Origin of the sequence: uncultured Brachyspira sp., from assembly GCF_944388875.1 — a bacterium.
In the GTDB taxonomy this organism is placed as follows: Bacteria; Spirochaetota; Brachyspiria; order Brachyspirales; family Brachyspiraceae; genus Brachyspira.
Genome location: NZ_CALXKQ010000007.1, coordinates 1 through 103,848 on the forward strand (window position 1 = coordinate 1; position 103,848 = coordinate 103,848).

Annotated in this window: 80 protein-coding genes, 2 tRNA genes and 4 pseudogenes; 37 read left to right on the forward strand and 49 right to left on the reverse strand. The window is 26.9% G+C overall.

Annotated features, from left to right (window positions below; translation table 11 throughout):
* Positions 1-703 precede the first annotated feature (703 nt).
* The 3 genes from aroQ to Q0J69_RS06260 all read left to right on the forward strand — a co-directional run bounded on the left by aroQ (position 704) and on the right by Q0J69_RS06260 (position 2,955).
* Positions 704-1,141, forward strand: coding sequence for a type II 3-dehydroquinate dehydratase (gene aroQ, locus Q0J69_RS06250; RefSeq protein ID WP_297205173.1), 438 nt, complete (start codon positions 704-706; stop codon positions 1,139-1,141).
* 12 nt (positions 1,142-1,153) lie between these two features.
* Entirely contained in the window at positions 1,154-2,269 is a 1,116-nt protein-coding gene (locus tag Q0J69_RS06255; protein WP_297205175.1) for an aminopeptidase P family protein, read from the forward strand.
* 74 nt (positions 2,270-2,343) lie between these two features.
* Positions 2,344-2,955 carry an HNH endonuclease family protein gene (locus Q0J69_RS06260; RefSeq protein ID WP_297205177.1) on the forward strand — a complete coding sequence of 204 codons (612 nt, stop codon included), beginning with the start codon at positions 2,344-2,346 and terminating at the stop codon, positions 2,953-2,955.
* Positions 2,956-2,966: 11 nt separating this feature from the next.
* Here the strand turns inward: Q0J69_RS06260 and Q0J69_RS06265 are convergent, their stop codons facing one another.
* The 8 genes from Q0J69_RS06265 to Q0J69_RS06300 form a co-directional block, all read right to left on the reverse strand.
* Entirely contained in the window at positions 2,967-4,814 is a 1,848-nt protein-coding gene (locus Q0J69_RS06265; protein ID WP_297205180.1) for a site-specific DNA-methyltransferase, read from the reverse strand.
* A complete protein-coding gene (locus tag Q0J69_RS06270; protein WP_297205182.1) occupies positions 4,814-7,669 on the reverse strand; it encodes a DEAD/DEAH box helicase family protein in 2,856 nt (951 codons plus the stop codon). Before Q0J69_RS06270 ends, Q0J69_RS06265 begins: the two co-directional genes overlap by 1 nt.
* A 15-nt stretch (positions 7,670-7,684) precedes the next feature.
* Entirely contained in the window at positions 7,685-8,692 is a 1,008-nt protein-coding gene (gene mltG / locus Q0J69_RS06275) for an endolytic transglycosylase MltG (protein WP_297205184.1), read from the reverse strand.
* 52 nt (positions 8,693-8,744) lie between these two features.
* Positions 8,745-10,001, reverse strand: coding sequence for a histidine--tRNA ligase (gene hisS, locus Q0J69_RS06280; protein WP_297205185.1), 1,257 nt, complete (start codon positions 9,999-10,001; stop codon positions 8,745-8,747).
* Between the two features lie 20 nt (positions 10,002-10,021).
* Positions 10,022-12,082 (reverse strand): hypothetical protein, encoded by a 2,061-nt coding sequence (locus Q0J69_RS06285; protein ID WP_297205187.1) that lies wholly within the window; start codon positions 12,080-12,082, stop codon positions 10,022-10,024.
* Positions 12,083-12,170: 88 nt separating this feature from the next.
* On the reverse strand, positions 12,171-13,988 hold the full coding sequence (gene selB / locus Q0J69_RS06290) for a selenocysteine-specific translation elongation factor (protein WP_297205189.1): 1,818 nt from the start codon (positions 13,986-13,988) through the stop codon (positions 12,171-12,173).
* 139 nt (positions 13,989-14,127) lie between these two features.
* The gene (gene selA, locus Q0J69_RS06295) at positions 14,128-15,474 is read right to left on the reverse strand and encodes an L-seryl-tRNA(Sec) selenium transferase (RefSeq protein WP_297205191.1); all 1,347 of its coding nucleotides are present in this window, start codon (positions 15,472-15,474) and stop codon (positions 14,128-14,130) included.
* Positions 15,475-15,585: 111 nt separating this feature from the next.
* Positions 15,586-15,675: transfer RNA gene (locus Q0J69_RS06300), tRNA-Sec, on the reverse strand.
* Between the two features lie 141 nt (positions 15,676-15,816).
* On the opposite strand from Q0J69_RS06300, the gene nadD reads away from it, so the two are divergent.
* Complete coding sequence (gene nadD, locus Q0J69_RS06305; protein WP_297205194.1) at positions 15,817-16,398, forward strand: nicotinate (nicotinamide) nucleotide adenylyltransferase; 582 nt, start codon at positions 15,817-15,819, stop codon at positions 16,396-16,398.
* Between the two features lie 31 nt (positions 16,399-16,429).
* Positions 16,430-17,323, forward strand: a complete 894-nt coding sequence (locus tag Q0J69_RS06310) for an ABC transporter substrate-binding protein (RefSeq protein ID WP_297205196.1) — start codon at positions 16,430-16,432, stop codon at positions 17,321-17,323.
* 725 nt (positions 17,324-18,048) lie between these two features.
* Here the strand turns inward: Q0J69_RS06310 and Q0J69_RS06315 are convergent.
* Complete coding sequence (locus tag Q0J69_RS06315) at positions 18,049-18,531, reverse strand: hypothetical protein (RefSeq protein ID WP_297205198.1); 483 nt, start codon at positions 18,529-18,531, stop codon at positions 18,049-18,051.
* Between the two features lie 111 nt (positions 18,532-18,642).
* A complete protein-coding gene (gene purF / locus Q0J69_RS06320; protein WP_297205200.1) occupies positions 18,643-20,058 on the reverse strand; it encodes an amidophosphoribosyltransferase in 1,416 nt (471 codons plus the stop codon).
* Positions 20,059-20,803: 745 nt separating this feature from the next.
* Here purF and Q0J69_RS06325 point away from each other — a divergent pair.
* The 4 genes and pseudogenes from Q0J69_RS06325 (at position 20,804) to Q0J69_RS06340 (ending at position 24,443) form a co-directional block, all read left to right on the forward strand.
* The gene (locus Q0J69_RS06325) at positions 20,804-21,007 is read left to right on the forward strand and encodes a TM2 domain-containing protein (RefSeq protein WP_297205201.1); all 204 of its coding nucleotides are present in this window, start codon (positions 20,804-20,806) and stop codon (positions 21,005-21,007) included.
* Between the two features lie 473 nt (positions 21,008-21,480).
* Entirely contained in the window at positions 21,481-22,251 is a 771-nt protein-coding gene (locus tag Q0J69_RS06330; RefSeq protein WP_297205203.1) for an HAD-IIA family hydrolase, read from the forward strand.
* A gap of 85 nt (positions 22,252-22,336) precedes the next feature.
* Complete coding sequence (locus Q0J69_RS06335) at positions 22,337-23,470, forward strand: MFS transporter (RefSeq protein WP_297205205.1); 1,134 nt, start codon at positions 22,337-22,339, stop codon at positions 23,468-23,470.
* 70 nt (positions 23,471-23,540) lie between these two features.
* Positions 23,541-24,443 (forward strand): annotated as a pseudogene (locus Q0J69_RS06340) (DMT family transporter).
* Positions 24,444-24,496: 53 nt separating this feature from the next.
* Here the strand turns inward: Q0J69_RS06340 and Q0J69_RS06345 are convergent.
* From Q0J69_RS06345 to Q0J69_RS06375, 7 genes are all read right to left on the reverse strand, one after another.
* Positions 24,497-25,003, reverse strand: coding sequence for a DUF2147 domain-containing protein (locus tag Q0J69_RS06345; RefSeq protein ID WP_297205207.1), 507 nt, complete (start codon positions 25,001-25,003; stop codon positions 24,497-24,499).
* 367 nt (positions 25,004-25,370) lie between these two features.
* A complete protein-coding gene (locus Q0J69_RS06350; protein WP_297205210.1) occupies positions 25,371-26,075 on the reverse strand; it encodes a hypothetical protein in 705 nt (234 codons plus the stop codon).
* Positions 26,076-26,345: 270 nt separating this feature from the next.
* Positions 26,346-26,846, reverse strand: a complete 501-nt coding sequence (locus Q0J69_RS06355) for a DUF2147 domain-containing protein (protein WP_297205212.1) — start codon at positions 26,844-26,846, stop codon at positions 26,346-26,348.
* A gap of 76 nt (positions 26,847-26,922) precedes the next feature.
* Complete coding sequence (locus tag Q0J69_RS06360; RefSeq protein WP_297205214.1) at positions 26,923-28,551, reverse strand: NAD(P)/FAD-dependent oxidoreductase; 1,629 nt, start codon at positions 28,549-28,551, stop codon at positions 26,923-26,925.
* Positions 28,552-28,761: 210 nt separating this feature from the next.
* Positions 28,762-29,319 (reverse strand): flavodoxin domain-containing protein, encoded by a 558-nt coding sequence (locus Q0J69_RS06365; RefSeq protein ID WP_297205216.1) that lies wholly within the window; start codon positions 29,317-29,319, stop codon positions 28,762-28,764.
* A 350-nt stretch (positions 29,320-29,669) separates the two neighbouring features.
* Positions 29,670-30,935 carry a peptidase T gene (gene pepT / locus Q0J69_RS06370; protein ID WP_297205218.1) on the reverse strand — a complete coding sequence of 422 codons (1,266 nt, stop codon included), beginning with the start codon at positions 30,933-30,935 and terminating at the stop codon, positions 29,670-29,672.
* A 28-nt stretch (positions 30,936-30,963) separates the two neighbouring features.
* On the reverse strand, positions 30,964-32,526 hold the full coding sequence (locus Q0J69_RS06375; RefSeq protein ID WP_297205219.1) for an AbgT family transporter: 1,563 nt from the start codon (positions 32,524-32,526) through the stop codon (positions 30,964-30,966).
* Positions 32,527-32,760: 234 nt separating this feature from the next.
* Here Q0J69_RS06375 and Q0J69_RS06380 point away from each other — a divergent pair, with 234 nt between their 5' ends.
* Both Q0J69_RS06380 and Q0J69_RS06385 read left to right on the forward strand, forming a co-directional pair.
* Positions 32,761-33,138, forward strand: a complete 378-nt coding sequence (locus tag Q0J69_RS06380; protein ID WP_297205220.1) for a hypothetical protein — start codon at positions 32,761-32,763, stop codon at positions 33,136-33,138.
* Between the two features lie 40 nt (positions 33,139-33,178).
* Positions 33,179-33,454 (forward strand): hypothetical protein, encoded by a 276-nt coding sequence (locus Q0J69_RS06385; RefSeq protein WP_297205221.1) that lies wholly within the window; start codon positions 33,179-33,181, stop codon positions 33,452-33,454.
* A gap of 10 nt (positions 33,455-33,464) precedes the next feature.
* Here the strand turns inward: Q0J69_RS06385 and Q0J69_RS06390 are convergent.
* Positions 33,465-33,545: transfer RNA gene (locus Q0J69_RS06390), tRNA-Leu, on the reverse strand.
* Between the two features lie 50 nt (positions 33,546-33,595).
* On the opposite strand from Q0J69_RS06390, the gene Q0J69_RS06395 reads away from it, so the two are divergent.
* From Q0J69_RS06395 to Q0J69_RS06425, 7 genes are all read left to right on the forward strand, one after another.
* Positions 33,596-35,344, forward strand: coding sequence for a YhjD/YihY/BrkB family envelope integrity protein (locus Q0J69_RS06395; protein ID WP_297205222.1), 1,749 nt, complete (start codon positions 33,596-33,598; stop codon positions 35,342-35,344).
* 84 nt (positions 35,345-35,428) lie between these two features.
* Complete coding sequence (locus Q0J69_RS06400; protein ID WP_297205224.1) at positions 35,429-35,563, forward strand: hypothetical protein; 135 nt, start codon at positions 35,429-35,431, stop codon at positions 35,561-35,563.
* A 75-nt stretch (positions 35,564-35,638) separates the two neighbouring features.
* Positions 35,639-35,872, forward strand: a complete 234-nt coding sequence (locus Q0J69_RS06405) for a zinc ribbon domain-containing protein (RefSeq protein ID WP_297205225.1) — start codon at positions 35,639-35,641, stop codon at positions 35,870-35,872.
* Positions 35,873-35,918: 46 nt separating this feature from the next.
* Positions 35,919-36,947, forward strand: coding sequence for a 23S rRNA (adenine(2503)-C(2))-methyltransferase RlmN (gene rlmN / locus Q0J69_RS06410; protein ID WP_297205227.1), 1,029 nt, complete (start codon positions 35,919-35,921; stop codon positions 36,945-36,947).
* Between the two features lie 68 nt (positions 36,948-37,015).
* The gene (locus Q0J69_RS06415) at positions 37,016-39,688 is read left to right on the forward strand and encodes a DUF4132 domain-containing protein (RefSeq protein ID WP_297205229.1); all 2,673 of its coding nucleotides are present in this window, start codon (positions 37,016-37,018) and stop codon (positions 39,686-39,688) included.
* Entirely contained in the window at positions 39,685-40,407 is a 723-nt protein-coding gene (locus Q0J69_RS06420; protein ID WP_297205231.1) for a polyprenol monophosphomannose synthase, read from the forward strand. The genes Q0J69_RS06415 and Q0J69_RS06420 overlap by 4 nt, the downstream gene beginning before the upstream one ends.
* Before the next feature lie 59 nt (positions 40,408-40,466).
* On the forward strand, positions 40,467-41,441 hold the full coding sequence (locus tag Q0J69_RS06425) for an NrtA/SsuA/CpmA family ABC transporter substrate-binding protein (RefSeq protein WP_297205233.1): 975 nt from the start codon (positions 40,467-40,469) through the stop codon (positions 41,439-41,441).
* On the opposite strand, the gene aroA is transcribed toward Q0J69_RS06425, so the two are convergent.
* The 5 genes from aroA to Q0J69_RS06450 form a co-directional block, all read right to left on the reverse strand.
* The gene (gene aroA, locus Q0J69_RS06430; protein ID WP_297205234.1) at positions 41,436-42,698 is read right to left on the reverse strand and encodes a 3-phosphoshikimate 1-carboxyvinyltransferase; all 1,263 of its coding nucleotides are present in this window, start codon (positions 42,696-42,698) and stop codon (positions 41,436-41,438) included. The two genes, Q0J69_RS06425 and aroA, sit on opposite strands and share 6 nt — an antisense overlap.
* Positions 42,699-42,715: 17 nt before the next feature.
* Positions 42,716-43,684: a signal recognition particle-docking protein FtsY gene (gene ftsY, locus Q0J69_RS06435; RefSeq protein WP_297205236.1), complete on the reverse strand. Its 969-nt coding sequence runs from the start codon at positions 43,682-43,684 to the stop codon at positions 42,716-42,718.
* Positions 43,685-43,840: 156 nt separating this feature from the next.
* The gene (locus Q0J69_RS06440; RefSeq protein WP_297205237.1) at positions 43,841-44,272 is read right to left on the reverse strand and encodes a rubrerythrin family protein; all 432 of its coding nucleotides are present in this window, start codon (positions 44,270-44,272) and stop codon (positions 43,841-43,843) included.
* Between the two features lie 5 nt (positions 44,273-44,277).
* Positions 44,278-44,448 carry a hypothetical protein gene (locus Q0J69_RS06445; protein WP_297205239.1) on the reverse strand — a complete coding sequence of 57 codons (171 nt, stop codon included), beginning with the start codon at positions 44,446-44,448 and terminating at the stop codon, positions 44,278-44,280.
* A gap of 278 nt (positions 44,449-44,726) precedes the next feature.
* Entirely contained in the window at positions 44,727-45,914 is a 1,188-nt protein-coding gene (locus tag Q0J69_RS06450; protein ID WP_297205241.1) for a PLP-dependent aminotransferase family protein, read from the reverse strand.
* Between the two features lie 343 nt (positions 45,915-46,257).
* On the opposite strand from Q0J69_RS06450, the gene Q0J69_RS06455 reads away from it, so the two are divergent.
* From Q0J69_RS06455 to Q0J69_RS06475, 5 genes are read left to right on the forward strand one after another with little or no spacing between them, the layout of a single operon-like run.
* The gene (locus tag Q0J69_RS06455; protein ID WP_297205242.1) at positions 46,258-46,872 is read left to right on the forward strand and encodes a CD3073 family putative ECF transporter S component; all 615 of its coding nucleotides are present in this window, start codon (positions 46,258-46,260) and stop codon (positions 46,870-46,872) included.
* On the forward strand, positions 46,865-47,377 hold the full coding sequence (locus Q0J69_RS06460; protein ID WP_297205243.1) for a CD3072 family TudS-related putative desulfidase: 513 nt from the start codon (positions 46,865-46,867) through the stop codon (positions 47,375-47,377). Before Q0J69_RS06455 ends, Q0J69_RS06460 begins: the two co-directional genes overlap by 8 nt.
* Positions 47,378-47,430: 53 nt before the next feature.
* Positions 47,431-48,261, forward strand: a complete 831-nt coding sequence (locus tag Q0J69_RS06465; protein WP_297205245.1) for an ABC transporter ATP-binding protein — start codon at positions 47,431-47,433, stop codon at positions 48,259-48,261.
* Positions 48,246-49,079, forward strand: a complete 834-nt coding sequence (locus tag Q0J69_RS06470; protein WP_297205247.1) for an ATP-binding cassette domain-containing protein — start codon at positions 48,246-48,248, stop codon at positions 49,077-49,079. Before Q0J69_RS06465 ends, Q0J69_RS06470 begins: the two co-directional genes overlap by 16 nt.
* Before the next feature lie 14 nt (positions 49,080-49,093).
* A complete protein-coding gene (locus Q0J69_RS06475) occupies positions 49,094-49,834 on the forward strand; it encodes an energy-coupling factor transporter transmembrane component T (protein ID WP_297205249.1) in 741 nt (246 codons plus the stop codon).
* Positions 49,835-49,838: 4 nt separating this feature from the next.
* Here Q0J69_RS06475 and rarD read toward each other — a convergent pair whose 3' ends face one another.
* Positions 49,839-50,699, reverse strand: coding sequence for an EamA family transporter RarD (gene rarD, locus Q0J69_RS06480; protein WP_297205251.1), 861 nt, complete (start codon positions 50,697-50,699; stop codon positions 49,839-49,841).
* A 304-nt stretch (positions 50,700-51,003) separates the two neighbouring features.
* Here rarD and Q0J69_RS06485 point away from each other — a divergent pair, with 304 nt between their 5' ends.
* Positions 51,004-52,071, forward strand: a complete 1,068-nt coding sequence (locus Q0J69_RS06485; protein ID WP_297205253.1) for a thiamine biosynthesis protein — start codon at positions 51,004-51,006, stop codon at positions 52,069-52,071.
* Positions 52,072-52,134: 63 nt separating this feature from the next.
* On the opposite strand, the gene Q0J69_RS06490 is transcribed toward Q0J69_RS06485, so the two are convergent.
* The 4 genes from Q0J69_RS06490 to ftsZ are packed head-to-tail and all read right to left on the reverse strand — an operon-like array spanning position 52,135 to position 57,445.
* On the reverse strand, positions 52,135-52,950 hold the full coding sequence (locus Q0J69_RS06490) for an SPOR domain-containing protein (RefSeq protein ID WP_297205255.1): 816 nt from the start codon (positions 52,948-52,950) through the stop codon (positions 52,135-52,137).
* A complete protein-coding gene (gene coaE / locus Q0J69_RS06495) occupies positions 52,907-53,521 on the reverse strand; it encodes a dephospho-CoA kinase (protein ID WP_297205257.1) in 615 nt (204 codons plus the stop codon). The genes Q0J69_RS06490 and coaE overlap by 44 nt, the downstream gene beginning before the upstream one ends.
* Before the next feature lie 9 nt (positions 53,522-53,530).
* Entirely contained in the window at positions 53,531-55,459 is a 1,929-nt protein-coding gene (locus Q0J69_RS06500; RefSeq protein WP_297205259.1) for a tetratricopeptide repeat protein, read from the reverse strand.
* A gap of 15 nt (positions 55,460-55,474) precedes the next feature.
* The gene (gene ftsZ / locus Q0J69_RS06505; RefSeq protein WP_297205260.1) at positions 55,475-57,445 is read right to left on the reverse strand and encodes a cell division protein FtsZ; all 1,971 of its coding nucleotides are present in this window, start codon (positions 57,443-57,445) and stop codon (positions 55,475-55,477) included.
* 295 nt (positions 57,446-57,740) lie between these two features.
* Between ftsZ and Q0J69_RS06510 the strand changes: the two genes are divergently transcribed.
* Entirely contained in the window at positions 57,741-58,994 is a 1,254-nt protein-coding gene (locus Q0J69_RS06510; protein WP_297205262.1) for a MiaB/RimO family radical SAM methylthiotransferase, read from the forward strand.
* Positions 58,995-58,999: 5 nt separating this feature from the next.
* On the opposite strand, the gene Q0J69_RS06515 is transcribed toward Q0J69_RS06510, so the two are convergent.
* Positions 59,000-59,923, reverse strand: a complete 924-nt coding sequence (locus Q0J69_RS06515; protein ID WP_297205264.1) for an Abi family protein — start codon at positions 59,921-59,923, stop codon at positions 59,000-59,002.
* A gap of 139 nt (positions 59,924-60,062) precedes the next feature.
* Here Q0J69_RS06515 and Q0J69_RS06520 point away from each other — a divergent pair, with 139 nt between their 5' ends.
* Both Q0J69_RS06520 and Q0J69_RS06525 read left to right on the forward strand, forming a co-directional pair.
* Positions 60,063-61,451 carry an SMI1/KNR4 family protein gene (locus Q0J69_RS06520; RefSeq protein ID WP_297205266.1) on the forward strand — a complete coding sequence of 463 codons (1,389 nt, stop codon included), beginning with the start codon at positions 60,063-60,065 and terminating at the stop codon, positions 61,449-61,451.
* 24 nt (positions 61,452-61,475) lie between these two features.
* Positions 61,476-63,840, forward strand: a pseudogene (locus Q0J69_RS06525) (BspA family leucine-rich repeat surface protein).
* Between the two features lie 41 nt (positions 63,841-63,881).
* On the opposite strand, the gene Q0J69_RS06530 reads toward Q0J69_RS06525, so the two are convergent.
* Both Q0J69_RS06530 and Q0J69_RS06535 read right to left on the reverse strand, forming a co-directional pair.
* The gene (locus Q0J69_RS06530; RefSeq protein ID WP_297205267.1) at positions 63,882-65,033 is read right to left on the reverse strand and encodes a hypothetical protein; all 1,152 of its coding nucleotides are present in this window, start codon (positions 65,031-65,033) and stop codon (positions 63,882-63,884) included.
* 891 nt (positions 65,034-65,924) lie between these two features.
* Positions 65,925-66,434 (reverse strand): hypothetical protein, encoded by a 510-nt coding sequence (locus Q0J69_RS06535; protein ID WP_297205268.1) that lies wholly within the window; start codon positions 66,432-66,434, stop codon positions 65,925-65,927.
* A 640-nt stretch (positions 66,435-67,074) separates the two neighbouring features.
* Here Q0J69_RS06535 and Q0J69_RS06540 point away from each other — a divergent pair.
* The 4 genes from Q0J69_RS06540 to Q0J69_RS06555 all read left to right on the forward strand — a co-directional run bounded on the left by Q0J69_RS06540 (position 67,075) and on the right by Q0J69_RS06555 (position 72,660).
* Positions 67,075-67,452, forward strand: a complete 378-nt coding sequence (locus tag Q0J69_RS06540) for a metalloregulator ArsR/SmtB family transcription factor (protein ID WP_297205270.1) — start codon at positions 67,075-67,077, stop codon at positions 67,450-67,452.
* Positions 67,439-69,382, forward strand: a complete 1,944-nt coding sequence (locus Q0J69_RS06545) for a heavy metal translocating P-type ATPase (protein WP_297205271.1) — start codon at positions 67,439-67,441, stop codon at positions 69,380-69,382. Before Q0J69_RS06540 ends, Q0J69_RS06545 begins: the two co-directional genes overlap by 14 nt.
* Before the next feature lie 308 nt (positions 69,383-69,690).
* Complete coding sequence (locus tag Q0J69_RS06550) at positions 69,691-70,845, forward strand: MFS transporter (protein ID WP_297205272.1); 1,155 nt, start codon at positions 69,691-69,693, stop codon at positions 70,843-70,845.
* 87 nt (positions 70,846-70,932) lie between these two features.
* On the forward strand, positions 70,933-72,660 hold the full coding sequence (locus Q0J69_RS06555; protein ID WP_297205273.1) for a cytochrome c biogenesis protein CcdA: 1,728 nt from the start codon (positions 70,933-70,935) through the stop codon (positions 72,658-72,660).
* A gap of 370 nt (positions 72,661-73,030) precedes the next feature.
* Here Q0J69_RS06555 and Q0J69_RS06560 read toward each other — a convergent pair whose 3' ends face one another.
* Complete coding sequence (locus Q0J69_RS06560; protein WP_297205275.1) at positions 73,031-76,153, reverse strand: TaqI-like C-terminal specificity domain-containing protein; 3,123 nt, start codon at positions 76,151-76,153, stop codon at positions 73,031-73,033.
* A gap of 226 nt (positions 76,154-76,379) precedes the next feature.
* Here Q0J69_RS06560 and Q0J69_RS06565 point away from each other — a divergent pair, with 226 nt between their 5' ends.
* Entirely contained in the window at positions 76,380-79,766 is a 3,387-nt protein-coding gene (locus Q0J69_RS06565) for a helicase-related protein (RefSeq protein ID WP_297205276.1), read from the forward strand.
* 405 nt (positions 79,767-80,171) lie between these two features.
* Here Q0J69_RS06565 and Q0J69_RS06570 read toward each other — a convergent pair whose 3' ends face one another.
* Positions 80,172-80,525 (reverse strand): hypothetical protein, encoded by a 354-nt coding sequence (locus Q0J69_RS06570; protein ID WP_297205277.1) that lies wholly within the window; start codon positions 80,523-80,525, stop codon positions 80,172-80,174.
* 535 nt (positions 80,526-81,060) lie between these two features.
* On the opposite strand from Q0J69_RS06570, the pseudogene Q0J69_RS06575 reads away from it, so the two are divergent.
* A pseudogene (locus Q0J69_RS06575) lies at positions 81,061-82,613 on the forward strand (ankyrin repeat domain-containing protein).
* Between the two features lie 75 nt (positions 82,614-82,688).
* Here Q0J69_RS06575 and rpiB read toward each other — a convergent pair.
* The 12 genes from rpiB to ilvB form a co-directional block, all read right to left on the reverse strand.
* Positions 82,689-83,138, reverse strand: a complete 450-nt coding sequence (rpiB, locus tag Q0J69_RS06580; RefSeq protein WP_297205278.1) for a ribose 5-phosphate isomerase B — start codon at positions 83,136-83,138, stop codon at positions 82,689-82,691.
* A 77-nt stretch (positions 83,139-83,215) separates the two neighbouring features.
* Positions 83,216-83,923: an acyl-ACP thioesterase domain-containing protein gene (locus Q0J69_RS06585; protein WP_297205279.1), complete on the reverse strand. Its 708-nt coding sequence runs from the start codon at positions 83,921-83,923 to the stop codon at positions 83,216-83,218.
* A 235-nt stretch (positions 83,924-84,158) separates the two neighbouring features.
* Positions 84,159-84,875: a polyphenol oxidase family protein gene (locus tag Q0J69_RS06590; RefSeq protein ID WP_297205281.1), complete on the reverse strand. Its 717-nt coding sequence runs from the start codon at positions 84,873-84,875 to the stop codon at positions 84,159-84,161.
* Positions 84,868-85,104: a hypothetical protein gene (locus Q0J69_RS06595; protein ID WP_297205282.1), complete on the reverse strand. Its 237-nt coding sequence runs from the start codon at positions 85,102-85,104 to the stop codon at positions 84,868-84,870. The genes Q0J69_RS06590 and Q0J69_RS06595 overlap by 8 nt, the downstream gene beginning before the upstream one ends.
* A gap of 152 nt (positions 85,105-85,256) precedes the next feature.
* Entirely contained in the window at positions 85,257-86,345 is a 1,089-nt protein-coding gene (leuB, locus tag Q0J69_RS06600) for a 3-isopropylmalate dehydrogenase (protein WP_297205283.1), read from the reverse strand.
* Between the two features lie 5 nt (positions 86,346-86,350).
* Positions 86,351-86,842: a 3-isopropylmalate dehydratase small subunit gene (gene leuD / locus Q0J69_RS06605; protein ID WP_297205286.1), complete on the reverse strand. Its 492-nt coding sequence runs from the start codon at positions 86,840-86,842 to the stop codon at positions 86,351-86,353.
* A gap of 44 nt (positions 86,843-86,886) precedes the next feature.
* On the reverse strand, positions 86,887-88,134 hold the full coding sequence (gene leuC / locus Q0J69_RS06610; protein ID WP_297205288.1) for a 3-isopropylmalate dehydratase large subunit: 1,248 nt from the start codon (positions 88,132-88,134) through the stop codon (positions 86,887-86,889).
* A gap of 84 nt (positions 88,135-88,218) precedes the next feature.
* Entirely contained in the window at positions 88,219-88,893 is a 675-nt protein-coding gene (locus Q0J69_RS06615; protein ID WP_297205290.1) for a tetratricopeptide repeat protein, read from the reverse strand.
* An 83-nt stretch (positions 88,894-88,976) separates the two neighbouring features.
* Positions 88,977-90,473 (reverse strand): 2-isopropylmalate synthase, encoded by a 1,497-nt coding sequence (locus Q0J69_RS06620; protein WP_297205292.1) that lies wholly within the window; start codon positions 90,471-90,473, stop codon positions 88,977-88,979.
* A gap of 67 nt (positions 90,474-90,540) precedes the next feature.
* Positions 90,541-91,536, reverse strand: coding sequence for a ketol-acid reductoisomerase (gene ilvC / locus Q0J69_RS06625; RefSeq protein ID WP_297205294.1), 996 nt, complete (start codon positions 91,534-91,536; stop codon positions 90,541-90,543).
* A gap of 31 nt (positions 91,537-91,567) precedes the next feature.
* Complete coding sequence (gene ilvN / locus Q0J69_RS06630; protein ID WP_297205295.1) at positions 91,568-92,095, reverse strand: acetolactate synthase small subunit; 528 nt, start codon at positions 92,093-92,095, stop codon at positions 91,568-91,570.
* An 18-nt stretch (positions 92,096-92,113) separates the two neighbouring features.
* Positions 92,114-93,787, reverse strand: a complete 1,674-nt coding sequence (ilvB, locus tag Q0J69_RS06635) for a biosynthetic-type acetolactate synthase large subunit (RefSeq protein ID WP_297205296.1) — start codon at positions 93,785-93,787, stop codon at positions 92,114-92,116.
* A gap of 426 nt (positions 93,788-94,213) precedes the next feature.
* Between ilvB and Q0J69_RS06640 the strand changes: the two genes are divergently transcribed.
* Positions 94,214-95,038, forward strand: coding sequence for an ElyC/SanA/YdcF family protein (locus Q0J69_RS06640; protein WP_297205297.1), 825 nt, complete (start codon positions 94,214-94,216; stop codon positions 95,036-95,038).
* Positions 95,039-96,469: a sodium:glutamate symporter gene (locus tag Q0J69_RS06645; RefSeq protein ID WP_297205299.1), complete on the forward strand. Its 1,431-nt coding sequence runs from the start codon at positions 95,039-95,041 to the stop codon at positions 96,467-96,469. It abuts the gene before it with no gap.
* Between the two features lie 13 nt (positions 96,470-96,482).
* Here the strand turns inward: Q0J69_RS06645 and Q0J69_RS06650 are convergent, their stop codons facing one another.
* The 3 genes from Q0J69_RS06650 to Q0J69_RS06660 all read right to left on the reverse strand — a co-directional run bounded on the left by Q0J69_RS06650 (position 96,483) and on the right by Q0J69_RS06660 (position 99,042).
* Complete coding sequence (locus tag Q0J69_RS06650) at positions 96,483-98,261, reverse strand: bifunctional metallophosphatase/5'-nucleotidase (protein ID WP_297205300.1); 1,779 nt, start codon at positions 98,259-98,261, stop codon at positions 96,483-96,485.
* A gap of 62 nt (positions 98,262-98,323) precedes the next feature.
* On the reverse strand, positions 98,324-98,692 hold the full coding sequence (locus tag Q0J69_RS06655; RefSeq protein ID WP_297205301.1) for a hypothetical protein: 369 nt from the start codon (positions 98,690-98,692) through the stop codon (positions 98,324-98,326).
* A 20-nt stretch (positions 98,693-98,712) separates the two neighbouring features.
* Entirely contained in the window at positions 98,713-99,042 is a 330-nt protein-coding gene (locus Q0J69_RS06660; protein ID WP_297205302.1) for a hypothetical protein, read from the reverse strand.
* Between the two features lie 130 nt (positions 99,043-99,172).
* Here Q0J69_RS06660 and pepF point away from each other — a divergent pair, with 130 nt between their 5' ends.
* Both pepF and Q0J69_RS06670 read left to right on the forward strand, forming a co-directional pair.
* Positions 99,173-100,981, forward strand: coding sequence for an oligoendopeptidase F (gene pepF / locus Q0J69_RS06665; protein WP_297205303.1), 1,809 nt, complete (start codon positions 99,173-99,175; stop codon positions 100,979-100,981).
* A gap of 474 nt (positions 100,982-101,455) precedes the next feature.
* Positions 101,456-103,063 carry a peptide ABC transporter substrate-binding protein gene (locus Q0J69_RS06670; RefSeq protein ID WP_297205304.1) on the forward strand — a complete coding sequence of 536 codons (1,608 nt, stop codon included), beginning with the start codon at positions 101,456-101,458 and terminating at the stop codon, positions 103,061-103,063.
* Positions 103,064-103,635: 572 nt separating this feature from the next.
* Here the strand turns inward: Q0J69_RS06670 and Q0J69_RS06675 are convergent.
* A pseudogene (locus Q0J69_RS06675) lies at positions 103,636-103,848 on the reverse strand (ATPase); the annotation flags it as partial.

A 103,848-nucleotide genomic window follows, 5' to 3' on the forward strand; every position in this document is an offset into this window, starting at 1 on the left:
ATTTATAATTTTTATAAGTTTTTTCTTTTTATTTAAAATAGTTAAAGCACTGCCCGCCCAAGTATTTTTTAAATTTACTGTTAACCTCCCGCACGCAGAACAAAATTAAAAATATATATTTATTTGAAATTCAAATTTTTATTTATATTAAAAATTTAGTTTAGCGTGCGTTAATCGAAATTATAAATTTAATAAAAACTAGGGAGGGTGTGCTTTTGTAATTAGACAGCAAAATTAATTAGAATACTATTTTTAATAAAAGCAGTAAATTTATAAGGGTGGGATATGTTATAAAATTTTAAAATTTACTTACATTTGCCCGCCCTCTAGGTTTTCAATCTAATTTATAATTTTTATAAGTTTTTTCTTTTTATTTAAAATAGTTAAAGCACTGCCCGCCCAAGTATTTTTTAAATTTATTGTTAACCTCCCGCACGCAGAACAAAATTAAAAATATATATTTATTTACAATTCAAATTTTTATTTATATTAAAAATTTAGTTTAGCGTGCGTTAATGAAAATTATGAATTTAATAAAAATAAATAATTTTTGTAATTGATTTTACAAGTACTTTTGAAACAAGTCTAATAAAACTAATTATATAGAAAATGATTTTATATTAACATAATACAGACTCCATATTTGATTTTTTTTGCAATAGGTATATTATAGTAAAAAATAAAATTTCTATTAAAGGCTTATATGAATATATTAGTTATAAATGGTCCTAATACCAATATGTTTGGAGCAGCACAAACAAAAATTTTTGGCAATATTACATTAGGTGATATTGAAAATAAAATCAAAGAGGCTGCTGTAGGAAATGCTAAAGTGTCATTTTTTCAGTCCAATCATGAGGGTGCTATAATTGACAGAATACATAGAGCTTATGATGAGAATATAAATTATATAATAATAAATGCAGGAGCTTATGCTCATACTTCTATAGCAATAAGGGATGCATTTTTATCAACTAATATACCGTTTATAGAAGTTCACATGAGCAATATTTATGCTAGAGAAGATTTTAGAAATAAAAGCTATTTATCAGATATAGCATTGGGTGTCATTACGGGATTGGGAGAGAATAGCTATGTACTGGCTTTGGCTCATTTAGTATCTATACAAAAAAAGAAATAACGGAGTTTGAAAATGTGCAAATTGACATTAAACGAAAGCGGAGAAAATAAAAAATTTGATTATGATGCCAGACTGGAAAGACTATTAAAATTAACAAATGAAAATCTGCTTATAACCAAAAATGAAAATATATTTTATCTTACAGGCTTTAAAGGAACTGCAGGATGGCTTCTTATAAGTAATGGCAGGAAATATCTATTTGTTGATTCCAGATACTGCGAACATGCTGTTAAAGTTACACATAAAACTACCGTTATACTTGTAGCAACTTCTTATGCTGATGCTTTGGCAGAGTTCTGTAAAGAAAATAATATAAATGATGTATCTGTAGCTAAAAATGGTCTTTATTTAGCTGATTATGAAGCAATAGTATCTGCTATGATTAGCAGCTCTATTAAAATAGGAATAAGCAAAGCTAATATAGATACAATACGCAATGTAAAAGAAAAAGAAGAAATAAAAATAATAAAAGATAATTTAAATAGAGCAGAAAAAGCAATGACAAAAATGCTCGCATTTGTAAAAGAAGGAATAAGAGAACAGGAATTAGCAGCTGAACTGGAATATCAGATGCGTAAAGAAGGAGGAGATAAAACTGCCTTTGATACTATTTTACTTTTCGGAGATAGAACCTCTTTGCCTCATGGTGTGCCTTCTGATAGAAAATTAAAACTTGGCGACAATATATTAATGGATTTCGGATTATCAAAAGATGGATATAAAAGCGATATCACTAGAACTTTTTTCTTTGGTAAGGGAGAACATTTTGATGAAATGAGCAAAATATACAATATAGTAAGAGAGGCACATAAAAAAGGAATAGAAGCAATACATTCAGGAGTATCTGGAAAAGAGGTTGATTCTGCAGCCAGAGAAACTATAAAAAACAATGGATACGGACAGTATTTCGGTCATGGATTAGGACACAGTGTGGGACTTGAAATACATGAATCTCCTAGACTTTCACCTTTAGTTGATCATATACTTGACGGAGGATGTATTGTTACCGTAGAGCCTGGTATATATGTACCTAATTTAGGCGGCGTCAGAATAGAAAATATGGTAATAGTTACTAAGGACGGAGGAGTTTCTATGAATGATACTCCTACAGATTTAATTGTATTATAATATTGACATATTATAATTTATATAGTATGATAAATTATATATCAAATTTTAATTAAAATTAAATAAAAAATATTATGGCTAGAAGAAAGAAAAAATCATCACCTTTATTAATTATAATTATTCTTATAATTGCTTTAGGATACTACTATTATAACAATATATACAATAAAAAAGAAATTACAAAAACTGAAAAAAAATCAATCAGCAGATATAACAGAGATGATTGGGGAAATTGGATTGACGAAGATGATGACGGACTTAACACTAGGCATGAGGTACTTGCTAGAGAATCATTAATTAAACCTGTAATATCAAATAATAGGGTTGTATCAGGTAAATGGTATGATAAATTCACTGGAAAATATTTCACAGACCCAAAAGATTTAGATATAGATCATTTAGTTCCTTTAAAAAATGCATATTCAAGTGGTGCTAGTAATTGGAGTAAAGAAAAGAAAAATGAATACTACAATTATTTAAAAAATGAGAATCATTTAGTAGCTGTATCAAAAGGTGCAAACCGTTCAAAAGGGGATAAATCTCCTGTTGAATGGCTGCCTCCCAATGAGGATTATCAATGCGAATATGTGCGTGAATGGTATAAAATCAAAACCGATTGGGGATTAACTATAGAAGAAGGTTTTGATGAAGTTTCAAACAGAGTATGTAAAGGCAAAGGCAAATAAAATACTACTAATTATAGTATATATATATTCTCATCTCCACAAATATTTCTAATCTTCATTCTTAAAGGTTTATCGATAGAATTAATTTTTCCATTCCAGTATTCTTTTGTCTTTTTTCCATTTAATATAACTTTACTGTCTTTATCTATTTTTATTTCAGTATCGCTTTTCCAAAATCCATTATCATTACTGCAGTCAATAGAAATATATTCTATTAATTCTAGTCCATTACCGCTAATATTTATAGGAGATATTTTTTTATCACTTTTAGTAGATTGATTAATGATATTTTGATTATATTTTTCTATTTTTTGAATTACACGGTCGCTAATAAATTTTTCTATAGAAATTTGATATTCTGCTCCTGATAAATCTTTAGAAACTTTATTTATAGTATACTCAGCATAATCCTCAGCAACAATATCATCTAAATATTCTTTTAAATCTTTAAACTCAATTTCCACTAAAGTAGAATTATCTTCTTTTATAAACTTGTTAATATCCTCAAAATCTTCAACATCAATATAATAAATAATAACTTTTTTTATATCATTAGACAGATTAGGAATATGTTTATATACAATTTCTTTTATTAAAGTTAAATCCATAATTTTGAAAGAACTGTCAATAAGATTAGGAACATATATAGGAACAAGTCCATTTTTAGAATCCATTATAGCACCAAACCAAAAATCATCTAAAGTATTTTCTTCTATAACTCCATTAATCAATGCCTTTAATTTATCCATAGTCTGCTGCGGATTTCTATATAAAGAAACTCCGTCTTTAATTTCTAAAATATCAAATTCTGCTTTATCTTCTATAAGTCTATCTCTAGCCGTTTGTATGCTGTTTATTCCAACATCCACATGTATAAATCTTCTATTGAGTTTATTTGCTACATCGGCAGTAACCCCACTTCCTCCAAAGAAATCAGCTACAATCATATTCTCATTGGAAGATGCTTTTATAATCCTTTCTAATAAAGTCTCAGGTTTTTGTGTAGCATAATTTACGGATTGAGTATTAACTGCAAAAGATGATCCTAAACCAGGCATATCTGTCCAAATATCTGATATTGGAATTCTTTTTTTAGTTTTATTAATCCCAGTAACTTGCCATAATCCATTATTATCAATAGAATAACTTAATGTATTTTTTAACTCCTTATTAAATATATATTCATAACTTTTGGTATAAAACAATATATAATTTGATGTATATATCCAATTATCAGTTAACGCTTTAAATCCAATAGTAGAAAGAGTTGTATCCCAAGTTATCATAGATTTAAAAAAAGTCTCACCGAAAATTTCATCCATTAATATTTTTACATAAAATATCATCTTATTATCTAAATGAACATATATAGAAGCGGTATCACTCATAATGCTTTTTATAGCACTTAGGTTTTCATACATCCAATTTAAATAATCCTCTTTACGCCATATATCACCGTACATATTTTCTTCAAATTCTCTTACATCTTCTAAATCTAATTCTTTGCAATTTTTCAATTCTTGTTCTTTTTCTGCTATTTTAGGATTTTGTCTTAAATATATTTTTTTAGCATAATTAGCTCCGCTTGCAAAAGGAGGATCTATATATACTAAATCAACTTTAATATTTTTATCTTTCAAATATGCACAGGCTGATAAACATTCTCCTCGTATAAGCATATTATTATTTTTATTGCTGCCTACCTGTTCAATTTTTTCTAATTCATAAAAAGGCATACCTCTTTTTAATTTATTTTTTACTTCATAACTATCTTTATATTTTAATGTTCTTGAAAAATTATCTAAAATAGCCTGACCTTCTATAGGGTCTGGATAATAAGGTATATACTTTACAGGCATTAATTATTCTCCCCAAAAAATACTTGAATTTTTTCTATTATATTATTTTTTAATTCATCATCTTTCATACTATCTTCCAAATATAAAAATTCAAATCTATTATAATTAAATTTTTTATTATTATTGATAATAAACTCTTTCATAAATTCTTTTTTATCATTAAAAGAATATGAATATATTTCTCCTTTAGTTTCTGCTATGAGTATTTTTTTGATTTCAGAATTTTCTCTTTTAATTATCAAAAAATCAGGTACATACAAGCCAATATATTTCCAGTTATTGTCAGTTTTTTTATATGTTTTTATTTTAAAATCTGTTAAAATATCATCTCCATTATAATATATTTCTAAATTATAAGAATGAAATATATCCAATGAAACAATCATATTAAAGAATTTTATTTCAAATCTACTGTCAGTTTTATATGGTATATAATGATAAGTTTTATCTTTATATTTATGAGGTGTTTTTTTATTTTCCATTAACTTAGCTATATCAGCATTTCCTGTTTTCTTTAACTCCTCTATTAATTGTTTATCTTTTTCTGTCAAAACTAATTCATTATTATCTTCATAAATAATTTTTTCTATCTCTTCATTATTATGAGGAAGTAAATTATCAAAACTATCCGTTTTTAATTCTGAGGTAAAATTCTTAACTATAAGAAGCTGAGCTTCTTCTTTAATTATTTCTTCTTTTGATATCAATTTCCTTTTATCAAAGAAACTTTTAATAATATTAGATTCTACTTTGTTTATATCATAATCAGCCTTGAAATATAAATTATCATTTTTTATAATAGTAATATTATCAAATACTTCTTTTAATTCATTATAATAATACATTAATTTTTCAATAGATAAAACATTAAAACTTTTTTTAGATATATTATAAATCCATAAATTCAAATCAGCATTTTTAGTATTTTCTTTTTTTATAATATGCGTACTTACTTCTTTAAAAGAAAAATCTGAAGTTTCCACTGTATGATAATGGCTACAATTGTTATATGAGTTTAATATTAATTTTTTTGTATCTTTTTTTTCTAATTCAGATATATCATAACTCACAGATAACTGATAAAAATCTATAGGTGGAATTTTAATTTTATCCATTCTATTATAACGTTTAACTGTTATTTCATTTAAATATCTATTAGAGGTCTGAAATTCATTTATACTTATATGATGTTCTTTAGACAGCTGACTTTTTAATATTTGGGCATTTTCTTTATTTAAATATATCAATGCTGTTTCTTCTTCATTTTTATTAATTTGTCTTAAACATCTGCAGCTGGTTTGAAGAACCATATTTTCAGGACAGTCCTTTTTTTGAGATAAAACAACGCCTGTCAAACTTTTACAATCCCAACCTTCTTTACCAATTTGCACTAATAAAATAATACGTTTCTTAGAAATAGGATTATCTAAAAGATTAAATTCCATCTGAGAATTTTCAGGTTCTTTATAATTTTTATTACCTTTATGATATTTTAATATAACTTCATTACTATCAATATTATATTCATTTAAAATTTCAATAACTTTTGGATATATAATTTCTTCTAAAACTTCTATACTTCCACAGTAAATAGCAAGTTTTGCTATTGTTCCATCACTATAAACCTTATCTTTATATTCATCTAAAAATTTTCTTAATGCATTATCTATTATATCAAGTCTATCATTAGAACTAGATATTTCTACTTTAGGAACTTTCAAGAAATTTCCTATTCCTTTATGTAAAGGATAATAGTAGACAGTATTTGTTATTTCTTTGCTGTTAATAAAAAAAGAGTTAGATATCTCTATTTTTTCACTCTTATTTATATATGGAGTACCAGAAAAACCTATAACAGAATTAATAGTTCCATTAGAAGTCCAATTATTAACAACATATCTTAATTTTATATCTTCATCTACAGCATGATGCACTTCATCTATGTATATAGAAAGATTTGGTATTTTTCCTATAACTGCTCTTAATTCATTGGCAGCATTATATTCTTCTTTATAAGATTCATTAAAATCTAATTTATATTTGCTTTTATCCAATTTGTTCAAAATTACTTTTTCAGCATTAGTAATAGCTATTAATCCTGATAATTCATTTAAAGGTTCATAATAAGTTATTTTTCTTGCATTAGGATTTATAATTTTATTACTTTTAGTTGATGATTTATTTTCATCTAAAATTTCAAATTTAATTAATTTTTTTACCTTACTTGCAGAAGGTTCTGGTATTAACCAAGATACATCAAAATTTTCTATAGTTTTAAGACTTGGTATGATAGAGCTTTTTAATCCTGATGGTGCTAATATTAAAAAATTATGAGAAAATATTTTATTATCAGGTTCATTTATAGCAAAATATAAATCTATATATATAAAGCATGCCATTAAAAATGTTTTACCTGCTCCCATAGGCAAACTAAATAAATAATCTGTATAATCTATTTTGTAAAATATTTCCTGAAAAATTTTTTTATAATCTAAATATTTATAATTTTTTTTGATTTCATTTTCTAAATTATTTTTTTCTTTGATATCTTTTTGAAATAAAGCATATTGATACAATGAAAGACCAGAAGGATTGGTTAAAAGATATTTCCTGAAATCTTCTTTCAATTCTATATCTTCAATATTTAATATATTATTAAATTTACCTTCAAAAAATAATTCCCATAATGGTCTATTGCGGCATTCTATTTTTAAAAATAAATAAGTTTTTATTGCATCTATTTGAATATTTCTTAATTTATTTTTTTTTTCAATATAGCTGATAAAATACTTTATTTTACAATCATTAGACATGTACCATATATCTCTGGATTTTTCTATTATTGAGTAAAACATTATATGTTATCCAATTTACTTTTTGAAAATGTATCTATTAATATTTTCAACATGCTCTTCATAGGTAACAGAAAAAGCATGCTTTCCTGTACCGTCAGCAACAAAGAAAATATAATCAGTATCAGCAGGATTCAATGCTGCCTCTATGGCTCTGGCACCTGCAGAACATATAGGTCCTGGAGGAAGCCCAGTATTTTTGTATGTATTATAAGGATGAACCATTCTTAAATCATCATATCTTAAATTCGGTTTCTCTATATAATCGCCTTTAACTAAAGTCATAGCATATATAGTAGTAGGATCAGCTTCAAGCCTTTTATCAATATTTAACCTGTTATAGTATACTGAAGATATAAGTTTTGGATCATCCAAAGGTCCCATCTCTTTTTCCACTATAGAAGCCATAGTCAATACCTCATGCACAGTTCTCCCTATCTTTTTTGCCCTCTCTTCCAAATCAGGAAATTCTTTAAATAAAGAATCTATCATATATGTAACTAATACTTTTGTAGGATTTCCTTTGACAATATAGTATGTAGAAGGAAATATATAACCTTCAACACTGTCAGAAGGAATATTGTATTTTTCTAATATTTCTTTATCATGGCATACTTCTAAAAACTCTTTCTTTGTAGTAAAACCTTCAGCTTCTAAATAATTAGCTATTTCATATATATTTTTACCTTCAGCAATAGTAAATCTAGCCATAGCTTGTTTACCGCTGTTAATACGTTTCATTATATCTATCATATTCATATCTCTGCTGATTTCATAATATCCGCTTAAAAGTTTTCTATCATATTTAAGATATTTAGCAAGAGCTAGGAATATTTTTGAGTTTCTAATCAATCCCTGCAGCTCCAATCTATTTGCTATTGCAGAAGCACCTTCTCCCTGCTTTACCTCAAAATAAACTTTCTCTTTATCTCCTCCAACAGGACTAATCATATATTGAAAAAGAAAAACTGATGAAGCTGATATTACAGCAGCAAGTATAATTAATATAATAAATATTTTCTTCATAATAAAACGCTCTTAAACTTTGTTATTTCAATATCATCTATAAAACAAATAATCAATCTATATGTAATATATTTGAATGTATATCATTTATAGACACTTCTTTCTCTTCTGAACTGTCCATATTTTTTAATTTACACATTCCTCTTCTAAACTCATCCTCCCCAAGAATAACAGCATATCTTGCATTTCTCTTATTTGCAGATTTAAATTGGTTTTTAACAGATTTTCCAGTAAAATCATAATCGCAGCTTATATTATTTGCTCTTAATGACTGCATTACTTTTAATACCTCATTTTCAGTTTCTTTAAACGATACAATAAAAGCATCAAGCCTGTCAGTTATAATATTATCCTGATTCTCAAGCACAAGCAAAAGTCTTTCAATACCCATAGCACTTCCAACAGCAGGTACATCCTTTCCATTATTGAAAAGCCCAATTAAATTATCATATCTTCCGCCTCCAAGTATAGCACTTTGAGAACCTAAAGCATTAGTCTGAACTTCAAAAGCGGTTTTTGTATAATAATCTAATCCCCTTACAAGCATGTGATCTACAGTGAAATTCTGTCCTATTCTTGTAAGCTCTTCGCATAATTTATCGAAATGCTCCTTACATTCATCGCATACATAATCATAAAACTTTGGTATATCTTTAATTGTTTCTTTGCATTTTTCATTTTTGCAGTCTAATATTCTTAATATATTCCCTTCATATCTTTTCTGACAAGTTTCGCAAAGCTCTTCTTTTTTACTTCCTATAGCCTCTTTCAAAGCATTATTATAAGCACTCTTACATTTTGAACATCCTACAGTATTTATTAAAAGATTTACATTATTAATACCAAACTCTTTTAATACATTTATATTAAGAAGTATAATTTCAGCATCTATTAAGGGAGAAGAACCTCCTATACATTCAACACCGAATTGATTGAACTCTCTGTATCTTCCCTTCTGCGGACGCTCTGCCCTATACATAGTACCTAAATAAAATAATTTATTTACAGCAAACTCATTTTGCATAGAATTTTCAACATAAGCACGTGCCACAGATGCCGTACCTTCAGGTCTTAAAGTAAGAGAACGCCCTCCCCTATCTTCAAAGGTAAACATTTCTTTTCCTACAATATCAGTACCCTCTCCTATCCCTCTAGTAAAAAGATCAGTATATTCAAACAAAGGTGTCCTTATTCTTCCATACCCATAAAGTTTAACTATATTTTTTATTTTATTTTCTATAAACTCCAATCTTTTAGATGAATCATAGAAAAAATCATTAGTGCCTCTAGGCTTTTTTATATCCAACATCTAAACTATCCTATTGATTATTATTTTAATACTTCTTCCGTTTTTGTACTTCCGCTTTTTACAGCATTTTTTGGAGGCTCATATAAAGGCTTAACACTATCTACTGCTCTAATACCTTTTATATTTTCTTTATAAGAAGGCATTGATGATAAATCCTTAAATACAGTAGAAGAATAATCCAATATTTGAGTATTTGCAGGTTTTGAAGATAGAATAGTAATAAAATTATTTATATCAGTTTCACCAGCAGTACCTATTCTGCTTCTCCAATAAAGAACTGTAGCATAATATCTGTCATTCTCCGTAAGAGATGAACCCACTTCAGCAAACATTTTGTCAGCCTCGTACAAATTATTATAAGCAAATAAATTAACAGCTCCTAAATAAAGTCTTGTTCTCATTAAAAGATTTGAATTATCTTTTTTATTATAAGCAAAAGTTAAATCAGACTTAGCCTGAGAAGCAAATACGGCAGACCTTCTTCCTTCACTTAAAAATCTCGAATAATATGAAACTCCTCTATAATAAGCGTACTCCTCAACAGAAATTCCCATATATTCATTATAAGGATTAGTATTAAACCACTCAGTAGCTACTTTAGGCGGTCTTGACAAAACTTCTCTTATTATGTTTCTTGTATTTTCTGCATTTCCGTCATATTTATTGGCAGGTATATTCTCTTTTCCAACCATTAAAGAAATGTCTTCTTCTTTTTTCTCTTCCTCTAATAAAACTTCATCTATATCTTCTTTAATATCTTCCTCTATGCTTTCTATATTTTCTAAACTTTTATTATTTTCATCATCTTTTTTAGTTTCGTCCTTAATGATTATAGAAAATAAATTATATTTGTCTTTCTCTACTTTTACATTATTAGTATACAATTTATCAGCAAAAGATATATAAGCCTCATATTGTCCTTCAGACACTTCAATAACAAAATTAGTAGAAATCTCCGTTTCAAATGAATAATCCTCTATATCTACAGCTATAGCTCCATTATTAGGATTTTTATCTATTAGAATAGTCAAAGGATACAATACTTTTTCTTCTTTTTTCTCTTCCTCATTTTCACTATTATTATTTATCATGTTATTATTAGTACTTGTTTCTTTTAATACGCTAGTTTCATACTCTATAATTTCAGGATCTTCTATGACTATTTCATCAACTATCTCTTTTTCTATTGATAAGATTTTTCTATTTGATGCATTTTCAGGAGTTTTTTCTTGTCTGGCTATATCCTGAAGCTCTCCAAGTTTTTCATTTTCAGGAGGAAGAGTATCTCCCTCTTCTATTATATCTTTTTCTATATCTTCAATTTCTTTTGCAGGAGAATATCTGTCAAAAACGGCAAATTTCTGTTCTGTATAAACTTTAAGTCCCTCTTCTTCTGGAAGCACTGGAATAGAGTTCTTTATAAGAGTGTATACATCCATATCAGATGTAGTCCATTCATAAACTTTCTGCTGCATATTTGTAGGCGATTTTAAATTTTTTATCATTTCATTTATAGTTTTATTTTCACCTGAAAAATAATCATGTATAACATTATCAGGATTTCTTGAAAGTATCATCAATGTTTTATAATAGCTCTCATAAACTTTAGGAGTAATGTAGCTTAAATACATACTCCAATATATAGAAGTTGCATAATTAGGATTAGATGTTTTACAATTATCAGCATAATATTTGAATATTCTAGCAGGGAGTTCTTTATCGCCCGGTAAAACTGTAAGTATACCGCCTATATATAAGAATGCTCTGTCTTTATATGAATAAATAGGATCATTAGGCAATTCTAAAGCCTGTCTGAAATCGCTTGCAGCTCTGTTAACTTCTGTTCTAGCAGCTTTAAATTTTATAAATGATAAATATCTGCTTACTCCCCTATAAAAATCAAAAACATACTCATTAACTCCGTATTCTTCGCTGTATGCATTTTGCCTAAACCATTCTATAGATTTTTTTGGCGACTTTTCCTGTAAGTCTTCTATATATTCTGGAAATGTTAATCTATTTTGAGAAAACAAACTAGAATATAATACCAACATAAATGCAATAGAAAAAAATTTTTTCATTTTTTTATCCTTTGTTTTATACAGTTTCTATTGTATAAAATATCGACATCTGTTAATATTTTACTATAAAAAAATATAATATCAAGTATCAAATAACTATTCTATCATTACCTTGACGTTTTAGTAATTTTTCTCTCTCTAAAGCATTCAATAAAGGTATAACATATTTTCTCGAAAGTCCTGTTTTTTCTTTTACGAAAGCTATTGTAATAATATCTTTAGGCTTAGAATTTTTCATAATTAAATTCTTAACTCTGTTATAAACATCTATATGATAATATATTCCCTCCTCAAGATACATAGCTTGTTTTAAAGCTGATAACACTTTTATATCCTTTATTCCATTAGGAAATGTTTTTATTGCCTTTTCATCTAAACCATTTAAATCTTCTTTTTTCAATTTCTCAAGAAGCTGTTTTTGAGAATTTGTAAGCTCAACACTTTGAGTATATTTTTTATATATATTATTAAAAGGCATTATAATTTTATTTTGAATTAAATGATCTATAAAAGGCTTAGTAAATGCATTATCTATATTAAGATGATTTCTTATATCTTCAAAAGAAAAGCCGTCTTTTTTATTTTCTATTAATTTTTTAGCTTCTTCCAGAAGATTGTTTAAATAATCTTTTTTAACAAAAAAATTTGACAATTTAATAGCATATTCAGGCAGACTGCCATTTGCAATTGAATATCCGTTTACAGACATAACTAAATCTGTATACTTATTCCTTTTTACTTTACCTAAAAAATCATGGGCATTATCCATTATACTTTTTCTAATTTGAGGAGTTGTTTTGCTACCCCAGAATATATCTCCTGTTCCTATTATGGCACTTCCGCCATGACTTATTAATATACCCCTCTCTTTCCAAAATACTGATATAGGTTCATCAAATTTCAATCTTATAAATCTATCATCTATCTCTCTAATATCAACCTCTGTTTTTACCTTTTTATCAGATTCATTATAAACAGCTTTTTTATACATAGGTATAATCTGAGCAACCAAACATTCTGTACCAATAGCAAACTCAGCATTCTTAATCTTTTTTAAATATTCCACATCACTGTTATGAACAAGCTCTAATATAATTTCATCAGTCAAAAATACTGTTTCATCTTTATCGCATAATAGATGACCTCTTCTTATCTCTTCTTTTTTTATATTTTTTAAATTTATAGCAATACGAGAAGTAGCATATACAATCTCCCTATCCTCATGATAAGATTGTATATTTCTTATAGAAACTTCTCTCTTTGTAGGATAATGTATTAACGTATCATCTCTTTTTATATTTCCGCCTTTTATACTTCCTGTAATTGTAAGTCCCGCACCTTTTATAGAAAACACCCTGTCTACATAAATATGAGTTTTTATATCATCTTCATATTTATCATGTATAAGTATATCTGTTATTCTTTCTTTTAAAAAATCTATATTAGTACCATTTATAGCAGAAACTTTTACTATTTCTATATCTTTATTAAATATTCTGTATAGATTCTTTTTAATATCTTCCTCACTATCTTTTAGTTTATTTTCATCTACCAAATCAATTTTATTCATTACGCATATAATATTTCTTATACCAAGTGATAAAGCAACCTTAGCATGCTCTTCAGTCATATTCATCCAGCCTTCATTAGCACAAACTACAAGCATAACTAAATCTAAACTCCACATGCCTGCAACCATGTTTCTTATAAATCTCTCATGTCCAGGAACATCTATAACACCTATAGTAATACCATCATTAGGCTTGAAAAAACCAAAACCCAAATCTATAGTCATTTCTCTTTTCTTTTCTTCAGGCAGACGCATCATAGCAATACCTGTAAGGGCTTTTATTAATTCAGATTTACCATGGTCAACATGACCAGCTGTTCCTATAATTCTATTCACTTGTATTTCCTTTACTTTTATAAATAAAATCGTTAATGCTATTTTAATATTTTTTATATAAAAAATATTAAATTTGGTATACATTTTTAACATAGAAAATTTAAAAGAATTAATTTTCCACTTAAAAACAAGATAATTCTTATAATAAATTACTATCTATAATTTTTTTTAGTACCTCCCTAACATATTCTATATCATAATCATTAATGGTTATAACATATATAAGAACAAAATCTTTTTTTACCTTTGGTATAATAGGTATATCTAAATTATGCATAAATTTAATAGTTGTTTTTATATCTTTAGGTTTAAAACTAATAGCATAAGAAGGATAGAAAGTGTCAGCCATAGCACCTCCGCCTGTTTCTATAGTTTCTTCTACAACTTCAAATCCGCTGATATTTTCTATAATTTTTAATGCCTTTTGTTTTATAATTTCTGGTTTAATAGAAAGTAAAGTTTCGCAATAACCCTTAAACTGACCTGTTGAATTTAATCTTTTTATAACACTTTTTTCCAAAATAGATAAAACCGTTTTACCGCATCTGAAAGCTCTCATCAAAGGATGCTTATATATTCTGGATATGTACTCTCTTTTTCCTACTATAATACCAGCCTGTACACTAGAAAACATTTTATCTCCAGAAAAGCATACTAAATCCACACCGCTTTTTAAGGCAGATTTTATATGTTCTTCTTCAGACATACTCTCATCGAATATTCCTGCTCCCTCATCATAAACTAATGGTATATTACTTGGAATAGCGTCTCTTATCTTTTTAAATGATGGGTGCTTAACAAATCCTCTAATTTTGAAATTTGATGCATGTACTTTAAGTATCATAGCAGTATTTTCTGTTAAAGCTTCTTCATAATCTTTTACCATTACTATATTAGTTGTACCTATCTCTACAAGTTTAGCCCCAGCCTCTCTAAGTATATCGGGTATTCTAAATCCGCCGCCTATTTGAACCTGCTCTCCCCTTGACACAATAACTTCTTTATCTTTGGCTAAAGTTTTTAATATTAAAAATACAGCAGCAGCATTATTATTAACAACTAGAGCATCCTCAGCACCTGTTAATTTAGCTAAAAGAGAATACAAAAACTCTCCTCTCAATCCTCTGCCTTCACTGTTTATATTGTATTCAAGGTTATTGCTTGCTGTATTTAATGCTTTAACCTCATCCCATACCTCGCTGTCTATAGGAGAACGTCCCAAGTTGGTATGCATAATAGTACCTGTAGCATTTATAACTTTTTTAATGGGAAGATTAGATTTTTGTTTTACTTTTCTCTCGCATAGCTTAATAATATCTTCTCTGGAATATACCGCATTCTTATTTTTTATTTCTATTCTAAGTTTTTCTAGTGTATCTCGAATGATATCTGCTACTATTGGGCGTGAAAGAATTTTAAAATATGGTTTTATAGTTTCATGTTCTAATACAGTATTGGTTTGTATTAAGTTAAATTTGCCGTTCATTGTTAGCCTCTCTCTTTAATAAGATAAAAGATAAAATATAATTTAAGATAAGAGACTATTAATTATTAGTAGTAATTTAATCATACTATAACTTTTATAATCGCTTATTTATCGGAAGAGGCAGGAGTTGAACCTGCCGATGTCGCTATGACATCCAACGCTTTTGAAGAGCGCGGAGCCCACCGGGACTCATCTACCTCCAAGCATTCGTAGATATAATATATTACTTTTAATTTTATGTCAATTTTTTTATAATTTTATTTCTAAATAATAAATAATTAAATATTGAAAATTATAATTAAAAGATTAAAATATAATAAATTTTTATTGTGGATTTTGCAAATGAAAATAGCCATGCTCGGAGGTACATTTGATCCGCCTCATTTAGGACATTTAATATTAGCGGATACTGTTATTACTAACTGCAATTATGATAAAGTATTGTTTATACCTGCCAAAATACCACCTCATAAAAATATAAGCGGAAAAGTATCTGACATGGATAGATTAAATATGCTAAAGTTATCTGTAGAAGATGATGAAAGATTTATAATAGATGAATATGAACTTAATAATGATTCTGTTTCATATACGATAAAAACATTAAATCACATATACAATAATTATGATATTCAAGGAAAAGTCGGACTTATAATAGGTGCTGATTTAATAAAAGATTTCCACAAATGGAAAGAACCTGAAAAGATTGCTGAAATATCAGATATAACTGTTGTAAACCGAGAAAATGATAATAATTTATACAAAGAAAATATAGAAAAATATAATATAAAAATCATAATGGCTCCGCGTATAGATATATCTTCAAGCCTCATTAGAGAAAGAATAAAAGAAAAAAAAGGATTCAGATATTTTGTAAAGAAAAAAGTTTATAATTATATAAAAGAAAATAATTTATATATTTGAATTTAAAAATACATAATGATAGGAAGTATAAATGAAAAATAAAATACTTATATTAATATTTATCTTTGTAAGCAGTCTTTATCCCTATAGCATGTATTTATTGAATGGTCCTACTGGGATAGGTGGACTAAAGATGATTAGAGATTATAAATCAATAGAAATAAAAACAATCAATTCACCTAATAATATGCTTTCTATGATAGTTAAAGGAGAAGCTGATATAGCAGCAATACCTGCAAATATGGCAGCCATCATTTTCAACAGACAGCTGCAGTATAAAGCTGTAGCCGTAATCTCTGAAGCTAAACTTTTTATAGTGTCTGCAAATAAGAATATACAGACTATAAATGATTTAAAAAATAAAACCATTTACTGCGGAACTAAATTAGCTGCACCTGATTTGATGCTTCAGTATTTAATATCGAAAGAGAATATACAAAATGTTAATATCAGCTACTCTTTCAGCAATCCTGATTTATCAAAAATGATTGCTTCTGAAAATGCTGATATAGCTATACTTCCAGAACCATTTATATCATCGGCAATGATTGAAAATAGTAACGTACATATAGTAGTTGAAATGTCCAAATATATTGAAGATTATCCTGTTGCAATACTTATAGCAAAAGACACTTTTATAAATCATAACAAAACATTATTAAATGAAGTATTAAGCGAATACAAAAAATCTACTGAGTATATTTTAAATAACAAAAATGAAATAGAAAACCTTATAAAAAACAGCACAATGATAATCAATCCTAAAGCTGCTGTTTACGGATTAAACAGGATGGGATTAACTTTTTATGACGGAGAACAAATGAAATTTGCTTTAAAAAGTTACTATAATTTTTTATACAATTTCGACAAAAAACTTATAGGAGGAAAACTTCCTTCTGATAATTATTATTATATAAAGAAATAATTACATAGTATTAAATAAAAATAATAAGTACGCACGCTGAATTAACTTTAAATATAAGAAAATTGATAATTCAAATTTTACAATATATAATAATTAATTAAACGTGCGTTAATGAAAATTCTCAATTTAATAAAAGCTAGGGCGGGTGTGCTTTTGTAATTAGGCAGTAAAATTAATTAGAACTCTATTTTTAATAAAAGCAAAAAAAATTATAAGGGCGGGGTATGTTTAAAAAATTTTAAAATTTATTTTTATTTTCCCACCCTTTATATTTTCTGCTTTAATATGCAATTTCTACGCTATTTTTCTTTTTAATTAATTCTGTTATTCTAACTACCCACCCAAGCGTTTTTTAATTTATAGTTAACTAACCGCACGCAGAATAAAGTTAAAAATATATAATTATTTGCAATTCAAATTTATATTATATTAAAAATTTGATTTATCGTGCGTTAATGAAAATTCTCAATTTAATAAAAGCTAGGGAGGGTGCACTTTTGTAATTAGGCAGTAAAATTAATTAGAACGCTATTTTCAGTAAAAGCAAAAAATTTATAAGGGCGGGGTATGTTATAAAATTTTTAAATTTATTTTCATTTTCCCACCCTTCATATTTTTAATTTAATTAGTTATTTTTATGCAGTTTTTCTTTTTAGTAAAAAATAGTCATAGCACTGCCCACCCAAGAATTTTTTTAATTTATTAAGCACAGCTAATAATAATCATTATCTCTTATTTTTTTCAGGTTCAGGCTTTTTAATTTCTGTGATTTTTACTTCTTTTACTTTCTCACCTGCTGTCTTCTTTAATGTCAGCTTTTCTCTGTCTTTTTCAGCTATATAATAATTATTCCTTAATTTTAACACTATATCCTTGGCACCACTAATCCCATCATTTTTTTTGTATGCATGTATAAGAATCTGTATCAATGAAACTGTAGAAGGAAGTCCTATATATATAACGGCAACACCTGCAGATGGAACAGCAGCTATTGAAGATGCCATCAAGACTTTATCTTTTCCTAATTTCTTTGATGATATTATAGCTGTAGCTGCAACCAAAACACCGCCTATAAGTACTCCCCAAGCAATTTTACCTGTATTTTTTATATTTGATATTTTCTTACCAAGTTTATAATCTACATAAATAATATCATTATCTGATATAAGAGAATTAACTAATTCTTCTTCATTCATGCATATTTTCATAATGATTGCCTGCCCAATTAAATATTTTTTATTATAATAAATTTATTATCAATAAAAGTCAATTATAATTTTTTCATAATAAAAATAGCAATCAGAATGATTTGTATTATGTTAACATACTTTATTTGAAGATACTTTTTTTGGTATTTCAGTAGGATATTCTCCGCTGAAGCATCCTATACAATAATTATTATTTCCCAAAGCCTCAAGCATATCCTCTATTGTAAGATATTGTAAAGTATCAGCATTAATTTCCTTTCTAATCTCTTCTACAGAAAGTTTAGCACCTATAAGCTCTTTTTTAGAAGATATATCAACACCGTAATAACAAGGACTTTTGATAACAGGAGAAGCAGATTTAAAATGAACCTCCTTAGCACCAGCACGTCTTACAATATCTATAAGTATTCTGCTTGTTGTTCCCCTCACTAATGAATCATCTATAAGTATAACCCTTTTTCCATCTATCAAATGTTTTAAAGGATTAAATTTCAACTTAACAGTTTCTTCTCTAGTAGACTGCTCAGGCATAATGAAAGTTCTTCCTATATATCTATTTTTTACCAAACCTATACTGTAAGGAATTCCGCTTTCCTGTGAAAATCCTAAAGCAGCTATTGTTCCAGAGTCCTGAACACCAATAACAATATCCGCATCAACTGTGTTTTTCTTGGCAAGCAATACACCTGTTTGAAATCTTACATTATAAACATTAATACCGTCTATATTGCTTTCAGGACGGGCAAAATATATATGTTCAAAAGCACAAGGAGAATGCTTTATTTCCTTATTGTTATAATATTTAAATGACTGCACTCCATTATCATCTATTATAACCATTTCTCCCGCTTCAATATCCCGTACAAATTTAGAACCAACCGCATCCAAAGCACAAGATTCGGAAGACAAAAAATAATCTCCATTTGAATTAGTACCTAAGCATAAAGGTCTTATACCATAAGGATCACGTACTCCTATAAGTTTTCCGTCTACAACTATAACAAGAGCAAATGCACCTTTTATTATATTAACGCTTTCTTTTATTCCTTCTATAAAATTGCTTACTGTTTTTCTAGCTATAAGTTTGATTATAACTTCAGTATCAGAAGTAGCATTGAATGTTGCTCCGCCCTCTTCCAATTCATTTCTTAATTCTTCAGCATTTGTTAAATTACCATTATGAGCTATAGCAATTTGTCCTAGTCTAAAAAGATTTTCAAGAGGCTGAGCATTTTCTATTCTGCTTGCCCCTGTAGTAGAATATCTTACATGACCTATGGCAATATTTCCCTCAGTATCTTTTGGAATATTGCTTGTGAACAAATCGGAAACAAGTCCCATAGCCTTATAAGTAAATAAATGCTTATAATTGGATACAGTAATTCCTGCACTTTCCTGTCCTCTATGCTGAAGTGCATAAAGAGCATAATTCAATGTTTTTAATATATCCTTCTTTATATCTTTAGAATAAATGCCGAAAACTCCGCATTCTTCTCTAGGTTTATCGTATACTGTAATATTATTCATATATTATTATAACCAACTTTATTTTTATTTTTGATTTGTCAATATTATAGTTAATCGTATTTTAAAACAATACATTTATTAAAATTTATTATTAGAATTATTTCAAAAGTCATTTTTTAAGTTATAACTATACATCGAAACTAATATATAATTTTTGTAAATGATTTATTTATAATAAAAGTATTTTATATCGTTTAAGGATAAAAAAACTAGCTAATTTGATTTTAATTCATTTTTTAGCAGATGTATTTTACATTTATTTTTATTTAGCATTAACATCTTGTAATGAAATAATATTTATCAGCAAATATAATAATTTTAGTATCAAAAATATTCTAATATATTCTTAATTCTTATAAATACTAAAATCATGCCAGATAATTTTTATACTATCGGCATTAATTAATTTTTGTATTTTGATACTTATATATTTCGTAATATATATAATAATTATTTGAATTCTTAAAAAGCGGAGGAAGCAGAACTACTATAGAGAATTTAAAAGTTGCTGGCGTTAATATGACTAAACCAGAATTAGCGGAAAGTGCTTTAAAACTTTTTGCTAAAGAGGTTGAGGAATTGAAGGCATTGAACTAATTTATTTAATTAATTATTAATTTTTAAGGCTGGCATTATTTTGTGTCAGTCTTTTATTTTAATCAAAATAAAGAATGTTATTTTATGTATTGATTTTTTTTATAATATACTATACACTGGTATGGTTAATAAATTTTAAGGAGAGATTATGGAAACTTCAGAAAAAAGCTGGGTTGTTACATTAATTTTAGCAATATTCCTGCCAGTTCATAGGTTCTATGTAGGAAAAATAGGTACAGGTATATTATATCTGATTACTGCAGGCGGTTTTGGTATATGGTATATTATAGATATCGTAATGATCATATTAGACAAATTCACTGATAAAGAAGGCAGGAAATTAAAAAGATAATATACAAATAATAATTGAGAAGAGAGTTAATTGTTTTTGATTCTCTTCTTTTTTATATGTATATCATCAATAACTTTCCTAACTTCATTATCATAAATAAAATATTTTGAATTCCGCATCCGCAATAAATAAAAAACTTAAAAATATTTTTGACCAAACAAGTAATTTCAATTTTATACATATAAAATATAGTACTGATAAAATATAATCAATAAATTACAATATTTTATTATATCATCTCAATGGAATAAAGCCTGAAACTATATTTGATTAATATTGTTTCCTAATCATAAAAAATATAGTTAAATACAATGCAAAAAACAACAATATATTTAGAATTATTTTATTAAAAAAATTATCATTGACTTTTTATTTTATATTTATACAATTTATATGTTATAATGAAAAAAAATTTATTTAATAAAAAACAAATAATATAACTAACTAATAAATAATAATAGAGGAAAAAATAAATGATTAATATAATATCAGATATGGACGGAGTTATATATAGAGGAAATAATCTAATAGACGGCGCCAAAGATTTTATAAGCATGCTATTATATAAAAATATTCCATTTCTATTTTTGACTAATAATGCAGAACAAACTCCGAGAGATTTAAAAAGAAAATTAGAATCATTAGGCGTAAATGGTTTGGAAGAAAAGCATTTTTTTACAGCAGCACAGGCAACAGCAATATTCCTTCAAAGACAGCTTGCAAACGGCACAGCTTATGTTATAGGAACAGGCGGACTTGTAAGTGAACTTTATAATGTAGGATATAGTATAAACGATGTTAATCCAGATTATGTTGTTGTAGGGAAAACCAATGCTTTTAATTTTGATATGCTTCAAAAGGCAGTGCATTTAATAAATAAAGGAGCAAGATTTATAGGATGCAATCCAGACATAGTAGACCCTGCACCTAACGGAGAACTAATACCCGCTGTAGGTCCTATACTTTCTGCTATAGAAACTGCTACAGGAAAAAAACCTTATATAGTTGGAAAACCTAACCCTATTATGATGTCTATAGCAAAGAATCAAATTAATGCCCATAGTGAAGAAACATTAATGGTAGGCGACAGAATGGATACTGATATATTGGGAGGACTTGGTGCTGGTATGAAAACATGTCTTGTACTTTCTGGTGTTACAACTAGAGAAATGATAAAAGAGTTTCCATACAGACCCAATTATGTACTTAATTCAGTTGCTGAAATAAATGTTGATGAATTATGATGTACAAATAAAAGTTTAAATGTATAATATAAAGACTATCTAATTTTATTAGATGGTCTTATTTTTTCTGTTTAGGAATTAAGTTATGTCTAATTTATTATTTATAATAATGACTCTTTTATGGATGTCATTATACGTTTATGTACCTTATCAGGCTGCTTATCTATCATCTATAAATACAACATCTTCTATGATAGGTATTATTATAGGTGTTTACGGTGCTGCACAGATGTTTCTAAAATTTCCTTTCGGACTTATTAATGATTATATAGGAAAATGCCAGTCACTCATAATATTAGCAGGATTTCTAACATCTTTAGGTGCTGTTATAAGATTATTAAATACAAATCAATACGGATTCTTAATAGGAGGAATATTATGCGGAATATCTGCTTCTATTTGGACTGTATTTATAATTTTATACGCTTCATATTTTAATAAAAATGAAGAATATAAAGCTGCAAGCAAAGCATTAGTTGCAAGCGTATTAGGTATGTTTATTTCTTTTATAATAGCAGCATTTTCTTATAATAAACTTGGAATGAAATTTCTTCTTACTGTAAGTGCAGTATCAGGGGCATTGGTTTCTATATTAGGATTATTCTTAAAGGACACTGTACACGAAAAAAAATTATCCGTAAAAGTACTTTTTTCTGTTCTAAAAAATAAAAGATTAATAGTATTTTCTTTGCTTGCTATAGTAATACAGGGCATACAAATGTCAGCAGTTATTTCATTTACTTTAAATAGAATAAAGGAGCTAGGGGGCGGTTCACAAAATATAGGAACGGCTTCAATAGTGAGTATGTTATTTGCCATAATAGGTGCTTTTGTACCAAGCAGAATAAAAAATCAAGATAATATAAAAAAATATATACCATTATCATTTATAATCATGGCTGTATACTGTATAATGGTTGTATCAACGGATAATATATTTATAATAACAGCATCTCAAGTTTTGGGAGGTTTTTCTTCAGGCATACTTGCATCTTTGCTTACAAGCGAATCTATAAAAGAAATAGAAGCAGAAAAAAAATCATCAGCTATGGGATTTTTTCAATCTGCATATTCTTTCGGCATATTTTTATTTCCTATAATTACTGGTAAATTAATAGATATTTATTCTATACAAACAGCATATATTGTACTTGCTTCAATTTCAATATTATCTTCTATAGTATCGATTACCTATTATGCAATAAAATCAGTAAAATGATAAAAAATAATTGCAAAAAAATAATTTTGTAATAATATAGTATGCTGTTAATAATAAAAATGGAATCACTATGTCACAAAATAAAAATTCTGGATATATACTTGCAGTATTGGCAGTTATTATATAGAGCGGCAATTTTGTAGCAGCTAGATATCTCGTTAATTTTTCACCTATAGAAATTTCTTTTTACAGATGGTTTGTAACTTTTATAGTATTAACTCCATTTTGTATAAAGAAGTTAATAAAAAATATAAAATATGCTAAAGGCAAATGGATACAAATTATAATAATCTCAATATTAGGAGTAACAGTATTTAATACATTTGTATACTTAGCAGCTCATACAAGCAATGCTACGAATATGTCATTGCTTGCTACCCTATCGCCAATTATAATGGCAATAATAAGCAGAATATTATGGAAAACAAAATTAACTATAAATCAAAAATTTGGATTATTTATAGTTATAATAGGAGTGGTAATACTTATAACTAAGGGAAGTATAGAAGTTTTGACAAAATTAAAATTTGCAATAGGCGATTTGTATATGCTGTTTGCTGTTGTACTATTTGCAGTTTATACTTTAGCTATTAGAATAAGACCTAAAGAAATTTCACAATCTGCATTTTTTTATCTTATGGTTGCAATAGGTCTTATACCATTAATAATAGCAATGATATTTGCATATAAAACTAATAATTATCATAAATTGACTATGCAGTCGGCTTTAATACTCGTATATGTAGGAGTATTTCCTTCTGCTTTAGGATTCATATTATGGAATATGGCTATAGCTAAAATAGGTGCTATTAAAGCTGGTATTATATATGATTCCATACCTTTTTTCTCTTCTTTAGAAGCTGTAATACTTTTAAATGAAAATCTATTGATATCTCAGGTAATAGGAGGAATTTTAATATTGATTGGTATAATATACAGCACACTTGGAGATAAAATCAAGTTAAAAAAATAAGGAGACTTTATTATTTTTAAGCCTCCTAATAGTTTATATATTATGAAATATTATTAATTGAATCTTCTTAATTCTGACTTTTTTAATGGCTTATATTTTGCTTTTTCAGAATCAGGAACTCTAGTCCACTTCATAGATTTTCCAAATATTCCAGACTTATCTAAAGAACCTCTAACTGTAAGAGTTTTTCCGTCATCTGATAATGACATTCTGCCATTATATGTTTTTCCATCATAAGGATTATATATTTTTCCGCCTTTCCATTCCTTATCCTCAAAAGAAAGTCCCATTAGATAAACTAAACCTTTTAACGGAAGATTTCTCATTTCAGGATTTGGATTTTTGGCATCTTTTTTTTCAGGTCCGCTGTATCCTCCCTTATAATCAAAAAAGTATCCGTAATATTTACCATTTTCTTCATAAATCTCTACAACAGGTATTAAACCTTCAGAATCTTTTTCAGAATACCATAAACCTACAACATCATTAGCATTTTGTGCAAGAAGTAAAATATTAGAAAGTATAAAAAATACGGATACAAATAATATTTTTTTCTTCATAATTTACCTTAAAGCTCCTTAATTTTAATGAAACTATTTCTATATATAAACACTAATATAAACATTTTAGTAAAATTTTTTTTGTCCAAAATCATTTTTTTTTAATTTTCAGGCTAGTATACAGTAGTAATATACTAGCCCAAAATTAAAATTATCAACAGGGTTTATTTATATAAAAATCTAATTCAACTTTCTTAATTCATTTCTATTTAGAGTCTTATATTTAGAAACTTCAAAACTAGGTACTTTCTTCCAAGTAATAGTTTTTCCAAAAATACCTAATGCATTAATATAAACTATTAAAATTTAATTCTCATTTATCACATTAAATACTATATTATTAGCTTTAATACCTCTAAATTATATATTAATAAAATTTCCATTCTATACCAGCATCAAGCTGCATAGCAAATTTATATTGTGCATGCTTCTCAACTAACCAAGTTCCTATTTTAGCACTAATAAATGGAAAAAGACTAGGAACACTATTTAATGCTTTCTTATATGAATAAGCAGCAAATAAACCAACCCTATATAAATCCTTGTTAGAAAGCATATGCTCTATTGTTGTATTAACAGCAAAAGACATACCCCATTCTTTCATACTATATCCTAATTTTATATCATGATTAAAATACATATCTTCTGCCCTTACAACTATAGATTCTCTAGCCAAGTAAATATATTCATCTTTATCAACTCCAAATGCCCTTACATAATTTATATAAGGAGTATATATCAAAGCTATTAAGCCTGCTCCTGCAGGACCTCCAATTGTAACAGTAGGTGCCATCTGAAAATATATAGTATTGCCACCAACATATTGAGGTTTTCTAGTCATAGGATTAAGTCCAGTAAATGGAGGAAGAGCATGATTAAACTCCATCGTATTTCTATCAACCAAAACAGGCTTTCCTGAATCTGTAAGTCCTGCTTCATAAGTAAACTTAAATAATACTTTTAATGCTATTAAAGGCTGAAATTCAACATAAGCTGATGTTCTTGAAAAGCTGCTTAACTCCTGTTCTATTCCTGCAAGTATATAGGAATCATTAAAAAAGAAATTATTCATCTCCCTAAATAAAGCCTTTTTATAGAACAATTGTCCTTGATATAAAGCACCAAAGTGATTCCATCTTCCCAAAAAATGATTTGAAAAATACCATCATTCATCAGAATATTTTTGAGAAGATTCATCTTCTTGTGCTAACAATGGTATATTTACAATAAAAATGAATATTATTGCTAATATTTTTTTCATATGTATCCTCAATATCATTGAATAAAGTTCTATTATTTCCTTACTCAGTGTATAGCTATTTCACTATACACTGAGTATATTTTAATTAATCCTTCTTAATTCATTTCTATTTAGAGTCTTATATTTAGAAACTTCAGAACTAGGTACTTTCTTCCAAGTAATAGTTTTTCCAAAAATACCCGCACTATCAACGCTTGCTCTTATTTTTAATTCCTGCTTATTATCAGAAATAGACGCTTTAGCATTGTAAATTTTACCTTCATCAGGATTATATATTTTACCCTTTTTCCATTCTCCATTATCAAACTGTAAATCATATAAATATACAAGCCCCTTTAAAGGTAAATTTCTAAGTTCGCTTTTCGGATTATTAACATCGTTTACTATATCTGTAGAATTTTTATATCCAAATGAATAAGCATAATACTTGCCATTTTCTTTATATATTTCAACAACAGCTATTCTATTTTTAGAATCAGCCTCTCCATACCATAAACCAACTATGTCATCAGTATTCTGGGCAAATGCCGCAATATTTACTATCATTGTAAAAATTAGTATTGTAATAATTTTATTTTTCATTTATGTATCCTTTTTATATTTTATACTAAGTGATAAACAAATATTTAATTGCTTATCACTTACAAATCATTAATTTTTACTTGAATAAACTCATTAATGCAGGTATCCATTGATACGCAGTTCCTATTGCAGTACCTACAGCTATTGACAATAGTAATCTTAATACAATATAAGGCTTCAATGGGAATAATATATTTCTAGCTGCCAAATATCCGCTTAATAAAGCACCCGTAAATCCTCCTCCTGGGAAGTTCCAAGCACTGGCAAAATGTAAGTTTTTAACAGTAGGAGATACTCTCACACAGCGGCTTTTTTTCAAATAAGTATCCTGTACAAATCCGTAAGGAGTTCCGTCTGGAGTTTTAATATATCTCTTAATAGTTTTAGGAGTAGCAACTTCATAGTACTCTATATTATCTCTAAATCCAGGGTAATGCTGTTCTGCTCTGTCTATCAATTTTTCTGCCATTTCTTTTTTTCTGGCTTTATATTCTTCATCGCTTAAATCTTTCCATTCATCTAAGAAAGAAGGTCCTGTAAGTACAGCAAATGAACGGTTATCTCCCTCTTCCACTAATCCGCTGTCTATAGCTGAATAATCTACAAATACAAAGTTTCTATCTTCTACAGGTATTCCTCTTTGCCCTTTAGCATCTTCTTTAAATTTTGTATTTAATGTTTTCTCAGTAGTTATAAAAGTAGAGTATGCATTGTTAGGATAAAGTTCTGAGAATTTTTTCTTAAATATTATGTAAACTGTATAAAGAGATACTGAGTTTTTAAGTTTCTTTATTCTATTATCTTCATATCCTTTAGGAAGAAGCTCATCATAAACTATTTGAGGTGCAGCATTTGCTATTATATAATCAGCATTAACTGTAACTTCCTGTTTTGCTCTTTTATCAAAATAAGTTACTCCCTCAGCAATATTACCTTTAACATTTATTTTCTTAACTTCAGAAGATACTCTTATCTCTCCTCCATTTTCTTTTATTATATCAGCTAAAGCATTAGATAAATTCTGACTTCCGCCTTTAACAAAGTAAGCAGAATTATAATATGCTCCCTGAGCACAAGCATGATAATACCAAGTAAACTCATAAGGGTTTTGATGGTAATATGTTATATTAATATTTAAAATCCTCTTTAACTTATCACTCTTTATTATAGAGTCCAAAACATCCCCAGTATTCTTCTGTGTAAACAATTGATAAAGTATCATAGGAAATGTTGTTACTGGAAAGAAAAAGAAATCCCAAAATTTCAAATCATAAGGAACTCTTCTTATCATATACATCATTCTTGAAAGTCCTGCAAAATATTTTTTAATACCTGCTTTCTCCTCTGGAAACTCTTTTTCCAAAGTATTAATAACATTTTCATAACCTTCAGGTATAGTCAAATCTGTAGATTCAGTTTTTATTCTCCAAGTTTGAGGAAGCTGTACCAAATTGACTCTATCATAAAGTCCAAGTTTGCTGAATATTACATGCTTCATCTCTCTATTTTTTTTAGCCATGTCTAATTCATGAAGTCCAACTTCAAACTTAACATTCTTTCTTTTATATACTGTAGCACATCCGCCTACTATATTATGGCTTTCTAATACAAGAACTTTTTTTCCTTGTTTTGCTAAATAGGCTCCTGATGTTAATCCTCCTAAACCAGAACCTATTATTACTATATCATATTTATTATTAGTCATATTTAATCTCCTTATTAAATTATTGTACCCTGTTTCATCATAAGCATTTTTATTATTTTTTACTTATATATAAATAATAATATAAAAAAATAAAAATACAAGCGTTTTTTATAAAAAATGCGTATATGTAGTTCTTTTTTTTAAAAAATTTACGAATTATTTTAAATATTTGTAGTATATGTATTGTGAATAAATTTTAAGATAATAATATTAATTGTTATTTAATTCTTTGTTTTTCTTTTTTATATCGAGTACTATTTCTTCTATAGAATTTTTATTTAGGAAATCTATTTTTTTACCATAATTTTCCAATAATAACTTTTCATCTTCTGTTTTTACTGTTTTAGTTGCTATTATCCTTCTTAACATGTGCATCATAAGTGCATGATGAAGCTTAAGTTTATCAAAATCTATAGAACCTCTTAAAAAATAAAATTTCATCTTATCTTTTATATTAGATTTAAAATTTTGATTAACAGCGTTATTATACAGTTCTTTATCTTCAGGGTTTCCAAGCCCAACTACAACACAATATAAATGCTTATCACCTTTTAACTTGTTAAAAAATTGTTTTATTCTCTTAGCAGAAGAAAGCTTACCAGCATATAAAGCACCCGCAAACACAATAAACTCATAATTATTTAAATTTTGAACGGTTACATTATCAATATTATATAAATCCCCATGAAGTTTATCTGCTATCCATTTGGCATAAGTTCTTGTTGTTCCATATTTACTTTTATAAAGCACTGCGATATTAGCTGCCATAATATTCATTCCTATTTATTAATTTTTTTAATTATAACTTTTATTAAATATAAAAAACTTATTCGTATATAAGAATATAAAGTTTTTTAATATTATAATTTTTTACTTCATATAGTTTAATCTGTTAATTCGCTAATAAGGTTAATGTCCATATTTTTATTTTTCATATTTTTCTCTTTATATACCTTGCTTAAATACTATTAACATGCCTTCATTTTTTCTTCTTATTATATCTAACAACTGTATATAAAGAAAAGTATACATTTTCATTATTTAATTATACTAAAAACATCACAATTTGTCAAAGTTTATAATTAAAACTGCTTACTTAAGAGATATATCAATAAAAATTATTTATTTAATTTAGCATCATGTATATTATTTTCTGATACAATTTTTATTATCTCAAGCGTAGTTTCCAAACTTTTATGAAATGACTCTATAGGCAAAAACTCATATATAGAGTGGAAATTATGAGCTCCTGTAAAATAATTAGGAGTTAAAAGTCCTTTCACTGATAAAGCAGAACCATCAGTACCGCCTCTCATTGATATAGTTTTAGGCTCTATATTAAGATTCTTCATAGCCTCATAGATAACATCTATTGCAAATCTGTCATCCTTAATAGAATCTGCAATGTTAGCATAAACATCATCTATAGTTAATGATATTTTTGCTCTAGGCTCTAATTTCTGATATTTTTCAACTGCTTCTATTATCTTAGATTTTTTTTCTTCATAAAGTTTCTTATTATGATCTCTTATATTTAGTTTTAACGATGCATTTCTTTGATTTCCGCTTATTCCTTGAACCCAAATATATCCTTCTTTCTTTTCCGTGCATTCAGGGGTAGATGTTCTGTCAAATTCATTGGCTATATCTATGGCTATAAGTATGGGATTAACCAAAACACCTTTCGCACTCATAGGATGAGCAGTTACTCCCTCTATATCTATAGAAGCACTTCCTGCATTGAATGTTTCATATACAACCTCCCCTATCTCACAGGAATCTATAGTATAGGCAAAATCTGGTTTAAATACATTCAAATCCAATGCCTTAGAACCAAGAAGTCCTATCTCTTCATCTGGTACAAAAGCTATGTATATATCACCATGTTCAATATTATTATCTGCTATATATTTTAAAGCCGATATTACTGTAGCTATTGCTGCCTTATTATCAGCACCTAATACGCTTGTACCATCCGAAAATATTATCTTATCATTAATGTATTTTTTTATTTCAGGATGTTCTGATACTCTAAACATTATATTTTTTTCTTTGTTTAAACACAAATCCTCTCCTTCGAATTTCAATATCTGAGGATGAACATCTCCTGTAAGTCCAACGTCAACAGTATCAAGATGAGCAACAAAACCAATAGAATGCACATTGTCCTTATTTTTAGGAAGCAATGCTGTAACTACTGCATTATCATTAACAATTATATCTTTTAATCCTAAAGATTTTAAATCATCAGCAAGTACTCTAGCAAGCCTCATCTGTCCTTCTGAACTAGGAATGATCTTTACACCTGCATTGCTTTGGCTTGGTATTGCTGAATATTTAAAAAAGCTGTCTATTTGAAATTTTTTAATATTATCGTTTAACATATTTACCTCTTTTTTTATTATTATAATTTTAATGAATAGGCGGATATACATAACCGCTGTTAAACCCTATAGGTATATTTAATCCCCAGAATATATAAAGCATTATCATAAGCACAACAAGCAATCCTATACTATAAGGAAGCATCATAGAAGATAATGTTCCAACCCCTGTTTTACTGCAGTACTTCTGACAATAAGAAATTATCAGAGGATAAAAGGCAAAAATCGGAGTAACTACATTAATAGCTGAATCACTTACTCTAAAGGCTGCCTGAGTGAGTTCTGGAGATATACCCACAGCCATAAGCATTGGTACAAATATAGGTGCTAATATAGCCCATTTTGATGAAGCTGAAGTTATTAACAAATTCAATATAGCCGTAAGCAAAGTTATACCTGCTATAGTGATTTTTGGAGACATATTCAATGACTTCAAAAACTCGGCACCTGATATAGCTATCAATGTACCCACATTAGAGTTACCGAAAACATACAAAAACTGAGCACAGAAAAATGAAAAAGTAAGAAATGAAGCTAGATTCTTAACACTTCCAGCCATAGCCAAACTAAAGTCTTTTGTTGTTTTAAACTTATCTGTAAGCTTTCCATATATGAATCCCGGTATAACTAAAAATAAAAAAAGTATAGGTACTATTGCCTGCATGACAGGAGCATCAGGAGTTGTTAGGCTGCCATTAGGAGATCTTAATAAAGACTTTTCTGGTATAAGCAAAACTATCAAAAGTACAAACATCAATATCAAAACAGAAAATGCTATTTTAAAAGCTCTGTTTTCTTCTTTTGTTATTGATGAAATACTAGTATCTTCAGGCTTAATTCCTTCATCAATAGGCATTGTCTTCCATAAAAAAGGCTCCACTATTTTATCAGTAATAAACCAGCATACTAGAATAACAGAAAAAGTTGATGATATACTCAAAAAATAATTACATAAAACATTAACAGTATAATTAGGGTCTATAAGTCTTGCCGCACCTTGTGTAAATCCCTGCATTATAGGGTCTATTGTAGAAGGTGTATAGCTTGCCGAGAAACCTCCCGCAAGTCCTGCAAATGAAGCTGCAATTCCTGCCAAAGGATGTCTTCCAACTGCAAAAAACATTATAGAAGCCATAGGCATTAATATAACATAAGAAGAATCTGAAGTTATATGGCTTACTACAGATATAAATATTATTGCTGGAGCTATTGCTTTTTTTGGTATTATTGCAAGCAGCTTAATAAGGATCATTCTAATAAATCCGCTGCCCTCTGCTACTCCTATACCTAATGTTGCTACAACCGTTATACCCAAAGGAGGAAAATTTACAAAATTAGATGTCATCTTTGTTATAAATTTAGTAAGCTCTAAAGGAGCAAGCATATTTATAATCTTTATCTGTTCTCCAGTTGTAGGATGAAAATAATTAAATGTAAAATGAGATAATATCCATGATACTATAAGCATTATAAAAAATGCTATAAGAAATAAAATAGTTATGTCTGGAAGTTTATTTCCTACCGCTTCAATAATATTAAGAAAACTCTCAAACTTGTTAGATTTTTTCATTACCTTCCCATCTATTTGCATAAAAACTCCTATTAAAAAATATTATTATAAATTTATTTGAAAAAATAATTCCAAATAAAAACAATATAAAACTATTGCCCCATATACATCAAAAATTAATTTTAGAAAAAACGATAATATTATATAATAAAAAATATATTCATCAATAAATTTAAATTAGTTTTTTAATATATCAATTTTTTATTTTATGATTTTTATTACGATATTATAAATAAATATTTTTTAAGGGATAATATGCACAAATTATATATAATTATAATATTACTTTTTATCGCATCTTCATGCCGACAAAAAGAAATAATAAGTATAGAAAAACCTGCTGTAGATATAAGATTTATAGGAACATGGGTATTTAAAAACTCCAATAATGAATATGAAAAATATACTTTTTTTAATAATAATAAAATAGAATACAGCTGCAGCAATAATTATAAATCCAATGATTCAGAAACAAATAAAATATTAACTTATGAATGGAAAAAAGAAGGCGGAAATTATTATTACAGATTATGGAATAATGAATTGGATACTTGGTCAGATTTTCCAATAAAATATATTAACACAAATATGATAAAAATATACTCAGATTTCTTTGAAAAATCATATATTTAATATATAATATCAAATATTATTTTGTTGGGTTTATTAAAAAGTGGATTTATTAGTTCTTATATTTTTTATAATAATCATTATTATATTTATATTAATGTTTGGAATATTATTCTTTGTATCTGGAATAAACAAAGTTATAGATTTAATATCAATGATAGTGTTTAGAAACCATGAGGATTGTCCTTTTTGCGGATGCAAAAATTCCATGAGAATAATAAAAACTTCGTCAGGATATAAAAAAGTATGCAATAAATGTAAATTTTCTGTCGAAATAGAAGATAACAAAATTGATGATAAGGATAAAAAAGATGGGTAAAGAATATATTTGCGAGAGGAGGGAGTCGAACCCTCATGCCTAGGGCGCTAGATCCTAAGTCTAGTGCGTCTGCCAATTTCGCCACCCTCGCTTTTGTTTATCTATTATACATTATATAATTTTTTTTGCAAGAAGTGTTTTATGACTAAAATCCAAAAAGTTAAAAAATTTTTTAATAAATTAAAGGTCTTTTTTACAGAAGACATATATAATTTAGATCAAAACTCATTCAAACCAATACAAAGATTTTTTATAGATGTGTACAGAGTTATAGTATTTGCTGTAACTGACTTTATTAAAGATGATTGCAGTATAAGAGCAGCTTCATTGACATATCTTGTAACATTATCTTTCATACCTGCTTTAATAGTAGGACTCTTCATACTAAGAATATTTAATATATATCAGAACATATTTGTAGTTATTTTTGAATGGATGGAAAAAAATGCTCCATTTTATGAACCAATGGTTAGGCAAATATTAAATATAGCAGATAATACAGATTTGGCAAGTTTCGGTATAATAGGTGTAATATCTACTATAATAAGTACAGCATTAATACTTCATAATATACAAAACTGCTTAGTGAAAATATGGCGTGTAAAGGTAAAAACATCAATACCTAGAGTAGCAGCCAACTATATAGCATTGCTTTTTTTAATACCTATCCTAATAGGAATATCATTTACATTAATAACATATACATCTATAAGTCTGCATAATCTTCCTACTTTGATAAAGATATTATTATCATGGGTTACTCCTATAATAGCAATGTCAATACTGATTCTATTTTCTTATGTATTGGTGCCGCAAACTAAAGTAAATTGGTCTAATGCAGCTATATCATCAATTTTAGTGGCGGTAACTATAATATCTTTATTCAGTGTATATTTAAAATTGAATATAAATGTAAAAAATTATAAGCAAATATTTGACAGCGATAAATATAAAATAGAATATGTTGTAAAGGAAATAAGCAGTTATAATAATTATGACAATACAGCATATAATATTGAAACAGAAACAAATGAATATGATACTAATGACATTACAGATACAAATATAATTAATGACAATATAATGAGCAATAGTGAAAATATAGACCCAAAATATATATCTAATATAAAATTGGAGAGAATAAGTTATGTTATAAAAGAAAATATAGGTACTGGTTTTGGTGCTGCAACTTATGAAAAAGAAGCTATTTCAACTAATATGCTTAATTTTACTAACTTCTCACCAAATGTATCAGAACAATTAATAAAATATAGTTTTAAAATAAATGATATTGTTACAATAAGCAGTGAAGATAATATGCTTACAAGTATAGCTCCTGCCGAATTATCATCAGCAAGCTCATTTGCTCAAATACCTGTATTATTACTTCTATTATATATGGTTTGGAATATAATATTATTCGGTGCTGAATTAACATATTCAATACAATATTTCAGGTCTTATGGTGTAGATAAAAACAGTATAAGATTATCTTTTGCAGAAAAAGAAGTTATAGCATTGGAATTTATGCATATAATAACTCACAGATTTATAAATAGAAAAAAAGCTATAACAATGTATGAATTAGCTAAAGAATTAAAAACTGCCCCAGCAATAATAAATGAAATATCAGAACCATTAGAAAAATCAATGTATGTTATAAAAATAGTCAATGGATCAAATATATCATATTCTTTAGGATGCCAGCCAGAATCTATAACTATAGGAGATATTATACATGCTCTTAAAATGGACGGTGGCTTTAGAAACAAAAATTTAAACTCTAATGATAAATATAAAAGTATAATATATCAAAATAAAGCAATAACTAATAAAGATTATAATACAAATTTATTATATTTAGCACATTACAAGAATAATAAAGTATAACAAAATAATATAATTTGACTTGTTTTATTTATAATAATAACAAATGCGATAATAGAAGAAGATGAAAATATATCTCAAATAAAAATGGCTGTTGATCAATTAAATGATATTACTCAGGAAAACTCTTATATGGCTCAGGAAAGTGCCGATTTGAGTAAGAATGTATCCGACAAAACAGAAAATATGGTTAAAAATTTGGATTATTTCTCATTAAACTAAGTAATAAAATACTTGACAGATTTACATTTAAATATATATTTAGTGAAATAAATTTTATTTAAAAAAGGAAAAATTATGCCAACTTATGAATATAAATGTGAAAAATGCGGAAAGGAATTTGAAGAATTTCAATCCATGACTGCAGAAGCTAAAGCAAATTGTCCTGAATGCGGAGCAGAGGCAAAAAGAATGATATCTCTTAATACTGGAATCATATTTAAAGGAAAAGGATTCTATGTAAATGATTATAAAGGAAAAAATAGTGCTTCTTCAAGTACAGGAGATACAACTCCTACAAAAAGCTGCTGAGGAGTTTAATTTAACTTATAGGTTATAAGTTATTAAATATAAAATTATGTCTAAAAAAATATCTATAATGAATATTTCAGAGGATGAATTATCTAAATTCTGCGAGGATAATGGCTTTCCAAAATTCCATGCTTCTCAGGTACTTGATTGGATATACAAAAAGTATGCTGTAAATTTTGATGATATGAGCAATATTCCTAAAAATTTAAGGTCTATACTTAATGATGCATACTTTATACATAATTCTAAAATAGAAAATATAGCTGAAGATGAATATGGAACACAGAAACTACTAATATCCTTATATGATAAAAAGAAAATAGAATCTGTTATTTTAAATAAAAATGACAGAGTTACTTTCTGCCTATCATCACAGGTAGGATGCGGATACGGATGTGCTTTCTGTGCTACTGGAAATATGGGGCTTTCGAGAAATTTAACTGCGGATGAAATATTATCCGAATTTATACTTATGAGAGCTGTTACTAAAAAGGTAAATTCTATAGTTTTTATGGGTATGGGAGAGCCTTTAGCAAATACTAAAAATCTATTCAAAGCTATAGACACAATAAACTCATTTAAAGGCTTTAATTTAGGTATAAGGCATATAACAATATCAACATCTGGAGAGATAGTAGGTATAAAACAGCTTATTGAAAAAGATTTGGACTGCCGTCTTGCTGTATCGCTTCATTCATTAAAAAATGAAGTTAGAGATAAAATAATGCCTATAAATAGAAGATACCCTATAGAAAATTTAATGGCTATACTAAAAAGATACAGTAAAAATGGAAAGAGAATGATAACTTTTGAGTGGGTGCTGATAAAAGACATTAATGATTCAGTTAATGATGCTTATAGATTAGTAAATTTAAAAAAAGAATTCCCATTCAAAGTTAATGTAATACCTATGAATCCAGTAGAACATGCTCCTGAATTGAAAAGACCTAATAAAGATATTATATTGAGGTTCAAATCTATATTAAAGGATAATGGAGTCGAAGTAGTTGAAAGATTCAAGCAAGGTCAGGAAATTCTGGCAGGATGCGGGCAGCTTGCTGTAAAAAACATGTAAAAACATATAGTATTTATTTTTTGAATAACATTATATAATATTTGATATAGATTATAAAAGGGTATTTTATGGAAAAATTTAATAGTTCTTTATTTTCTAGAAAGTATCATGGATATAGTTTAGAAAAAGAAATATGTTCTATTAATAACCGTATAATAGAAAACGATATATATGCTCTTGATTTTTTAAGAGAGGCAAACTTTACATATAATAAAGATAAAGAATATTTTTATACCCTATACAAAAAACTTGAAAAAAGTAATAATTGCGGAATATATATAATACTAACAGCTATATTATTAAAACATAATGATCAAAAAGCAAATATAAAAATAGCAGATAAGAAAATAGATATATTAATGCATAAAATATATGATTCATATTATGCTAAATATAATATAGAAGAACATATAGGTACCCCTAATAGTCTTACAATAATAAATGATGATATAATATATGAAGATGATGAAAGATATAAATTAATAGAAAGATTCAAAGCAAAAAAATCAGCATACGGTTATTTTTGTGCATCAAAACCGTATGAGCCTTATAAATTAAAGAAAAAACCAACTAGAAATGATATTATTTTTATAAGGAAATCATTACTAACTAATTATAGAATATATTATATATTATTATTATCAGAATATTCTAAAAAATCAAAAAAATTATTAGATATAATTATAAAAACTAAAAGTTATAAATCATTAATATATTTAATTTTATCAAGAAAAGAAGGATTTAATTTAACATATAAGGAAAGTTTAGATTATTTTAATTCATTTGGTATAGCATTATCAGACATTATAATATCTTATATATTTTTCTATTCTTATAATGATTCTATATCATACTATGATTCTTTTGCTGTACAAATAAAAAATAAAGACTTTAATAATTTCTTTTATTCTATTATAAAAAATAATCAGGAATATTTTGAAAATATATTTGCAAGTAAAACTTTTATTAATGATATTACTAAAAATAGTAAAAATTTTGTGCCATTCTTAAATCAGCTTTACAGCAGCGATATTCATTTTAACTCAAGTAAAATATTATGTTCTCTTTTGGATAATAAATCCAATATCATAAAAAAAACTGCTATTAAAATTATTAACCGTAAAAAAAGAGAAGCTTATGAATATTTAAAAAATTTGGATAATGATTTAGCTAGAGATATAGTAAAAAAATGGAAAAATAAAAAAATAATAAAATCAGGTTTTAAAGATATAAACAGCATAGTTAATTTTGTTAATAAAAATTACGATAAAAGATTTGAAAAAAATCTTATATGCATAGATGAAGGTTTATTGTACGGTGTACTTAGTAAAGATACAAATCAAAATATTCCAATAATAGTTATGAAATATATATATATGGAATATTCAAAATTAAAAAATCCTACAAAAATAAAAGATTTGGATAAAATAGTTTCATATTTTGATTTTAATTCATTTCTTCATGTGATAAAAAATGTATATGACAGATGGATATTAGACGGGGCTAATACATCATATAAATATATAATGATACCATATTTAATATATGAAAATGAATATAATATGGATAAAGTTGTATTCAAAATTAAAGAATGGTGCGAATCTGGAAGAATGTCATTAGCAAATTATGCCATATCAACATTAGCTTCTAATGGAAGCATATACTCTTTGATGATAATAGATTATATATCAAATAACTTTAAATATTTCCAAATACAAAATACTTCAAAACTGGCATTGAAATTGGCTGCCAAAAAATTAAAAATTACAGAAGATGAATTAAGTGATAGAATAATACCTAATTATAATATAGATAAAAACGGAAAAAAATTATTAAAAGATAAAAATCATGATTTCACTGTATATATTAATGAAAAACTAGAAGTTGAAAAAATTATAGATAATAATACAAATAAAAATATTTCCAAATTTGGAAAAGATGTAAGTACAAATATAGTTGATGATTTCTATATTATGAAAAATTATATAAAAGTATCTTATAAGTTTCAAATGCTTAGACTTCATAAGGCTTTAATGTCTGGTAAAAAATGGACTTTTGAAAATTGGAAAAACATATTTATAGAAAACTACATGATGAATACAGCATCAAATCTATTTATATGGGCAGTATATGATAAAAATGATAAGTTATTGAATAATCTCATCTATGATAAAACAAAAAATATATTTTATACTTTAGATAAAAGCGAATATAAATTAAATAAAAATCATAAATTGGCTCTTGCAAGTCCTATAGAAATGTCAAAAGAAGATATTGAAAAATCTAAACTTATATTAAAGCAGTTAAAAATAAAACAGCCTTTTAATCAAATGCAAAGCATTAATTTTAGTTTTAAAGATGGAGATATTAAAGAAAATATTATTGTAAAATATAGGAATAAGGAAATAAAATTAAAAACTTTTAAAAATTTAGTTCATACTCTTGATATAGAATTGGATTATGATAATTCTTATATAGTAGGATACAAAATCATTGAACCATCTATATCTATTGGGGTAAAAATCAATCTAATTGGTATGGATAATGCAATAGATGATAATGATTTAATAATGTTTGGGGATATAGTGTTTTATACTATAGAAAGTGATGATGTATTTTCATACAAAAATATTATAAACCCTTTAAAAATTCATACAAGATATGTTTCTTATATAATGAATACAATAGATAATTGTATAAAAAAAAATTCTACAAAATTAAGGAAAGAACAATATAAATGAAAGCTATAATAGTACTGCCTACTTATAATGAAAAAGATAATATAGAAAAGATGATTAATACTATATTAAATTTACCTGAATATATAGAGGTGTTAGTTGTAGACGATAACAGTCCTGACGGAACAGCAAGTATAGTAGAGAAATATTTAAATAATAATAGAGTGCATTTATTAAAAAGAGAGAAAAAAGAAGGACTTGGACCTGCTTATATTGCTGGATTTAAGCATTCATTTCAATATAATCCAGATTATGTTATAGAAATGGATGCTGATTTTTCACATGATCCCAATTTTGTAATTAATTTTATAAATAAAATAGAAGAAGAAAAACTTGATTTAGTAATAGGTTCAAGATACTGTAACGGCATAAGCGTTGTTAATTGGCCTTTAAGAAGATTATTTTTATCCTATTATGGAAACAGATACGCTTCTTTTATATTAGGTTCTAAAATAATGGATATTACAGGCGGTTTTAAATGCTTTAGGGTATCTGTATTAAAAAATATGAATTTTGATTATATACTTTCAGCAGGATATTCATTTCAAATAGAGATGAATTATTCATTTGAAAGCAATGGTTACAAAATAAAAGAAGAACCAATTATATTTTATGAAAGAAGAAGCGGACAATCAAAAATGTCTAAAAATATTATAGCAGAAGCATTATTTAGAGTAATAAGATTGAGATTTAGAAATAAGAGTAAATATTTTAAAAATTAGATATTTATAAAAAAGATGTATTAAAAAATAATTATGATATAAAAAATTAGGGTAAAACTATGAAAAAAATTATTTTTATTTTATTTATTTTTATTTTAATATCATGCAGTAATAAGAAAGAAGATGATAATCAAACCAATAAAATAAAAATAAGAGTGGGCTATTTAGCTGAATTTGCAGGTGCTTCAACTGCAGCAGTAGCAAAAGAAAAAGGTTTTTTTGATGAAGAAAATTTAGATGTTGAATTATTTAAATTTTTTAATGGTCATGCCGCCATTATTTCAATGATTTCAGGAGAGATTGATTTTTCATATATAGGTCATGCTGCTCACTTTTTAATAATTAATGGAAAAGCTCAAATTTTAATTCCAGATTGTATAAGTAAGGCAGAGGAAATAATATCAGCCCCGTATATTAAAAATGTATACGACTTAAAAGGAAAAACCGTAGCAACACATTTTGGAACATCAGGAGAAGCTATGCTTTATACCGCTTTAGAAAATGCAGGATTAAAAATAGAAGACATTAATTTGGTTAATATAAATATAACAAATCTTGCTGCCTCTCTTATGAATAGAAAAGTAGATGCTGTATCAACATGGATACCATATACAAAAGATATAACAAATAATTATAAGATATTAACATCTATAACTAACTATTCAAATGAAATATCATTAACAAGCAGTTTCGTATCTACAGCAGATTACATAAATAATAATCCTGAAATAGTTAAAAAATTTTCAAGAGCAATGTTAAAAGCTATGGACTACAGAAAAAATAATATGGATGAAACTGTGTATTTAGCTGCTAAACTTATTAGAAATAATGTTGAATCTGTGAAAGAAGAAACAGATGCTGTAATATGCCTTGACTCTTCAGATATAAAGAAAGCATGTGAAAATGGGGATATATTTAAATGGTATGAAACACAGCAAAAAGTATTTTTAAACTCTGATGTACTTGAAGAGAGTGTTCCTGTAACAAATTATATTCAATTAGAGATGCTTAAAAATACACTAAAAAATTTATAAAATAACATTGGCACCAATACTTCTAAACTGCTCTATAAAATTAAAAGAAGATTTATTAATAGACTGGGCATCATCTATAATGATATTATTTTTTGACACTATAGAAGCAACCGCAATAGACATAGCAATTCTATGATCATTATGTGAAGTCGTTTCTCCTCCTTCCAATTTTTCAACACCTTCTATAAATATATTATCATCATCTGCTTCTATTTTAGCTCCTATTCTATTAAAGCTATCTTTTAAATCATTTATCCTATCACTTTCCTTGTATTTTAATCTGCCTGCATTATATAATTTAGTAGTGCCTTTTGCTGTAGATGCCAATGCAGTTATTATTGGTGCTAAATCAGGTATATTTGAAACATCTATATCCAAAGCATGCAGTTTTGATGCCTTTTTAATTGTGATAGAGTTATCATCATTATATGTAATAGAAGCCCCCATATATTTTAAAATATTTAATATTTCTTTATCACCTTGAATAGAATATTTATTAAGTCCGTATAAAGTAACTTCTCCTCCCAAAGCACCTGCAACTGCAAAAAATGCAGCATGTGACCAATCTGATTCTACTTCATAGTCAGAAGCAGAATATTCCTGATTACCATAAACTTCTATAATATTAATACTCTGTTTGCATATATCTATATTTGCAGACTTCAAAGTTTTTAATGTCATCATTACATAAGGAGCAGATTCCAATTCACCTTCTACAATAATTTTTGAATCATTTTCTAATAAAGGCAAAGCAAATAATAAACCGCTTATAAATTGACTGCTTACATTTCCCTGAATATGAAACTCAGAACTTCTTAATTTACCAGATATAGTAAGAGAATCCTCCTTAATATCAAATAATAATCCCTGTTCATTCCATATATTTTTATATATATCTATAGGTCTTGAAAACAATTTTTTAGAACCTGTAAATGTGCAATTTATACCAAGTGCCGAAATAATAGGTATTAATAATCTTAAACTAGTTCCTGATTCCATTACATTTATAGTAATATCTTTAGGGTATTTTTCTTTCGGTATTATTTTAAGTCCGTCATCTATCAATTCAAAATCGGCAAAATTAGATACTGCATTTTTAGTAACTTCAATATCGGTACCGACATTATTAATCCAAGGTCTTATTGTACTTGGCTTTTTAGATAGAGATGCCGCAATTAAAGCCCTATGAGCATCACTTTTACTCATTTGAATATAAACAGAACCAAAAATTTCAGAAGGTTTAATGGTTAAAGACATAAATTACTCCAAAATAATTACTGCAGTATAGAATCTACAAAACTATTAACATCAAACTCCTTAAAGTCATCAACTTTTTCACCAAACCCACCGTAAAAAATAGGAAGTGATAAATAATGTGCCACACTTATTGCAACACCACCTTTAGCTGAACTATCCATTTTTGAAACTATGGCTCCTTGTATATTCAAAGCATTAGTAAATACTTTAGCCTGTTCTATGCCGTTATGTCCTACATTGGCATCTAATACAAGTATTGGAATAAAATTAAATTCTGAAAATCTCTCAGTAGCTATTTTTTTCATTTTCTCAAGCTGTCTTACCAAATTCTCCTGATTATGAAATCTCCCAGCTGTATCAACTATAACAATATCAGCATTTGATGCTTTTGCTTTATCTAAAGCAGAAAATAAAACACTTGCTGGATCTCCTGCCTGCTGACCCTTTACTATTGTAACATTAAGTCTATTAGCCCATTCCTCCAGCTGTTCTATAGCAGCTGCTCTGAATGTATCTGCTGCTGCCAATATTACTTTATGATCATTTTTCAATATATTAGCTAATTTAGCTATTGATGTAGTTTTGCCTACCCCATTTACACCTACTATAAACAATATATTTTTATCTTTTAGTTCTATTTTTTTAGATATAAACTTTGATATAAGAATTTCTCTTAAATGTTTTTTAGCCTCTTCTGGATCTTTTATGTTATCTTTTTCAACAATTTCTCTTAATTTTGAAATAATATCCTTTGTAGTTTCAACTCCTGCATCAGCGGATATTAATGTATTTTCCAAACTTGCAAAAAACTCATCATTTATTGCCGAAGTATTAAAAAGAGATGATAAAGAAAATTTGTTTTTAGAACTTGTTAATGATACTTTCGGCTTTTTATTTTTATTTTTCAAGATTAAAACTACAGCTATAATTGCTATAATTGCTATAATTATTACAAAAGCTATTATTATAATATTTGTATATTGCATTTTTATTTGTTCTCCATATTTTAAAAAGTCTAAAATATTATATAAGCTATTAATATTTTTTCAAGTTATAATTTAATAAAAAAAGCATTGATAATATTTAATATTATCAATGCTTTTGCCTCTATATTATTATTAAATTAAATATTTTGTTTATTATTAATTAAAAGCTTGGAAAGAGCTAGCTGTAGCATTACAAAGAGGACATTTGCTAGGAGCATTTCCTGCTTCTATATATCCGCAAACAGGACATAGATAATATCCAGTTGGTAAAGTTTTATTAGCATTTAAATCCTGCATAGTTTTAGTATATAGAGCAGCATGAGTTTTTTCTACAGCTCCTGTTCTATTCATTAAATCAGCAACATTTTTATTGTTTTCAGAAGTAGCTACTTTGCTGAAAGCTGGATACATTTTAGTATATTCATAAGTTTCACCAGCTATACCGCTTTTTAAATTATCAGCATCTGTAGATGTTTTTATAGCAGCAATATTAGCTGTTAATGCTTTAGTAGATAATTTAGATGACATAGCGATCTCATTTAAAAGTTTAGCATGTATAGCTTCAGCTGCAGAAGCTGCTCTAAACATAGCTGCTACGCTTTTATTTTTGCCACTTTAGCATATTCCGCATAAGTAGCAGAAGCATTCATTTCTCCATTATATGATTGACTTAAGCCATCCAATGTTGATTTAGCTGTTTGACCATAAACTAAACCTGCAAAAATAAATGAAAATGAGATTAATAAAGTTAGTTTTTTTAACATAGTGTTTTTTCCTTAAAATAATATAGTGTTTTTATATGCAGAGGCATCATATAAAATTATAAACATAATATACCTTAGTATTGTAAAATACAATACATATTTTTTATAAAAAAAATAAAAAAATAAAAAAATATATAAATATCATAATTATATTAATTAATGAACAAATTGAACAAATACCATTATATAAATTATATAGCATAGAATATATAATCTCAAATAAAAAAGCATGTATATATTATTAATACATACATGCTAAACATATTTTACTAATTAAATTATTTACGCATTTGATCAACAACTTTTGCCACTATAGACATACCTTTATCTATCATTTCAGGTGTAGAATTCGTATAATTAAGTCTTAAAGTACCCAACCCTCTTTTAGCCTCATAGAAAGGATCTCCAGGTATAACAGCAACACCAGCATCAGCTGCCTTAACACAAAAATCAACAGCATCTATCCCCTTAGGTAAAGTAGCCCATATAAACATACCTCCCTCAGGATGAGTCCAATGCATATCATTAGGCAAATGCTTATCCATAGCTTCCAACATACAACTGCATTGTTTTCCGTATAAATCTATGATTTTTTTGATATGTGCATCATAATCATTATCTTCAAAATACTGGGAAACTACAACCTGAGCAAATGTACTAGTATGCATATCTATAAGCTGTTTATATTCTTTCATTTTAGTCCATAATTCTGGTATAGAACAAGCTATCCATCCAAGTCTTAAACCTGGGGCTACTGTTTTTGAGAATGTACCCAAAAGTATAACCTGTTCTCCTAAATATGTATATAAAGATCTTTGATGTTCGCCTTTAAATCTTAATTCGCCGTAAGGATTATCTTCTATAAAGAATGTATCTTTACCTTTCATTGCATCTGCTATCTTTTCTCTTACATCATTTGTATAAGTTATTCCTGTAGGGTTTTGAAAGTTAGGAACTGCATAGAAAAATTTATGATCATATTTATTCATAGATTCTCTAACTTGTTCAACATCTGCCCCATCTTCATTCAAATCAACAGTTTTAATACTAGGATTATATAAATGAAATGACTGCAAGGCAGCTAAATATGAAGGATCTTCAACCAAAACATTATCACCTGGATCCAGCAAACATGAAGAAATAATATCCAAAGCCTGCTGAGAACCGTTTGTAATGAGTATGTCTTTTGCTTCCACATTAATGCCTTGTTTTTTGTATCTGTTAGCAATAAACTCTCTTAAAGGCACATAACCGTCTGCACTATTATATTGCAATGCGTATGCTCCTTTTGTTTCTAAAACTTTGTTAGCCGCAGCTTTAACTTCTTCTACAGGAAAAGATGCAGGATTAGGTAAGCCTCCAGCAAATGATATCAAATCACCTTTTGCTGCTACTTCTAAAATGATCTTTACAAAATTGCCCTGAAAATCTTCCTGTAATGCTCTTTTTGATAATCTTAATTTCATAATCCTATCCACTTAAAAAATTTCTTTATATTATATACTACTATTTATAATAATGCTATATAATTTTATAAAAAATAATCATTTTTTGTAAAAATAATATATAGATAAAAAACTATTTATTGACATTTTATTATCAATATTATATGATATAAATATTCAAAATTTCACAAAGGTATTATTTTATGGAATTTATCGCTTCACTTCATAAAATGCATTTCATTAAGCAATACCATTTTCCTCAGATACTTTAATTTTATAATAGGCAGTTAGTCTATTCCAAATAAAAAACAATATTCTTTCGTTTCTGAATATTTTAATAAAATAATTTTATAAGGATATAAAAATGAAAACTAAATCATATTCATTAACTTTCTGTGCTGTAGGTGTAGCATTAAATATAGTGCTGTCATTCATAGCAAAACATTTAAACATACCATTCGTATTTTTTGATGTAATGGGTACAGTATTAAGCGGAGCAGTATTAGGACCATTATACGGTGCTATAACTGGGTTCGTTACTAATTTAATAACATCAATGGTAAATAATCCTGCAGAACTTCCCTATGCAATAGTTAACATGATGATAGGTATAATAACAGGATTTATATCTATTAAATTCGGATTTAAAATTCAAACTGCCGTAATAACAGGATTAATACTTGCTGTTGCGGCACCTTTGGTAGGAACACCTATAACAGTAGTATTATACGGAGGATTAGCAGGAGGACCTATGGATATTATGACTGGATTTTTAATTCAAAGCGGACAAAAAATATTTACTTCTGCATTTATACCAAGAATAATATCAAATATAGTAGATAAACCTTTATCATGTATAATAGCATATATCATAATTTGGAGAATACCTAATTCTATTCTTACAAAAATAACTTCTAACAAAAAATTAATATCTCAAAAAATATCTAATTCTTCTGATGAGGATATAGAAAATGAATAGATCCAAAAAATTGGCAATATTATCTCATTGTGTATTAAATCAAAACTCTGTTGTAAAAGGAGAATACAAAGATATGAATATATTTTTTCCTTTTATTAAAACTTTATTTGAAAATAATATAGGTATATTGCAGCTTCCATGTCCTGAAACAGAATGCTATGGATTAAAAAGATGGGGACATGTAAAAGAACAATTTAATAATGTTGGATATAAAAAATATGCATATAAAATTCTTAATTCATTTACAGACACAATAAAAGAATATATAGATAATGGATATGAAATAATAGGCATATATGGAATAGCTGGAAGTCCAAGCTGCGGAGTTAATTTAACATGCTCTGCTGATTGGGAAGGAGAAGTTGGTTTATATAAAGATAAAGAAGATATAACTTCAAGAGTAAAAATGATAAGCGAAAGCGGTATGTTTATGGAAATATTTAAATCTATTTTAAAAGAAAATAATATAAATATACCATTTTATGATATAGATAACTATCTATAATAAATTATATTTTTTTAATATGGGCTTGCTGCTAAAGAAAAATGGATAAAATTATGAATAAAGCCGTTGAATTTAATAATGTATCTTTCTCATATATTGAAGATGATAAAAATAAACTTATCAATAATTTAAATCTAACAATAAATGAAAACAGCTATTTAGCATTGCTTGGAAAAAATGGAAGCGGAAAATCCACTTTAATAAAGCTAATGTTTGGTATAGAAAAAGCAAACAGCGGAAGCATAAAAATATTTGATATGGACATAAACGAAAATATGTCAGAAATATATAAAATATCAAGCCTTGTATTCCAAAATCCAGATGATCAGATAGTCGCCGATACTGTAGAACTTGATGTAGCATTTGCAATGGAGAATTATTCTGTACCAAGCAAAGAAATGGATAAAAAAATAGATGAAGTTCTTGAAATAGTTGATTTGTCAAATAAAAGAAAAGATAAAGTACATTCATTATCAGGAGGAGAAAAGCAAAGACTATGCATTGCCTCCTCTTTAGTACTCAATCCAAAAATATTGGTATTGGATGAACCTACATCTATGCTTGATGCTGAGAACAGGATGAAAGTCATTAATGTACTTAAAAAGATACATTCTATGGGAACGGCAATAGTAATAGTTACTCATCATATTAATGAAATAGAATACTGCAATGAGGTTGTATTTATGGATAATGGAAATATAACATTTAATGGGTCTGTTAATGATTTTGTTAATGCATTAATAAAAAATGATGAGTTTCACAAATTAAATATGCCTATTAATTTTAAATTAGCTTATGAATTATATAAAAATAAAAATATACTGATTGATAAAGATATTTTTGATTATAAAAAGGTTTGCGAAAGTTTATGGAAATCACTTTAAAAAATTTAAATGCAGGATATATAATTAATAAAAAAGAAAAAAATATAATAACAGAAAATTTAAATTATACATTTGAAAGCGGCAAATTTCATTTTTTGGCTGGAGTATCAGGAAGCGGAAAATCCACATTGCTTGAAACTATGTGTCTGCTTATAAAAAGAATATCAGGAGAAGTATTATTCGATAATAAATTGATAGATGATAAAAAAAATTTAAAAGAATTTAGAAATTCATCAGGAATAATGCTTCAATACACAGAAAAACAATTCTTTAATAATACAATAAAAGAAGAAATAGTATTCAATCTAAAAAGAAATAAATTGGATAATAAAGAAATAAATAAAAAATTAAAAGAAGTACTATATCTATTAAATATAGATAAAAAACTTTTAAAAGCATCTCCTTTTGAAATAAGCGGAGGACAAAAAAGAACAATAGCCCTAGCATCAATAATAATTACGTCGCCGAAAATTTTATTTTTAGATGAACCAACTGCAGGACTTGATTTTGAAAGTAAAAATATATTTATGAAAACAATAAAAGAATTAAATAAAAATTCAAATATAACAATAATTCAGTCCTCTCATATATTAGATGATATAATAGAATACGGAGATAATGTTTTTATTGTAAATAAGAATAAGAAATATACTTATGGAAAGCCCAAAGATCTGCTGTTTTCTAAAAGTATATTGGAAGAATATAATTTAATAGAACCAGAAATTTATAAATATATAGAAGAATTAAAAAAATTAGGTATTGGCAATCTTGATAATATATCAAATTCAAATGAGTTAATACAAAGAATATTTTATTAATAAGAGCATAATTTATGACTAAACGATTTGATCCCAGAACAATTTTTTTATCAACATTATTTTTAGCTATATCATTAATAGTTATGAATAATATTAATCAAACTATATTCTGTGCTGCCGCTGTAATACTGCATGTAATTTTTATAGGAATAAATATAAAAAACATCATAAAAATATTTTTTGCTTCTATATGGCTGCTTCTGTCTATTATAATTATAAATTATTTTCTTATAGGAAGGGACATAAATTATATAGTAAATACAGTATTTAGATTATTCGGCATCATTATATTAGCTGCTGTAGTATTATCATCTATGGATATAATGGATATAGGATTTGCAATAGAAAAAATATTTTACCATCTTAAATATTTAAAAATACCTATAGAAAGCATCAGCACAATAATAGCATTATCATTAAAATTTATACCGTTAATAAAAGATGAAGCCGTAAGGATAAGAAAAGCTCAGAAGGCTAGAGGATTAGATTATAAATTAATGTCAATACCTGAAAAAATATCAAATACAGCAAATCTATTTATACCTATAGTCATTTCTGCTATACAGTCATCTGTGAGAACGGCAGCTGCTATGGAAGTAAGAGGCTACAGTGCACCTTATATTAAAACAAGACTCTATAAATCTTTTATAAGATTTAGGGATATCATATATATTATTTACTCCATAATTTTCTTAATATTTATAATTTTAATAAGGTTAAATATTATAAATATATTAAAAGAAATAAAAATATAAAACTTTATTTTTTATTAGAAAAAGAGCTTCTAAATATAGATACAGCATAGAGTACAGCAGCCAATATTATTATAGCCAATGTAATTGCCCTATTCAAATTAACTTCTTCTTTATAAACGAATATAGCAAGTAAAGTAGCAAGCAGAGGCACAAAAAACTGCAGAAATCCAAGCGTAGAAATTTGAAGTCCCTTAGCTGCCTTTGCATACAAATATAATGGTATTCCAGTAGCAATGCCAGCAAACATTAATGTAACCCAAGAAGATACTGGCTGAGGCGATGCTGGAAAATATATTTTACTCAAAATAACTGAAGGTATAAGTATAGCAGATGTTTCCAAAAATAAACTCTCCCATCCTGAATAAACAGTCATCTTTTTGAATAATCCATATATTGAAAAAGTTAACCCTATAAGAAATGCCATAATAGGAGGCTTGCCCAATGTTATAGTTTGATATATCATGCCAATAAACATTAAAATTATTGCCGCATATTCCAAAGCTGTTTTCTTTTCTCTAAAAATTATTATTCCTATTAATATACTTAAAATAGGTGCTATATAATATGCCAAACCTGCTTCAAGTACATGACCTGAATTGACAGTGTAAATATATAAATACCAGTTAAGACCTAAAAATATACCCGCTATTATTATTGATACTAAAGGCTTTACACCTCTATATAAATTGGCTCTTTTATATATAATTATTATCAAAGTAAATATAAAAGTTGTAATAACTCTTATACCCAAAACAAAAGCCGAATCAAAATTCTGCACCGCTTTCCAATATACAGGAAGAAGTCCCCACATTATATATGCTATAGCTGCAAGAAAAATAGATTTATTATTATTATTATCAGACATTTTTTATAACCCTAAATAATTTTTGCATACAATAATAAACCTATTAAAAATATTTTCAATATCAATAAAATTAAAATACAAATATATAATAATTTATTAAACTTATTTTTAAATAAATAGTACATAAATATTTGATACCCCCTTACTTGCAGCTTTAAAAACTAAAATCAACTTTTTGTAAAAATAATTAGTTTTTATATATAAATTAATTATAATATAATTTTTAAAAAATAATAAAATATTGACAAAACAAAATCATTTAGTATATTATAAAAATAATTATATAAACAAAAGGAAAATTCTAATGATTGATAAAAAAGCAAAAGCTATTTTACTATTATCGGGCGGATTAGACAGCATGCTTGTAGGAGCTATATTAAAGAGAGAAAATATAGATGTTCTTGCTATAAGATTTGTAACTGGTCTAGAATATTCTGTTATAAAAGAAGAGCTTTTGGATATATATAACGATGATCCCGCTAAAAAGGCAGCTGATTTTCTTAATATACCTATTAGATTTGTTTCATTAAAAGATGTTTATCTTGATATGTTTTTAAACCCTAAATACGGATACGGAAGTGCAATTAATCCATGTTTGGACTGTCATATATTAATGCTTAAAACTGCCAAAAAAATAATGGAAGAAGAACATTTTGATTTTGTAGCAACAGGGGAAGTTAAAGGACAAAGACCAATGAGTCAGAAATCACAAGACTTAATAAATGCTATAAAAGAAAGCGGACTTGAAGGAAGATTATTAAGACCTTTATCTGCTAAACTTTTGCCTATAACAATACCTGAAAAAGAAGGTTTAATAAATAGAGAAAATCTTTATGATATATATGGAAGATCTAGGCATGTTCAAATGAAACTAGCAGAGGAGTTTGGAATAACAGACTACCCTATTCCAGCTGGAGCAGGATGTGCCATAGTTGATAAGGGATACGCGAGAAGATACGCTGATTTAACTTCTAACAATGGATTTGATATAATAAATATGGAATTGATGCAGTATTTAGCTATAGGCAGACATATTAGAATGAATAAAGATGTTAAACTTTTACTTGGAAGAAATGAAAAAGAAAATGATGCTTTAGAAAAAAGGGAAAGAAAAAACTGCATAACATTAAAACCTAATTATAATAAAGGACCTTTCGGATATTTAGAACTTTTTAAAAATATAAAAGATATAGAAAATATTGAAGATATAATTAATAATTCTGCTATGATAATGGGATATTTTTCAAAAGAAGATAAAGATACATTGACTATAACCGCCTCATATTATGATAACAGCATTAATAATAAAAATAAAAATATAGAGATAGACAGTAAAGAATCAAAAAATACAAAATTTGAACAGATAATATAATAATACCCTCAAAAAATTAAATATTTTAAGAGGGTATTACTATAACTTTTAGGATATTTTTATTTAACTTACTTTCTTATCGGAATAAATATAACTATCTTTATAAGCTGGTATCTTTTTTATTTCAGCCAAAACTTTTTGAGCATCTTCTCTGCTTTCATATCTTCCAACTTTTAATTTATACATCATTTTACCATCATCAGTTTTCTCTTCTTTTATAAAAGTTTTTGGAAATTTGGCTTTTAAAGTATCTCTTGCAGAGTATGTACTCTCTTTATCATAACCAACAGCTACTTGTATAAAATATATAGAGTCGCTTGATGATGATCTTGTATATGGAACTCTTGTATTTGCTGTACTACTATTTGCTGATGATGGTGCTGGAGTAATAACTGCCATTTGCTGAGGAGGAGTATAAGTAGAATTTGGAGACATACCCATAGTTTCTTTTTGTTTTATATCCTCATTAATAGCATCCAATTCTGAAGCTAAATTTTGTGTGTACTCATTATATCTGTCAGCAGAAGTATTGCCTTCCCTTATTATACTAGAAGAAGAAGTATTATCATATTCATTTAATGCCATTATATCATTATTAGGAACATCGGCACTGCTTATTTCACTGTTCATATTATCTGATGTTTCGGCACCTCTCATTAATGCCTCCATAGAATCATCAGCACTATTAGCAGCATGTACAGGTTTCGATCCGCCCAAATGAAAACCCAATACAAAAATAAATAATATTAATACTACTGCACTTATAGAAAATACTAATAATCTTATAGGTGTAAAATTAACTATATAAAGTGTTTTTCTTTTGCCAAATTGATTATTAATAGAAGAGTTTTTTTCTTCTGTATTTTGATTTAAATCCATAATGCCTTCCTAGTCTTTTTGAAACTATAATCAAATGATTATAATCTTTCATATTGTTTATTAAAATATCGGCATTGGATCTATTATTTTTAACATCTCTTTGCATTTTTAATCTTTTTCTTGCTTCATGTTCTGATATATTTCTGCTTTTTTTCATTCTGTTTATTATATCAGAAGTTTTTGCATTTACATATATTAAACTGCTGCACATAGATTTTATATTGCTTCTCATTATAAGAGCAGCCTCTATAACAACATCTTTATCCGTAGAATCAATTAATTCTTTAACTCTTTTCTCTATATAGGGGTAATTAAGTTCTTCGAGTTTCTTTAATTTTTTTGAATTATTAAAAACGATAGAGCCTAACTTTTTTCTGTCTATGTTATTATTTTCATCTAATATATCAGAAGAAAATTCTCTAACTATATTTTCCTTATTATTAATTAAAGCCTCATGCCCTATAGAATCAGCATCAATATATAATGCATTCATTTCCTTAGCAAGCATCTTGGAAAATGAACTCTTACCTGAACATATAAGCCCATATACTCCTATAATATTTCTTTCCATATAATTTCTTTACTGAGCATTTGTATTAGTAGACTGAACAGCGGTGTTTGTAATATAAGGCATTACTATTTGATTTAAATTTACTTTATTCAATACTCTTCCGTCTATAAGTTTAGCTAAAGATACATTTTCATCAGCTGTTATAATTTTTATCATTCCTATAGCACTGTTATATCCTCTAGTAGATAAATCAGTTCTAGGAGTTGTTGTATTATATATAATTAAATTCATGTTATTTGTAATACCCTGCATTCTGCCTGAGTTTATATATATATTATCATTATGAATCTTTATCACTTTAGAATAAAATGGAATAGCATTATTTACTACTCTTCCAGCCATAACAGCAGCACCAACTATTTTCTCTCTTCCTCTAGTCATAACTGTGAAGTTTGTAACAACTTTCTCACTCTTTACATCAACTAAATCAAGCATTATAGTAAATGTATCATTATTTTGGAAAGCAGAACCTCTTAAATAATAATCAACATTTCTATTATTTAACTCTCTATACAAATCTCTAGTATTATAATAATTTGTATACATATCTAATACCTTAAATCTTCCAAACTGCGGCAAAACATAAGATAATGTTTGATATAAAGCAGTATTCAAATACATAGGACTATCTTTTTGAGCAGTGATAGTATCAGCTATTGCAACTGTAAAACCTGGATTCTCTATATTATACTGGCTTATACCCCATCCCTTTGATATTATATTTTTATTCAATCTTCTTTTATAGCTGTCATATTTGTATGTAATGGATTTATCTTCAGGATTAACATTTTTTGCTATTTCAAGTTCTTCAAGAGATTTCTCTTCCAAACCCATTCTTTTGTAAACATCAGAAAGCATTAATCTGGCATAAGTATTAGCAGGATTCAATCTTAGCATGTGTTTTAAATAAGCCTGTGCTCTTACATTATCAGCAAGTCTTGTATAGTAAGAAGCTAAATTGCCGTAATATAAAGCAGCTCTATCTCTCTCATAATCAGGATTAGGATTTGTATGAAGAAGCACCCTCTCATAGGCAAGTCTTCCTAGTTCATTTTCCGGATTTGCTCTAAGATAATTTATATAAGCATTCTTAGCTCTCACATAATTATCAGCACCCTCATAAACATTCCCTATATAATAATATTTTGAATTATTATTAAAATCAGTATCAGGCATATACTCTAATATACCAATAGCATCATCATATCTGTTTAATGCTATGTATATATTAGCCTGTAAAATTTTAGCATCACTGTAATTTGTATAATAGAATAATGCATTATTTACTTCATTTAAAGCAGAATTATAATTTTTATTTAAATAATAATAATTAGCTAAATTATAATAAGATTCCGCCATTCTAGGGTTATTGGCAATATTTTCATTAAATAAACTTAAAGCAGTCTGATTATCTCCGTTTGCAAGATATAAATATGCTAAAGCAGCAGTGGCTTCAGGTCTGATTTTATCTATAACTCTTGCTCTTTCATAAAGACTCATTGCTGTTTTATAATATCCTGCTCTTTCACTGAGAACCCCCTCAGCATAATTGGCAAGATAATTTTTACTATCTAAATTTTTTATAGTATTAACTGTTGTTCTAGCCTCTGAATTTCTATTATTAGTGATTTCTATAATCAATTTTCTTTCAAAAAGTTTATATGATTTGGAATGATAACGCTCAGCATCTGCAATTAAAGTTTCAGCCATTGCATAATTATTAAGTTTTATATAATTATCTATTAATAAAAGATAAGAATCCAAATCACTAGGTTTTACATTAAGATATTCTAATATAGCTATAGAACCTTCATAATTTCTATCATTATAAAGTTTAAGAGCATTTTCTATAGTATTTTGAGAAAAAGCTGATAAACTAAATATATAGAAAATAAAAAGATTCAATATTAATCTTTTTTTAAAAGTATTTTTCTTCATAATAAAAACAACACCTTATCTCATAGTATTTCTTGCCTGTATTTGGCGTCTTAAGAAAGCAGGTTTTTCTAAATCTGTATCTGCTGAAGATGTTTCTCCAAATATAGACATTTTATATCCCAATTTATTATGTTTATCCATATAATCATCGGATACAACATCAAACGGCATTTTAAAATCATTTGAATGAGGAGTATTCTTTTTCTCTTCATCATCAAAACGCATTTCTTCTGCTATTTTTTCTACAGCTTTACTGCTTATAGTAGAATTTTTAGTTTCATATTTTTGAGAATGCTCAATATTTTTATTATTATTAACATTATTAACTATAGTTCTATTAAAATCTTCATCTTTTTTATTATTTTCATTAATGCTAAGTTCATTATCAGATGTATTAAATCTATTTGTTTTAACCATAAGAGGTTTTTTAAGATTATTTATTTTGCTCTCAAAACTATCAGCAGAATATTCTTTATTATCTTTAACTTCTGCTTCCTCTATCTTAGTTTTTTCTTCTTTTTTATCGAGTTTATCAATTTCTTCTTTTCTTACTTCTTCTTTAATTTCTTTGATTTCTTCTTTTACAACTTCTTTAATCTCTTCTTTGATATTAATATCTGATTTTATTTCTTCTGTTTTAACATTATTATCTTGATTATCTTGTTTAACACTATTCTCATGAATATCAGCATTTTTATTAACATTCAAACTTTCAAGTTCAACTTCTTTTTCTTCTTCAGGCTCTTTTATCATCGTATTAATATTATCTATTTCACTGATATTTTCAACTCTGCTGTCTGATGAAGAAATAATTTTATCTTTGTCTAAAACTTTATTAACAGTTTCATTTGAATTGCTGTTATCTATTTTAGAAACATTATTCACAGAAGAAGAATTCAAACTTCTGTTTATATTAAATCTGTCATTAGCATTTTCATCGTCATCTTTACTATCAAAACTATTTTTAGCATTTGCATCAAAACCAGTAGCTACTATTGTAACAATAATCTCATCTTTAAGCTCTTCTTTAGGGCAAACACCAATTTTTATATTAGCATTTTCATTAGCATAATTATTAATTATTTTGCTTGCTTCTCTATATTCTTTCATAGCAAAATCTTTAGGACAAACTATATTAGCAAGTATTCCCCTTGCATTTTTAATACTTGAAACATCCAAAAGAGGATTTTCAAATGCATTATTAATAGCTTTTTGAAGTCTGTCATCTCCCTTGCCTACTCCTATACCTAAATGAGCCCTTCCATTAGAAAGAGATATCATAGTTTTTACATCGGCAAAGTCTACATTTATAAATCCTGTCTGAGTAATGATATCAGAAATACCCTGTACTCCCTGACGAAGTATATCATCTACAACAGATAAAGCCTGTTCATAGCTGTAATTATCCATATCTACCATGTCATATAGATTTTCATTAGGTATTATAATAAGAGAATCTACAACTGTAAGCATTTTATCTATTCCAGCCTCAGCACGGTTCATCTTTAATTTGCCTTCATATTCAAAAGGCTTAGTAACAACACCTATAGTTAAAGCCCCTGCTTTTTTAGCAGCTTCCGCTACAACAGGACTGGCACCTGTTCCAGTACCTCCTCCGAAACTGCTTGCTATAAATACCAAATTAGCACCGCTTACAAGCTCTTCTATTTTAGCAATATCTTCTCTTGCTGCTTCAGCACCTTTTTCTGGGTCTGTGCCTGCACCTAAGCCTTGTGTTACTCTATCTCCTAAAACCACTCTAGTAGGAGCATTTGAACGAGAAAGTGCCTGAGAATCTGTATTCATAGCAATAAATTCAACATTTTCAAGACCTTCTTCTATCATTCTGTTTACAGCGTTGCATCCGCCGTTTCCAACACCTACTACTTTTATTACAGTATCTAAAGAAGACCCATTATTAAATGATGCCATTTTATCTCTCCCCTTATTATTATCTGCCAACTCTATGCGATAGTTAGGATTCATTGCCTACTCCCTTGCTATAATAGAAAATTAAAATATTATATTTGTTTTAATAAATCTTTACTAATTATGTTAATAGTATACATGCATTTTAATAAACATAATTATATTAACATAATTATAAAATACTGCAAGTAGCAAAAATAAAAAATTATGTTATTATATTAATCGGAATGTTTTTATTTTTTGATGATAAATTTATTATGTTAATTAATTTTTTTTTAAAATGTTTGAGTTATTATAATTTTAGATATATACTACTAACAAAGAATTAATACTATTTATAGAGAATATTGTTATGAATATACATATACACACATTCGGATGCCGTCTTAATCAGTATGAAAGTGAAAAAATTTCTTATGAATTGAAAAACATGGGAGCTAATATCACTGAATTAAATAATGCTGATGCAGTAGCTATAAATACATGCACTGTTACTAATGACAGCGATAAAAAACTTATGGCTTATTTGGAAAAACTAGGAGATATATCTCAAAAAAAAGTATTTTTAATAGGCTGTTATGTATCAAAAAAAGATAAAGATTCTTCTATTATTAAGGACAATATTATTCTTATACCAAATGACAGAAAAGAAGAAGCTTCAGAAATAATATTTAATTCTATGCATAATAATAATTCTAATGAAGTTAAAAATCCTATATTTTTTCCTCAGGAGCAAAGCAGGGCCTATTTAAAAATACAGGATGGATGTGAAGTTTTCTGTACATACTGTATAGTTTCAAGAGTGAGAGGAAGTCATAGAAGTGTTGAGCCAAAAAAAATATTTGAGGCTGTAAAAATGGCTAATGATTACGGTTATAAAGAAATTGTACTTACTGGGCTTAATTTAGGCTCATACAACTATAATAATGAAATTAGCTTCTATAATATACTTACTCAAATATTAGAACATTCTTCAAAATATGGTATTAGAATAAGGCTTTCATCCGTAGAACCTATTTATTTTGATGACAGCCTTATAAGCCTATTTAAAAATGACGATGTGCTTTGTCCTCATGCTCATATACCTTTGCAGTCTGGAAGCAACAAAATACTTAAACTTATGAACAGAAGATATACAAGAGAAGATTATTTATCAATTACTGAAAAACTATATAAAACTAATTCAAATATGGCTATAAGCAGTGATGTAATGGTGGGTTTTCCTCATGAAGAGAATACTGATTTTAATGATACTTATGATTTATGCGAAAAGTCAAAATTTATAAAGATTCACATATTTAGATATTCAAACAGAGAAAATACTCCTTCGTCAAAAATGGACGGTCAAGTTGGATACAGAACAAAATTAAAAAGAGCTAAAATATTAAATACTCTAAACATTAAATTAAAAGATTTATATTACAAAAATGCCGAAGGAAGAAATCTAAAAATAATAATAGAAAAAACTTTATCAGACAATAATTATATAGGAACAAGTGCTGAATACTTAAAATGCAAACTTCACAGTGAAGCATCTCTAAACAAAAAAGAGCTTAAAATAGCAAAAGCATTGAAATATGAAGGCGGTATTATGCTCTGTGAATAAATATATTAAATAAAAAATAATCCCCCATTCCAGTTGTTTGGTATACCTATATCACTTATTAATGGTTTATTCTTCAATATCTTGTTTTCTGATATATGCTTAATCATATCATATAAATTATTAATAATAGGTAATGTCAATTCTGTATAAATATTAGAAACTTTCACAATATATTCTAATGTTACTATAAAATTAAATAAATAAGAATTTAAAAGTAAATTCCAATTATAATTACTATTAAGTATTACATTTTTCGGTATAATAGGAGGGTTTAATAATTGTCGGCATAAGATTCTTGAATGATGTACAGATCTATTCCTCATTTCAGTTATAGCAAATAACCAACTTTTTAAATACTTATAATGATATAGGTTCATATTGTTAGTTATTAAAGTTTGCAATTTTTTATCAGAAGAAGAATAAAATTTTGATAATGTACCTAAACTCATTATTTCTACACTTATCCAAATTGGTATTTTAGGATAATCTAAATATTCCTTCTTATAGTGATTAATAAATATTTCTTTTGAACGCAAAACTTCTTTTTTTATTTCGCTATTTACATTATAATAATTCACTAAATTATAATTAGCAAACGGATCATTATTATATACATCTAAAAAACTTCTAGCTATAATATTTCTCATATATATTTCTACATAAGAAATACATGAAAATAAAAGCTGTCTTATTTGAATATCATATTTAAAAACTTCAAAGACTTCTTCAAATGTGGTTTTATTAGAAAAATTATGAGTTCTTTTATTCGATTTATCCTCAAATATATAAGTATATCCGCTAAAATTATAATAATTTAATTTTTCTAAAACAGATTTAGCATAATTTATATCTTTTATTAATAATCCTCTAGATTGAAGCAAATTTATTTGATCATTAATTGATAAAGCAGGTTTATTATAATTTTTCATAAATAAAAAAGCCCGCAGAGTGAGCTACCAAAGGTAAGCCCTGCGGTACGGTTATTTATATTATAACAAAATATATCATAAAGTCAAACAAATTAATTTAATAATTTGACTTTATATATTCAAAATGTATAATTAATAAATGATAAACATAAATAAAGAACTAAACAATGAAAGAAAACAAAACATTCTTAATCTATTAAAAAAATGTAAAAACTTCAAACAATTCGCATCAGAAAGCCATGAATATAAATTAAATCCTCCTATAGATAAAAATAAAGTTATAGAATTAGAAAATAAATATGAATTCAAACTTCCAGAAGATTATTTTTGGTTTATAACTGAAGTAGGCAACGGAGGGGCATGTCATGGCTACAGTATGGACAAATTTGAAGATATGTATTTTGATTATTTAAAATATGATAACAGAATAGATTTGATGAAAGAATATTCAAAAAAAGTCAATGAAGGAAATGCTAATGATATAGAAGATACAGACTTTGAATATTACGGTATATTAAGGTTTGGGACTTTGGGCTGTTCATCTTCTATAGGTTTAATAGTAACAGGAGAAAATAGAGGAAGAGTTGTTTATTATGATGAGGAGTTTTACGAAGAGCCTTTTATAACATGTTATGATAATTTCGTAGATTATTACGAAAATTGGGCTTTGGAAACATCTCTTAATTATAATATGGGTTCTTTTGGAATAAGGCTAAAACTTGAAATTGATGATTTAATAAAAAGCTATCATGATATATTAAATAACAATACAAAAAAAGAAGAAAATTTTATAAATAAACAAAGTATCATAACAACGATGCATAAATACAAATCATTAGAAGAAAAATATTTAAATGAAATATATAATTTATACAATTTAGAAAAAGATGAAAATTATAAATTAAAATTTTCTGTTTTATTAATCAATCATAATTATAAAAAAATAGAAAAACATATAAGAGAAGCATTTCAAAACAAATATATTATAGATTCTTATGTTAAAGTTTTATATTTAAAAGTTCATGCTGACGCCAATTTGTTTGTAGGCAATTTTAAAAAAGAAATTTTTGATTGGACAGCTGAAATAAAATCGGCATTGGAATATTATAAAAAATTAACTAATAAAGAAAATAAGAAAAATAACTTTAGTCTTTTTATAGCCATGGCTTTATATCTATATAAAAATAATTTAATTGATTTTAACGAGTTTGATATATTTATTAATAACAGAAACTCTACTATATTGTATCTCCTATCTATTAGCAGTTTAGAAAATGATAATATATTCAATATTTATATAGACGAATTTATAAAAGCATGCTCAAATAAAAACACAGAAAAAATAAGAAATACAACATCATACTTAGAAAATATTTTAAAAAATAATAAAAAATATAAAAAAGAAATAATAAACACAATAAAAACAGAATATCAAAAATTATTAGAATATTATAAAATAAATGAGCCAAAAGATAAATCCATAATACATTTTATAAATAACACTTCAAAAAGAATATTTAATTATTAAAATATTAATATCATAGGAATTAAAATGAAATATAAACCTACAAGCAGAAAAGAATTAAAAGATTTAGTAACAGATGAAAGTATTTATTTAGGTGATATTGATACCAGCTTAATAACTGATATGGCAAACTTATTCGATTTTTTTAATAGAGATAATTATGACGGTATAGAGAATTGGGACACTTCTAATGTAGAAAATATGGCTGGTATGTTTTCTGCTAATAGGAATTTTAATAAAGATATTAGTAAATGGAATGTTTCTAAAGTAAAAAATACAGCTTATATGTTTTTCTTGGCTGACAAATTTAATCAACCTTTGAATGATTGGGACGTAAGCAATGTGATAAATATGAATAGTATGTTCATGAATGCTAAAAGTTTCAATCAGCCTCTTGATAATTGGAATGTAAGCAATGTTCAAAGTATGAGCGATATGTTTCATTGTGCTGAAAGTTTTAATCAAAATATAAATGATTGGAATGTAAGTAATGTAGAAAGTATGAATCATATGTTTTCATCTGCCCATAAATTTAATCAGCCTTTATTTAAATGGGATACTTCTAAAGTAAAAGAGATGTTTGGTATGTTTTCATTGGCTTATGCATTTAATCAGTCTCTTAATAATTGGAATGTAAGTAATGTTACAAATATGAGATGTATGTTTATGTTTGCAAGAGATTTTAATCGACCTATTAATAATTGGAATACAAAAAAATTAAAAGATGCTGGAAGTATGTTTTCAAATACATCAGCATTCAATCAAAATTTAGATGATTGGAATATTGATAATCTTTCGGATATGACTAATTTTAATAAGGATTCTGCATTAGAATTAACTTTTAAATTCAAGACTTATTTATATGCTTTAACTTTAGATAAAGAAGAAAAAAATAATTTAAATGATTTTATAAAAAACAATGTAAAAAATATATATAAAATTATAGAAAATCATAAAAATAAAAAAATTAATCTCCTTAAAAGATATTTAATAAATAATTTTTATAATGAATTAAAAGAATTAATACCAAACTATATTGAAAGTTTTAATAGCATAGAAGAGGTTTATAATTATATAGATAAAGACTATAATAAAAAAGATGATAAAAAAGTACAATTTATAGATGATATAAAAATTGAAAATATAGATAAAAGAATAATAAAATATATTTACTTATCATATTTAGAATTAAAAAGAGAAGCCTACAGAATAAAACAAATAGATTATATTATAAATTTAATTGATGAAAAATCTTTTATAAATGCAATAAAAACAATATACACAAACACCAACAAAGAAACCTCAGCTATTATCTGGAGGCGATAAAGCATTAAGAGAGATTTACAAAAAAGAAAAAGATTCAAAACTATGTTTGATTATATTTTCTTTAAATAAAAATAGTAAATATGCTATTAACATGCTTTATAATTCATTTAGAAAAAGTAAAAAATCTGAAGTAAAAGAGATGACAGAAATAATAATTAAGGATATAGCAGAAGAAAATAATTTGACTGTTTATGAATTTGGATTAAAAGCTATACCAAATTTTGACTTTGATATAAACGGAGAGAAAATAATAAAAGTTAATAATAATCAGTATAAAATAATTTTAAAACATGATTATACTATAGATTATTTTGATATCAAAGAAAATAAAATATTAAAGCAAATACCTAAAGATTTTGATGATAGTACAAAAGAAGAAATTAAATACATGAAAAAAGAAATCCCAAATATTATAAAAAATCAAAGCAGGAATTTAATAAAAATGTTATTAACAGGAAAAAAGTACGATTTTAATTTTTTCAAAGAAATATTTATTGATAATCCAATAATGAATAAATTTGCTATTAATTTAGTTTGGAATTTATTTGATAAAAATAATAGTTTCATAACAACATTCAGATATTCATGCGATGGAAGTTATACAAACTACGATGATAATACAGTGAATATAAATAATAATTATTTTGTAAGTTTATCAAGTCCTATAGAAATGGAAGAGAGTATTATATCAAAATGGAAAAAACAGCTTGAAGATTATGAATTATCACAGCCAATAATGCAGTTTACAAATATAAAAATAAATAATTTAGAAGAAGCATTACAAAAATTACAAAATATAGAAATAAGCTATGGCACAATAAAAGCATTTTCTCAAAGATATGACATGAATATAGAACATAAAAGTTATTACGAAATTAACGGATATTCTTATAAAGATTCATACAATAATCAAGATTTTTATATAAAAACAAAAATTATCAATACTGAAACCAATTATAATGATAAAATAAAAATTAATATAGAGTTTAATAATGCAAGTAACAGATTTATATATACTTGGCTTATACTTTTAATATGGGATTTAAGATTAACAGAAATGTTTTAATAATTAATATTAAGGCATCAATTATTTTAATAACTAATTTCCTAACATATTAGTATATCCTTTTTCTTATAAAGAATAATATATGATATTATAGTATGCAAAATTATTCCCAAACCAAACATAATAATTATAGTATTCATATTAAAATTAATATATCCTTTTAAATATAGAAAATAGACAATACCATAATAAACAAAATTAATAATTATAGAGTTTATAAGATTGTATAGTGTTTTACCATAACCTATAAATATATTATCAGGTATAATAGAGAATGCATAAAATATATAAAAAGGAGATAATTTTAATACTATTAAATATATATCATTATAATTTTCAAGTCTTTCTATGTATTTAAAAAATAAATTTGAAAATAATACTGCCGCTGATGCTAAAATAATTATAAAAAATATAATCCTAAAATAATTTCCAATTTGATTATTTTTATTTTCTTTACAATTAGTTCTTATAACTTCATTTAAAGCAAGTACAGGCATTAATAACCAGCTCCATATAAAATTATTTGCTATCCAATAATTACCTTGTTCTGCTACAAGATTAACCATTTTTACAATCATCAAAGCATATACTATGTTATCCACGAGAATTTGAAATGCAGAGAATATTCCTATTTTAAAATAAGAAATAAATATCATCTTATCTTCTTTGTTAAACCATGATAATTTTATCAATCTTTTTTTTACTAAAATAAAAATGCCTAATATTCCCATAACTAAATTTATAATCATATTAGAATAAGCAGCACCAAAAACATTGAATTTTAATATTAAATTCATATCCAATAAAATAAGAAGCAATGTTTTCACAAAAGCAAATATTATAAAAACCTTATATAATTCTTTAGATACTATTACTATATTGATGGAAGTAATAATAAAACCAATTACAAATACTTTAAATGTAACCTTGGCAAAATATTCACTATCATTATTGTTTTTTATAACTCTATTAAATATTGCATATAAAGGTATATGTAAAAAAGCAAGCAATGTTTCATTTATTAAATCAAACCATTCAAGATGCCCCATAATATTGAATGCAGAAGAATCTGATGAAATTGATACTATAATAGTTCTTATAGTTTCATATAGTGCTGGAAATAAAGATAAAAATATCAATGAAAAATATAATTTATAATTAAAATTTTTAAAATAGAATAGTTTTTTAATCATTTATATATCCTTATTTTTTACTAGATATTTATAAACATATAATTAATAGCATTATTTTTAAAAGTTTCAACAATATTATTTTTAAAAATAATAATATATCATAGCTCTATATATGCTGTACTTACATTGATAAAATATTTTTGTATTGTTATGTATTATAATATCTGACTATTGTAAAATATGTATATTATTTTTTTATTTGTATATACAGACATTATTTCTTTTAGTACATTTTTAATTGTGGTACACACTGCTATTACATTCCTTCATAATTCAAATATTATTTAATATTATAGTCTTTAATAATTAAATCAATAATTTCTTGATTATCAAAAATATTTTAGCCTTAGTACTAATACTAAGAATAGTTACTGTAGTTTTATATTTTAATTCAATTATGAAAAGTATAATTTTTATCTACATAAGAAGCTTTTATTTATTTTTATGATAAAAAACATTTATAATTAAGTACTTGTTTTTCACATTAAAAAATATATAAAAATTGAAATTCCTAAATAAAAAAATTATTTATTGTATTGACTTATTTTAAATAAGGTATAATATTATTAATATTCAATTTTTTGTATGGCAGGGATGCTTTTAATTAAAAGATTCCTGCCAGTATAAAATATCGTGTGCTAATTACATATTGGTTTTGAAAGTCATAGATTCTTTTTATTTTTTATCATTTGTTTAATTCAATTTTTTTATTCAGGGCATATCCTATTATGAATATACCCATCATAAAAAATTGGAAAGTATTTATTATTTTTTGTTATTGTTATTTTTATATAGGCATGAACATTTTTAATTATGTACATGCCGTTTAGTAATCATATTCAATTTTTTGTATGGCAGTCATGTTTTTATAACTACACAACTATCTTGGAATTATTTCCAGTTTTTTGCATTTGCAGGTGTAAGAGATATAGTTATTCCTGTTTTTCCATCTTTATAATCATCTAGATCACCATTTAAAGTAATTTTTTCATTTGCTGCTGCTACAGTTACTTTAAATGTTACAGCATCGGTATTAGATGCATTAGCAGTTCCACCTACAGTAACAGTTGCTTTTATACCCTTAGTTTTCAAAGCTTCTTCTATTTTTGATTTAACTTCTTTTTTTACATCATCCAATTTAGTACCATTATCACCTGTTCCTGATAAAGCTTCTGTAGTTTTCAAAGAATCAAATTTGTCTCCGAAATTCCAAGTTTGATCTCCATTTTTATAAGAACCTATACTTTTTAATGCTTTTGCTACATCCGCTGCTTTTACTTCCGTTGGAGTTACAGATGTGTTTGAATTTTCTGTTGGATTAGTAGCTTTGTTGTTACAGCTTACTGCTAAAATAGCTGATGCTGCAACTACTAAAAATAATGATAAAATTTTTTTGTTCATATACGAACTCCTTTAATAAATTTTTTTATAATAAACATCATCTCTGATATTTACATGCAAAACATTTTTAGAAACATTATTTTAGTTGGATATTTGATTGTATAATAAATTAATTATTTTATGTAAAATTAATATTATTATAGACTTTAATATTGTTTTCAGAGTAAAGCGTTTCTTTACTTTTACTGTAATTGAACTTTACAATTATTGTTTTTGTTTTTTTTATCAATGTTTCTAATTTTGTCATACTTAAATGCTAGAGTTCTTTATTTTTTATGTCAATACTAAACTAATAAAAAACATTATTTTTTTTATTTTTTTTACAGCTTTTCAAAAACATATTATAGAAGAAGTTCAATATTTTGATTGCTGGCTATTAAAATAAATAATTTTTTTATGATGATATTTTATAAAATTATTACAAAAATTAAATTTAAGCCTTGTAAATAAAATATTATAAAAAAATTCTGTATGTAATATTTATTTATTTTTTTATTTAAAACATTATTTATTTTTAAATATTGTTTACTTTCTTCTTGACACAATTTTTTTATTACAGAATAATTTTTTTAAAAGCGTATTGACTTAATTGTTATATAAGTATATTATAATATTCTAATATACTTATATAAGGATTTGTATGAAAAAAAATATAAAGAAAAATATTAATGATTCTGATGATGACTGCGAAGTTAATACAGCAGATACAAATATATCATCATTCATGCCTAAACTTCCGAATGATGATGAGTTTTCGCTTTTAGCAGATTTCTTTTCTGTGTTTTCAGATCCTACAAGACTTAAAATAATATCAGCTTTAAGCGAGAAAGAATTATGCGTACATGAATTATCATCTTTTCTTGATATGAAGCAGCCTTCCGTATCTCAGCATTTAAAAATGCTTTGGCAGGCTAGGGTCGTGAAAAAAAGAAAGGTTGGACTTCATGTTTTTTATAGATTGGATGATGAACATATTGAAAAAATTTATACTTGGGGGTATGAACATGTTAAAGAATAAAGAGAGGCTTTTATTTTTATTAGAGATTTCTCTAGGACTTATAGTATTAATATTACTATACTCTTTGCACAAAACTATACATGGTGTTATAGAGTATATTATATTTTTTATACCGTATTTGATTTTGGGAAGGGAAGTATTTAAAAATGCCGCTTTAGATTTTATAAAAGGCAAGTTTATGCGTGAAAGTTTTCTTATGAGCATAGCAACTGTTGGAGCTATTATACTGCATGAACTTCCTGAGGCTTTAGCTGTACTTATATTTTATAGGATAGGTGAGTATTTTGAAGATATGGCTGTTGATAAATCTAAACGTACTATAGCAGCATTAATGGCAATAAGACCTGATTCTGCAAACATCATAAGAGAAAACGGCAATGTTGAAAAAGTTGATATATCTGAGGTTCATATTGATGACAATATAATAATTAATCCTTTTGAGAAAATACCTCTGGACTCTGTTATATATGAAGGTGAGAGCTGGATTGATACTAAGGCTTTAACAGGTGAAAGCATGCCTAGAAGTGTTAAAGTTAATGATGAAGTTTTAGCAGGTACTATTAATGGTGAGAATACTATAAAGGCTAAGGTTGTGAGGGCTTATGCTGAATCATCAATAGCAAAAATATTAAAACTTGTTCAGGATTCACAAAACAGAAAGGCGAATATAGAACAATTTATAAGCAGATTTGCAGGAATTTATACGCCTATAGTAGTATTCGGTGCTATCTTTCTTACTGTTATACCTACATTAATATATGGGAAGGATGTATTTAGTAACTGGTTTCAGCGTTCTTTAACATTATTAGTAGTATCTTGTCCTTGTGCATTTATGGTTGGAATACCTTTAACATATTTTGCTTCTATAGGCAGAGCTTCTAAAATAGGAGTAATGGTTAAAGGAGGGGTATTTTTAGATTCGCTTGCCAAGACTCAGAAAGTTATTTTTGATAAAACTGGAACTCTCACAAAGGGTGAATTTTCGATAATAGATATACATAATATGGGTATATATGATAATGAAACTTTAGTTAAATATTCTGCATTAGCTGAAAGCGGCTCTTCTCATCCTATAGCTTTGTCTATAGTTGAGCATTATAAGAAAAATTATAACGGTATTATAAATGACAGTTTAATTACTAGTCATAAAGATGTAGGAGGAAAGGGTGCTGTTTCTGTGGTTGATAATAAGAACGTGCTTATAGGAGGATTAGATTTATTAAGAGAAAACAATATAGGCATACCTAGTATAAGTAATAATATTAATGTTCATATTGCTGTAAATAATGAATATGCAGGAGGTTTTTTCATTGATGACAGCGTAAAAGATGATACAAAAGAAGCTATTTCTCTTCTTAATTCTATGAATATAAAAACTGCATTGATAAGCGGAGATAATGTTAACAGGGTGGAAGCATTTGCTCATGAGATGGGTATACAATCATTTAAGGGAGGATGTTTGCCTGAGGATAAGGTTAGTGTATTGGAAGATATGATGAAGGATTCAAAGTCTTCAATATTTGTAGGCGATGGTATTAATGATGCTCCTTCTCTTGCACGTGCTGATGTTGGTATTGCTATGGGAGGGCTTGGTTCTGATGCGGCTATAGAGAATGCAGATGTTGTTATAATGGATGATAAGCCTTCTAAAGTTGCTGCTGTAATTAAGCTTGCTAAAAAAAATCATACCGTTGTATTGCAGAATATATTTTTAGCATTGGTAATAAAATTCGGAGCTATTATTTTAGGGGCTTTGGGACTTGCTAGTATGTGGCTTGCTATATTTGCTGATACAGGAGTTACTGTTATAGTTGTTCTTAATGCTTTAAGACTTCTTTATCCTTTAGGAGAAAAAGACAATAATACTGATGCAGATACAAAAGTCTGCGATATAAAAGTTACAGACTGCGATTGCGGGTGCGGGCATTAATTTATTTTATATAATTATTATTGTATATTATAATAGAGATGCATATATGCATCTCTATTTTTATTTGACTTTAATTATAAAGTATATTAATAAACTTGTTTTTAAATTAAATAATTTTAATAGTTAATCTTATAAAGTACTTTTTAAAACTAATATAAAATAATTCTTTCTTACTTATATATGAATTAAAAAATTAATCATAAAACTATTTTAAATACTAATATAATTTTTCTAAAAATGTAATTGACAGATAAAAAATTATATATAAAATTTATCACAATTAAAATAAATTATATCGGAGATTAAAAATGCCTTTTGCTATATTTATGCTGACATTTTCAACATTTTGTATAGGCACAAGCGAATATGTTATAATGGGATTATTATCAGAAATTGCTGAAGACTTAAGTGTAACTATACCTCAGGCTGGTGCTTTAGTATCAATGTACGCTATGGGAGTTGTAGTAGGAGCTCCTATACTTGCTATACTTACAATGAAACTTTCTAGAAAAAAAACTTTGCTTTCACTTATGATAATGTTTATAATAGGAAATATTTTATGTGCTGTATCTGTTAATTATAGTTTTTTAATGATTGCAAGAGTTTTGGCGGCATTATGTCATGGTACTTTTTTCGGAATAGCATCAGTAGTAGCTTCTGAAATGGCTGGTGAAAATAAAAGATCTCAGGCTATTGCTATAGTATTTATGGGAGTAAGTCTTGCAAATATATTGGGCGTTCCAATAGGCACTTATATAGGAGAAAAATTTGGATGGAGAGCTACATTCTGGCTTGTAAGCAGTTTAGGAGTTTTAGCAATATTAGCATTAATAAAATCTATTCCATCAAATCTTACAATGCCTAGCGGAGATGTTATAGGAGAGTTTAAGATTTTAAGACATAGAAGAGTATTTATACCTCTTATATTATCCGTATTAACATCAGCAAGTTTATTCACAATATTCACATACATAGACCCTATACTGCAAAATGTTACTATGGTTAATAAAGAAACTGTTGTAAAAGTATTATTTTTTATAGGTGCTGGACTTACAATAGGTACATTCATAGGCGGAAAACTAGGAGATAAAAGTTTAATAAAATCATTAATATCAATGATGATTATTATGATAATAATACAGATTATAATGCTTTATGTTAATACAAAATTAATACCAATGGTATCAGATTTAATAGTATGGAGTATAGCAGGATTTGCAATATGTCCAATGCTTCAATCTCTAGTTGTTGAACAGGCAAAGGGTGCCCCTAATCTTGCATCTACATTTAATCAGAGTTCTTTTAATTTAGGAAATGCAATAGGAGCTAAATACGGCGGCATATTGCTTTCATTTGGAGTACAATATAAAGATTTATCAATATATGCTGCAATAGTAATGATTATAGCCATATCTCTTACTTTATATTTCAGGCATTATATAAAACATAGACCTATTATTTAACATATTCTATTAATTAATGTTTTATAATACGAACAATTGTTGCTATGCTAAATATGATAAAATAAAAACAATGGAGTCAAAATAATAATGAAAAACATAAAATACATATTTTCAATATTTATAATAATTATAAATATTTCTTATCCCCAATTTAATAATAATTTGTTAAATGTAGGTAATATTAAAGAAGCAAAAATAACTTTCAGTATATCAACAAATAATAACATGTTAATAGTAAATGCTGATATACCAGAAGGATATTATGCTTATCTAAAATCAGATATAGCAAATAAAATTTTATTCTTTGCTGATAATAAAGAAATAAATACAAAATATCCTGAAGGTGAAAAATATCATAATGATATTATTATAAAGGGCAAGCAGGAGTTTATACTAAATGATATAGATATAAATAATATAAGTTTTATAAAATCAACTTATCAATTATGCTCAGCAAAAGATAATGTATGCTTACAGCCTAAAAGTGAAATACTTTATGGAGAAGAAATTAATATTCCTAACAATTCAAACACTATAGCAGATAAAAAAACAGAAAATGCAAGCTCTATAGAAAATTATATAAAAGGAAGTAATAATATATTTATAACATTAATTTTAATATTTGCAGCAGGACTTGCATCTGTGCTTTTACCTTGTACTTATCCATTACTATCAATAACAGTGTCTATTTTAGGAACAACAACGGATGAAAAAAACAATAAAAAATCAAGTGTATTAGCTTCGCTCTTATTTGCATTTGGAGTAATCACAACATATACTCTTTTAGGTGCTGTAGTTTCTGTGGCTGGATTTGCTTTTCATAAAACTATTCTATTTGGAAGCATTGGATATAATCCTATTATTTTAACTATTTTAGTATTGCTATTTTTATACTTTACTTTTTCAATGGCAGGTTTTTATGAGATTAAAGCTCCTTCATTTTTACAGTCAGCAAAAACGAATGCATACAGCAAAAAAAATCAGTCAGTGTTTCATAAATATATAATGGGGCTTCTTGCAGGAATAGTTGCCACTCCTTGTGCTGCTCCTATAATAGCGGTTATATTGGAAATAGGTTTTCTTAATCCTGTGTTCGCCACTCTATACATGGCTGTTTATGCTTTGGGTTTCGCTTCTGTATTATTCATTCTTGGTACATTCGCTTCAATACTTACAAAAATGCCTAAGGCTGGAACTTGGATGGTATATGTTAAATATATTTTCACTTTCCTAATGATGATAATAAGTTTCTATTATGCTAATATACTTTTCAGTGTAATTGGATTTAATAAAATAAGTTATATACTTGCTTCAGCTGCGATATTAGTATTTGCAGTATTAGTTTACATAATTAAAAATAAATCTGCTATGTTAAGTGCATTAGAAATAAAAATATTCGTTTCTGTAGTAATTATATCAATAGCATTAGGCTGTACTTACGGATTCATAAAACAAAAGAATGAAGTTTCAAATCATATAACATACAATGAAGCATTAGAACTTTCAAAACAAAACAACAAACCAATACTAATAGATTTCTCTGCTGTTTGGTGTGCGAATTGTTATGAGCTTAAAGAGAAAGTATTCGTAAATGAAGAACTAAAAAAATTCATAGATGATAATTTGATTTTCACTGAAGTTGATGTTGATAAATACAAAAATATTTCTGATGAGTATAATGTTAAATGGCTTCCTTGGATAATAGTAATTGACAGCAACAAAAACATATTATACACAAAGAATTCATTTTCAAGTTTCGATGACAAAATGGCTTTGAGTATAAAAGAAGAGTTAGAGAAAGTAATTAATAAATAAATTTTATATAATGATTATATTTATGTAAAACTAAATGATATAGAAAATTTATTAGTTTGATATGTGTACTAAAAATTTTTAAGTTTTTCAAATGATACACTTTATATATAATTATCAACTTTTTTGCCGCACAAAAAAGTTGCAAAAAACGCACATACTACAGCTTAATATTTTAAGAATATGTATTAAATATGGTGTAATACCATAGTTTTAGGTTAAAAATGCAGGATTTCACGAAGCGTGTCCGAGCAAAGCGAGGACATAAGGTTCTTTTTTTGACTAAACAAAAAAGTACCAAAAACGGTTTGCCTTCTTTCCAAAGACCTACCCCTCAATAACCATAATCTCATCCTCACTCAACCCATAAAACCTAAAAATTACCTTCAATAATTTTAATTTCATCTTCAGTAATATTGTATAATTTATATATTATTTTATCTATATCATTCTGTATTAATTTTATATCAGCAGTTTCATCATTTTCCTTTAATTCTATACATTTATGAACTAATTTATTAATTTGATTTATTATTTTATCATCTGCTTTTATTATAGGTAATTTTTTTATATCATCAATTAATAATTTAGGAAAAAGTCCCTTTGAAGCTTTAGGAGATGAATTAAAATGATAAAATGTCATTAACTTAGAATTCAACAAACCCAACAAAAATAATAAATGTTTAGGATTTTCAGAATTTTCAACTATAACTATTATGCTAGGATCATGATACATTTCTTCATCAGAATATGCAGCATATATAGATGGATTTGTAACTTCTCTTATTAATACTCTTTTTGAATTAAAGAAAAAAGGTTTTCTAGGATTAGCAACTTCATCACAATAATTAAAATATTCTTTTTCATTCCATTTAACTGAATATGGAGTTATATCTTCTCCATATAGCCATTTTTTATAATTTTTATTAATTCGTTTATTTGAATGAAATTTCCTACTTTTTATTGTTTCTTCAGATTGACCTCTATATTTATCATATGCTATAACACCTTGAGAAATCAAACCTTTATAGTAATTTTCCAATGGCACAGTATTTTTATTAGTTACTATCTTTTTTACTATAGACAAATTTTCTTTTGATTTTAAAAATATCAAACTCCAATTTCTAATAAATGTATTTAAAATATTATTATCAATATATTCTTGTTTTTTATTTAGTAACTCTTTTAAACTATTAATATTTTGACAAGGTATATATTTTATTCTATCTTCATTTCTATTTGAAAGTGTTATTATAATATTCCTTACCTTAGCATATTTAAATATATGATATTGAGAAAGATCAACCATATATACTAAATTTTTATTTTCTAGTAATTTCATTCTAAAATTTTCTGCAAAAACATTAAACATAATTGAATTAGGTATTATATATGATATATAACCATCATTAGATATTAATTTTTTACCCAATAAAAGAAACCAATATTGAATTTGTAAATCAGGAACACTTCCATATATTTCTTTATATGTTTTTTCTGTATTTTTTGGTAATTTAAGTCCATAAGGTGGGTTTCCTATAACTATATCAAATTTCCTATCCAAACCGAATTGCAATTCATAATCAAAATATAATGCAGGTTTATTTTTAAATGGATGCCAAGAACATATTATATTTTTTGTTTCCCTTTCCAAATTTTCATCTCTTTCTATCTGTTCAAAAAATGCTTCAACATCATTCTCTGCAACTTTTTTATCATTTTTATCATGTATATTAAAATAATTTTTCACAGATTTTCTTAAATTTTTTATATGCCCTTCAATAAACATTTTTTCTGTAGGATTTAATTTTAAAGGAACCAAAGTATTTGCACATATAAATTGAAAATCTAAATTCGGTAATGGATTAATACCTAGATTGTCTTCTTTTTCATTTTTTTCTTCATCAATAATCAATGATAAAAAAGCCCTTAATCTGCTTATTTCAATAGCTATAGGCTGTATATCTACACCATATATACTTTTTTGTAAAATAAATAATTTGTATATATAATTAAATTCTTTAGTACTATAAAATTTTTCATATTTTGCTTTAACTATTGGGTCAGTTACATCTTTTAATGTTAATTCCTTATAATACTCATGCTTAGGGTCTAGCTTATCAATCACATTAAAAACCCTCTGAAGTATACCCAAAGGAAAAGCCCCACTGCCGCAGGCTGGGTCTAATATGATCATGTCATGTATATTCTTTAAAATAAGCTCCCTTTCTTTATCGCTGTACTCTATGCTCTCTTCAACATCAAAAATCCCGTCAATCTTATCTTTCATATCAGGAAGTTTTTTATACAGATAAAGCTTTATAGCCTCTATCACCATATAGTCCACAATCTCGCGTGGTGTATAAAATGAACCTGATTCGTCTTTCGCACTCTTTTCGGTTTCTGGGTTTATCTCTGCAAGTAGGTTTTCAAAAATACGTCCTAGCATTTCAGGGTCTATGCTTATCTCAACATCGAAAGGGGCACTCTCATCAACAGTAAAATTGTACATATCAAAAAATTCAAATAGTTCCTTTATTATATTATCGTCTATTGTTTTTACTGCCTCATCGTCTTCCTTCTTTGAAAATAATCCGCCGTTCAAAAATGGTATGCTCTTCTCATAATTATATATCACTCTGTCCTTTGAAAATTTTCGCTTCTCCATATCCATATTAAGAACATTAAAAAATAAATCCTCAAGTACATCGCTGTAATAATTTTCTTTATATTTAAGATTCTCAAAAACAACGCTATTTAATATATCATTCGGTATAAGTTCCTTCTCTCTCAAAAACCAGCAGAAAAGCACGCGTCCCAAAAATCTTAATGCAAACTCTTTAGCCTTATTCTCATCTTTATCAAAATATTTTATTACATCATTATGTATATACTCAAAATATTTTTTAACCCCATTATAAAACTCTTTATTAACGCCTTCCACACTGAATGCATTTTCTATACTGGCAACACTTTTAAAAATATCGCTTGTAAGTCTGCTCTGCGGAGTATGTACCTTTATACCCTCGCCAAGCAAAAAAGTATATCTCTTAGGATTACTATAATCCTTCTTTATCTCAATAGCATTTCCTACAAATACACCTATCCTGTCATGCTTCACATAAGAAACCCTATATATTCCCTCTTTATCCTCATACAATATAAAAAATATACCCTTACCGTACTCTCCGGCACTAAGTATCTTACTGCATAGCCTTGAAATTTTTACTCTGCTTGCAAGCCTAGTATTTGTTATGCGAACTTCATACACGCCGATAGTCTCATCATTATTATCGCATACATTCAAGTCCCCAATCCAAATAACGCTCTTTAAAAAATCCTTATTTTTCTCTAGTATCTCTTCCTCACTGCTTATAGAACCATATTTCTCTGTAAAATTCTCTCCCAAATGCTCAGCCCATTTATTTTTATCATAAGCCTCATCAAATTTAAAATTATTTACAGTATTATTTTTTGTATTACTATTTTTAGCCATAGAGATACTCCTAAATTTTCATACTATAATCATATATCAAAACTGCATAAAAATAAACAATATTTATTTTACTTTTACACACCTAAACAATTACTTTTTTATAATATCTATATAATGTAGAAAAGTTGCCAAAATATATTTGTTCAGGTATATACTCAAATATATCGTACTTCATTAAAATACTATTTAATGTTATAATCATAAAAAATTATAATTTGGAATATATATGGCGAATATAATAAATAATTCTAATAAAAAAGTTTTTGATATATTTAAATCAGATAAAAATAAGATTGAAGAAATATGTATACTTGCTGGATACTGTTTTTTTAGTGCATTTTATGATATAGCTAACGATGATAAAGCTAGAGAAATATTTTTAAATGCAAAAGTAAGAATCATTATGGGTATGAATATAGACCCAAAAGTACACCGTATATACATAAACTACTGCAATGAAGAAAGTCCAAAAAGTAATCAGGAAGAAATAAAAGATTTTGAAGATTATACTATATATCAATTAAGCCAAAATCCAAAAAATGCTCAGGTACTGCAATTATTTAAAACAAAATGTAAAAACTCAACACTTGAAATCAGAAGTGCCAAAGAAAAAACCCATGCAAAAGTATATCTGTTAAAACACGCTCAAACACATACATTTGAAAACTTAAGCGGCGATGTAATAATAGGTTCTAGTAATTTCTCTTCAGCAGGACTTCAAGGTCAAAGAGAAATTAATGTTCATAGTACAGGTATATTTGAAAAAGCATATCAAATTTTTGAAGAAGAATGGAAAAATAGTCAGAATATATTAAGCATAGAAAATCATGAAGATTTCTTCAATAATGTAGGAATTAAAAATGAAAATACTGAAAACCCAGAATATGAACCGCCTGATGCTGAAATAAATACAATATACCCTACTCCTTATGAAGTGTATCTAAAAGTAATATACGAATATTTTAATTACATTTCCAATGAAGAATTATTATGCAGACCTAATGACTATAATTATGTAGATTATAAGTATCAATTAGACGCTGTAAAAAATGCAATCAAAAGCATCATCACATATAATGGTGTTTTGATATCCGATGTTGTAGGACTGGGTAAAAGTATAATAGCTTCTACAATAGCAGCAAATCTCCTCAAAATGAAAACCGTTGAAGAAATAATAATTATATCTCCTCCAAAAATTATATACTCTTGGGAAAATTATAATTCAGAGTTTAAATTAAATGCTGTAATTAAAAGTTCTGGAAAATTAGATGAAATATATGTATATGTTCAAAATCATAGAAAATCAAGACTTATTATTATAGATGAGGCTCATAAATTTGTTAACAACAAAACAGAATCATATAGCCTCATAAAAAATATATGTTCTATGAATAAAGTTATGCTCCTTACAGCAACACCTATGCATAACACCACATCAGATATATTTTCTTTAATAGATATTTTTGACAGAATGCTCACAACCGACAATAATATAGGAGAAATAAAATCAAAAATATTAAAAGAAGAAAGATCTTTAAAAATGGATTATAAAAAAGATGATAACAAAGAAGATAACAAGAAAAAGATAAAAAAAATATCAAAAGAAATATTAAGTTTAATAAACCCTATCATCATAAGAAGAACTAGAAAAGATTTGCTTGAAGACAAAGAATACAAAGAAGATTTAGAAAAACAAAATGCACAATTAAATGATGTAGCAAGCCCTCAGCTTCATGATTACAATTTAGGTGATATTTCTCAATTATATGCAGATACATTTGAAAAAATCACTCCGAATAACAATGATGGAAATACTAATAAAAAAGAAGAAAATACATTATTTAATTATCAAAACAATAATGAAAATAATAGTGAAAAAGAAAACAGAAGCAAATTCAAGGCAGTACGTTATGAACCATTAGTATATTTAAGAAGCACCACAATAGAAGAACAGAAAAAATCTATGGAAATAATAGAATATGTATACGGAGAAAATATCAATAGAGATTTTGCATCTGTATCATCAAGAAACTTAACCAAATTTATGAAGCATTTGCTTGTAAGGAGATTTGAAAGTTCTATATACGCATTTAAAAAAAGCATAGACAACATGATAGATAAATATAAAACTATAAAAGATTGGATTGAGAGATCTAATTGTTATCCTATATATAAAAAAGGCGATATGCTTTATATAGAAGATTTTTTCTCTAACAATGATATAGATGACAGCAATGATATAGAATATGATAAAATAGAATTAGATTTCACAAAATTAAAGAAAGAACATGAAGATTTGAAAATTATAGAAAACGTAAAAGAAGTTTTGGACAATCAATTCTTTGAAGACTTCGATAATGATTTAAAAATACTTAAACAAATACAAAAAGATTGGAAAAATATAGGAATTGATAAAGATAAAAAATTCCAGAAATTAATAGAAAAATTAAAAAGCTTCAAAAAAGAAAATGATAAAAGAAAAATAATAATATTTAGCGAGTTCAAAGACACTGCCGATTATCTCTATGAATCTATACAAAAAGATGAAGAATTAAATAATATTTTCAAACCATTAAAATCAACTTCTGAATCAAAAAATAGAGATATAGTAGCAGACAATTTTGATGCCTCCATAAAAGAAGATAAACAAAAAAACGATTATTTCCTTCTTATAGCAACAGACACATTATCAGAAGGTATCAATCTTCATAGAGCAGGAGTAATAATAAATTATGATATTCCATACAACCCTACTAGAGTAATACAGAGAGTAGGACGTATAAACAGAATAGGAAAAAAATTATTCGATAAAATATACATACATAATTTTATACCAAGACTAGAAGCTCAGAAGGATATAAAAAACTGGCAAATTTCAAATTTCAAACTAAATTTAATAAATGCTATATTTGGAAATGATACTAAAATATTAAAAGATGATGATGAGATTAACTCTTTATTTTCATTAAAAAGAGAAAATGAAATTTTAGCAGATGATGATTTGAGTTGGGATACTGAATACAGATCAATTTATAATGAGTTGAAAAATAATGAAAAACTTTTAGAAAAAATCAAATCTATAGAAAACAATATTATTATAAGGCGTGAATCAGATTTTGAAGGTTTACTTGAAATAGTTCAAACTGATAATGGAGTTTTTGGATCTTTACTTAAAGGATCAAAAATAGATTTTAATATAGAAAATTTATTCAGAACTTTAAAAGCAAATAAAGAAGAAAAATATCTTTCTCCTAGCGAAAAATTAAAAGGACTTGATGAAGAATTACTAAGAAGAAAAAATATAAAGAAGCCTAAATCAAAATTAGATATAAATATTAGGTTAAATAAATTCTTTGAAAAATGTTCTAATGAAAAAGAAAAAGATTATACCAAAAAATTAATAAATATTATTGATAATAATTATTTATCTGACAAAACTATAAAAGAATTATCACAAAAACTAAAATCAAAAGATGGATGCAATATAAACGATTTGGAAAATATTGTACCTTATGATGAAGTTAATGAAAAATTTAACTATTCCAATAATAATTTGTCGAGCATATATAAAGGATCATATTTAATAGTAAAAGAAGAATTTAATAAAATATAATTTTTATTAAATAATAATATATATAATAGCTATAAAAAATATATAATTAATTTTTGAGTGATTATTACATATAACAAATATAAGAAATATTTATTTCAACAATTAGGCTTAATTAAATTTTTATATTTATAAAGTTTTTAGATATACTGAAATTTTTTATATTTTGTAAATATACTATCAACTTTTTTGCCGCTTACGCTCTGCGGGCTTCGTCAAAGTTACAAAAAGTGCAATTGCTATAATTTTATATTAAAAACATACATATTAAATATAGTATATAACCTATAAAATGCAGTTCTTAGCAAAGCTATCAGAGTTTATTAAGGATATAGATTATTTAACTAAATACATATAGAGTATCTGGCTGATTACCCAACATTAAACAACAAATTAATTAATTTTTATTCAAAACAAATTTTTTAACCACTCAAAACCTTGAATTATAAAAGGTGAAATATTGAAAGTAGCTTGTAATGAAGTTAATAATTTAGAATATAAATCAATATAAGCCTTAACATCTTTTTTATTTTTTGCTTCTTCAATCTTTTTTATAGTATCAATAATTTTTTGTTTACTATCATCATCAACATTAGAGTTATTTTTTATAATTTTTTCTAAATCTATTAACTCTCTAATATTACTAATATTATTATTTTCATTTGAAACATTATTAGTATTATTAAAAGTTGGTGAAACATTAATACTTGGATTATTATTAAAAACGGGGTTATTTTCTATTGATATATTTATATTATACAAATCATCTAAATTTTTTATGTTATTATTTCTTATTGAATTTAATATCTTTTACCCTTTTGTAGTTAAACGAAGTCTATTATCATTTACAATACTTCCATCAGTAAGAAATCCTATTTTTATATTTATTAAATTATAGTCTGTTAAAAAAATTAGATTTTTTTTTATTTTACTATCCTCTTTTATATTTTTATTTACATAAGAAAAAAATCATTTAAATTTTCATCAATCATTTTTTAAAATTGTTTTATTATTTCAAATTCTATAATTTTATACTCCTAAATAACTTTAATTTTATTAATTATAAATTCACATAAAAAATTATCAATCCGCTATATATACCCTAATTAGGTAAACAAGTACTAATAGACAAAGTTATAAATTTAATATAAGTTAATCAGCCTAGATGTGAATAAACAAAGTCCGTAATGCATGAGATTGTCTAAATAACAACATAAAAATTGACAATTAAAAAATATATTAGTATAATGCCTAAAATATTTTTTATACAATACAAAGAAAGTTAAAAGGAAAGTTTATGAAAAAAATTATATTAATGGCAGCTTTAAGCATTTTAATAAGCTGTAATAACAAATCTAATAACAATACAAACATAACAATCACTAACAATCCCCATCAAAACACAAATCAAATTATAAGTCAGCAAACAACTCCAGAAAGAAAGAAAAAAATAGAATTTAAAAATATATATCCTATCAAACCATATACAGAAGAAGAAATTGATGAGATATTATACAAAACTATTGATGCAGAATTGGCAAATTATGGAATATCAGATAATTCCAAAAAAGAAAGAAGAGAAGAAGAAAAACAAAAAATGCAGAATATTAAAGATTTACTTTTGGAAGGTATAAATAGCAAAGATGAAAATGGAAATAGTATATTTACTCTAATGCAGGAACTTGATTATAAAAATTATACTTATAATGATTTAGTAAAATGGCTTGTTGAACATGGTATTAGTTTAGATGATACTGAAATACTAAATTATAATCATACTGATGAGATTATAGATTATTTATTAGATAGCGGAGTTAATTTTGATTATGAAACAGTATATAATAAAATTGACTTAAAAAATAATAATTATAATTTAATATCAAAATTGATTAAAAAGTTAGAATCTGCAGGTTATTATTTTTCTGATATAGATTATAAATTACAAAGCGACTTATTATTTGAATCCATTTTAAATGATAATTTGGATTTAGTAATATTATTTTTAAAACTTGGTGCTGATATTAATTCCATAAACAGAATGAGTGATGGTTATGTTGGAACTCCTTTAATGTATAGTGTCTATTATGAAAAGTATGATATTATGGATTATTTAAAAGAGAACAATGCTGATATTACTATTCACTGCTTTCAAGATACAGAAGAATTAGAAAGTATTCATACTTATGATCGTCATATATCTTTTGTATTGATGGAAAATTTTCCTGTTTTGAGTCCTACAAATTTAATTAATACTGTTATCACTGGAAATAATAATGAAGATTTGATGATAAAAATATTAAATAAAATATCTCAAACTTTTAAATATGCAGATACTAGCTATATTTATTCACCTGCCTCACAAAACGAATTTACAAACAATAATGAAAAATATATTTTAATACAAAGTCGTATATTAAATGAAGAATATGTAGAAAATCTTATATCAATGGAAAAATATGTACATGATTTTGAAGTAAACGATAAATATTTTAATTATGTAACCATATGGAAAAGAGATAAAAACGATGAAAATAAAGCACAGTTTATAACAGGCTTTTATCCAATACAAAATGATTATTACTCACAAATTTATGATATTGCTTCATCAGGAAATTACATTACAATAGAAGCAATCAATGATGACGGTATATATTATTATATATAATAGAAAATAATGATTTTTATTTGGATAAATTTTCTTCTAAGTATGATCTGTCAGATGAGAACGAAGAAAAGCATTATTATAATTACAAAACTGATGCTAGTAAATTTAATCACACAAGCAGAATAAAACCTATTGATTTAGAAAGAGGTTTCTTTAATAATTTAATAGAAGAATACAATAAATAAAAAATAATAAAGGGCTTTAGTTTTTTAATTAACTAAAACCCTTTGTTTTTTATCAATCAATAATGATTTATAAAATTAAATTTCCTCACCGTTCTCTATTTTTGTAAGCAAGTCAACTCTTCTAGCATGCCTTCCGCCTTCATATTCAGCATCAAGCCATTCTTTTACAATCATCTTAGCCAAATCAACGCCTACTACTCTAGCACCGAAAGCTATTATATTAGAATTATTATGCTGTTTAGAAAGCTTAGCAGAATAAGGCTCACTGCAAACCGCTGCCCTTATGCCTTTGACTTTATTAGCAGCAAGTGAAATGCCTATACCGGTTCCGCATATTAAAACACCGCATTCGCATTCTTTGCTTACAATAGCATCAGCAACTTTTTTTCCATATATTGGATAATCAACGCTTTCTGTGGTATGCGTACCAAAATCAGTAACATTATGTCCCAATTCTTCTAAATATTTTATTATCTCTTTTTTTAATTCAATAGCTGAATGATCACAGCCTATAGCAATTTTCATAATTTTTATTCCTTTATATATTTTTATTTTTTATTAATACAAATAATAATCAATTTACAGTGATAAAGTAAAATCAATTATAGACTATAAGAAAACTCTAATATAGCATAAGTTTTATTATCTTCACTATCAAACTTTAATAAAACTTTATCATCAATCATAGATTTTTTTACAACAATAATATCATTTAATGCAGCAGGCACTCTGTACTCTATTCTTATTCTTCTATAACAATCATCAGCATAATCTATAGCCATATCTATGTATCTTGCATTATTAACATGATTATTATCATCTATACAATATTTTTTTACTTTAAATCTGTCTATTTCTTTTAATAAACTATTATCAACTCTTATTTTTCTAGGAAGATAATTCATTTCTTGTTTTTTATCAAATTTATAATTTTCTATAAATGATGAAGGAACTCTAATCAAAGCCCCGCTTGACAAATCTACAAATCCTCCAATAGCATAACAAATAACAAGCTCATTGTCATTTTCATCATATATAACAGTATTTCTATATCCGTAAGCCTCATTACATTCATATACATAAGTACGTACAGTAACTTTATCGCTGTATTTTGGAAGTTTATATATATCTACTTGTCTTGATACTAAAAACATGCTTATATTATTTTCATTAAAATACTTTGTAAGCTCTATATCAGAATCCAATTGAAAAAAAGAACAATCCTGCATCATATCAAATATAGATGAAGCTTTTAAAAGTCCGTCTTTATCTATTTGGCTTGTTCCTACTACAGTTTTCATTTCGTACATATACAATAACCTTTTATTATAATTTTTTAAAATATTATAATACTAAAAATATAATTGTCAAAACCCCACCCTACTTTCTTTAATACCTAAATAATAAATAAAGTTTGATTTATTTTTCTAATAATTAAGAAAAAGTATCTAAGATTTTATTAGATTAAATGATTAAGTTACCGCACGATTAGTATTAAGTATAAATAATAAAAATGAAAAAATAGAATAATTTCAATAATTAATGTCAAACTATAACACCAAGAGTAAGCATTCTTCCTATCTGAACTCCATCACGCCTATATGAATAAAACTCTTTATCATAAGTATTAAGTGAAGAAATTTCTATATTATCTTCTAAAACACCTAAATTGATTATTTGATCTCTTATTTCCAAACCATTATCAAAATGCCATCTATCATTAATCATAGTTTTATTATTAAAATGAACAGCAACCTCTTCCCCAACTTCATAATTTTTTAAAGCTATATAAGGAGCAATATAAACATACATTTTTGAGGGATCCGCATTATATTCTTTTATCATTAACTCAATCGTTTTAGGCACTATCTTATCACGCGTACCTTTCCAGCTGGAATGAATAGCCCCAATTGATTTTGTCTTATCACAATATACAATAACAGGAGCACAATCAGCAGTCTGTACAACTAAAGGTACGTTTTTAAGATTTGTTATTAAAGCATCTGTATTTTCAACAACTTTTTCTCTTCCGCCATACATATTAATGTTATTTTCATCTATCTTAACTATATTTACTTGATGAATCTGATGCATAAAAATGGACTTATTTATATCAATGTTAATATATTTAAAAAACTCATCTTCTTTTTTTCTTCTATATTCTAAAGTTACATCTTTAGCTTCAATATCTGTTCCCTTAGTAAGTACAGCTATGTATATTTTTTTATTATCATTTTTGGATGGACAAAAAATATTATTCATTCTTTAATCTTTTTATTTCGTCTTCTAATTCCTTAACTTTGGCAGTCAGTTCTTTTGTTTCATTCCTAGAATGTTCCATAATACTTTCATATAAAGTAAAAAATTTTTTGGCATATTCCAACTTATTTTTTAATTCATTTATTTCTTCTTTATAAACATCTATCTTGGATGAAAGTAATTTATTATCTTCCTGAAGTTCCAAAATAAGTTCTTTATCACTGTATTCCACTTCTGCAAGCCCTCAAATATTTTAATTCATATAATATCTATTATGTACATTATCAATCGATTGTCAAGTATAATTACAAAATTATTAAAGCAGTAATTATGAAATAAAGTATAAATTCACAATTACTGCAGTAATTCAATATATAAAAAGAATTATATGTTAGATACTATTATATCTCCCATTTCAGAACATCTTACTTGTTTATACAAATAAGACATCATATTATGTTTAGGCATTATATCAAGAGTTCTATAACCTTCATCAATAGCCTTATAAACAGCATTTTCTACATCTTCTGCTTCATCATTCATATCAAAAGAATATCTGAACATCATAGCAAGCGAAAGTATAGTTCCTATAGGATTGGCTAAATCATTTCCTGCAATATCAGGTGCCGAACCATGTATAGGCTCATACATTCCAACAGTTCCGTCAGATAAACTTGCAGAAGGAGCCATACCTATAGAACCGCTTATAACACTAGCCTCATCAGAAAGTATATCTCCAAACATGTTTTCTGTAACTATAACCCCAAATTGAGAGGGATTAGCAGCTATCTGCATAGCAGCATTATCAACATACATATCATTATATTTAACATCGCTGTATTCTTTTGCCAAATCATTCATAATTTCACGCCATAACTTAGAAGTATGAAGAACATTAGCCTTATCAACAGAAGTTAAAGGTTTTTTAAGTTTTCTAGCCAAATCAAAAGCAACTTTTCCTATTCTTCTTATCTCAGTTTCTGTATACAGCATAAGATCAGTAGCCTGTCTTACACCATTAACAGTTTCAAATTTATGTTCTCCGAAATAAACTCCTCCTGTAAGCTCCCTAACCATAATGAAATCAATCATATCTTTACATATAGCTTCTTTAAGAGGAGAAGCATATTCCAATGATTTTAATATTTTAGTAGGTCTTATATTGGCATAAAGCTTCATTTCTTTGCGTAGTTTTAATAGTCCTCTCTCAGGTCTGTTTTCAGGAGCAACTTTATCCCATTTAGGACCTCCTACAGAACCTAAAAGAACGGAATCAGACTTAATACATTTTTCTAAATTTTCATCCGTAAGAGGAACGCCATATTTATCTATGGAACATCCTCCCATATCTACATACTCAAGATTAAATTTATGAGAATATTTTTCTGCTATTCTATTAAGAACATCAATAGCTTTACCAACTACTTCAGGACCTACTCCATCACCTTTAATAACAACAATATTTTTTTCCATAATAATTATCCCTTATTATTTTTTATAGAGTTCAAAAGCCCATTAGAGTTAATTATATTTTTTATAAACTCTGGAAAAGGCTCTGCTTTATAGCTTTCATTTTTAGTAATATTTGTTATAACTCCGCTGTCAAAATCAACTTCAACTTCATCTCCATTTTCTATTTTTTTGCTTGCCTCTTCGCATTCAAGTATGGCAAGTCCTATATTAATAGAGTTTCTATAAAATATTCTAGCAAAAGAAGAAGCTATAACGCATGATATACCAGATTCTTTAATGGCAATAGGAGCATGTTCTCTTGATGAACCGCATCCAAAATTCTCTCCTCCTACCATTATATCGCCTGCTTTTACCTTGCTTACAAAATCTTTATCAATATCTTCCATACAATGAGCTGCCAATTCTTTATGATTTGCAGTATTTAAATATCTAGCTGGAATAATAACATCAGTATCAACATTATTTCCATATTTATGAACGAAACCTCTAGCTTTCATTTAATTAATCTCTCCTATTTTATTATAATCATTTGTTATAATTATTATTTAGGCTCTGTTATATACCCTGTTAAAGCACTGTATGCCGCAGTAGCAGGACTAGCTAAATATACTTTAGAAGTTTTATCTCCCATTCTTCCAACAAAGTTTCTGTTAGTTGTAGTAACAGAAACCTCATCATGGGCAAGTATACCCATATATCCGCCCAAACAAGGTCCGCATGTAGGAGTAGATACTGCACAGCCTGCATCAATAAATATATCCATATAGCCTAATTTGATGCATTCTTTATAAACTTTCTGAGTAGCTGGTATAATTATGCATCTTACATTCTTAGCTATTTTCTTTCCTTTTAAAATGTTGGCTGCAGTTGCCATATCAGATAATCTTCCATTAGTACAAGAACCAATAACCACTTGATCAACTTTTATATCTTTTAATTCTTTAGCATCTTTTGTATTTTCTGGTAAATGCGGACATGCTACTGTAGGCTCTATTGAGGATAAATCAATATCATATTCTTTTTCATATACCGCATCATCATCAGCTTTAAAAATAGTATAATCTCTTTTTACTATATCTTTTAAATATTCTATAGTTTGATTATCAACTTCAAATATTCCGTTTTTAGCACCTGCCTCAATAGCCATATTAGCAATACAAGCCCTATCGTCCATAGTAAGGGATGAAACACCTTCTCCTCTGAACTCCATAGATTTATATAAAGCTCCGTCAACACCTATCATACCTATAATATGAAGGATAACATCCTTACCAGATACATTTGGTTTTAATTTACCTTTAAGATTAAATTTAATAGCAGAAGGTACTTTAAACCAAACCTGACCTGTAGCCATAGCAGCAGCCATATCTGTGCTTCCTACTCCAGTAGAAAAAGCCCCGAAAGCCCCATAAGTACAAGTATGAGAATCAGCACCTATTATAACTTCACCGGGAGCAACTAATCCTTTCTCTGGTAAAAGAGCATGCTCTACTCCCATATCGCCTACATCATAGTAGTTTGAAATATCATATTTATTTGCAAAATCTCTGCATTGTTTACATTGCTCTGCAGCTTTTATATCTTTGTTAGGAGCAAAGTGATCCATAACCAAAGCTATTTTTTCTTTGTCAAATACCTTATCAAAACCATATTTTTCAAATTCATTTATAGCAACAGGACTTGTTATATCATTTCCTAAAACCAAATCAGTTTTAACCATAATAAGCTCGCCTGCTTCAACCTTATCAACACCTGCATGTGCTGCTAAAATTTTCTGAGTAATAGTCATATTCGTATCCTTAAATTAATTTTTTAATTCTTCTAATTTGTACTTTAAAATATTAAAAATTTTATTATAATATGAAACCAAATTTTAAACAATATATTCATCTTCAGTTTCTTCATCAAGATTATGATTTTCTAAATAATCCTTATAATCAGGATCTAATTCCATAGCTTTATTGAAATTTATTTGGGCAGTATTATTATCGCCTTTTTTCATATAATATTTTCCAAGCATAAAGTAATTAACTCCGTCATTTACAGCAATACCCAATTCTATAATTTTATTTATAGTTTCTATTGCCTCATCTATTCTCCCTATTTTATCATAATATGCAGCCAATTTTAAATAATTATATTCTTCAGGACTCACTTCTATAACTTTATTAATTGCCTTTATAGCATTATCATAATCATTCCTGCTATCATAGTATTCAAATAGCATTAAATGATTATATTCATTGTTAGGATCAATATCTATAAGCTGCTTTATAGTTTTTAAAATATTATCATAATCTTCTATTGCTTTATAAATATTTATAAGCTTGGTATAATTATATATATTATTGGAATCAAGTTCTATAGACTTATTAAAATTTTCTATAGCTTTCTCATAATCATTAAGCTCATAAAAATAAAATTCAGCCAACTCAGACCAGCTTTCAGATTTATTAGGGTATTTTTTAGTATTTTCTATTAAATCTTCCAAATTTTTTTCTTCTAATATTATATCATCATCAAGCTCATTATTTTCATCTATACTCATAATATCCCCACATTATTTTAAATAATATTAAAATTCCGCATAAAAATTGATTACTCAATAATCATGCGGAAAAAAATATATAATTATAATTTATTCAAGCCGTTAATATAAGCCATTAAACTTGCTTCAATAATATCTGTACTGACAGCTCTGCCAATCACAGTTTTATCATCAGAAGATAATCTGACAATAACCTCTCCCAAAGCATCCTCTCCTTCTGTAATAGCATTAATACTATAATTAACCAATTTAGCCCTATTAGATGTAACTGTATCAATAGCTCCGAATGCCGCATCTATAGGTCCGTTTCCTTTACCTATTCCCTCAACAATATTCTCTTTGTTATCAAGTATAGATACTGAAGCAAAAGAAGATATAGAATCACTGTCATTAACCATAAAACTCTTCAAAGTATACATAGGATTTTCTACACTTGTATTTCCTATTAATAGTGCTTCAATATCGGTATCAGTAACTATTTTTTTCTTATCTGCTAAGTTTTTAAACTTAACAAATGCCTCTTCCAAAGCCTTATCATCTATATCATAACCTAAAGATTCAATTCTGTCTTTGAAAGCATGTTTTCCAGAATGTTTGCCCAATACCATTTTATTTTGAGGAATACCTATATCTTCAACATTCATAATCTCATAAGTAGAGCGTTCTTTTAACACTCCATGCTGATGTATGCCTGCCTCATGGGCAAAAGCATTAGCTCCTACTATAGCCTTATTAGGAGCAACTACCATACCTGATATAGTAGATAATAATTTTGAAATTTTATAAATGCGTTTTGTATTAACATCAGTATAAGCATTATAAAAATCTTTTCTAGTTTTAATGCCCATAACAACTTCTTCCAAACTAGTATTACCAGCACGTTCTCCTATACCATTAATAGTACATTCTACCTGAGTAGCACCAGCCAAGACTGCAGATAAAGAATTTGCTGTTCCAAGTCCTAAATCATCATGGCAATGAACTGATATATCAACATTATCAATACCTTTAACATTCTCTTTTAAATACTTAATAAGCTCAGCCATTTCAACAGGAGTAGTATATCCTACAGTATCTGGAACATTAATTGTAGTAGCTCCATTTTCTATTGCAGTAGAATATGCTTTAGCTAAAAACTCTTTGTCGCTTCTTGAAGCATCTTCAGCAGAAAACTCTATAAAATCAAATTTTGTTTTAGCATAAGAAACAGATTCTTTTATTGTTTCTAATACCTGCTCTCTGGTCATCTCTAATTTATGCTTTAAATGTATATCGCTTGTAGCTATAAAAGTATGAAGCATTGGGTGTTTAGCCTCAGCAAGTGCATCATAAGCTCTGTCTATATCCTTTTTGTTGCATCTTGCTAAACTAGCTAATTTAGCATTTTCTACAACTTTACTTACTTCTCTTATAGCATTAAAGTCATCATCTGAACATATAGCAAATCCAGCTTCTATAACATCAACGCCTAATTTATCTAATTCAGCTGCCATTTCTAATTTCTCAGCCAAATTCATAGTACAACCAGGAGATTGTTCTCCATCTCTTAAAGTAGTATCAAAAATCTTAATCTTTCTCATTGTTAAAACCCTTATAAATATAAAAACATCATTTAACTAAAGATGCTTTGGATTATAATATATATTATTATTTTTTAATCCAACTCATCATTTTTCTTAATTCTGCACCGACTTTTTCTAATTTATGCTCTCTTTCTAATCTTTTTGTAGCATTAAATTTAGCTTTACGTCCTGCACTAAACTCCTGAATAAACTCGCTTGCAAAAGTACCGTCTTGTATTTCTCTCAATACTTTTTTCATTTCTTTTCTAGTTTCTTCAGTTATCATTCTTCTTCCAGTTCTGTAATCGCCGTATTCAGCAGTGTTTGAAATAGAATATCTCATCATAGCAAAACCACCAGAATATATTAAATCAACAATAAGTTTCATTTCATGTATACATTCAAAATAAGCCATTTCTGGTTCATATCCAGCTTCTACTAAAGTGTCAAAACCTGCTTTCATTAATTCTGTAACGCCGCCGCATAATACAGCTTGTTCACCAAATAAATCAGTTTCTGTTTCTTCTCTGAATGTAGTTTCTAATATACCAGCACGTCCAGCACCTATTCCAGAAGCATAAGCTAAAGCATAATCTTTTGCTCTTCCGCTTTTATCCTGATAAACTGCTATCAAGCTAGGAACTCCTCTTCCTTCCAAATACTGACTTCTTACAGTATGTCCAGGTCCTTTTGGAGCAACCATTATAACATCTATATTCTCAGCAGGAACTACAAAATGGAAATGAATATTAAATCCATGTGCAAACATTAATACATTTCCTTCTTTCATGTAAGGAGCAACCTGACTATTATATATATCAGCAGCTACCTCATCTGGTACTAACATCATTACTATATCAGCAGCTTTAGCAGCTTCTTCTACTTCCATTACTTTAAATCCTGCTTCTTCTGCTTTTTTGCAGTTAGCACTATCTTTTCTAAGTCCAACTATAACGTTCATTCCGCTGTCTTTTAAATTCTGTGCATGGGCATGTCCCTGACTGCCGTATCCCATTATAGCTATAGTCTTACCGTCTAGTACTCCTAGATTACAATCAGCATCATAATATTTTTTTATCATTTTAATTTCTCCTTTTTTTATTTATTTTATATTAATATTCAAAATTATTGATTATATTCATATTAGGAACATCATCTCCAAGCTGTATAGATGTTACTCCAGTCCTTGAAAGCTCTAAAATATTAAAATCTTTTAAAGCATCCAAATAACCGTCTATTATAGATGCAGAAGCTGTGATTTCAACTATCATGCTTCTATTTCCAATATCTAATATAACTCCATTATGTGCATTTGTTATATCGCATGCTTTACGTCTGTTTTTATCATTGATTTCAATTTTTACTAAAAGCAAATCTCTTATTATACTGTTTGAGTGATTTATCAAATGTACAGAATGAACCTCTATGAGTTTAGAAGTCTGTTTTATTACCTGTGTTATATGAGTATCATCTCCCTCTGTAACTATAGTCATTCTTGATATGCTTGGAACACAGGTTACAGAACATGTTATAGTTTCTATATTAAAGCCTTTCTGACTAAACAGTAAAGTTATTCTATTTAATACTCCAGCATTATTATCTACAAATAAAACCAAAACTCTTCTTTGTTTGTTATTCATTTTTTACTCCTACAATTATTAATCTACTATTATATCATCTATAGTTCCGCCTGCTGGAATCATAGGCAAAACTCTTAAATCTTTATCTATTATACATTCTATCCATACAGGACATTTGCATTTTAAAGCCTCTTCAAAAGCATTCTCAAATTCTTTTATAGTTTCACAATGAAAACCTTTAGCACCAAATCCTTCAGCAACTTTTACATAATCCATCTTTTTATTTATATCCGTACTTGAATATCTAGATTCATAAAATATAGTCTGCCATTGTCTTACCATACCTAATGTGCTGTTATTTAATATAATTGTTATTACAGGCAAATCATATTCTACTGCTGTAGCTACCTCATTTAAATTCATATAGAAAGACCCATCCCCTGTTATATGTATTACCTTTCTATCTGGCTTAGCTACCTTACATCCTAAAGCAGCCCCATATCCAAACCCCATCGTTCCTAATCCGCCGCTTGTTATAAAACTTCTAGGCTTGGTATGACGTATATACTGAACAGCCCACATCTGATGCTGACCTACATCTGTAACATAAATAGCCTCATCTTTTGTTTTATCGCCTATTATATTCATAACTTTACTTGGATAAATTCCATCTTTATTTGTATTTCTATCAGAATCCTCTTTCATCTCTTTTGCTCTTAAGTCTGATAAATATTTCACCCATTCATCATCATCTACTCTTTTTACCAATTTATTAAATCTATCCAATACATCATTCAAATCCCCAATTATACTGTAATCAACATTAACATTTTTATTAATCTCGCTTCTGTCAATATCTATATGAACTTTCTTGGCAGCACCTCCAAATTTTGAAGTATTCAAAGCAACTCTGTCGCTAAATCTTGTTCCAACAGCTAATATCAAATCTGCCTCATTCATTACTTTATTTGCTGTAACAGATCCATGCATTCCAACCAAACCTATATTTAATTTTTCATTATAACCTAATACCCCAGCACCCATCAAAGTATGAACGGATGGTATATTAGAATTAATCATAAAATCTCTTAATTTATCACTGGAATCTTTTGCTCCTCCTCCAAAATATATGATTGGTCTTTTAGATTCGTTTATCAATTTTGCTACTTCCTCTATTGTTTTTTCATCTTCAGAAGTTATTTCTATTTTTTTAGGCCCAAATTTTTCTCTCGATGTAAATTCTGTTTCTGTGAAAGTAAAATTTTTAGGTATATCTATTAATACAGGACCTTTTCTTCCAGTATTAGCTATTACAAAAGCCTTTCTTAATGTATCAGCTAAATCATTTATATTTCTAACTACAAAATTATGTTTTGTTATAGGCATTGTTATACCAGCAATAAAAACTTCCTGAAATGAATCTTTACCTATTAAACTTTCAGGTACATTTGCAGTTATTGCAATTAAAGGTACACTGTCCATATATGCTGTAGCCAAAGGTGTTACTAAATTAGTTGCTCCAGGTCCGCTTGTAGCAATTACAACTCCAACTTTTCCGCTAGCTCTTGCATAACCGTCAGCAGCATGGCATGCTCCAACCTCATCAACAGGCATTATATGTTTTATTTTATCTCTATATTTATAAATAGCATCGTATATAAATAAAGCAGCTCCGCCAGGATAACCGAATACAGTATCTATATTTTGTTCTATTAAAACTTCCATTATTATTTCAGAACCATTCAACTTCATTACTAACTCCTTAAAAATTAATTTTATAACCTTTCTCTTAATTTATTATTTTTAATATTTCTACTTATAGAAACTAATAATTAAAATTTCTATTGTAGTTATAAATGTAGTTTTACTGATATATTAGATTAAATTATAACAGGATATTGACAAGAATAGATAGGAGGATGAGAATATTAATATTATTTATTGCTGAAAAATTAAATTGATTAGAATTATTATTGGCATAAACAATATTTGAATCATCAAATACGGACTGCATACCTGTGCTTTCAGTGTACGACATAATCATTCTCCTTTTAAATTTGCTGATATTATAATATTTTTACATAATATTGCAATACTTAAAATGAATTTTTTCTTAACTTTTAATTGACAATATAAATTATTTTAGTATACTATCTCTACAATACAAATGTAGGATTTATGAATATATTAAAAAATATATACAATAAGAAAATATTTCAAATTAAATATTATTATGAAATAACTAGTAAGAAGATAAAAAATAAAAATATCTTCTATAAATTTTTTAACTATATTATATTTCTATTTATATGTGCATTTATATTAATGCCCGAAATTATTTCAATATTTTTAATATTAATAATAATTTCATATATGTCTGTTTCTATATATTCAAAGAGATATATATATTCATCTGTAGATAATATACCCTATAATGATGTTGCTCTAGTATTAGGTACAAGCAAATATCTTTATAATGGTCAGATTAATATGTATTTTAAATTTAGAATGGATGCCGCTTATGAACTTTACAAAAGCGGGAAAGTAAAGTTTATATTAGTAAGCGGAGATAACAGATACAGATCTTACAATGAACCTAGACAAATGCGTTTAGATTTAATAAAATTAGGAGTAAATAAAAAACATATATTTTTAGATTTTGCTGGGTTTAGAACAAGGGATTCAATAATCAGAGCAAATAAAGTTTTTGAGCTTAGTAATTTTACTATAGTTTCTCAGCCTTTTCATAATGAAAGAGCGGTGTTAATAGCAAGACAAAAAAAAATAAATGCAATAGCATATAATGCTCATAATGTAAGAAAGCTTTATAGAATAAGACAGTTTCCTAGAGAATTGGGAGCAAGGGCATTAATGTTTATGGATATATTATTAAACCGTCCGCCAAAATTTTATGGAGATACTATAAAGATAGAAGAAAGAGAAGATATTATAAAAGATAAAAGCAACAAAATTGATAAAAAAATAAAAACAGGAGATTTCTAAATGACATCACAATTATTTACTGAATTACTGCAGTCATTATCATTACTCTCTGCTTTACTTTTGATAGGAGTATTTTTAAGGGCTAAAGTAAAATTATTTCAATCATTATATTTACCAGCATCCGTTATAGGAGGATTTGTAGGGCTTTTAATATCGCCTGAAATTTTAGGCAGATTATCAAGCATATCAATATCAGAGGAATATATAAAAACTTATTCTCTTTTACCCGGTATTTTATCTGTTCCTATATTTGCAGCCATTCCTTTAGGTATGTTTTTAAATGAAACTAAAACCATTAAATCTTTATATCCGACTAAAGTATTAATAGCTTTCGGTATATTCCAATGTGCGAGTATGGCTCAGTCAGCTATAGGATATGCTGTTAATTTATTATTCACAAAAATAAGTCCAGAAATGGACATGTATAGAACATTCGGTTATGAGCTTTCAGCTGGTTTTGCTGGAGGACACGGGCTTGCTGCTGCTACTGGAAAATTGCTTGAAGGTTTCGGAATAGCTCAATGGGAAATAGCACAGGGCGTTGCTTTAACTACTGCTACAATAGGACTTGTAGGAGGAATGATATTCGGTATTATATTTATAAATATAGCCGTAAGAACAAATAAAACTAATGTCATAAAAAAAATAGAAAATGTCAGCGATGATAATTCAAATATAAATAAAATAGACAGAAGCATGGAAGTTGGTTATAACAATGATATAAGCAAGCAGGCAAGTTTGGGAAGAGAAACTTTTTTAAGCAGTTCAATAGAGACTATAACTTTTCATTTGGCAATTATATTTGCTGTATGCGGTTTAGCTTATATAGTTTTAAATTTTATAAAAAAAATAGGAATAGCTGGCTTGGATGTTCTTCCAGTATGGACTTATTCTATGATAATAATGTTTGCTTTAAATATGATTATAAAAAAATTGAACTTATCATGGATGGTAGATGCAAAAGTAAAGGCTAAAATAATAGGAACATTAAGCGATTTTGCCATAGTATCAGCAATAACAAGTCTTCCAATAAAAGCTGTTATACATTATATAGCTCCTATAATAGTTATGTGTATAATTGGTTTTATAGCAACATATTTAATAGTGTTTATATTTAATAATATGCTATTTAAAAATGACTATGCTTTTGAAAGAGCAATAATATCATGGGGTACTTTAACTGGTGTATTAATAACAGGAATGACTCTTTTAAAAATATGCGATCCAGAATACAAGAGTCCAGCATTAACAGAATTCTCATTAGGTTTTTCTTTAATGTCTGTAACGGGACTTTTAATAGTTCCAATACTTAATACTGTTTTGGCAGTAGGTTCAACTTGGGATAACTTTATTACCGCTGTGATAACTTCTGCTGCATATTTGACTTTTGCATTTATAGTATATTTTATACATAAAAAATCTAATGCATAATAAATATTAATTATTAAATTTTCGGATATAATAATGGATAGTCGGTTTTTCTTCCAGCCTGAATATAATCTTCAGGCACCGCTTTCCAATTATTAAGTTTTTCAACTGTAACAGCACTCTTTTGCTCTTCAAACCAATTAATAATATAGTATCTAAAATCCTTATCTGTAGATTTTAGTACTAAATCCATGTTTTGTAATGTTTTTAAATCTATACCTACACCTTGAGTAAGATGTCCGCCGCCGCCGCTTCCCCTATATGAATTAGTACCTATTTTATATTCTTTATCCAATTCAAAATTTCTTCCGTCGCTTAATGATTCTATATATACTTTACTTCCATAAGGCTTTGTAACATCTACCGTGTAATTTAATCCTGCAGCACTCTCATAATTATATATAGGAGTTAATGTATCATAAGAATTATATCTGTTATTAAATATTAACTCTCCTCTGCTGTCTTTTTTGAAGTATATAAGATGATCATTTATATCTTTCATAGTATTGAACCATCTGCCGTAGGAATATTCCATAAAGTCCTTTATCTGTCTGCCTGTAAGAATCATTATATAAAAGAAGTTTTCATAAGGATAAAGATTAAACATATCTCTTACTTTTATTACTCCATTATTTAAAACAGCATCCTTGCTTAAAGGTGCAGCAAGTGAAATATCTATATCCTCTCCAAGTTCCTTTTTTGATATATCAAATTGAAGCTCATGTATAAAACTTAAAAAATAACTATCCCCGAATATAGCATCATCTGATGTAAGTTTTGTATTCAAATAACCTATATCTCTGCCAACCCATTTTTCTATCTTACTTCTTGAATCAGAGAATTTATTTAAAAAATCTTTGTCTGCCTCAAATAAAGAAGGATCAAGCAATGTTCCCTCAAATTTTATATCCCAAACCTTTTTTTCTTTATTATAAATCATATTAACTTCAATAGAAGCTATATATCTTGCGGAATTAACTCCTCCATATATAGGAACTATTTTACCGCTTGGATTTTTAACATTTTTTATTTTTTTATTTGAAGCCTCATCATAGCCAAGCCCTATCCATCCTTGATGATCATGTCCAACCAATATTAAATCAAATCCGTCCACCTCTTCAGCAACTAATTGACTTGCATTCTCATTTTTATACTTTTCTTTATCCTCCGTATGATTAGCCCCTGAATGAAAAAGACCTATAATTATATCAGGCTCTTCTTTATCTTTTATAACTTTAATCCATTTCCTAGCCGATTCTATCATATCTTCAGTTTCCAAACCTTCATACAGTATTTTAGGAAGCTGTCTTTCTATTGCTGGTTCTATCAAAACAAGTATAGCTATTCTTATACCATTTTTTTCTATTACAGTATAAGGTTCAAAGTACGGCTTTTTTGTTTTTTCATCTATTAAATTTGCAGCCAATAATGGAGCTTTTATCTCTTTTTTTATTTTATCATATACATCATGCCCAGCCTCTATATCATGATTGCCCAAAGCTACAGCATCATAGTTCATATAATTTAAAACTTCAGACCATATATGAGTTTCATTAGTTGCAACAAAATTATAATAATAAACTGCAGGCTGTCCCTGCAGAAAATCTCCGTCATCTAATAATAAAACAGTTTTTCCTTCATCTCTAAGTTTTTTTACATAAGTATAAACATGAGCCATTGATGTATTTTCTTCTTCAGCTTTTATAAAATTATAAGGAAATATCATGCTATGAACATCTGTAGTCTGAACTATAGTAAATCTAATTTCATCTTCTGAATAAACTCTATTAGTCATGTATAAATAACTCCTTATAAATATTATGAAATTATACCATAAAAACAAAAAATATATAATAGCTATTCTATTTTTAAAACTTTTTTAACAATATCAATATTAGCCATTATAAAATTATAAGAGTTAAATATATAATATGATGTAAATATAATAAGAACTATTAAAAAAGCCCTTTTAAAAATAGTTCTTCCTTTACTGTCCTTCTCTTCTGTCCAAAATAAATCTATTATATCTTTCTTTTTTCTTTTATTTTTTGAAGATTTATTTTTTTTATTATCCTTATTTTCTTTATCATTTTTTTTATTCTTTTTTAAGAATATTCTTAAAATCAAAGATATTATAATGTATATTAAACATGCAAATATTACAAAATTAAATATCAAATAAAAAGTCATTACTTGTTCTATATCATTTAAATTAAAATTTCCCATTTTTTAATCTCCTTAAATTCTTAAAAATAACAAGCTACAGTATGCTTATTTTTTAAATCAGTATATTCTGCCTTCCAATAATGAGTATCATTAACTTCTATATATTTTAAATTATTATATGTTATTGCTTTTGAAATAAATGGAGCATTTAAAAAAATAAACAAATGCTCTTCATCTGAAAAACCTCCAACTGAAATTTCTCTTATTTTGTTTCCAGCTTTTAACTCACAATACAATATTTTTTCTAATTCATTACTTAATTTGCATAAATTATTATTTTCTATAATTTCATTTAATTCAAAAATTTGTTCTTCAATTGTTTGTTCATCAAAAAGAATAAAGCGTTTCAAAATAATATTCCAACAATAAATATTTTACACTCTTTAATTATATAATTATTTTTTATTTTGTAAAATCTGATATTATGTTATAATTAAAATAATTATATTTTCTAAAATTATTATTAAGGAGTTAACATATATGAGTGAAAATAAGCTAATAGAAAGAAAAGATGTTAAAATAGATTATACTTGGGATTTAAGTTTATTATACAAAAATGATGAAGAGTTTGAAAAAGATTTTAAATCTATGGAAGAGTTTTCAAAAGAGGCTGTAAAGTTTAAAGGCAGCTTATCAAAATCAGCTAATGAATTAAAAAACATATTAGATTCTATAATGAAAGCATCAATAACTTTAGATAAATTAGGAACTTATGCATTCTTAAAACAAACTGAAGATTTAACTAATAATGATTCAAATATAAAAGTAGCCAGATTTACTAAACTTTCTTCAGAATTTTCAGCTAATTTGAGTTATTTTGAACCTGAATTAATGAGTATTGATGATGAAAAGATTAACAGTTTTTTGAAAGATGAAGTATTAAAAGATTATTTAATTTATTTAAATAAAATACTCAAGTACAAGCCTCATACATTATCAGAAAAAGAAGAGAGAATATTAGCATTACAAAGCGAACTATCATCAACAGCTTCAAATGTATTTGATACTTTAAATGATGCAGATTTAGACTTTGGAGAATTGGAGCATAACGGAGAAAAAACACCATTAACACATGCCACATTTTCTAGTTTTCAGGAAAGTCAGAACAGAGAGATAAGAAAAAACAGCTATAATCAATTTTATAAAGAGTACGATAAACATAAAAATACTTTGGCAGAACTTTATGCAAGTCAAATTAAGCAGGATATATTTGATGCCAAAATAAGAAATTATAACAGTGTACGTGAAATGGAATTATTCGGCGATGATATACCCGTGAGTGTTTATGACAGCTTAATTGAAAGTGTGCATAATGCATTGCCTTCAGTTCATAGCTATTATGAGTATTGTGCCAAAAAATTAGGAATAAGCGATTTCAGGCAATATGATAAATATGCTCCCGTTGTTAATAATGTAATAATAAAACATACATTTACTGAAGCAATAGAAGTTTTAAATAAAGCATTATCTCCTTTAGGAGAAGAATATGTATCTACTCTTATAAACGGACTTAATTCAAGATGGGTTGACAGATACGAAAACAAAGGAAAATCAAGCGGTGCTTTCTCTTCAGGATGTTATGTATCAGAGCCTTATATATTAATGAACTTTAGAGATGAAAGCATTGAATCAGTATTTACATTGGCACATGAAGCTGGACATAGTATGCATAGTTATTACAGCAGAAAAAATAATCCTTTTCAGCATCATGATTACAGTATATTTGAAGCTGAAGTTGCATCTACATTCAATGAAAAACTTTTATTTCACTATTTAATGCAAAATGAAAGCAAAAAAGAAGTTAAGGCATTTTTACTAAATAAAGATATAAACGGATTTGTTGCTACGGTATTCAGACAGACTATGTTTGCAGAGTTTGAGCATATTATTCACAAAGAAGCAGAGGAAGGCAACCCTACAACATTAGAGCTTATAAGGACAGTTTATAAAGATTTATTAAAAAAATATTTCGGAGATAATGCCGTATTTGAAGAAGTTAGTGATTTAGAGGCTTTGAGAATACCGCATTTTTACCGCTCATTTTATGTTTATAAATATGCTACTGGTATGTCAGCTGCTGTTGCTTTATCTAACGGAGTGCTTGAAGGAAATGCTAAAAATGATTATACAAACAGAGATAATTATTTGAAATTCTTAAAAAGTGGGGGAAGCAGAACTCCTATAGAGAATTTAAAAGTTGCTGGCGTAGATATGACTAAACCTGAAGTAGTGGAAAGTGCTTTAAAACTTTTTGCTAAAGAAGTTGAAGAATTGAAAGCATTGAACTGATTTAATTAATTATTAGTTTTGAATTTTGAAGGCTGGTATTGTATTTGATACTAGCCTTTTATTTTATTGATAATAATAGGATTGTTTCAAAACTAATTCCATTTATTAATTGTTGGAACTAGCCCTGCAAAGAACACAGTCGTGCCGCTACACCCCACTTCTTTTATGACTGAAGGAAGTCCTACAGATTGACACAAAAGAGCATACAAAGTACCTTTGATATCGGCAGGAAAAATACTGAATATTTATATATAAAAATAAAGATTTATACACATATAAAATATTTGAAATAAGTCTAATATACACATTTTACACAATAAGCATAGATTGATTTTCTATCTAGGACATATTACAATGTACAAATATTATAGTAATGAAAACACAACATCTATAGCTACATGAGAAATATTTTAATTATATAAAAATATTTTTTTTCGATACTTTATATAATATAATAATTTTTTAGGGAAGTTTATGAATAAGAATATATTAATTTTATTACTTCTATTAATTTTTTTAATATCATGCAGTCATGAACCTAAAGACATACTAAATGAAATAACAGTTTCTGTAGGACCTGAACCTCAGACTATAGATCCTACAAAAAACTCGGCTATAGACGCTATGATATATACAACTCATTTATTTGAAAATTTAACAATAAAAGATGAAAATGGAAACATAATACCTGGTGCTGCTGAAAGCTGGGTATCTTCAAATAATAATACAATATATATTTTTAATATAAGAAGCAATGCCAAATGGTGTGATGGTGTGCCTGTTACAGCAAATGATTTTGTTTATGCTTGGAGAAGAATTGTAGATCCTAAAAATGGATCTTCATATTCTATATTTTTAGATGTTATAAAGAATGCTCATGATATTATGATAGGAAATAAGGATAAAAATACATTAGGAGTTAAAGCATTAGATGATAAAACTTTATATGTTGAATTGGAATATCCTGTTCCCTATTTTTTGGAAATGGCAGCACACACTGCATACACTCCTTTGCGTGAGGATGTAGTTAGCAATAATGAAGATCGATGGACTTTGAATACTGAAACTATGATAGGAAACGGTGCTTTTCAGATTGTGCGATGGGATCATAATTCAAGGCTGGTAGTACGAAAAAATACTGATTATTGGAATTATAAAGAAATTAAGCCTGATATAATTAATTTTGAGTTTATAGAAGATGTTAATACTGCTATGGCTGCTGTTCTTAATGAAGATATATATTTTTATAATATAACTCCTCCTAATGACAGAGAAAGATTAATTGATGAAGGTATAGCGAGAGTAGTACCTTACATATCACTTTATTTCTATGAAGTTAATCATACTAAATCTCCTTTCAATGATACTAGAGTAAGAAAAGCTATTTCCCTTGCAATAGATAGAGAATATATAGTGAAAAATATAATGAAAGCAGGAGAAATACCAGCAGCTGCTATAGTCCCTTATAATGTTAAAGATGTTTATGGCAGCAATGATTTTAGAAATGAAATAGAAGGATATTTTTCTACAAAAAGTGAAGACTATCAAAAAAATATAGAAGAAGCAAAAAGATTATTGAGCGAAGCTGGTTATCCTAATGGAGAGGGATTTCCTGTATTTGAATTTATAACCAATCCTGGATTCCATATAACAGTTGCAGAGAGCATACAGGTAATGCTTAAAGAAGTTTTGAATATTGATATGATTATAAGACAGGAAGAGTGGGCTGTACTTCTGCAAACAAGAAGAGAAGGTAATTTTGATATGGCAAGACAAGGCTGGATAGGAGGATACAATAACCCTATGTCTTTTTTATCTTTAGTAAAAACAGGTTATGTCCTTAATGAAGGAAAATATAGCAATCCCGATTTTGATAAGTCTTTAAATGATGCTGATTTTGCAGAAAGTGATACTGATAGAAGCATGTATATGCATAAGGCAGAAGGTATTGCTATGAATGATATGGCAATAATACCAATATTCTATTATTCTGGTACTGTTATGCAAAGTCCTAAACTTACTAATGTTATTTATGATGTGTTTGGAATATATAATTTTAGTAAGGCTGAGATAATAAAATAAATTAATTTTGTTTAAAATAATTGCAGATATATTGTTATTTGTATGAGGAAACTCAATAACACAAAATAAAAATTTTGGAACATTAATCACTAATAAGTGGTATGCATTAATAGTACTATAACTAAAACAGGTATTGTAGCTACTATTGGTAGTTCTAAAACGGCTTTTATATACATTAAAATAGCTCCAAAAGTTTACGAAGTAAAATATGAAGTAACAACTGTAACAAGAAAAATAAATTAATCTGCTATTACTAATCAAGAAAATACTGGATTAAATGAATACAAAAGTACTTTAACATATAAAAAAATATCTAACATTAGTTTTTCATATACAATAATTACTTTTTACTACGCACGGTAAACCATGCTTTATACATAAACAAAATTTTTATAATACCAATTCATTCATAATCACAAACTAATCAAAGTTGCAGTTAGTTGACTATAAATTTAAAAAACGCTTGGGTGGGCAATGCTATAACTATTTTTTACTAAAAAGAAAAACTTGTATAAAAATAACTAATTAAATTAAAAAGATAAATGGTGTGGAATTAAATTAAAAATTTCTTATTATAGATTTTCTATTTCTTCTACACTTAATCCTGTAAATCTGCTTATAAGTTCTAAACTCATATTTTCTTTCTTCATTTCTCTAGCTATTGCAATTTGCTCATCTTTTTTTCCTTTTTCTATACCTTCCTGTCTTCCTTTTTCTATACCTTCCTGCCTTCCTTTTTCTATACCTCTTTCCATACCTTGTTTGAATCCTTCCTCTCTTTCATA

Coding starts and splice junctions, on each gene's coding strand:
- aroQ (WP_297205173.1), top strand. CDS start 704: ATGAATATATTAGTTATAAATGGTCCTAATACCAATATGTTTGGAGCA.
- Q0J69_RS06255 (WP_297205175.1), top strand. CDS start 1,154: ATGTGCAAATTGACATTAAACGAAAGCGGAGAAAATAAAAAATTTGAT.
- Q0J69_RS06260 (WP_297205177.1), top strand. CDS start 2,344: ATGGCTAGAAGAAAGAAAAAATCATCACCTTTATTAATTATAATTATT.
- Q0J69_RS06265 (WP_297205180.1), bottom strand. CDS start 4,814: ATGCCTGTAAAGTATATACCTTATTATCCAGACCCTATAGAAGGTCAG.
- Q0J69_RS06270 (WP_297205182.1), bottom strand. CDS start 7,669: ATGTTTTACTCAATAATAGAAAAATCCAGAGATATATGGTACATGTCT.
- mltG (WP_297205184.1), bottom strand. CDS start 8,692: ATGAAGAAAATATTTATTATATTAATTATACTTGCTGCTGTAATATCA.
- hisS (WP_297205185.1), bottom strand. CDS start 10,001: ATGTTGGATATAAAAAAGCCTAGAGGCACTAATGATTTTTTCTATGAT.
- Q0J69_RS06285 (WP_297205187.1), bottom strand. CDS start 12,082: ATGAAAAAATTTTTTTCTATTGCATTTATGTTGGTATTATATTCTAGT.
- selA (WP_297205191.1), bottom strand. CDS start 15,474: ATGAACGGCAAATTTAACTTAATACAAACCAATACTGTATTAGAACAT.
- nadD (WP_297205194.1), top strand. CDS start 15,817: ATGAAAATAGCCATGCTCGGAGGTACATTTGATCCGCCTCATTTAGGA.
- Q0J69_RS06310 (WP_297205196.1), top strand. CDS start 16,430: ATGAAAAATAAAATACTTATATTAATATTTATCTTTGTAAGCAGTCTT.
- Q0J69_RS06315 (WP_297205198.1), bottom strand. CDS start 18,531: ATGAAAATATGCATGAATGAAGAAGAATTAGTTAATTCTCTTATATCA.
- purF (WP_297205200.1), bottom strand. CDS start 20,058: ATGAATAATATTACAGTATACGATAAACCTAGAGAAGAATGCGGAGTT.
- Q0J69_RS06325 (WP_297205201.1), top strand. CDS start 20,804: ATGGAAACTTCAGAAAAAAGCTGGGTTGTTACATTAATTTTAGCAATA.
- Q0J69_RS06330 (WP_297205203.1), top strand. CDS start 21,481: ATGATTAATATAATATCAGATATGGACGGAGTTATATATAGAGGAAAT.
- Q0J69_RS06335 (WP_297205205.1), top strand. CDS start 22,337: ATGTCTAATTTATTATTTATAATAATGACTCTTTTATGGATGTCATTA.
- Q0J69_RS06345 (WP_297205207.1), bottom strand. CDS start 25,003: ATGAAGAAAAAAATATTATTTGTATCCGTATTTTTTATACTTTCTAAT.
- Q0J69_RS06350 (WP_297205210.1), bottom strand. CDS start 26,075: ATGAATAATTTCTTTTTTAATGATTCCTATATACTTGCAGGAATAGAA.
- Q0J69_RS06355 (WP_297205212.1), bottom strand. CDS start 26,846: ATGAAAAATAAAATTATTACAATACTAATTTTTACAATGATAGTAAAT.
- Q0J69_RS06360 (WP_297205214.1), bottom strand. CDS start 28,551: ATGACTAATAATAAATATGATATAGTAATAATAGGTTCTGGTTTAGGA.
- Q0J69_RS06365 (WP_297205216.1), bottom strand. CDS start 29,319: ATGGCAGCTAATATCGCAGTGCTTTATAAAAGTAAATATGGAACAACA.
- pepT (WP_297205218.1), bottom strand. CDS start 30,935: ATGTTAAACGATAATATTAAAAAATTTCAAATAGACAGCTTTTTTAAA.
- Q0J69_RS06375 (WP_297205219.1), bottom strand. CDS start 32,526: ATGCAAATAGATGGGAAGGTAATGAAAAAATCTAACAAGTTTGAGAGT.
- Q0J69_RS06380 (WP_297205220.1), top strand. CDS start 32,761: ATGCACAAATTATATATAATTATAATATTACTTTTTATCGCATCTTCA.
- Q0J69_RS06395 (WP_297205222.1), top strand. CDS start 33,596: ATGACTAAAATCCAAAAAGTTAAAAAATTTTTTAATAAATTAAAGGTC.
- Q0J69_RS06400 (WP_297205224.1), top strand. CDS start 35,429: ATGGCTGTTGATCAATTAAATGATATTACTCAGGAAAACTCTTATATG.
- Q0J69_RS06405 (WP_297205225.1), top strand. CDS start 35,639: ATGCCAACTTATGAATATAAATGTGAAAAATGCGGAAAGGAATTTGAA.
- rlmN (WP_297205227.1), top strand. CDS start 35,919: ATGTCTAAAAAAATATCTATAATGAATATTTCAGAGGATGAATTATCT.
- Q0J69_RS06415 (WP_297205229.1), top strand. CDS start 37,016: ATGGAAAAATTTAATAGTTCTTTATTTTCTAGAAAGTATCATGGATAT.
- Q0J69_RS06420 (WP_297205231.1), top strand. CDS start 39,685: ATGAAAGCTATAATAGTACTGCCTACTTATAATGAAAAAGATAATATA.
- Q0J69_RS06425 (WP_297205233.1), top strand. CDS start 40,467: ATGAAAAAAATTATTTTTATTTTATTTATTTTTATTTTAATATCATGC.
- aroA (WP_297205234.1), bottom strand. CDS start 42,698: ATGTCTTTAACCATTAAACCTTCTGAAATTTTTGGTTCTGTTTATATT.
- ftsY (WP_297205236.1), bottom strand. CDS start 43,684: ATGCAATATACAAATATTATAATAATAGCTTTTGTAATAATTATAGCA.
- Q0J69_RS06440 (WP_297205237.1), bottom strand. CDS start 44,272: ATGTTTAGAGCAGCTTCTGCAGCTGAAGCTATACATGCTAAACTTTTA.
- Q0J69_RS06445 (WP_297205239.1), bottom strand. CDS start 44,448: ATGTTAAAAAAACTAACTTTATTAATCTCATTTTCATTTATTTTTGCA.
- Q0J69_RS06450 (WP_297205241.1), bottom strand. CDS start 45,914: ATGAAATTAAGATTATCAAAAAGAGCATTACAGGAAGATTTTCAGGGC.
- Q0J69_RS06455 (WP_297205242.1), top strand. CDS start 46,258: ATGAAAACTAAATCATATTCATTAACTTTCTGTGCTGTAGGTGTAGCA.
- Q0J69_RS06460 (WP_297205243.1), top strand. CDS start 46,865: ATGAATAGATCCAAAAAATTGGCAATATTATCTCATTGTGTATTAAAT.
- Q0J69_RS06465 (WP_297205245.1), top strand. CDS start 47,431: ATGAATAAAGCCGTTGAATTTAATAATGTATCTTTCTCATATATTGAA.
- Q0J69_RS06470 (WP_297205247.1), top strand. CDS start 48,246: ATGGAAATCACTTTAAAAAATTTAAATGCAGGATATATAATTAATAAA.
- Q0J69_RS06475 (WP_297205249.1), top strand. CDS start 49,094: ATGACTAAACGATTTGATCCCAGAACAATTTTTTTATCAACATTATTT.
- rarD (WP_297205251.1), bottom strand. CDS start 50,699: ATGTCTGATAATAATAATAATAAATCTATTTTTCTTGCAGCTATAGCA.
- Q0J69_RS06485 (WP_297205253.1), top strand. CDS start 51,004: ATGATTGATAAAAAAGCAAAAGCTATTTTACTATTATCGGGCGGATTA.
- Q0J69_RS06490 (WP_297205255.1), bottom strand. CDS start 52,950: ATGGATTTAAATCAAAATACAGAAGAAAAAAACTCTTCTATTAATAAT.
- coaE (WP_297205257.1), bottom strand. CDS start 53,521: ATGGAAAGAAATATTATAGGAGTATATGGGCTTATATGTTCAGGTAAG.
- Q0J69_RS06500 (WP_297205259.1), bottom strand. CDS start 55,459: ATGAAGAAAAATACTTTTAAAAAAAGATTAATATTGAATCTTTTTATT.
- ftsZ (WP_297205260.1), bottom strand. CDS start 57,445: ATGAATCCTAACTATCGCATAGAGTTGGCAGATAATAATAAGGGGAGA.
- Q0J69_RS06510 (WP_297205262.1), top strand. CDS start 57,741: ATGAATATACATATACACACATTCGGATGCCGTCTTAATCAGTATGAA.
- Q0J69_RS06515 (WP_297205264.1), bottom strand. CDS start 59,923: ATGAAAAATTATAATAAACCTGCTTTATCAATTAATGATCAAATAAAT.
- Q0J69_RS06520 (WP_297205266.1), top strand. CDS start 60,063: ATGATAAACATAAATAAAGAACTAAACAATGAAAGAAAACAAAACATT.
- Q0J69_RS06530 (WP_297205267.1), bottom strand. CDS start 65,033: ATGATTAAAAAACTATTCTATTTTAAAAATTTTAATTATAAATTATAT.
- Q0J69_RS06535 (WP_297205268.1), bottom strand. CDS start 66,434: ATGAACAAAAAAATTTTATCATTATTTTTAGTAGTTGCAGCATCAGCT.
- Q0J69_RS06540 (WP_297205270.1), top strand. CDS start 67,075: ATGAAAAAAAATATAAAGAAAAATATTAATGATTCTGATGATGACTGC.
- Q0J69_RS06545 (WP_297205271.1), top strand. CDS start 67,439: ATGTTAAAGAATAAAGAGAGGCTTTTATTTTTATTAGAGATTTCTCTA.
- Q0J69_RS06550 (WP_297205272.1), top strand. CDS start 69,691: ATGCCTTTTGCTATATTTATGCTGACATTTTCAACATTTTGTATAGGC.
- Q0J69_RS06555 (WP_297205273.1), top strand. CDS start 70,933: ATGAAAAACATAAAATACATATTTTCAATATTTATAATAATTATAAAT.
- Q0J69_RS06560 (WP_297205275.1), bottom strand. CDS start 76,153: ATGGCTAAAAATAGTAATACAAAAAATAATACTGTAAATAATTTTAAA.
- Q0J69_RS06565 (WP_297205276.1), top strand. CDS start 76,380: ATGGCGAATATAATAAATAATTCTAATAAAAAAGTTTTTGATATATTT.
- rpiB (WP_297205278.1), bottom strand. CDS start 83,138: ATGAAAATTGCTATAGGCTGTGATCATTCAGCTATTGAATTAAAAAAA.
- Q0J69_RS06585 (WP_297205279.1), bottom strand. CDS start 83,923: ATGTACGAAATGAAAACTGTAGTAGGAACAAGCCAAATAGATAAAGAC.
- Q0J69_RS06590 (WP_297205281.1), bottom strand. CDS start 84,875: ATGAATAATATTTTTTGTCCATCCAAAAATGATAATAAAAAAATATAC.
- leuB (WP_297205283.1), bottom strand. CDS start 86,345: ATGGAAAAAAATATTGTTGTTATTAAAGGTGATGGAGTAGGTCCTGAA.
- leuD (WP_297205286.1), bottom strand. CDS start 86,842: ATGAAAGCTAGAGGTTTCGTTCATAAATATGGAAATAATGTTGATACT.
- leuC (WP_297205288.1), bottom strand. CDS start 88,134: ATGACTATTACTCAGAAAATTTTAGCAGCACATGCAGGTGTTGATAAG.
- Q0J69_RS06615 (WP_297205290.1), bottom strand. CDS start 88,893: ATGAGTATAGATGAAAATAATGAGCTTGATGATGATATAATATTAGAA.
- Q0J69_RS06620 (WP_297205292.1), bottom strand. CDS start 90,473: ATGAGAAAGATTAAGATTTTTGATACTACTTTAAGAGATGGAGAACAA.
- ilvC (WP_297205294.1), bottom strand. CDS start 91,536: ATGATAAAAAAATATTATGATGCTGATTGTAATCTAGGAGTACTAGAC.
- ilvN (WP_297205295.1), bottom strand. CDS start 92,095: ATGAATAACAAACAAAGAAGAGTTTTGGTTTTATTTGTAGATAATAAT.
- ilvB (WP_297205296.1), bottom strand. CDS start 93,787: ATGAAGTTGAATGGTTCTGAAATAATAATGGAAGTTTTAATAGAACAA.
- Q0J69_RS06640 (WP_297205297.1), top strand. CDS start 94,214: ATGAATATATTAAAAAATATATACAATAAGAAAATATTTCAAATTAAA.
- Q0J69_RS06645 (WP_297205299.1), top strand. CDS start 95,039: ATGACATCACAATTATTTACTGAATTACTGCAGTCATTATCATTACTC.
- Q0J69_RS06650 (WP_297205300.1), bottom strand. CDS start 98,261: ATGACTAATAGAGTTTATTCAGAAGATGAAATTAGATTTACTATAGTT.
- Q0J69_RS06655 (WP_297205301.1), bottom strand. CDS start 98,692: ATGGGAAATTTTAATTTAAATGATATAGAACAAGTAATGACTTTTTAT.
- pepF (WP_297205303.1), top strand. CDS start 99,173: ATGAGTGAAAATAAGCTAATAGAAAGAAAAGATGTTAAAATAGATTAT.
- Q0J69_RS06670 (WP_297205304.1), top strand. CDS start 101,456: ATGAATAAGAATATATTAATTTTATTACTTCTATTAATTTTTTTAATA.